Annotated in this window: 99 protein-coding genes, 1 tRNA gene and 1 pseudogene (2 of these 101 running past the window's edge); 60 read left to right on the top strand and 41 right to left on the bottom strand. The window is 69.7% G+C overall.

Features of this window, described 5'->3' with window-relative positions:
- Positions 1-51 carry the start of an nSTAND1 domain-containing NTPase gene (locus BCF44_RS01080; protein WP_170217283.1) on the bottom strand. 3,516 nt of this gene lie to the left of the window's left edge, so 51 of the gene's 3,567 nt are visible here — the first part of the coding sequence; the start codon lies at positions 49-51; its stop codon lies off the left edge, out of view.
- Between the two features lie 370 nt (positions 52-421).
- Between BCF44_RS01080 and BCF44_RS01075 the strand changes: the two genes are divergently transcribed.
- Positions 422-760: a peptidoglycan-binding domain-containing protein gene (locus BCF44_RS01075; protein ID WP_170217282.1), complete on the top strand. Its 339-nt coding sequence runs from the start codon at positions 422-424 to the stop codon at positions 758-760.
- Positions 761-1,068: 308 nt separating this feature from the next.
- Positions 1,069-1,419 carry a hypothetical protein gene (locus tag BCF44_RS01070; protein WP_116172170.1) on the top strand — a complete coding sequence of 117 codons (351 nt, stop codon included), beginning with the start codon at positions 1,069-1,071 and terminating at the stop codon, positions 1,417-1,419.
- A gap of 192 nt (positions 1,420-1,611) precedes the next feature.
- Here the strand turns inward: BCF44_RS01070 and BCF44_RS01065 are convergent, their stop codons facing one another.
- Positions 1,612-1,806, bottom strand: coding sequence for a hypothetical protein (locus BCF44_RS01065; RefSeq protein ID WP_116172169.1), 195 nt, complete (start codon positions 1,804-1,806; stop codon positions 1,612-1,614).
- Between the two features lie 288 nt (positions 1,807-2,094).
- Here BCF44_RS01065 and BCF44_RS01060 point away from each other — a divergent pair, with 288 nt between their 5' ends.
- The 5 genes and pseudogenes from BCF44_RS01060 to BCF44_RS01035 all read left to right on the top strand — a co-directional run bounded on the left by BCF44_RS01060 (position 2,095) and on the right by BCF44_RS01035 (position 5,654).
- Positions 2,095-2,946, top strand: coding sequence for a sigma-70 RNA polymerase sigma factor region 4 domain-containing protein (locus tag BCF44_RS01060; RefSeq protein ID WP_116172168.1), 852 nt, complete (start codon positions 2,095-2,097; stop codon positions 2,944-2,946).
- A gap of 34 nt (positions 2,947-2,980) precedes the next feature.
- Positions 2,981-4,423 (top strand): DUF349 domain-containing protein, encoded by a 1,443-nt coding sequence (locus BCF44_RS55200; protein ID WP_170217281.1) that lies wholly within the window; start codon positions 2,981-2,983, stop codon positions 4,421-4,423.
- Between the two features lie 113 nt (positions 4,424-4,536).
- A pseudogene (locus BCF44_RS59105) lies at positions 4,537-4,695 on the top strand (helix-turn-helix domain-containing protein); the annotation flags it as partial.
- A 161-nt stretch (positions 4,696-4,856) separates the two neighbouring features.
- Positions 4,857-5,138 (top strand): hypothetical protein, encoded by a 282-nt coding sequence (locus BCF44_RS01040; protein ID WP_116172166.1) that lies wholly within the window; start codon positions 4,857-4,859, stop codon positions 5,136-5,138.
- 147 nt (positions 5,139-5,285) lie between these two features.
- Positions 5,286-5,654 (top strand): hypothetical protein, encoded by a 369-nt coding sequence (locus BCF44_RS01035; protein ID WP_116172165.1) that lies wholly within the window; start codon positions 5,286-5,288, stop codon positions 5,652-5,654.
- 253 nt (positions 5,655-5,907) lie between these two features.
- On the opposite strand, the gene BCF44_RS01030 is transcribed toward BCF44_RS01035, so the two are convergent.
- From BCF44_RS01030 to BCF44_RS54635, 5 genes are all read right to left on the bottom strand, one after another.
- On the bottom strand, positions 5,908-7,569 hold the full coding sequence (locus tag BCF44_RS01030; RefSeq protein ID WP_116172164.1) for a UvrD-helicase domain-containing protein: 1,662 nt from the start codon (positions 7,567-7,569) through the stop codon (positions 5,908-5,910).
- Complete coding sequence (locus BCF44_RS01025) at positions 7,566-9,488, bottom strand: AAA family ATPase (protein ID WP_211352838.1); 1,923 nt, start codon at positions 9,486-9,488, stop codon at positions 7,566-7,568. Before BCF44_RS01025 ends, BCF44_RS01030 begins: the two co-directional genes overlap by 4 nt.
- 1,161 nt (positions 9,489-10,649) lie before the next feature.
- Positions 10,650-11,819, bottom strand: a complete 1,170-nt coding sequence (locus BCF44_RS01015; protein ID WP_116172162.1) for an ImmA/IrrE family metallo-endopeptidase — start codon at positions 11,817-11,819, stop codon at positions 10,650-10,652.
- A complete protein-coding gene (locus BCF44_RS01010) occupies positions 11,816-12,643 on the bottom strand; it encodes a hypothetical protein (protein WP_147328350.1) in 828 nt (275 codons plus the stop codon). The genes BCF44_RS01015 and BCF44_RS01010 overlap by 4 nt, the downstream gene beginning before the upstream one ends.
- Positions 12,568-12,990, bottom strand: coding sequence for a hypothetical protein (locus BCF44_RS54635; RefSeq protein WP_147328349.1), 423 nt, complete (start codon positions 12,988-12,990; stop codon positions 12,568-12,570). Before BCF44_RS54635 ends, BCF44_RS01010 begins: the two co-directional genes overlap by 76 nt.
- Before the next feature lie 927 nt (positions 12,991-13,917).
- Between BCF44_RS54635 and BCF44_RS54630 the strand changes: the two genes are divergently transcribed.
- Together BCF44_RS54630 and BCF44_RS00990 are read left to right on the top strand one after the other, a co-directional pair.
- Positions 13,918-14,871, top strand: a complete 954-nt coding sequence (locus BCF44_RS54630) for a hypothetical protein (protein WP_147328348.1) — start codon at positions 13,918-13,920, stop codon at positions 14,869-14,871.
- 624 nt (positions 14,872-15,495) lie between these two features.
- Positions 15,496-16,104, top strand: a complete 609-nt coding sequence (locus BCF44_RS00990; protein ID WP_116172157.1) for a hypothetical protein — start codon at positions 15,496-15,498, stop codon at positions 16,102-16,104.
- A 211-nt stretch (positions 16,105-16,315) separates the two neighbouring features.
- Here the strand turns inward: BCF44_RS00990 and BCF44_RS00985 are convergent, their stop codons facing one another.
- Both BCF44_RS00985 and BCF44_RS00970 read right to left on the bottom strand, forming a co-directional pair.
- Positions 16,316-18,121, bottom strand: coding sequence for a hypothetical protein (locus BCF44_RS00985; RefSeq protein WP_425460062.1), 1,806 nt, complete (start codon positions 18,119-18,121; stop codon positions 16,316-16,318).
- A 435-nt stretch (positions 18,122-18,556) separates the two neighbouring features.
- Positions 18,557-18,629 (bottom strand) — tRNA-Lys (locus BCF44_RS00970).
- Between the two features lie 702 nt (positions 18,630-19,331).
- Here BCF44_RS00970 and BCF44_RS54625 point away from each other — a divergent pair.
- The 8 genes from BCF44_RS54625 to BCF44_RS00935 all read left to right on the top strand — a co-directional run bounded on the left by BCF44_RS54625 (position 19,332) and on the right by BCF44_RS00935 (position 34,009).
- The gene (locus BCF44_RS54625) at positions 19,332-19,577 is read left to right on the top strand and encodes a hypothetical protein (protein ID WP_147328346.1); all 246 of its coding nucleotides are present in this window, start codon (positions 19,332-19,334) and stop codon (positions 19,575-19,577) included.
- A 10-nt stretch (positions 19,578-19,587) separates the two neighbouring features.
- Positions 19,588-19,851 (top strand): hypothetical protein, encoded by a 264-nt coding sequence (locus BCF44_RS00965; RefSeq protein WP_116172155.1) that lies wholly within the window; start codon positions 19,588-19,590, stop codon positions 19,849-19,851.
- 415 nt (positions 19,852-20,266) lie between these two features.
- Positions 20,267-21,817, top strand: a complete 1,551-nt coding sequence (locus BCF44_RS00960; protein WP_246014760.1) for an alpha/beta hydrolase — start codon at positions 20,267-20,269, stop codon at positions 21,815-21,817.
- A gap of 498 nt (positions 21,818-22,315) precedes the next feature.
- Positions 22,316-24,502 carry a protein kinase domain-containing protein gene (locus BCF44_RS00955; RefSeq protein ID WP_116172153.1) on the top strand — a complete coding sequence of 729 codons (2,187 nt, stop codon included), beginning with the start codon at positions 22,316-22,318 and terminating at the stop codon, positions 24,500-24,502.
- 156 nt (positions 24,503-24,658) lie between these two features.
- Positions 24,659-25,501: an aggregation-promoting factor C-terminal-like domain-containing protein gene (locus tag BCF44_RS00950; protein WP_116172152.1), complete on the top strand. Its 843-nt coding sequence runs from the start codon at positions 24,659-24,661 to the stop codon at positions 25,499-25,501.
- A 127-nt stretch (positions 25,502-25,628) separates the two neighbouring features.
- Complete coding sequence (locus tag BCF44_RS00945) at positions 25,629-26,459, top strand: LysM peptidoglycan-binding domain-containing protein (protein WP_147328345.1); 831 nt, start codon at positions 25,629-25,631, stop codon at positions 26,457-26,459.
- On the top strand, positions 26,456-27,943 hold the full coding sequence (locus BCF44_RS00940; protein ID WP_116172150.1) for a beta-galactosidase: 1,488 nt from the start codon (positions 26,456-26,458) through the stop codon (positions 27,941-27,943). The genes BCF44_RS00945 and BCF44_RS00940 overlap by 4 nt, the downstream gene beginning before the upstream one ends.
- Before the next feature lie 159 nt (positions 27,944-28,102).
- The gene (locus BCF44_RS00935; RefSeq protein ID WP_147328344.1) at positions 28,103-34,009 is read left to right on the top strand and encodes a hypothetical protein; all 5,907 of its coding nucleotides are present in this window, start codon (positions 28,103-28,105) and stop codon (positions 34,007-34,009) included.
- A 127-nt stretch (positions 34,010-34,136) separates the two neighbouring features.
- Here BCF44_RS00935 and BCF44_RS59100 read toward each other — a convergent pair whose 3' ends face one another.
- Complete coding sequence (locus tag BCF44_RS59100) at positions 34,137-34,853, bottom strand: plasmid pRiA4b ORF-3 family protein (protein WP_147328343.1); 717 nt, start codon at positions 34,851-34,853, stop codon at positions 34,137-34,139.
- Between the two features lie 662 nt (positions 34,854-35,515).
- Positions 35,516-36,400 (bottom strand): hypothetical protein, encoded by an 885-nt coding sequence (locus BCF44_RS00925; RefSeq protein WP_116172147.1) that lies wholly within the window; start codon positions 36,398-36,400, stop codon positions 35,516-35,518.
- Between the two features lie 455 nt (positions 36,401-36,855).
- Here BCF44_RS00925 and BCF44_RS00920 point away from each other — a divergent pair, with 455 nt between their 5' ends.
- On the top strand, positions 36,856-37,815 hold the full coding sequence (locus BCF44_RS00920; RefSeq protein ID WP_116172146.1) for a helix-turn-helix transcriptional regulator: 960 nt from the start codon (positions 36,856-36,858) through the stop codon (positions 37,813-37,815).
- On the opposite strand, the gene BCF44_RS00915 is transcribed toward BCF44_RS00920, so the two are convergent.
- From BCF44_RS00915 to BCF44_RS00905, 3 genes are read right to left on the bottom strand one after another with little or no spacing between them, the layout of a single operon-like run.
- Positions 37,806-38,720 (bottom strand): SDR family oxidoreductase, encoded by a 915-nt coding sequence (locus tag BCF44_RS00915; RefSeq protein WP_116172145.1) that lies wholly within the window; start codon positions 38,718-38,720, stop codon positions 37,806-37,808. The genes BCF44_RS00920 and BCF44_RS00915 overlap by 10 nt on opposite strands.
- A 42-nt stretch (positions 38,721-38,762) precedes the next feature.
- Positions 38,763-39,302, bottom strand: coding sequence for a Clp protease N-terminal domain-containing protein (locus tag BCF44_RS00910; protein ID WP_116172144.1), 540 nt, complete (start codon positions 39,300-39,302; stop codon positions 38,763-38,765).
- On the bottom strand, positions 39,302-39,520 hold the full coding sequence (locus tag BCF44_RS00905) for an RNA polymerase subunit sigma-70 (RefSeq protein WP_116172143.1): 219 nt from the start codon (positions 39,518-39,520) through the stop codon (positions 39,302-39,304). The genes BCF44_RS00910 and BCF44_RS00905 overlap by 1 nt, the downstream gene beginning before the upstream one ends.
- Before the next feature lie 62 nt (positions 39,521-39,582).
- Between BCF44_RS00905 and recD2 the strand changes: the two genes are divergently transcribed.
- Positions 39,583-41,766 (top strand): SF1B family DNA helicase RecD2, encoded by a 2,184-nt coding sequence (gene recD2 / locus BCF44_RS00900; RefSeq protein WP_116172142.1) that lies wholly within the window; start codon positions 39,583-39,585, stop codon positions 41,764-41,766.
- Positions 41,767-41,815: 49 nt separating this feature from the next.
- Here recD2 and BCF44_RS00895 read toward each other — a convergent pair whose 3' ends face one another.
- Together BCF44_RS00895 and BCF44_RS00890 are read right to left on the bottom strand one after the other, a co-directional pair.
- Entirely contained in the window at positions 41,816-42,316 is a 501-nt protein-coding gene (locus tag BCF44_RS00895) for a GNAT family N-acetyltransferase (RefSeq protein WP_116172141.1), read from the bottom strand.
- 54 nt (positions 42,317-42,370) lie between these two features.
- A complete protein-coding gene (locus BCF44_RS00890) occupies positions 42,371-44,593 on the bottom strand; it encodes an ATP-binding protein (RefSeq protein WP_170217280.1) in 2,223 nt (740 codons plus the stop codon).
- A gap of 99 nt (positions 44,594-44,692) precedes the next feature.
- Between BCF44_RS00890 and BCF44_RS00885 the strand changes: the two genes are divergently transcribed.
- The 10 genes from BCF44_RS00885 (at position 44,693) to BCF44_RS00840 (ending at position 59,793) form a co-directional block, all read left to right on the top strand.
- Positions 44,693-45,862 (top strand): ROK family transcriptional regulator, encoded by a 1,170-nt coding sequence (locus BCF44_RS00885; RefSeq protein ID WP_116172139.1) that lies wholly within the window; start codon positions 44,693-44,695, stop codon positions 45,860-45,862.
- Positions 45,863-45,943: 81 nt separating this feature from the next.
- Positions 45,944-47,362, top strand: a complete 1,419-nt coding sequence (locus BCF44_RS00880; protein ID WP_116172138.1) for an aldehyde dehydrogenase family protein — start codon at positions 45,944-45,946, stop codon at positions 47,360-47,362.
- Positions 47,359-48,009: a ThuA domain-containing protein gene (locus tag BCF44_RS00875; protein WP_246014759.1), complete on the top strand. Its 651-nt coding sequence runs from the start codon at positions 47,359-47,361 to the stop codon at positions 48,007-48,009. The genes BCF44_RS00880 and BCF44_RS00875 overlap by 4 nt, the downstream gene beginning before the upstream one ends.
- 20 nt (positions 48,010-48,029) lie before the next feature.
- Positions 48,030-49,328 (top strand): ABC transporter substrate-binding protein, encoded by a 1,299-nt coding sequence (locus BCF44_RS00870; protein ID WP_116172137.1) that lies wholly within the window; start codon positions 48,030-48,032, stop codon positions 49,326-49,328.
- Entirely contained in the window at positions 49,328-50,197 is an 870-nt protein-coding gene (locus BCF44_RS00865; RefSeq protein WP_116172136.1) for a carbohydrate ABC transporter permease, read from the top strand. Before BCF44_RS00870 ends, BCF44_RS00865 begins: the two co-directional genes overlap by 1 nt.
- Positions 50,194-51,027: a carbohydrate ABC transporter permease gene (locus BCF44_RS00860; protein WP_116172135.1), complete on the top strand. Its 834-nt coding sequence runs from the start codon at positions 50,194-50,196 to the stop codon at positions 51,025-51,027. Before BCF44_RS00865 ends, BCF44_RS00860 begins: the two co-directional genes overlap by 4 nt.
- Positions 51,028-51,036: 9 nt before the next feature.
- Complete coding sequence (locus BCF44_RS00855) at positions 51,037-52,764, top strand: helicase-associated domain-containing protein (protein ID WP_116172134.1); 1,728 nt, start codon at positions 51,037-51,039, stop codon at positions 52,762-52,764.
- Positions 52,761-53,687, top strand: a complete 927-nt coding sequence (locus BCF44_RS00850) for an endonuclease/exonuclease/phosphatase family protein (protein WP_211352837.1) — start codon at positions 52,761-52,763, stop codon at positions 53,685-53,687. The genes BCF44_RS00855 and BCF44_RS00850 overlap by 4 nt, the downstream gene beginning before the upstream one ends.
- 83 nt (positions 53,688-53,770) lie before the next feature.
- Entirely contained in the window at positions 53,771-57,274 is a 3,504-nt protein-coding gene (locus BCF44_RS00845) for an ATP-binding protein (protein ID WP_116172133.1), read from the top strand.
- Positions 57,275-57,309: 35 nt separating this feature from the next.
- Complete coding sequence (locus BCF44_RS00840; RefSeq protein WP_116172132.1) at positions 57,310-59,793, top strand: DNA gyrase/topoisomerase IV subunit A; 2,484 nt, start codon at positions 57,310-57,312, stop codon at positions 59,791-59,793.
- A 49-nt stretch (positions 59,794-59,842) separates the two neighbouring features.
- Here BCF44_RS00840 and BCF44_RS00835 read toward each other — a convergent pair whose 3' ends face one another.
- Positions 59,843-61,030, bottom strand: coding sequence for an FAD-dependent oxidoreductase (locus tag BCF44_RS00835; protein WP_116172131.1), 1,188 nt, complete (start codon positions 61,028-61,030; stop codon positions 59,843-59,845).
- The gene (locus BCF44_RS00830; protein WP_116172130.1) at positions 61,027-61,623 is read right to left on the bottom strand and encodes a PadR family transcriptional regulator; all 597 of its coding nucleotides are present in this window, start codon (positions 61,621-61,623) and stop codon (positions 61,027-61,029) included. Before BCF44_RS00830 ends, BCF44_RS00835 begins: the two co-directional genes overlap by 4 nt.
- Before the next feature lie 191 nt (positions 61,624-61,814).
- Here BCF44_RS00830 and lysA point away from each other — a divergent pair, with 191 nt between their 5' ends.
- From lysA to phoU, 7 genes are all read left to right on the top strand, one after another.
- Positions 61,815-63,152, top strand: coding sequence for a diaminopimelate decarboxylase (lysA, locus tag BCF44_RS00825; RefSeq protein ID WP_116172808.1), 1,338 nt, complete (start codon positions 61,815-61,817; stop codon positions 63,150-63,152).
- A gap of 57 nt (positions 63,153-63,209) precedes the next feature.
- Positions 63,210-63,710 (top strand): macro domain-containing protein, encoded by a 501-nt coding sequence (locus tag BCF44_RS00820; RefSeq protein WP_116172129.1) that lies wholly within the window; start codon positions 63,210-63,212, stop codon positions 63,708-63,710.
- Between the two features lie 40 nt (positions 63,711-63,750).
- Entirely contained in the window at positions 63,751-64,884 is a 1,134-nt protein-coding gene (gene dusB, locus BCF44_RS00815; RefSeq protein ID WP_116172128.1) for a tRNA dihydrouridine synthase DusB, read from the top strand.
- The gene (locus BCF44_RS00810) at positions 64,877-65,323 is read left to right on the top strand and encodes a hypothetical protein (protein ID WP_116172127.1); all 447 of its coding nucleotides are present in this window, start codon (positions 64,877-64,879) and stop codon (positions 65,321-65,323) included. The genes dusB and BCF44_RS00810 overlap by 8 nt, the downstream gene beginning before the upstream one ends.
- 154 nt (positions 65,324-65,477) lie before the next feature.
- Positions 65,478-66,293 carry a GGDEF domain-containing protein gene (locus BCF44_RS00805; protein ID WP_211352836.1) on the top strand — a complete coding sequence of 272 codons (816 nt, stop codon included), beginning with the start codon at positions 65,478-65,480 and terminating at the stop codon, positions 66,291-66,293.
- Between the two features lie 220 nt (positions 66,294-66,513).
- Positions 66,514-69,237, top strand: a complete 2,724-nt coding sequence (locus BCF44_RS00800) for an LCP family protein (RefSeq protein ID WP_147328341.1) — start codon at positions 66,514-66,516, stop codon at positions 69,235-69,237.
- Between the two features lie 84 nt (positions 69,238-69,321).
- Positions 69,322-69,990, top strand: coding sequence for a phosphate signaling complex protein PhoU (gene phoU / locus BCF44_RS00795; RefSeq protein ID WP_116172124.1), 669 nt, complete (start codon positions 69,322-69,324; stop codon positions 69,988-69,990).
- 111 nt (positions 69,991-70,101) lie between these two features.
- Here the strand turns inward: phoU and pstB are convergent, their stop codons facing one another.
- The 6 genes from pstB to BCF44_RS00765 all read right to left on the bottom strand — a co-directional run bounded on the left by pstB (position 70,102) and on the right by BCF44_RS00765 (position 75,882).
- Positions 70,102-70,878, bottom strand: coding sequence for a phosphate ABC transporter ATP-binding protein PstB (gene pstB / locus BCF44_RS00790; protein WP_116172123.1), 777 nt, complete (start codon positions 70,876-70,878; stop codon positions 70,102-70,104).
- 10 nt (positions 70,879-70,888) lie between these two features.
- Positions 70,889-71,800: a phosphate ABC transporter permease PstA gene (pstA, locus tag BCF44_RS00785; RefSeq protein ID WP_116172122.1), complete on the bottom strand. Its 912-nt coding sequence runs from the start codon at positions 71,798-71,800 to the stop codon at positions 70,889-70,891.
- The gene (gene pstC / locus BCF44_RS00780; RefSeq protein ID WP_116172121.1) at positions 71,797-72,762 is read right to left on the bottom strand and encodes a phosphate ABC transporter permease subunit PstC; all 966 of its coding nucleotides are present in this window, start codon (positions 72,760-72,762) and stop codon (positions 71,797-71,799) included. The genes pstA and pstC overlap by 4 nt, the downstream gene beginning before the upstream one ends.
- A 100-nt stretch (positions 72,763-72,862) precedes the next feature.
- Complete coding sequence (pstS, locus tag BCF44_RS00775) at positions 72,863-73,984, bottom strand: phosphate ABC transporter substrate-binding protein PstS (protein WP_211352880.1); 1,122 nt, start codon at positions 73,982-73,984, stop codon at positions 72,863-72,865.
- Between the two features lie 224 nt (positions 73,985-74,208).
- Positions 74,209-75,090, bottom strand: a complete 882-nt coding sequence (mshD, locus tag BCF44_RS00770; protein WP_116172119.1) for a mycothiol synthase — start codon at positions 75,088-75,090, stop codon at positions 74,209-74,211.
- Between the two features lie 18 nt (positions 75,091-75,108).
- Positions 75,109-75,882, bottom strand: a complete 774-nt coding sequence (locus tag BCF44_RS00765) for a winged helix-turn-helix transcriptional regulator (protein WP_116172118.1) — start codon at positions 75,880-75,882, stop codon at positions 75,109-75,111.
- 177 nt (positions 75,883-76,059) lie between these two features.
- On the opposite strand from BCF44_RS00765, the gene BCF44_RS00760 reads away from it, so the two are divergent.
- The 10 genes from BCF44_RS00760 (at position 76,060) to BCF44_RS00720 (ending at position 84,113) form a co-directional block, all read left to right on the top strand.
- Entirely contained in the window at positions 76,060-76,917 is an 858-nt protein-coding gene (locus BCF44_RS00760) for an LmeA family phospholipid-binding protein (RefSeq protein ID WP_170217278.1), read from the top strand.
- Entirely contained in the window at positions 76,914-77,327 is a 414-nt protein-coding gene (locus BCF44_RS00755) for a TlpA family protein disulfide reductase (protein ID WP_116172116.1), read from the top strand. The genes BCF44_RS00760 and BCF44_RS00755 overlap by 4 nt, the downstream gene beginning before the upstream one ends.
- The gene (locus BCF44_RS59095; RefSeq protein WP_394468080.1) at positions 77,239-77,520 is read left to right on the top strand and encodes a putative leader peptide; all 282 of its coding nucleotides are present in this window, start codon (positions 77,239-77,241) and stop codon (positions 77,518-77,520) included. The genes BCF44_RS00755 and BCF44_RS59095 overlap by 89 nt, the downstream gene beginning before the upstream one ends.
- A gap of 81 nt (positions 77,521-77,601) precedes the next feature.
- On the top strand, positions 77,602-78,030 hold the full coding sequence (locus BCF44_RS00750; protein WP_116172115.1) for a DUF4395 domain-containing protein: 429 nt from the start codon (positions 77,602-77,604) through the stop codon (positions 78,028-78,030).
- 34 nt (positions 78,031-78,064) lie between these two features.
- Positions 78,065-78,907 (top strand): sulfurtransferase, encoded by an 843-nt coding sequence (locus tag BCF44_RS00745; RefSeq protein ID WP_116172114.1) that lies wholly within the window; start codon positions 78,065-78,067, stop codon positions 78,905-78,907.
- Position 78,908: 1 nt separating this feature from the next.
- Positions 78,909-79,220 (top strand): DUF1416 domain-containing protein, encoded by a 312-nt coding sequence (locus BCF44_RS00740; RefSeq protein ID WP_116172113.1) that lies wholly within the window; start codon positions 78,909-78,911, stop codon positions 79,218-79,220.
- Positions 79,221-79,382: 162 nt separating this feature from the next.
- Positions 79,383-80,012: a heme-binding beta-barrel domain-containing protein gene (locus tag BCF44_RS00735; RefSeq protein WP_116172112.1), complete on the top strand. Its 630-nt coding sequence runs from the start codon at positions 79,383-79,385 to the stop codon at positions 80,010-80,012.
- A gap of 3 nt (positions 80,013-80,015) precedes the next feature.
- On the top strand, positions 80,016-80,627 hold the full coding sequence (gene pxpB / locus BCF44_RS00730; RefSeq protein ID WP_116172111.1) for a 5-oxoprolinase subunit PxpB: 612 nt from the start codon (positions 80,016-80,018) through the stop codon (positions 80,625-80,627).
- Positions 80,624-81,490: a 5-oxoprolinase subunit C family protein gene (locus BCF44_RS00725; protein ID WP_116172110.1), complete on the top strand. Its 867-nt coding sequence runs from the start codon at positions 80,624-80,626 to the stop codon at positions 81,488-81,490. Before pxpB ends, BCF44_RS00725 begins: the two co-directional genes overlap by 4 nt.
- Positions 81,491-81,548: 58 nt before the next feature.
- Positions 81,549-84,113: a glycosyl hydrolase family 18 protein gene (locus tag BCF44_RS00720; RefSeq protein ID WP_116172109.1), complete on the top strand. Its 2,565-nt coding sequence runs from the start codon at positions 81,549-81,551 to the stop codon at positions 84,111-84,113.
- A 148-nt stretch (positions 84,114-84,261) separates the two neighbouring features.
- Here BCF44_RS00720 and BCF44_RS00715 read toward each other — a convergent pair whose 3' ends face one another.
- Positions 84,262-85,104 (bottom strand): aminodeoxychorismate lyase, encoded by an 843-nt coding sequence (locus BCF44_RS00715; RefSeq protein WP_116172108.1) that lies wholly within the window; start codon positions 85,102-85,104, stop codon positions 84,262-84,264.
- Positions 85,105-85,145: 41 nt separating this feature from the next.
- Here BCF44_RS00715 and BCF44_RS00710 point away from each other — a divergent pair, with 41 nt between their 5' ends.
- The 4 genes from BCF44_RS00710 to BCF44_RS00695 all read left to right on the top strand — a co-directional run bounded on the left by BCF44_RS00710 (position 85,146) and on the right by BCF44_RS00695 (position 88,538).
- Positions 85,146-85,595, top strand: coding sequence for a Fur family transcriptional regulator (locus BCF44_RS00710; RefSeq protein ID WP_246014758.1), 450 nt, complete (start codon positions 85,146-85,148; stop codon positions 85,593-85,595).
- Between the two features lie 67 nt (positions 85,596-85,662).
- A complete protein-coding gene (gene ygfZ, locus BCF44_RS00705) occupies positions 85,663-86,664 on the top strand; it encodes a CAF17-like 4Fe-4S cluster assembly/insertion protein YgfZ (protein WP_211352835.1) in 1,002 nt (333 codons plus the stop codon).
- Positions 86,665-87,061: 397 nt separating this feature from the next.
- Positions 87,062-87,916: a beta-keto acid cleavage family enzyme gene (locus BCF44_RS00700; protein ID WP_116172107.1), complete on the top strand. Its 855-nt coding sequence runs from the start codon at positions 87,062-87,064 to the stop codon at positions 87,914-87,916.
- Between the two features lie 52 nt (positions 87,917-87,968).
- The gene (locus BCF44_RS00695) at positions 87,969-88,538 is read left to right on the top strand and encodes an RsiG family protein (RefSeq protein WP_116172106.1); all 570 of its coding nucleotides are present in this window, start codon (positions 87,969-87,971) and stop codon (positions 88,536-88,538) included.
- Between the two features lie 175 nt (positions 88,539-88,713).
- Here the strand turns inward: BCF44_RS00695 and BCF44_RS00690 are convergent, their stop codons facing one another.
- Positions 88,714-89,607: a DUF8083 family protein gene (locus BCF44_RS00690; protein WP_116172105.1), complete on the bottom strand. Its 894-nt coding sequence runs from the start codon at positions 89,605-89,607 to the stop codon at positions 88,714-88,716.
- Positions 89,608-89,791: 184 nt separating this feature from the next.
- Here BCF44_RS00690 and BCF44_RS00685 point away from each other — a divergent pair, with 184 nt between their 5' ends.
- Positions 89,792-89,983, top strand: coding sequence for a DUF3073 domain-containing protein (locus BCF44_RS00685; RefSeq protein ID WP_116172104.1), 192 nt, complete (start codon positions 89,792-89,794; stop codon positions 89,981-89,983).
- Positions 89,984-90,052: 69 nt separating this feature from the next.
- Here BCF44_RS00685 and BCF44_RS00680 read toward each other — a convergent pair whose 3' ends face one another.
- The 10 genes from BCF44_RS00680 to BCF44_RS00635 form a co-directional block, all read right to left on the bottom strand.
- On the bottom strand, positions 90,053-90,469 hold the full coding sequence (locus tag BCF44_RS00680; RefSeq protein ID WP_116172103.1) for a hypothetical protein: 417 nt from the start codon (positions 90,467-90,469) through the stop codon (positions 90,053-90,055).
- A gap of 111 nt (positions 90,470-90,580) precedes the next feature.
- A complete protein-coding gene (gene iolD, locus BCF44_RS00675) occupies positions 90,581-92,431 on the bottom strand; it encodes a 3D-(3,5/4)-trihydroxycyclohexane-1,2-dione acylhydrolase (decyclizing) (RefSeq protein WP_116172102.1) in 1,851 nt (616 codons plus the stop codon).
- Complete coding sequence (gene iolB / locus BCF44_RS00670) at positions 92,428-93,315, bottom strand: 5-deoxy-glucuronate isomerase (protein WP_116172101.1); 888 nt, start codon at positions 93,313-93,315, stop codon at positions 92,428-92,430. Before iolB ends, iolD begins: the two co-directional genes overlap by 4 nt.
- Complete coding sequence (locus tag BCF44_RS00665; RefSeq protein ID WP_116172805.1) at positions 93,312-94,202, bottom strand: Cgl0159 family (beta/alpha)8-fold protein; 891 nt, start codon at positions 94,200-94,202, stop codon at positions 93,312-93,314. The genes iolB and BCF44_RS00665 overlap by 4 nt, the downstream gene beginning before the upstream one ends.
- The gene (iolC, locus tag BCF44_RS00660; RefSeq protein WP_211352834.1) at positions 94,192-95,139 is read right to left on the bottom strand and encodes a 5-dehydro-2-deoxygluconokinase; all 948 of its coding nucleotides are present in this window, start codon (positions 95,137-95,139) and stop codon (positions 94,192-94,194) included. Before iolC ends, BCF44_RS00665 begins: the two co-directional genes overlap by 11 nt.
- Positions 95,136-95,915, bottom strand: a complete 780-nt coding sequence (locus tag BCF44_RS00655; RefSeq protein ID WP_116172100.1) for an ATP-binding cassette domain-containing protein — start codon at positions 95,913-95,915, stop codon at positions 95,136-95,138. The genes iolC and BCF44_RS00655 overlap by 4 nt, the downstream gene beginning before the upstream one ends.
- Entirely contained in the window at positions 95,912-96,958 is a 1,047-nt protein-coding gene (locus BCF44_RS00650; protein ID WP_116172099.1) for an ABC transporter permease, read from the bottom strand. Before BCF44_RS00650 ends, BCF44_RS00655 begins: the two co-directional genes overlap by 4 nt.
- Entirely contained in the window at positions 96,955-97,950 is a 996-nt protein-coding gene (locus tag BCF44_RS00645) for a sugar ABC transporter substrate-binding protein (RefSeq protein WP_116172098.1), read from the bottom strand. The genes BCF44_RS00650 and BCF44_RS00645 overlap by 4 nt, the downstream gene beginning before the upstream one ends.
- Before the next feature lie 30 nt (positions 97,951-97,980).
- Positions 97,981-98,868 (bottom strand): TIM barrel protein, encoded by an 888-nt coding sequence (locus BCF44_RS00640; RefSeq protein ID WP_116172097.1) that lies wholly within the window; start codon positions 98,866-98,868, stop codon positions 97,981-97,983.
- Entirely contained in the window at positions 98,865-99,863 is a 999-nt protein-coding gene (locus BCF44_RS00635; RefSeq protein WP_116172096.1) for a Gfo/Idh/MocA family oxidoreductase, read from the bottom strand. The genes BCF44_RS00640 and BCF44_RS00635 overlap by 4 nt, the downstream gene beginning before the upstream one ends.
- Before the next feature lie 126 nt (positions 99,864-99,989).
- Here BCF44_RS00635 and BCF44_RS00630 point away from each other — a divergent pair, with 126 nt between their 5' ends.
- From BCF44_RS00630 to BCF44_RS00615, 4 genes are read left to right on the top strand one after another with little or no spacing between them, the layout of a single operon-like run.
- Positions 99,990-100,994 (top strand): LacI family DNA-binding transcriptional regulator, encoded by a 1,005-nt coding sequence (locus BCF44_RS00630; RefSeq protein WP_116172095.1) that lies wholly within the window; start codon positions 99,990-99,992, stop codon positions 100,992-100,994.
- On the top strand, positions 100,991-102,472 hold the full coding sequence (locus tag BCF44_RS00625) for a CoA-acylating methylmalonate-semialdehyde dehydrogenase (RefSeq protein WP_116172094.1): 1,482 nt from the start codon (positions 100,991-100,993) through the stop codon (positions 102,470-102,472). The genes BCF44_RS00630 and BCF44_RS00625 overlap by 4 nt, the downstream gene beginning before the upstream one ends.
- The gene (locus BCF44_RS00620) at positions 102,469-102,951 is read left to right on the top strand and encodes a barstar family protein (RefSeq protein ID WP_211352833.1); all 483 of its coding nucleotides are present in this window, start codon (positions 102,469-102,471) and stop codon (positions 102,949-102,951) included. The genes BCF44_RS00625 and BCF44_RS00620 overlap by 4 nt, the downstream gene beginning before the upstream one ends.
- On the top strand, positions 102,932-104,446 hold the full coding sequence (locus BCF44_RS00615; RefSeq protein ID WP_116172093.1) for a hypothetical protein: 1,515 nt from the start codon (positions 102,932-102,934) through the stop codon (positions 104,444-104,446). The genes BCF44_RS00620 and BCF44_RS00615 overlap by 20 nt, the downstream gene beginning before the upstream one ends.
- 102 nt (positions 104,447-104,548) lie before the next feature.
- Here BCF44_RS00615 and arfB read toward each other — a convergent pair whose 3' ends face one another.
- The 5 genes from arfB to BCF44_RS00590 all read right to left on the bottom strand — a co-directional run bounded on the left by arfB (position 104,549) and on the right by BCF44_RS00590 (position 108,563).
- The gene (gene arfB / locus BCF44_RS00610; protein WP_116172092.1) at positions 104,549-104,977 is read right to left on the bottom strand and encodes an alternative ribosome rescue aminoacyl-tRNA hydrolase ArfB; all 429 of its coding nucleotides are present in this window, start codon (positions 104,975-104,977) and stop codon (positions 104,549-104,551) included.
- Between the two features lie 38 nt (positions 104,978-105,015).
- On the bottom strand, positions 105,016-106,086 hold the full coding sequence (gene purM, locus BCF44_RS00605) for a phosphoribosylformylglycinamidine cyclo-ligase (RefSeq protein ID WP_116172091.1): 1,071 nt from the start codon (positions 106,084-106,086) through the stop codon (positions 105,016-105,018).
- Positions 106,087-106,117: 31 nt separating this feature from the next.
- Positions 106,118-107,632: an amidophosphoribosyltransferase gene (gene purF / locus BCF44_RS00600; protein WP_116172090.1), complete on the bottom strand. Its 1,515-nt coding sequence runs from the start codon at positions 107,630-107,632 to the stop codon at positions 106,118-106,120.
- 119 nt (positions 107,633-107,751) lie between these two features.
- Positions 107,752-108,105, bottom strand: a complete 354-nt coding sequence (locus BCF44_RS00595) for a hypothetical protein (RefSeq protein WP_147328340.1) — start codon at positions 108,103-108,105, stop codon at positions 107,752-107,754.
- 107 nt (positions 108,106-108,212) lie between these two features.
- Positions 108,213-108,563 (bottom strand): sterol carrier family protein, encoded by a 351-nt coding sequence (locus BCF44_RS00590; RefSeq protein WP_116172088.1) that lies wholly within the window; start codon positions 108,561-108,563, stop codon positions 108,213-108,215.
- 138 nt (positions 108,564-108,701) lie between these two features.
- On the opposite strand from BCF44_RS00590, the gene BCF44_RS00585 reads away from it, so the two are divergent.
- The 5 genes from BCF44_RS00585 to BCF44_RS00565 form a co-directional block, all read left to right on the top strand.
- Entirely contained in the window at positions 108,702-111,335 is a 2,634-nt protein-coding gene (locus tag BCF44_RS00585) for a glycoside hydrolase family 2 protein (RefSeq protein WP_116172087.1), read from the top strand.
- Between the two features lie 139 nt (positions 111,336-111,474).
- Positions 111,475-112,056, top strand: a complete 582-nt coding sequence (locus BCF44_RS00580) for a type VII secretion system-associated protein (protein WP_147328339.1) — start codon at positions 111,475-111,477, stop codon at positions 112,054-112,056.
- Positions 112,057-112,065: 9 nt separating this feature from the next.
- Entirely contained in the window at positions 112,066-113,913 is a 1,848-nt protein-coding gene (locus tag BCF44_RS00575; protein ID WP_116172085.1) for a glycoside hydrolase family 15 protein, read from the top strand.
- Entirely contained in the window at positions 113,910-114,950 is a 1,041-nt protein-coding gene (locus BCF44_RS00570; protein WP_116172084.1) for an alcohol dehydrogenase catalytic domain-containing protein, read from the top strand. The genes BCF44_RS00575 and BCF44_RS00570 overlap by 4 nt, the downstream gene beginning before the upstream one ends.
- Positions 114,951-115,005: 55 nt before the next feature.
- Positions 115,006-115,343: the start of an acyl-CoA thioester hydrolase/BAAT C-terminal domain-containing protein gene (locus BCF44_RS00565; protein WP_116172083.1), read on the top strand. Its footprint extends 556 nt past the window's final position; 338 of the gene's 894 nt are visible here — the first part of the coding sequence; it begins with the start codon at positions 115,006-115,008; the stop codon falls past the right edge of the window.

Below are 115,343 nucleotides of genomic sequence, written 5' to 3'. Positions count from 1 at the left end.
ACTACCGGCTTGCTCACGCAGTTTCCGCAGGCGGGCGGCGAACGACTGCACCACATCACGGTCGGGATCCAACGGACGTTCTGGCCTCGGCATGGCGCCCCTTCCCTTCACCCGGGCTCAATCCTTGACCATGATGGTCGCCGGCGGTACCCCTGTTGTCCGTGTTTGATTGTCCGGCAGGCCGCATCGACATTGGACAACTAGTTCACGATAAACCGGATGTGGCGGCAATCGGGACAGCGAGTGCCCCGGTTGCCGCCGCAACACCAGACAGCCAAGAGCGGCGCCGCCGGTCTTGCATTAAATGGAAGTCCAACCGTGTTGAATAAGTGAGCCATCAGGGAGAGAAACGATGCCTGATTCTGTCATGGTTCGGGCCCGTCGGAGAATCCGAAGGGCTATCCCACTGATAGTGGGGATCTTGGCGACCGTCGGCGTCGCCGGAATGGCACCTCTAGTGACCGCGTCGCCAGCCAATGCGGCGATCATCCCAGGCCGCTGCACATACACCAGCAGCGAACCAACGCTTTCATATGCCCCCAGCACGTACAAGGTTGCGGTGAAGCAACTCCAGTGCGAACTGAACTACTCGCTGCGTTACACGACCATCTCAGTAGACGGCTACTTCGGGAACGGCACCCGAAGTGCGGTCGAGACCTTCCAACAGTGCGATGGCATTACGGCTGATGGAATCGTGGGCCCGCAGACCTGGTCCGAGCTCGACTACTGGGCTGCCTCCTCCAGCTACCTCGACTGCTGACAGGAATCTGCCTACCTCGGGCCTCGGGACCTGGGTGGTCCCGAGGCCCGCCGGCAGCAAACAGCCGGCTCGACCGCGCTGCCAAGGAGGTCGGCCGTGTCCCCCGGCCAGATGTCCGAGCCGTGTACATGGCCGTGGTCGGCATCGGCGCCGGCACCGAGGTGTCAGCCATGGAGCCCGACCCGAATCCCTCAAATTCGGGACTGCTCACGGTCCGATACATCTGTCCGCGTGAACCGCGTAGGACTGCGGCCGCCGCTTGGCTAGCGTCGGATGCTGCGCGTGGCGTACGACGGGGGTCGAGGGCGATGACGGACGAAGACCGGCACAAAGCCGCCAACGACGACGAAAGCCGGCAGCAGCCGGCGACGACCATCAACACGGTGAACGCCAATGTGGTGACCACGGTCATGCAAGCCGGGGTGATCACTGGCGGCGTCCACAACGACCAGTTGGCCGCGCTCGACCGCGCCCTCGCCACTGTCGGCATCTGCCGCAGTACCTGGACGATCGGCGCCGCGAACGGGAAGGTGATCGAGGCCGCGAAGGCTACGTTGGCGAAGGCCAGCAGGGGGTTGCCCCTCAACTGGTGTGTGCAGACCCACCCACACAGAGCAACAACGTCACGCGTCAAGCCGAGCGCAGACCTCGCCACATGAGGCGCTCACTCGCCACCTGAAGCGCTCAGTCACAGTCAACCACATTTCTATCGCCCGGTGACGTCACGCGCCCGCGCCCCCAAGGACTACGTAGCTGCTGCCAGAGACCGACCACGCCGCAGTCGAACTGGGCATCTCCCGCCGCCCGGTCTACGTCGGTACCTGACCCGGCAGCCGTGAGTACGGGCGCAATCAGTTGACCAACCAGTCGAAAAACCTCACCGCCGCGGCCAGCGCGCCGGCCCCGACGAGCACGCCGTACGGGACCGGCGCGTCGGCGGACACGGTCAGCACCCCAGCGCCGATCCCGGTCAGCACACTGAGCAGGAACACGAGCGTGGTGCGCACCGGCAGCAGCGGGCTGCGGTCGTCCTGGTTTGCGGCCATGGTCAGATCTCCATCGTCTTCGGTCCGGGCCAGCCCCGGCAGTCGCCGTGGCTGTATGTCGAAAAGGCCAGGCCAGGTGACGCGAGACGCAGGAGACGAACCTCTCGGAAAAATCTTGAAGATCCGCGTTACCCGCCCGAACCGCGCCGACATACGAGGGGGTCGTGTGTGGTTCACGGCGGAGCCGGCAAGCGACGAAGGAGCGCGGGCCGACGGGAAGCACAGGCGAGCCCTGGGAACCTGGGGGAGTCCTACAGCGCGGCGGAGTCGGCGGGAGGCGGTGGGGTCATGTTCGGCGGCGAGCAGGTCGGTGGCCAGCCGCCGCTGGAGGCTGCCGCGACGGACCTACAACCGGACGACTCCATCACGGCGCCGGCCCTCGATGCAGCCCACGCTGCCCTGACCGACCTGCACACGAACGGGTTCGACGCCATCGAACGGGCCGAGGCCGAATGGGCCGCCGACCGGATCGCCCGCCTGCAGGCCGATCACGACCTCGTGGAGGAGCTGCGCGCGGACGGGTTCGACAGCAGGGGGTACGCGGTGTTCACCCAGACCTTGGCCGACTACGGCCTGCCGGTGATCCAGGCGTGGATCCGCCGCCGCGACATCTTCCGCCTCACCGCCAAGCGGGGACGGCCCGTGACGTGCTCCGACGAGCTGCGCGAGCGCCTGTCCCGCGACTTCGACGACCGCCAGGAGCTGGCCTCGATGGTCGTGGCCCGCGCGCTGGTCCACTTCCGCGACCTCGCCCTCGTGCGGGGCGGCTGGTCCCCGCAGGGCGGGGCCAGCCTGACCACCTTCTTCATTGGCGCCTGCATCCAGGTCTTCCCCAACGAATTCCGCTCCTGGGTGAAGCAGTACGACCGCGGCGCCGGCCTAGTCCACGCCGAGGACACCGACCTCGACCTGCGCCTGGACAACGACCCCGCCATCCAGGTGTGCCTCACCGAGACCTTCCAGGAGGCGCTGGCCTCGGCCACCACCTACTCCGAGCGGCTGGCGCACGTCCTGGCCGCCAAAGCCCTGCACGACGTCGACTACAGCGAGCTCGCCCGGCGGTGGAACACCACTGAGGACGCGCTCAAGCAACAGGTCTACCGCTGGCGCAAGCAGCAGAAAGGCGGGGCAGATGACTAACTCCGAGCCGCCCGAGCTGGAGCCCTTCACCGGCGTGTTGGCGCAGTTCATGCGGTTCTTCACGGTCACCGAGCAGCTGCAGGCGCAGAACCCGACACCGCAACGCGAGGAATTGCTGTGGCAGCTGCGTCCGCTGCATGACCATCTCGTGCAGGGCGTGCCGCTGGACATGGACAACCTCGACGCCGCGCAGCTGGACGTGCTGGCCATCATGGCGAAGATAAATACGGGCTCGTTGGGCACGCCGGCGGCTCGGGCACTGCGCGAACAGAGCAGCCCGACCGCAGTCGCCGACGTCCTGGCTCGCGCCGCGCAGATCGGGCAGGCAGCCCGATGCAAGTCCCTGGTGGCCGAGGCGGAGAAGGTGGCCACCGAGTCCACCGACTGGGCCGCCGCCCACGAGCGACTGCAGGAGATCCGCGACGAGCTGACCTCCCTCGAGGCCGGCGGCCGGGACTCCGCGCGGCTGTGGCGGCGCCTTGAACAGGCCGATAGGACGCTGGAGCAACGGCATGAGCACGTTATGGAAGCGGTGCAGCCCTCGACCCAGCTTCCCGGCCTGGGCGACAAGCTTGTCCATGCGCTGGACGACGTGGTCGATCTGGACGCCAGGCTCGGTCACATCATCGGCGCACCCGCGCCTGCGGCCACGCGCGCCGGCCATCCTGCAGCCGCCGGCGGTCTCAGCGGTTTCGCCAACGACTTCGCCGCGCGCCCACCCCACGAGCGGCTCGCCGCGCGCGCTTGGATCCAACTCCCCGCATTGCACGTCCTCCGATCCTCAGCGCATCTTGTAATCGTCGCCCTCGATCTGGCCGGTGCCCGCGCCCGCGAATTCACCTACGACCGCGTCTTCAACCGCGGCCTCTACCGCGCCCGCTACCGCGCCTCCAACTTCAACCGCGCCGTCGACGTCAACCTCGCCCGCGCACGGGACGTGAACCTCGTCCGCGCCCGCGACCTCGCCCGCGCCCTCACCCGCGCCCTCGACCTCGGCCTCGCCCTCGACCTCGCCCGCGACTGCGACTGCGACTACGACCTCAACCGCGGCCTCATCCTCGCCCTCGCCTTCGACCGCGCCCGCGTCCTCGACCTCGTCCGAGTCCTCGACCACACCGTCGACCACACCCGCGACCGCGACCGCATCCTCGCCCTCATCGCCGGCCGCGACCTCGGCCGCGACCTCGCCCGAGTCCTCACCAGTATCAGTCGCACTTCGCTTGGCCGAGAGGTGGTCGACGCCGTCGACCACCTCGATGAGGCCCTCACCAGCATGGCCGATGCCGACCTAACCAGGGTGAACCTTCGCAGGATCCCACTGGAGGGTGTGCGCTGGTCACACGCAACGCGCTGGCCACCGGGCTGGGAGGACCGGATCCGGCACGACTCCATCTTGATCGAACCTGGCCTCTACGAGATCCGGCCCGGCGGCCGCGCGGGCGCCAAGGCCGACTCTCCCGCCAACACACCCGCCTGACACACGATCAGCGCGGGCCAGTGGCCGCGCGACTGCTGTCCGCGATGGGCGTGTTCGCCGAGCACGAGCGCGCGCCCTGATCTGAGCGCGGTGCCTACACCGGCCGCAAGCCGGCGCTCACCGACGAGCAGGCCCACCAGCTGCGGGAGCGCGCCGCCGCCGGAGAGCGGAAATCGTTGCTGGCCAAGGAATTCGGCATCAGCCGCGAGACGGTGTACAGCTACCTGCGCACCGGCGGCACCGACAGATCTGCCGCGACGGTCACCGGTTGAGCTGTCGTGCAGATACTGCGGGACAACCCCTCGAACCGGACCAGGGTGAGGGGGCAGGGCACCGTGCTTCTGGGTTTCGTACCTAGGTGGCCCTGCCGTCCCTCTCACACAGCATGGCACGTGCTTCGCGTGCACGGCGATTCCGCTGTCAGAGTGCCGCCATGACCGAGACACGCATCCCCTCCTGGGGCGTTGGCCCGATGATCGGGTGGTACGCCCTGCGCATTCTGTGCCCGCTGCCGGTGTTCACCGTCATCGTCGCGGCCCTCGCCATCCAAGTCCCGCCCGCGGGCAATCCCCTGCTCGCCGTCCTCTACGTGCTGGTCGGTGTAGCGGTGGCCTTCCCAGTCACGCAGCCGATCATGCGGGATATTCGGATGGCTTCGTCGCCGGCGCGGCCGGCGCCTCCGACGCGGGCGCTCACGGACGGGACTGGCAGCTGAGGTGATCACGACCGCCGGCCAGCACGACCAGGATCAGGCGTCCGTGCTGGCTACGCGGGGCAGGACACTCGTATGCCCGACCTCACGGCCGGAGTGCCGTAATGCAGGGGACTGCGGTACAGCACGCTGTACCGCACTCCCCTGGAAGTGGCGGCGTGGGAGGACATCGCCGACCGGATCCGCCGCGGTGAGTCCTCGACCTGGCGGGACTCGGCGATCCCTGCTGCGGACCTGCCCACTCCTGAGGTTGGGCAGGACCCCGCGACGGATGCCCGGGAGGAGCGGATCCGGGCGCTGGAGCGGGAGAACCAAGAACTGCGCGTGCTGCTCGACTCGGCCGTCCGGGCGTTCCGGACCGTCGACGGTGACCTCGTGGTGGCACGGGAGCAGGTGGCAGCGGCCAACGCAGAGATGGACAAGTGGGTTCCGGCCATTGGCCACGACGCGGATGGCGTGAGGTACGACTTCCTCACCCGCCGGTCGAGGCCATTGAACTGGAGGGAGCAAGCCGGCTGAGCGTTGTGTTCGGGGACGTCCGAAGCTGGAAGTCCCCGAACAACCACAACGCTGCGCAGTCCCGCACATCAGGGTTCTGCGGTTTCAGCGTCAGCGGGCGTCTCGATACTGGTGTCCACTGAGGAGCGTCCGGGGTGGCCTCTACCTTGGCGGCCATGTCCGACGACGACACCGACGCGCTGCTGGCGTGATCCACCGGCGACCTCGGTGCCGGGCGGTGCATCGACGACGAGGCGCGCGGACGGCGACCCCGCTACGGCCCCTCCGCGAAACTCAACAGAGTCCGGTGCGGCGTGCGCAGCTCATCCCATTTCCATGGGGCGCCGTCCGGCCGTTCGCGGTACTCGGCGTAGGTCAGCACGAGATGCCGCTTGGCGCGGGATATCGCCACAAAGAACTCGGACATCACCGTGTCGGCATTGCGGTCCCAGAAGAGTTGGGTTTCGACCCCGAGCACCACGACCTTCTCGAACTCCAGGCCCTTGCACTTGTGGATGGTCAGGAAGCGCACGGCGTCGGCCTCCGAGAGCCGCCTGAGCGCGTGAGCGGGGTCGCCGTTGACGGTCAGTTCCCGGCTGTAGGCGTCAAGCGTCTTCACGATCAGGTCATCAAGCCGATTGCCCTGCTGGTATCCAGGCGACAGCGCGGTCAGCACGGGCCGTGACACCAGGTCCAGGAACTCATGGACGAGCGGCGTCCAGGCCGCCGGCTCGCCTGCGGCGAACGCGGAATCACGCACAGCAGCGCGGGTTGTGCGGAGCTTCTGCTTCACCTGGCTGTCGAACCGGGCCGCTTCCTGCTCGGAGGCACTGGACCGATGGACGATCCTCATCAGTTCGGCATAGGCGTCCGGTTGTCTGTCGTCGGCGACCACTCGCAGAAAGCTGAACACGAGCGCGGCAATCGGCTCTGCGGTGAGGTCCTGGCTCTCCTGCTCGTTACGGAACGCAATGCCGCGGGCGGTGAGCTCGCTGCCGAGCGCGGCGGCGACCAGATGCGGTTGCTGACGGACCAGGATCGCGATCTCACTGGGTGGCACCCCTTGCTCGAGCCAGTCTTCGATGCGGTCCGCGATCACCTCCGCCTCCTGGCTCGCGGTGTCGAACTTGAGCACCTCGATGGCACCGTCTTCACCGACCAGGTCCTCTGCGGGGCTGGCGGCCGCGGGGTCCATTCGAGCGATCATCCGGTTCTGCATGCGTCGCAGGCGCGGCGCCGAACGAAAATTCTGGTACAGCGGAAGCGGATCAGCGGAGAAGTCCGCTGCGAAGGTCTGCAGGACACCGTCCAGCGCGCCAGCGAAGGCCATGATCCGCTGCTTGGTGTCACCGACCGCCGTCAGCACGGCGGTGGACTGGCCGAACGCCGCCTTAACCAGTTGGTACTGGCTGTTGTTGCAGTCCTGGAACTCGTCGAGGAACACGTGGCTGTAGGTCTGGCGGATGCCTCCGCGAGCGTAGGCATTGGAGCCGACGATCTTCAGCGCCAGCGGGACCATGTCCTTGAACGTGATCTGTTTGCGCAGGATGCGGGTTTCCGTGTCGATACGGTAGTCGGGGTCGAGTGCGTTGGGCCCGACGAGCGCTGGCCGGAAGTTGTCGATCAGACGCTTGGCAAACGCATGGAAGGTAACACTGTCGAACCGAGCCGCGAGCTGTGATCCGCAGCGGCGACGCACACGCTCGCGCAGGTTGCGGGCGGCGTCGACCTTGAACGAGACCGCCAGGATCCGCCGCGGGTAGGGGCACTGCCCAGTGCGCAGCAGGAAGTCCGCCCTCTGGGCGAGCAACTCCGTCTTTCCGGCTCCCGGTCCGGCCGCGACCACCACGTTGGCATCGATCATCGTGACGGCCGTCAACGCGTTCGGTTCGAGGATCAGCCCGTCCGCAGGGCACCAGTCCTCGGGCGGGATCATTCCGGCAACCCGTCGAGCCGCACGCACACATGGTTGACCAGTCGCGCAAGCACAGTGGGCAGGTCGCGCAACAACTGCTGGTCGGTCAGCTTCGCGAGGGCGGCCAGATGCGCGGCGGGCTTGCTGCCAAGGTCGAACATGTGGTGGTAGTTGTCGAAGAGTCCGAGGACCGCGTCGCCGAGGCGGTCCTCGTTCACATGGCTCTTCCCCAGCACGGCGACCACTGTTTTCTCGTCCGGCTGCTTCGGGGTGACGTCGTAGGCGACCGGATACGCCGCCAGCATCATCAAGTCGAGGTCGACGGGATGGGAGAAGAAGACTCCGTGGTGTTCCAGCTGCTGGATCAGCCCGGGGCTGCCATCGGCACTGGGGGTGCCCAGCGCGGGAAAGTCCTGATCGTCGTTCCACTGGGGCAGCTGGCCGATCCGATCTTCCGAAAAGGTCTTCGGTCGAACCTTGTTGAGTTGCGTCATGGCATTGCGCACGCGCCCCCAACCACCGTGGTAGCGGCCGCTGTCGAGATCGAGCAAGGTGACGTGCGGGATCTGCAGCTCGTTGAGCAGACGCCAGAAGTGATTGACATGCCGACCACCGAGCGGCACCACCGACACCGAAGCGTCGTCCTCGGCGATGCCGGCGGCCGCCAGCACCCGCGGCAGGACCACCTGCTCGCTGTCGCCCTCACCGAGCACGACGAACCGGGAGAAGTACAGCTCGGGATAGGCCTCCACCGCCTCGCGCACGTACTTCGCCGCCGCCTCGTCGTCGGTGGGAAGCACGATGCGGCGAACGGTGGTCTCCCGGTCCGGACTCAGTCGCAGAAAGCGGATTGTGTGGGGGTCGACTCGACGCAGCAGGGTGGGCGCGTGGGTGGCGATCAGTGCCTGGACGTCACCGGCCGAACAGGCGGTGCGGACCTGGCGGATGATACGTCCGAGGTACTGCGGGGCCAGGCTGTTCTCGGGCTCCTCGACGGCGATCATCGTATGCACCGGCGGACGCATCCGATCCGGATCGAGCGATGTCTCCTCCCCCTTGAGCACCCGCCTGGCCAACGACTGCCAGGCAAGCACGAGCGAGATGTAGAGCAATGACTTCTGCCCGTCGCTGAGCCGATCGAACGACAGCGGCGCGGCATCGTGTGAAGGCAGGAACGTCACGGTCAACTGGCGAAGCACTGCGTCGAGATCACCGCGGCCGAAGGCGATCGACGGGTCCTTGAAGTAGGCGCCGCGATGCAGGCCTTGCCACTCCTTGGCCAATTCGACGCCGATGCCGGCCACCGCCTTGTTCGCGACCAACGTGGCGGTGATCTGGGTCGTGAGCTCGCCCAGCGTCTCGCGTTCGCTGGTCCAGTCGGCAGCGCGCAAGCTGCGTCCGATGAGCGAGGCCGCCGTGTAGGAGATGTGATCGACCGGGTCGCGGCGTGCGGGCAGATAGTGCACTTCAATATGCGCTCGGTCGTAGCGTGGCATGTCCGCACAGCGGGTCGGTGAACCGGCGGCGTCGAAATCCAGCACGTACTCGATCTTCTCGTCGATGACGCCGTCCGCAGCCAGCGATGCTGTCAGGCGCACGCGAATTCGCGGGATGCCGTCCGCCGTCTGGATCGCCATGTGAGCGAAGTTGGGCGGCACGGAAGCGTGTTGCCCGTCGACTCCCGCTTCCGGACAGTCCAGGTCGACCTCCAACCACAGGACCGGCTCGGCGGCATGCACGTCGCTCGCGAGTGCGCCGACCGGCACATGGAAGTCGTCGAGTCGAACCTGGCGCTGGGCAGTCAGGGGGCTGAACAGCCTCGTGAGCGCTTCGAGGACGGCGGTCTTTCCGGAGCCGTTGGGTCCGAGTACGTAGGTCAAAGCGTCAAGGTCGATCGCGGTCGGCCCCGGACCGAAGGACTGGAAGTTGCTCAGTCGCAACGTAGTGATCCTCATCGGGGCCTTACCGCCTTTCCAACCTACTGTGGTCACGGCCCAACCCTGTCCGGTCGCAATGCCCAGCCACCCGCGCCAACCGCCGGATCCCCTGTCGGCACTCCGGGCCATCGCCGCGGGTCCCTTCGCGCGATTCCGGCGGGACGACGCCGGCACCTGGACGTACCGCAGGAACCTCGCCCCGTTGGTCGCAGACCTGATCAGTTTCGTTAGCCATCCGGAACGAACGGCCGAAGTGAGTGAATCCGCGACCCGCGATTAGTCAAAGAAGGCAACGTGAGTCTTCCGAGGTCAGGAAGCCTTCCTGCCTCGCCGGCCACCCGCTCCGCCAGATGGTCGTGTGGTCCGCTGCAACTACTCACTGGAGCGCCACTCAGATACCCGCGGCAAGCCCGGCAGCAGTGCCGAGGGCGGTCAGGGAGTGGACGGCCGTCTCGTTGCGTGGCAATGGGTCCGGCATCACGGAGCACTGGGTGTAGTGGCTGGCGGTCGCCGGTGCGATACCGACCCAGCGCGCCAGGGTCAGCGTGGTGTGGTCGGTGGCGAGGGGGCTCGAGGACGGCGGCCGCCGCGTGACCGACAGGCCTGGTCAGCGAACCACTCGCAGAAGCGGGCCATCAACGTCAATGACGCCGTGGTCAACTCAGACAAGAGCCACCGGCCTGACCGGCCACCTGACCCCACTACCGATCAGGGCACTGACAGGTTAGCAATCTTTCGCGTTGTGTAGCTGACCCACCAGTTTGGGCGCGCCACAGAAGGACCGGCGGCCCTCGATGAGCATCGAAGCAATCGCTTGGGCTCTCAACGCCACGCCGCCAAGATCCCACCAAGCACCGCGACGCCTCCAGCCTCGCAATCGTGCTAATCGGCCTGGCCAACCGCGCCGACCCCGACGGCCGCAACGCCTTCCCCTCCGTCGCCACCCTCGTCGGCTGCACACGTTGGTCCGAGCGCTCGGTCCAGTAGGGATCGCTTGGTTGACCGGAACCGCTGATGCTGCCAGACGGGTGCGGGCCGGCAGGTGCACTACCTGCCGGCCGCACAGCCTGGACACCTTCCCGAGCTCCAACTTTGAGTTGAGACGAGCCGTGGGCGGAACACCCTAGCGGCGCCACGATCCATCACTGTTGGTTACAGCAGCATCTACTGAGCAGACGCGCCGATCGTCAGGTCGATGATCGGTCGGATCTCGTCGCCGCCCGCTGCTCGCACGACGCGTTCGACCTCCGTCAGCGGTAGTCCGGCCTCGCTCGCGAGTCGCCTGAGCACCTCATGCTGCGGACCGACCAGTTCGACTGCGCGCGGTAGCAGCACAGGAGCCTCAGGAGGACCCAGAGGGCCGGGTTCGGGCAGTCCCCAGCTAGCTAGTTGCCTCATCGCACGCTGATAGGTGTTGGTGTTGAAAGCCCCGAGGGTGTGCGCACGCATCACCAGTGCTTTGAGACTTACCCCCCATCGGCGTTTGAGCTGTTGCAGTGCGGGCCAGTCGAGTCGCCCGGGAAGGTGGTCGACGAGCTGTGAGGCGGGTGCGAGGAACTCCGCGGCGAAGATGTGGGCCTGCTGTTCAACTAGGCGTGAGCCGGGTTCGACGTCGTGGTGCATCAACAGGTGCCCCAGTTCGTGGGCCGCGTCGAACCTGGAGCGGGCTTTGTCCTGTTTGCCCGGGCTGAGGAGCACTAGGGGGCGATAGCCCTGCTGGTGACAGAAGGCGTCGACCTTGTGGCTAGCGTCCTCGAGACGGACCACGGCGACGCCGTGTGCTTCCAACAGCCGCACCATGTGCGGTACCGGGGCCTCTCCCAACCCCAGCAGGCGGCGCGCCTGCCGGGCGAGCTCTTCGATTCCGCCTCGGTCGAGTTCCTCCACCGGATCGCCAGGAATCTCTAGCTCAGGCAGTCGCACCGGCGGAAGGTCGACGTGCAGTTCAACTGCGGCAAACACAGCGAGTGTCAGTTCACCGAACGACAGCGCGCGTTCGCGTTCCAGGGCCGTGGTCGACCGCAGGCTGCGGAAGTGGGCGCCTGCTGCCGGCAGACTCGGCACCGGACTGCCCGCGCGGAAGAACTCGACCGGCACGTCGAGGACCTCGGCGAGTTTGGCCAGCACGGGCAGCGTCGGCTTGGTCTGGCCCTTCTCGTACTGGGTGATCGCCGAGGGGGTCACGCCCACCTGTTTGCCCAGGCGTGTGCGGGGCAGGCCGGCGAGCCGGCGGGCCAGGGCCAGCCGGTCTGGATCGAAGTCGAGTGCGACTCCTGCGGTGCGTCGGGCCGTGGCCCGACGCCGGGCTTCGCTGAGGTCGGTCAGCTTGCTCATGCTCCTTGCGGCTTGTGCCGCTGCTCCCGTTCGACGCGACGCGCGAGTTCCAATGATGGCTCGCCCAAGGTATCGAAGTCGGGTGCCGGTGGCGTCGGGCTCCCACTGGTGGTGGGCATACCGCCTCGGCCGCCGGGGTCGTCGTCGAGCAGAACCACGGCGAACCACGGCTCGGTGTCTAGGCGTGGGAAGCCGAGCCACGTGCGCGTGCTGCCATCGTCGAAGCCTTGCCACATCAGCAACAGGTGGCGCAACACGCGCGGGTCAGCCGGTTGCCCACCGAACGGTTCTGCGGCTGCGAACAGCGTGCCTGCCAGTGACACATACGCCTTGCTGTTGGCCTCCGCGCAGTTGCTGCGCACGTCGCTGTCCGACCAGTCCGCCGACCAGACGTTCCAGTTCCGCGAGCGCGACGCGACCTTGCCCGCGTGCAGCATCCGTCCTTGGTAGGTCACCTCTAGGGTTCGGGCGTCGCGGGCCTGCACACCGGGCACACCCGCGAGTTCCTGCACGGCGAGGTTGCAGATGTTGCGGCTGGACTGGATCCCTAGCGTGGTCGGGTCGTCGCCCAGGCGCGGCTCGTGGCGGTCCAGGTTGCGACGCCACACCGCGGGAACCAGCTCGCGCAGCACGCTCAGCACTGTGCCGGCAGTCCAGTCGGCCACGACCTCGTCGAGCAGGGCCTGAGCCGCAGCATCCTCCATCACCCGGCTAGTTATAGCAGATAGCGGTAGTTTGTGCGCAAAAATCAAGCGGAAAGCTTGCACGTTGCGCCGGAGGTGTAGCGGCGACAGGATCGCCGCGCCTTTGAGGACGACCACCACCGGTGTGGCCCCGCCAGGGGGAAACCGGTTGCGGGAGCGGCGTCGGCGGGCACGGTGGCTGCAGCCGCCCCAGCGCCGACGACGACGGCGGTGACGACCAGGCAAGCAACCAGGCTCGACACGATCGCTTCGGCAATGGCCAGAGTTTCCGCCGCGGCAGCGGCTTCTGCGGCGAGGGCGGCGTCACCAGCGGCCGCAGCGGCGTCGGAGCCGCCTAAGATGAAGATCGTGAGCAGCACGCCGGCAGCGGTGACCACACCCGCTCCCGCCCCAAGAGCGATCAGGGTGCCGCGGCAGGTATCGGTCGCGCCGGCGTAGTCGTTGCAGGCGTGCGCATCAGCCGACACGCGGCGGAGATGTTCTCCATTGGCGGCGCCGACTCCGATACGTCGGCCCCACCGTTGGGCTTCCCGGCGTAGATCGTGCCGGCGTACTTCGCGAACGCGTCGAGCGCCTCGCCCGAGCAGGGTTCCGTCCGTGTCGACTTAGAAGCCCCCAGGGCGTCCCATGCATATGTCTCCCCGGCGCAGTGGCTGCCGTCGAGACTAGCGATACCGACGTCAACTGCTCAACGCCGCACGCTACCGTGCAGTGCTCACCGTTCGGTTCACGTCCACCCCCCGGTAAGATGGACCAGTATTTCCATCGCAACACAAACAGGTGGAACAATTCGCTTTGGCCGGATGCGATAATGGGGGTACTTAGCACCAGATCTCTCGATACACACACAAGGAGACGTAAGCATGCCGCACCCTAAACGAACGAACCAGTTCTCACGCCTCAGGGCCGAGCATGCAGCGAAAGAAGAGCAGCGACGCCGCAGAGAAAAACGCCAAGCGGAGGCCGCCAGCGTGGCCCAGGCAGCCCTCAACGCAAAGCTTCAGGACAGGTGCGAGGCAAGCGGGATCGACGTCATCGTTCGAGAAAACGGTCGTCGAGCACTCGGACACCAACAGCGTTACATTCGACTGCCGAATGGCCCCGATGTAATCGAGATCCCCGCGAACTGGACCACCACGGCCGAGCTACGGCGGGTCGTCCAGGCAGTATCCTCGGGTCTTCATTGGCTTGGCGAGCACTCGGCGTACGTAGTGCTCGAACAAGGATACATCGAGGCGGCAGTCCGAGCTGTTCGCCCAGCCGAAGACCTACCTGCCCATATCGCGCGATACGCTTACCGCATCGATCCGGGGACGTTCCCAGCCGAGCACCCCACATCCCCGCCGGAGAACACACTCAGGCGGCTACGCAGGGCATCATCGCAGGGTCGTATCATGGCCGAGAACGAGAAGTTCGGCGTCTCAGCCGAGATCTCACGGCCAAGCACTCTCGCTGACGCTTTCAGATTGAGAATGTATCCACTAGAGCCATCACGCTCATCTTGGGGCCCATCCGGGCAGCTTGCGACACTAAAAGTTCAAAAGCCTTCCGGCTTAAAAGATCGAGCAGAAGCGTACGACCTACTGCTCACGGTCAGCAAGTTTTTCTCATTCGAGTTGGACGTTCGCTACGGGCACGGATTCGACCTGTGCGAACGCCCCGGATGGCCACCACACGAGGACGAGCCTGCGCAGTCGCCCAAGGAAAAATTCGAACCCCTGAACCAACCGCTCGCGCTCACGTTCAATAACTACTCCAAAGGTGGCCTGAGCTACTACTGGCACGGCCGGCGCGCCGAGTCGGTTCCGACGATGGAGTACCTCAGCTACTACCAGGTGCTGGAGTACCACTTCGCCCAGTACGCGCTAGCCGCCACAGTCGAATTCACCCGGCAGCGACTGAAGGATCCACGGTTCGACGCGACAGGTAGCGAGTCACTTGCAAGTTTCGTGAACGCCATCAGCAAGCAGGTGAAGTCGAACAGTGCGGAGTTGACGATGCTACAAGTCACGCTGAGCAGCAGCGTCGACCCGTCCATGCTGGTCGAGTTCATCGAATCTGACGAGAATCTAATGAGACACCTGCGAAATAAGAACGCACTGCCCGGCGTCCCAGTCGTGCCGACCAACCAGCCGGACAAGCTGGACAGCATTGTCGAGAAGTTCGCCGACCGCATCTACAAGGTCAGGTGTCAGCTCGTCCACGCGAAGGGCGAGAACCGCCAAGAGGGGGCCTACATCATGATTCCGGGTTCCGCCGAGATGCGGCATCTGGAGCAGGAGATCAAGCTTGTCCGGTTCGCCGCGCAGTCCGTGCTTATACACAGCTCGACAACGGGATCACCCTGAAGCCCTCACCGCCGACTAGTCCCAATGCCAATTGGTCAGGGTCATGGACCGGTTGTCAGCCCGGCCAGGATGGTGATCCTGGTCGGGTACCTGGTGCGTCCCGAGGACAGCATCCGGCCCCGGTACCGGTCTGGACGATCGACCAGCAGGACAACTTGGTCGACGGTTGCATCGAGCACATGTTCTCGCCAAGGCGGCGCCGACGAGCGCCAGCGCGACAAATTCCTTCCAGCGGGTGGTCTACCAGCGGCGGGCGTAACGGGCGGTGAGGTCTTAAGGGGAGACGGTCGCACGCGACGAGGGCGGCAGCCCGGCGTCCTCATCGGTGCGCCAGCGCAAGCGGCCCGCCATGGCGGGGAGCCACACAACCCCACGGTGATCAGCAGCTACACGGCACCCACGCGCCGGGCTCGCGGCCAGTCCGCCTGGTTGCTGGGCGCCACCGAGGATTTCAGTAGACAGGGCCCGTGACCTGGGCATTGACATCATCCAGGCACTCTCCGTCCCGCCGTGCGTGCTGGCGAAGACTTCAGTACGGCAGCAGTCAGAGACCCGAGCGTGCCGGCGGCCAGCACTAGCATCTGACTCAGTAGGGACCACCACGAGCACAGCAGAGGACCACGAGTGAATGTTCAGATCAACGTCGACATTCCGCCAGAGATTGAGGCGGGTATAAACACCGGCGACCTGATCCGTGACTGCGGCGTGGTGCGTGACACCGCGGGACGCATCGTGGCCCTCCTCAAGGAGACCTCCGCTCTCAAGCCGGACGAGGATGCGGTTGGAGCGGCAGCCCGGATGCTCAAGAAGCCAGTCATCGCGGGGCTCGCCACGCTGGCGGCCGTCGGGACGGCCGCTGCGGCCGTCGCGATCGTCCGCCAGCGGAAGCGGGCGCTCCCGGAATGCGTCAAGAACTACAGCGACTCACTTCGCGCCTACCTCGAGGCTGTCCGCAACCAGAGCCTCGATGCCGAGATCATCGACCGTCTCATCGCCGATCTTGATGCGGTTAAGGCGTACTCCGAGGACGGCAACATCACGGTCGACTTCTCCACGGAGCAGTCCGAGACCCTGGTCCACGTTGTCATCGCCTACACGCGGCAGCTGGCCCAGGCGAACTCGATCGATCTGGATGAGTCGCCGGAATCGACCCCGACTTCGGCGGACGCTCCCGTCATGGACCTGCGTCGCTACCTTGAGGTCCAGCGGAGGATCTTCAACGACGCAGCCTGACCGACTCAGCCCCAGGCCGGCTAGAGCAGACTAGAACTGGATCACCTGGCGTGCACAGGAGTTCGGACATCCGTGCACACGACTTCGGACATCGACAGTTCGAGCACGCCGGCTATGCGCCCACGCCGGCACTGGTCAGCCAGATCTTGGACCAGAGCACGCCACCCTACGGGCGACGTTGACGCCGGGTGCTGACCGACGGCGATCCGGCTCAGAGGTCCTCGAGGCAGTTGGCGCAGAGCATGGACTTGTCGCGCGGCATGCCCCCGTCGTCGGGGTCGTTGACGGCGGGGGTGTCGAGAGCGACGTCGCAGCGTGGGCACCGGTCGTTGAACTCGCATCCGCAGTAGAAGCACTGGGCTGCGAGGTTTGGGCCGAGCTCGCCGGTGGCGGGGTCAAACCACACCAGCATGTCCGCGCCGCACTCCGGGCAGTGCTCGGTGGGCGGATCCCCACCGTTCGTCATCGCCTCGTAGCCGCCGGACAAGCCCAGCCGGGAACCGGTGAAGTCGTCGACGTAGTCCGCGCGCGAGTCCCAGTGCGCGGTGCAGAAGACGCACCGGGGCTGGTCATCCTCCGGACCGTGTGACCGGTCGACCGGGTCGTTTTCCAGCAGCACGGCCAGCTGGCCGCAGTCTGGACACCATGCTGTCCACGCCTGCTCAAGGTCAGGGCGAAGGCGCTGCATGCGCTGGTCGACCAGGGCGGTGATAGTGCCGAGGGCACTGCGGATGCCGGGCATGGCGTCGGCGAGGGCCTGCTTGTCCGCCTCGGTCAGGTGGATGTCAGGCGTGATGTGCGTGTCGATGAAGTCCAGGATGAACTCGAGCACCTTCACGGCCTGGGCCTCGATTGCTTTGTCGGTGTCGGTCAGGCCGTAATGCTGGAGCTGGTTGCGGAACTTGTCCAGTGCGTTGGCCGCCTTCTTCTGGCCTTTGGTGACCGTGATGCCGACGGGGTCCTGCAGCCGTTTGAGTGCCTTGCCGATGCCGATGCTGCGGAACTTGCCGGCCTTGTAGCGCTTGTAGGTCACGGCCGGCTCACCGTCCTTGCTGTCTTCGAGGATGAGGCGCCAGTCCACGCAGATCAGCCGGTACTTGAGCAGCACCTCGACGCCGGCGTGCAGGTGCAGTACGGCGTACTTCAGGTCCCGTGCGCTGGGGGTCTCGGTGAGCCGGCCGACGGCGTCGGCCAGGTAGTCCAGGCCGTTTGCCAACGGCGGGAAGTCGACGCTGCGCTCAGTCGGCGTGCTGACCACGCTCAGGGTGTCGCCCTCGCGCCGGTCCGTAAAGATTGGCCGGTCCGGTTGGGTGCGTTCCACCGACTCTCCGTTCGCCCCGTCGTAACGGCCCGTCGTCCACCAGCGGATCGACATGCCGCGGTCAGTGTCCACCCAAGCCGGGCAGGCCACCAGTAACGGTGTGCACGCTGCCGCCGCAATCGCGCTCGACGGCGCCGATGCCCCGATACTCGATGGCTTCACCGACTGCAACGTTTGCTGATCGGCTGGGCGCAGGTCTGCCGGTCCAAGGTCCGCGAGGAAGAGGCGATCCGCCGCCTCGCCGTCTACTCCCACTCCCCGCCCGACCTGCGCTGTAACGCCATCGTCACCAACCTCGACACGTTTCACGACGCCTTCGGCGTACGCGAGGGGGACGCGCTTTACCGGCGCGCCCGGCGTCACCGCGTCGCCGGCGATCGCCTTGTGGCCGGTGTCGACGCCCCCGGTCACCCCACGGCTTGACCAGCCGGCCGCCGACCTCGACCTGCACCGAGGGCTCGACGTGGTCGGCCTCCCAGGTGGCGTTGCGCCAGGTCGGCGGGTGCGTTCCGCGGCGTGCACGTACTCAGCCTGCGCGGTCGAGGTCAGCCACACCAGGTGTTCATCGACGAGGTCGACCAACAGGAACGACACGTCGAAGGCCCCCACCCGCTTCGCCAGGTCGCACGACAACCCAACCGACTCCACGGGCGGTGCGCTCTCGGCCGCCGCCAGCACCTCACCCGGCTCCAACACCCCAGCAATGCTGCGCGCACCGACGGATATGTCGCGGTACCCGCGCGTGCGGCAGACAGCACCGAGCAGTTGGCGCCAACCCCACCGAGCTGACGCTGCATTGCGCACCGTCACTCCGGTACTCATCGACAACGCCGCCAGCCAGCCGGTCTTAGCCGGGCAACCAGCCGAAACGCCTGCTCAACGCGCGTTTCCCGCGCCGCCGCCTCCTACGCCTGCAAGCTCCCGACAGCACCATGCTCGGCGTGTTGTCGCTGCGCCACCACCGCCCACGGCCGAGCGGCGCCGCCTCGCCCACCTGCTGGCCCGCGGCGCCTCCCACGCCCAGGCAGACCTTCGGTGCGACCAATTACCTGCGATCGCACCAGCGGGTTGGACGGGCCACCAGAGAAATGCCCCCGCCCTGTTTGGGCGGGGGCTGACAAGCGATGAACGTGGGCCGCCAGGGGCTCGAACCCTGGACCCGAAGATTAAAAGTCTCCTGCTCTACCGACTGAGCTAACGGCCCGCACACAGCATACCGGGTGATCACCCAACGGACAGTCTGCGGCCGCGGGGATCGACGCCGCCATCCCTGCACGTCGCTCGCGGCCCGCCAGCTAACCTGCCGAGCGCGAGCTCGGAATATCGATGTCCACAGCAAGCTCCTGGATGACGAGGGGCACCCCGTGAGCCGCGAGCTCGTCACCAAGCTGGTGACGACCGTCCTAGCGCACACCGCTGCGCCCACGCTGGCGGCCGCGAATGCAGTTCCATAGCAAAACCATCGCAGAAGGCGGCAGAAGATGATCTCCATACCTTGATTTGCGCTGGTCACAAGCTTGATCAACTAGAAGTCCCAAGTGATGACCCACGGGCTTTTAATCCGTAGGTTCTGGGTTCGAGCCCCAGGCGGCCCACCACCGACCTGCATGTTTCCAGCAGTTCAAGATCATCTTGGCGGAGATGGTCTTGAACTGTGATCGGCGTGTGATCTGCTGCGCAGCACCGGTGCCGCCCGGACAGTGACGCTTGGTGCGCCCCAGGAGCCGCGCGGCGAACGCTGCACCTTGAGCACGCGTGACAGGCCGTCCAGGTCGGCGTAGTGCCCGCACATCATGGCGCGACGTCTTGGACCACTGAGGACTGAAGTCCGGTCGGGCTCTCGGCAGTCGCCAAGTGTCGTCTGCCGTGTTCACGGGATCAGTTGAGTCCCGTTTCCACCACGAGCATGGATTCCGTCTTCCTACAACGCATGACCCACCCCGATGGCACGCAAACCGCTGCCGTCTATGGCGAACACCGCCTGCCGGACATCGTGGTCGAGCCGGACGGCGCGGATTGGCGCCGCATGTTCGCCACCGTAGGCAACACGACCGTGTTCACCGGCCCGCCCTCGCCATGGGGTTCCCAGGCGGCGGAATCCAGTACCTTTCCCCGCACCCCGTTGAGGACTTGGTCCTCGCCGGCTACTTGAAGGAGATCTGGTGGTCGTCTTGATGGACACGGTGGGAGGCTTCCTCGACCTCCTCGGCATACCGGCCGACAAGTACGCCATCGGCGGCGAGACACACGAACGTTGGTGCCTGACCGCCGAGGACGACGGCACCTGGCACGTGTTCTGGAGCGAACGCGGCAGCAGGTTCGACGAGGTGCCCTTCGCCAGAGAGGAAGATGCCTGCATCCACCTGATCGGACGGTTCGCCGTCCAGCAGCTGACGCAAGGGCTCCTACAAGCGAGGCAAAACTAGACCTGCGCGTCGGGCTGGTTCGATGACCGCCTCCCGGCGCCCAATGGAACAGCTGGACGTAGGACAGGGCGACGGCATGCTCCACCGGTCGACCTTCTGGGCCAACGACCCAACACGCGGCACCCCCTGCACCTCGACGGCTCCACAGGCTACGTCGCCACCGCCGGACCCGCGTTGAACCAACCGCCAGCTACAGCGGCTCCGCTTGGGTCCGCCAACACCAACACCAGCAACGACGCGGACAACATCAGCCAAGACGGCAGGCACGGCCGAATCCACCGCGTCCGTCACCGGCCGGTCTGAGCTTGTTCCGAATTTGGTTCATCCGCTGGTGACCGCCTCTGGGCCCCGGCATGGTGTGCCGACCGCAGTGGTCTGCACGAGGGGAAAGCAAGTGCGCGGAAAAATCCTTGCCATGGCGCTCACGGCGGTGGCGCTGGTGGCCCCGTTACCGGCCGCGTCGGCCGCGGCCGTGCCGGCGAGATACGTCAACCAGCAGATCGACTGGAAGCCCTGCTTCGACCCCGACAACCTCCCGCCCGGCCTGCCGGCCGGTGGCGAGCGACTGCTGTGCGGTTCATTCGTGGCACCGATGGACTGGCATCACCTGGACGCCCACCCGGACATCACCATCGCCGTGAGCAAGCTGCCCGCGACGGGCACCGCACGCGGCAGCGTGCTGCTCAACCCCGGCGGTCCCGGCGGGGCCGGCCGGACGCTGCCGCTGAGCTTTCTGAGCCGGACCAAGCTGACCGCGGCCGAGGACCTGATCGGCTTCGACGTCCGGGGCACCGGCGACAGCACCAACCTCACCTGCGACGGCGGCCATGACATCGGGCCCGCATTGGATTATCGGGACCGCAGCCCCGACAACCTCAGTCTGATCCTCGACACGGTGCAACTGGCGGCGCAGCACTGCCAGCAGTTCTCCGGCGTGTTCGGCACGCTGGTCAACACCGAGCAAACCGTCCGGGACCTGGACCTGCTGCGCGCGCTGCTCGGCCGGGACAAAATCAGCTGGATCGGCTACTCCGCCGGCACCTGGCTCGGCGCCTACTACGCCACGTACTTCCCGAACCGCGCGGACAAGTTCGTGCTCGACTCGAACACCGAATTCACCACGTCCTGGCAGCAGTCCATCAAATGGCAGCCGCTGGGCTTGCAGCGCCGGTTCGAGCAGGACTTCCTGCCCTGGGTGGCGAAGTACGACTCCGTCTACCACCTGGGCACCACCGCCGCAGCGGTCGAGACCACCTACGAGCGGCTGCGCGCCGCCCTGGCCGCCAGTCCGTTGAACATCAACGGAAGCATCTTCTACGGGGTCTCGCTGGACCGCACCGTGGCATGGGCCATGCCCTCGTCCAGCAGGTTCGCGCCGCTCGCCCAGGACTTCGCGTTCCTGGTCGGGGCGGTGTCCGGCGCGATGTCGCCGCACACCTCGATGCCCGCGCAGCTCTCGGCCGACGCGGACCCGGCCACCAACGCGGCGATCACCTGCAACGACACGCCGTGGTTCGGCGGCCGCCAGTGGTTGGTCCGGGCGTCCGGCGAGCTGGGCCGGAAGTACCCCGTGGCCGGCTATGGGGAAATCGAGCAGCTGTGCGCGTTGTGGAATCGGCCGGCACTAACCATGCCGACGCCGAACGGCCGCGGCGTGCCTCCGATTCTCATGGTGCAGGACACGCACGACCCGGCCACACCGTACGAGGGAGCCCTACGGGCGCACCGGGCGTTCGCCGGGTCCCGGCTGCTCACCGTGCAGGGGCAGGGCGACCATGCCGTGTACGCACAGACCGGCAACACCTGCGTGGACGACATCGTCGAGTCGTACCTGGTCGACGGCAAGGTGCCCGCCGGCGACCTGACCTGCCCCGGCGTGCCGCTGCCCGGCCCCGGCATGGTCGCACCCAGCGGCACGGCGAAGCTCGACGCCGATCGGGCCACCGCCGGGTCGTTAGCGAACTAGCCTCGGCTCTGAGGCTTGTGCACCGAGCACGGCCGGCCCGCGCCGGGCAGCGACACGTCGAGGGCTACCGGTCCCCTCTCCCGCCGGGACGGACGCGAGCCGGGCAAGCCCGATCCGATCGACGCCTTGGCGGTCGCGCTCGCGGCCCTGCCTGGATGGTCTCGTGGCCCGTATCGCGCGCGAGAACTGGTGGCGCGCTGCCGCGACCAGACTGAGCAGATCAACGCGCTGGACCGAGAACTGCGCGACCGTGTGCGCGTTCTGGCGTCCACGCTGTTGGACGTCCCTGGTTACGAGGTGCTCGGCGCCGCGGTGATCATCGGCGAAACCTGCGAGGCATCCAGACACCGGGCAACGACTGGCCACGGGCCGCCCGTAGCCGGTGATGCCGCTGGGCCCATGCCTGTCGTACGTTTTGGCGACATATAGACGTCGTCGGTGTCGACGCACCTCGGGCATCCTGGTCTTCAAAGAGCACCTTTTGGGGGATGACGGTCAGTGGGACGACGTGAACAGCCGGTCAAGCCCGGTCCGTTGTACGCGTTCGCCGCTGGTCTGCGGGAACTGCGGACAGCGACGGGGCACACCTACCGAGCGCTGGCCACCAAGGCCGGCTACTCCCATTCGGCATTGGCCGCGGCGGCCAGCGGGGAGTCGCTGCCCACGCTGGATGTGACGCTGGCCTATGTGGGCGCCTGCGGCGGAGACCAGGCGATATGGGAGCAGCGGTGGCGCAAGCTGGCCGCGCGACTGCGCATGACCCATCCAGGGCTGCTGCCCGAGGCGGATTCACCGGATCCCGGGCACGACGACGCCGCGGATCCGCCCTCGGTCGAGAGCCTCCCGGCGGATGACAGCCACCCCACGCCGGCGGCCTCACCTCCATCGCCGACAGCCGGGCCGGCGACGGGGGTGACGCCGTTGGCCACGACCGACCCCGAGCAGGTCGGGCCGATCAGGATCGCGGCTCGGTTGGGCGCCGGTGCCATGGGGCAGGTGTTTCTGGGCCGGACCGATGCCGGTCGGCCGGTCGCGGTGAAGGTGGTGCGCGCCGACCTGGCCGGCGACCCGGTGTTCCGTCGTCGGTTCCGGCGGGAGCTGCACGCCCTGCGTGAGGTCACCGGCCCGCACCTCGCGCTGCTGGCCGACGGCGACGCCGAGACCGATCAACCCTGGCTGGCCACGGTCTACCGGCCGGCCGTGTCCCTGGCCGACGCGGTGGACACGCACGGGCCGCTGCCAGCCGCCGTAGTGCGGAGCCTGGCCGCGGGCGTCATCGATGCACTGATCGCGGTGCACGAGGGCGGCATCGTGCACCGCGACCTCAAGCCGTCCAACGTCTTGTTGACCGCCGACGGTGTGCAGGTCATCGATTTCGGCATCGCCGCGGCGGCCGAAGGCACCGCCCTGACGGCCACTGGAACCCACCTCGGCAGCGCGGCCTACATGGCTCCCGAGCAAGCCATCGGCGGCGCCGTCGGGCCGGCGGCGGACGTGTTCGCGCTGGGCAGCCTGCTCGGCTACGCGCTCACCGGCGCCCCGCCGTTCGGTGAGGGCCGCGCCGACGCCGTTGTCTACCGGGTTGTCCACGAACCACCAGAGCTGGCCACCATCGACGCGGTGACCAGCCAGGACAACAATCTTCGCGCCCTGATCCGGGCCTGCCTGGACAAAGACCCCGACACCCGTCCCACGCCGGCTGACCTGCGGGACACCTACGGCCTCGCCGACGCGTTGTCTGGTCCCGGGTGGCTGCCCGAGGCGGTCAACAGCAGCATCGCCGAACACGAGGCAGCCGCGCTGGCGGCGCTGGGCGCTGAGCCGCCCACCCAGCACGAGATCGACACCGCGGCCGCCGCTACCACTGTGTTGCCGATGCCTGCCGAGGGTGTGCCGCCCGCGGTGGCGTCGCCGCAGCGTGGCCGGCGCATGGCCGTGCGGATCGGTCTGACCGCAGCGGCGTTGGCCGTTGTGGCCGCCGGTCTGGTGGCCTGGCGGACCATGGACCTCCCCGCCCAGAACCGGGCGTCGGCTCCTGGCAGCGGCCCGGCCGCCACCAGTACCAGCACAGCCCCCTCGGGGTCATCTGCGGCGGGTTCGTCCACGGCGGCTTCGGCGTCGACACCCCCACCTTCGACGGTCACGCCCACTCTCGCCGGCGCCTCGCGCCCCACCCAGCCGCAGGGCACCGCCGCAGGCGGAGGTGCCCTTGCACCCCAGAACGCGCCGGTCACGTTCAGCGCCACCATCGGCGAGGGCTGCCCGGGCAACAAATCCCCGCAACGGGTATGGGACAGCGGCTCCTCAGCGTGGCCGCAGCACACCGGCGCGGACGGCTGCGGCGGCAGCTACTACGCAGCGGCCTCGGTCAAGAACGACAACACCTACTACTGGTCGTTCGCCACCAGCCCAGTGACCACCGGGACGTGTGACGTACAGGTGTACGTGCCCACAGACGGGAACCTGACCACCTCAGCCAACTATCGGGTCTACAACGGCCCCAACGCCGCCACCTACGTCACGAGCTTCACCGTCGACCAGCGCGACCACCAGGGACAGTGGGTCGACGCCGGCAGCACCGCGGTGCCCACCAGCGGCGGCAGCGTCCAGATTCAGCTGACCGCACACGGTTCCGGCTCCGGTTCGATGGCCGCCGGCGCGATCACGCTGACCTGTCACCCCTGACCGCCGGCTGACCGCATGACCAACGGGTGCTCCTCCCGTTGTCCAGGATTGTCTTTTTCCTGCTCAGACCGATAGCTGGACAACAATTCCACCCCTTTCATCGACGACGAGCGCCGGCAGCACGCCGCGCGCATCGTCTGGTGAAGGGGAAAGTGCATGAGCACCCTGGCATCTCGGCACCGTCTGCACGGGGTGGCCCGGCTCCGGCACTGGGTTGGCCGCCCGACGCGGCTGGTGATCGTGGGCCTAGTGCTGCTGCTGTGCGGCGCGGCACTGGCGGTGCCCGCGCTGTCCTGGACCGATCACCGCGTCGTGGCGGCGCCGGCGGCCCCGGTAGTGGTCTCCGGCCCCAGCACGGCTACGCGGACGTTCACGGCCGCCACGCAGGCGGCGGCCACAGCAGCGCCAACCACGGTGCCGGCCCCGGCCGCGGCCGTAGCAACACCGGCCGCCGCGACCGCCACGGGTGCCACCGCGACTGTGCGCCTGCACTACGGGGACACGCTGTGGGCGCTGGCCCACCGCTACAGCACCACCGTCGCCGCGCTACAGGCACTCAACCACCTCGGCGACTCCACCCTCATCTACGCCGACGCCGACTTCCACGTCCCAGCAAAACCAGCCGGATCGGCGGCCCCGGCCCGGGCGATGGCACCCGAACTCGCCGCCCCCGCGGCCACGGCATCACACCCGGTTCCCGCGACCGTCCCGGCCACCGGTTCCGTGCAGCAAGCGGCGGCCAGCGTGTTCGGCCCGCAGTACGGCTGCGCGGCCGACATCATCACCCGCGAGTCCAGCTGGAATCCCCACGCCACCAACCCGACCAGCGGCGCCTACGGCCTCGCGCAGGCCCTGCCGGGCTCGAAGATGGCCGCCGCCGGCCCGGACTGGGCTACCAACCCCGCCACCCAGCTGGCCTGGATGCGCAGCTACGTCGATGCCCGCTACGGCGGCGCCTGCGCCGCGTGGGCGTTCTGGCAAGCCCACCACTGGTACTGACCGGACAAAGCCCAGCTGGACAAAAACCACCCGGAAATGTCCAGAACGGCTGGTCCCAGCGTTGCTGGACAACCCGCCGTCCGGCTGGATCAGACACCAAAGACGTGCACCAACAAGGGGAGTGATCGTGGCTCGACCCAACCTGACCGCCACGCCGCGTCGCCCGTGCACCGTCGACGGCGACGAACTCGGCCGCGGGCTGCTGCGCCGGCTGCGGGCGGTGGTCAGCGGGCCCCACCGCATGACCGTGATCGGCCTGGCGCTGCTGGCCGCCGGCATCATCGCGGCCGCCCTGGCCGCGCTCCAGGCGTCCCCGCACACCCCGGTCGCCGCCGCGCCGACAACCGTCTCGGTGGCCACGCCGGACCGGGTCCCGTCGAGCACCCCCACCCCTGCGGCGCCGTCGTCGTCCTCGCCGTCAGGCGCCTCGGCGGACCCGACGGTTGCCACGCCGGTGGCGGCCCTGCCCGACACCGGCACCACCGTGATCGGTGTCCAGACCGGGGACACGCTGGGGGCACTGGCCCACCGCTACGGCACCACGGTGCCCGCGCTGCAGGCCCTCAACGGACTGGGCAACTCCACCCGGATCGACGCCGGCCAGCAACTGCGCGTCCCCGCTGGTCACGATCCGCTGCTCCCCACAGTGGCCGCTCTCCCCTCCGCTCCGTCGCCAGCCACCGTGACCCCGGCCACCGCGGCGCGGGCCGCCGCACCCGGGACCACCGCTGCTGCCGCGCCTCCGACTGTGGCGGCGGTATCCGCCCGGCCCGCACACCACCACAACCCGCGCGACCAGCGTGGCGGGCAGCACCAGACCACCAGCCGGACCGGCTCAACCGGCTCGATCCACTCCCATCACCTGTCCTCCCAGGGAGGAACCACCGCGATGACACACCACCGCCACACCCACGCTCGGCACACCCAGCCGACCGCCCACCGGAAGGGGCACCGATGACCCTCACCACCACAGTGGGCCTGGTCGGCGGTCTCAGCCTGGCCGTGCTCGGCGCCGCCCTGTGCATCGCCGGGCTGCCCCGCAGCACACGCCGCGCGCTGGCCGCGCTCACCGTTGTCCTGGCCGTCGGGTCACTGGCGCTGGCCGGTATCGCCGACGCGGCCACCGCCAAGGCGCAGTCCGCCAGCAGCGCCCGATCCAGCGCTGGGCGGTCCACTCCCGCCAAACCCATCACCGACACCGAAGCCAAGACCAGGACCACGTCGGGCGCCGGCACGAGCAACCCCACCACGACCGCGGACGCCAACTTCCACGGCATCTACGCGTTCAGCGGCGGCAACACCCCCGACCTGGCCGGCGATCCGGACGTTGCCGGCCGGTCGCTGGTCTACTACTGGGCCCAGCTCGAACCCCAGCCCGGCGTGTTCCGCTGGGACCTGATCGACCAGGACATGGCCCCGTGGGTCGCCGCCGGCAAGAAGGTCATCCTGCGGGTGTCCACCGCCGGCTGGGCCTCCTGGGACAAGCAGGCCGACTCCGCCCACGGCACCCCCGCCTGGGTCTACGCCCAGGGCGTGAAGTCGGTGACCGAGAAGGACGGCGCGGTCCTGCCCCAGTACTGGAACCCGACCTTCCTGGCCGACCTCGATGACTTCGTGCACGCCTTCGCCGCCCGCTACGACGGCAACCCCCATGTCGCCCTGATCGACCTGCCCGTGGGCATCGGCGGCGAAACCAAACCCGACAGCGAGAAGAACCCCAACCTGCTCCAACTGTGGCAGGCCATCGGTTACACCGACCCGACCTGGTGGACCGCCGTGCAGCACATCATCGACACCTACACGCGGGCGTTCACCCACACCCCGCTGGCGGTCATGCCGGACAAGACGTTCCTGGGCAACACCCCTGGCTACAACGAGGCCAAGACCCTGAACTACGCCGTCGCCAGGGGCATCGGGTTGCAGGACAACGGGCTGCTGCCCGGCCGCACCCTGCCCGCTCCCTGGGGCCAGACCCCGGTGATCTCCGAACAACGCAACCCCACCACCACCGACGGCAACTCCCTGGACGCCGAACTCCAGGCCGCGCTCGACGACAAGGCCACGCTGATCCTGGTGTTCACCGCCGACCTGACCAACCCCGCCGACCGGGAAACCATCCACCACTACGCCAGCCTCGCCCAACCCGGTGGAACGACCGGCACCATCCGGCCCTGCCCACCAGCACCGGTGCGTGACACGACAGCACGCGTGGCCCCCAGCGCCATCATGTGCCCCTTGGCCGGTGCGGCGAACAGCACCGATACCGCCACGACCGCCGTATCCAGCAGCGCGTCCGCCACGGTCCGTGGTCGCACCGCATCCACCGCGACGGCGCGGCACCACACCCCTCACCGGCACCGGACCACGCACACCGGCCACACCACGCACTCTGTCGCGCCTGCTACGGCCATGGCCACGACCACGTCGGGAGGGCTGTCGTGACCGTCGGCGTCGACTTGCCGGTCGTCAGCGAGGCACCGCAGGGCGCGAGGGTGGTGCGGGGTATGGCTGTTCTCGTGGCCACTGCCGTGTGCACCTCCCTGCCCGGGTTCCCGCAATGACCGCCGGCTCCGCTGCGCGGGCCAGAAGGAAGGCACAGTGATGAGCGCGTCTTTGCTTGTCACCGTGGGTACCAGCCTGATCATCATGGGTATTGCCGTGGTGATCGGAGGGCCGGTCGCCAGCGGGGCCGGTCGGCGGCGCACGCGTCACAGCTCGGGTTGGCTGCGCTTGACCGCGGGCGCTCTGGTGGTGGCGACGCTCGGTGCTGGCGTGCTGGATGTGTTCCCGCAGAGTGGACCAGCCGCCTATGCGTCGCCGGCGCCGCGGAAGCAACGAAAGCCGGTCGATCCGCGTACCTGGGTCCATGGCGATGACTACGCCAATGGCATGACCGCGCTGTACCTGCTGTTCGACCGCGACACGGGGGAATTCCTCAAGTTCGGCGAAACCCGCAAGGGTTTGGACGGCCGCTACCACAACGGCGTCACGACATTCGACCAACGCGAGGGCAAGGACATTCCCGTTGCCCAACGCCGGGAAACGCGACTCGAGGCGTTCGCCATTCTGGTGAACTCCCAGGCCGGTGCCGAGAGCATCGAGCAGTACCTCTACGACCACCTGCCCGGGCCGTACAACAACGAAAGGTCCCGTGGGAGCCAGGCCAGGCAGGTGACTCCGCCACGCGCCGCCGAGGTCAACGCGGTGACCGGCATGGGCTGGCGAAACCCGGACGGCACGCCGAACCCGACGAAGCTGGACGCGCTGCTCAACGCCTGGCACGAGCTGGCCGTCAAGATCGCGCCGGAGGCGCTCGATTACTACAAGAATCTGCCCAGCCGACCGCAGTACGGGGTCGCCAGCAAGAATTCACAGCAGCGGATAGCGCAGATCGACGACGCCATCCGCAAAGCCGAGAACGGCACACTGATCAAGCCGCTGCCCGGTCGGTCCGACCCCGCGCCAACCGATCCGGCCGGGCCGCATCTCGGCCTGCCGCCCAACACCGACGGCGACCCTCCCACCCCGCAGAACCGGGTAACCCAGCAGCTGACGGCGGCCCAGCGCGCGGTCGGCGACGAACTCCCGTTGCTGCCGCCGGACGACGTCCAGCCGGCCTCGATCGACTTCAACGACGCGCAGAACAACCAGGCGGCCACCGTGGTCAAGTCCTGGCAGCTGGGCGACACCGGCATCTTCGACTCGGCCACCCCGGTGTCGCGCGCCGAGATCACCGACAGCGTGCATCTGACCTGGGACGAATGGCAGGGATTGTTACAGCGGCTGTTCGACGAGATGGTGTCCGGGCAGAGCGGCGAGTTCGGCATCGCGTTCAACCCCGGCGAGGGCCGGTTCGGCACGGTGCAGTTGCTGCGCGGCGGCCCGACCGGGCTGACCGCCCCCGAGGGTTCCTACGTCGTCGTGCACACCCACCCCTACGGCTACCCGCACGGCGACACCATTTCCGCCGGCGACGTGCTCTATCTGCGCAGCACCCCGTTCACGCACGGCTATCTCATGGAGCACTCCTCGACCGACAGGACGAAGCCGGCGCGGATCATCGAGTTCGACCGCGAGGGAAACACCCGCGAGGTCCTGTCCAACGAGGTGATCACCCCACAGGTCCTGACCGGCTACGCCGAGCTCGGCGCGAAACTGCCGGCGTTGCGGCAGGCGTCGGCCGGGGTGCGGGACGCGCTGTCCGTCCTGGGGCAGCGGCAGGAGGACGGCCCGACGACGGCGGCCGAGGCACAGCAGATCGACTATCTGCTGGGGTTGGCGGACAACCCGGAACTGGGCTTGAAGTCAACGGGCGTGAAGCTCGACGCGCAGGTCGCGGCGGTCAGGGCCAAGCTCACGCAGGGTGCACCCCTCGCCGCCGCCGACCGCATGACAGTGCAGCGCTACGCCATCGCGCTCGGGCAGCAGCTGCGCAAGCAGCAGTCCGATGTCGTTGCGGCCCAACGCGGCTGGCCGGCGAACATGGCCAGGGCGGAGGCTGCTGACGCGTATCTCAACTGGCTGGTCGACCGCACGCCGCTGCCGCGCTACCTGGACCAAGCCGTGCAGGAGGACAATGCGGCAGCGACCATGGGCGACGCCGGCGCGGCCCGGGTGTTGGGGTACCACAAGACGCTCGGCGGCTACGTCGACCTCGCCGTCCGGCAGGCGGCCGCAGCCATGGCACCGGGACCGGAACGTGAACGGCTACTCAACCTGGTGAACAACAAGAGCGGGTTCAACAACCTCCTGCGCCTGGCCCGCCAGTCACCGGACTCGTTGTCGGCCGGTGAGAAGCAGCAATTGGCCGCGCTGAAGCCGGCGACCCGGCAATGGAGGAACACGGTCGCCGCCGGTGACAGTGCGACCAGCACGACAGCACAAGGGGCCCAACAGAAGATGAATGCGCCGGTCGGCGCGATCCGGACCGACCAGAAGGTTCAGTCACCGCAACCGGAGCCGGCCGGCCAACGCCAGCCAGCCGCGCAAAGGCAGCCGGCTGACCAGAGCCAGCAAGCCGAACAGAGTCAGCCGGCCGCGCAGGAACAGACTCCGCTGGCGAACACGGCGGACCCAGTCGGCTCCGCCTACGCGCAGGGATACCAGCCGGCGCAGGTCACGCCCGAACAAGCTGCCCAGCGTCAGGCCGACGAGATCGCCTACCAGCTGCGGCAACGCGTGCGGGCAGCGATCGAGCAGAGCCAGTCGCAGGCGCAACGGATCGCGGTGGACAACGCTGGTGGCAGCCATGTGGACACGCCGGCGACGGGCGCTCCGACCAGCGCGGAGCCGATGGACACGACCGCGATCCTGGACAAGGCCGATCCCGGACTGCGAGACCTGGCCGCCAAGCTGGTCACGACCGGCGCCACCACGGACGCCGTCGACGCCGTCGCCGACCAGGTGGCGAAGCTGCTGACGCAGCATGTCGACCCGAGCCTGATCGGTCAGGAAGTCGACGGCATCGTTCAGAGCACTGTCCGGAACGGGGTTCAGGACATCGGTGCCAGCGGTGGAACGGACCAGTCCACGGTGCGGACCCAGCTCGATCAGCTGGACCAGCGGATCGCGTCCACCCCGAAGGACGACCCAAACCTGCCGGCGCTGGTCGACCAGGCATATGCCCTCGGCCAGCAGCTGTACGGAACAGCCCCCGGGCAGCCCGTCCAGCAAGACCGGACGCCGCAGACGAGCACCAGGAGCGGAACGGACCCGGTGGCCTCTGCCTACGCACGCGGCTACACCGGCCCGGCGAACGCCGCGGACACCGGCACGGCAGCGACCACGACCCCGGACCAGTCCACGCAGGTCGATTCCCTTCACTCCGGAATCACCGACGACACCACTTCGTACCCGCCCTACGACCATGGCTACACCGGCACCACGAACACAGGCTCGGCCAACCAACCCAACACCGATCAGGCGGGCACCGACGCCAGTGCCAGCGGCTCGGTCAACGTTCGGACCAACGAGTTCGGCGACCAAGGTGTCCAGGGCGACATCAAGCAACCAGCGTCCACAGTGGACCCGGCCGGCACCGGCGGGGAGATCACGCCGGCCGATCAGGGCGGCGGCGAACTCGGCCTCCCGGGGGAGCACAATGTCTCCGTTCCTCGGTACGAAGGGGATCCCGGATTCGTCGAGTCCGCCGGCGAGGGCCTGAACGGCATCGGGGAAAGCCTCGGTGCGATGGCCGCGCAGTCGATCATCCAGGGAAACAACGACCCGCAGAACCCTTGGACGGACAAGCAGATCACCACGAACGGCGGTATCGATCCGGCGGTGCAGGCGCAAGCCCGCGCCCAAGCGGTCGACCCCACCGCGTACGCGAACGCGGTCCGTGAAATGAATCTGCTGGTCGCCGGCGCGGACGACCCGAACTTCGCCTCCGGAATCGCCGACAAGAGCACGGGCGACAACAGCGGGGTCACTGACACCGCCGTCGTCCGCCAACTCGCCACCAACCCGCAGACCGCAGACCAGCTCGCCGGCAACCCGCAGGCCGTGGACTTCGCCCGGTCCTGCCTGACCGCCGGTAGCGCGGCCGCTGCCGATTCCTGCGCCGGCCAGTGGCAGGACAGCTACCAGCGCCAGGCATATGTCGACCAGTTGGCGATGGACTACTACTACAACGGCGGTGGCAACGCCAACGGCAACACCAACTGGAACTTCCAGATCGCCCCGGGTACCGCGCCGGTGCTGGATTACGCCCAGGGCTCTACCAACCAGCAGGCGAAGGTGGACGCGCTGCAAAGCCGGGACCTGATCCTGTTCAACCAGACGCACGCACCCGTGCTGGAGAGCTCGGTCGATCCCTCGGTGCGGGCCGACGCGCTGGCCTTGGCCCAGCAGATGCGGCAGGATCAGGCGTTGCTCAGGGCGTGGGGCGATACGTTCGGTATCACCGCCGCCGACCGGCAGGCCGCCGTGGACAATCCCGCCCTCGGCGAACAGATGGCGCGGAACCTGAAACTGGGCCTGGTCGACAACGGCGTCGATCCGAACCTGCTCACCCCGGCCGCCCACGACCAGGCGGCGGCGCAGTACCAGGGGTCACTCAGCGCGGCGAGCCTCTACGCCAACACGGGCGCCAAGGTGATGTCCACCTTCACCGCCGACCCGAACCAGAGCTGGGACCAGAACTACACCGCCCTGGTCAACCAGATGCAAAACCAGACCCTCACCGCGATCAACGGTGGCATGTCCGCGGTGCGGATGGCCGCCAAGAACGGCTACCGGATCACTCCGGCCGCGAACACCGCCTCCGACTTCGTCACCGGTCTAGACGGCAACAACACGCTGCGCGCCACCGACGTGCAGAACCGGATCATCGCCGGCCTGCAGACGTCACTCAGCGGCGGCAACCAGACCGACTTCGCCAACTACGCCAACAGCGTGGCCACCCAGGCCGCGGCCAAGCAGCTGCAGGCCGAGGGCTACCACATCGTCCTGTCCCCAGACGGCAAGAGCTACGCCGTCTACGGCAACCAGGCCACCGTGAACTACGTCAAAAGCCAGTTCACCACGATCGGCGCCAAGGCCGCGCTGGACGCCCTCAAGAACAAGCAGAACCAGTTCGAGCAGAACTACCTCACCGCGCTGGCGCAGTTACCACCCCTGCCCGGCGAAAACCGCGACGACTACGTCAAGCGCATCCACACCGCGGCCACCGCCATGACCTTCCAGGGCAAGAAGGTCACCGACTACCAGCCCAGCCCGCAGACCGTCAGGTTGATGGACAAGAACAGCAATGGGGCGACCGGCACCTTTGGCACCGCCGACCTGGGCACCGTCCAGCACGACCTCGCCTGCTCCCAGGCGGCCAGCAGCGGCCACGACAACGCCTACTGCGCCGCCCATCCCGCGCAGCCGTCCATGAGCAAGCAAGCCAGTGCTCAGCGCAGCTACGCGCTGTGTGTCAAGAACGCTGGTCCCAGCGCGTGCGCCAGCCTCAATCCCAGTGCCAAGCAGACAACCGACACCGGGCCGGTCACCGGCCAAAAGACCTACCTGGCCGCGGAGTGTGTCAAGACCAGCACCAAATCCTGCTGGGGGTTGAACTCCGGCACGCCGCAGAGCCGACCGGTCGCCGGATCCACCAGCAAGCAAGCCGCGGCCCAGCAGACCTACGCGCTGTGCACCAAGAACGCCAGTGCCGGCGAATGCGGCAGCCTCAACCCGAACAAGAAGCAGTCGGTGACCACCAAGCAGACCACCCGCACGACAGAACCCCAACCCAGCAAGCCAACCACGGCCACCCCGACACGCTCGACCACCAAGCAGAGCACCCGCGCGACCGAGCCCCAACCGAACAAGCCACCGACCAGGCAGACCACCCGCGCCACCGAACCGGTCCCGCCCAAGCCCCAACCGAACAAGCCAGGCACCATCACCCAGACACGCTCGACCACGAAACAGACCACCCACGCCACCGAACCAGCCAGCCCTGCCGCGCCGAAGCCGAACCTGTCCGCCGCGCAGAAGCGTCTGGTCTCCCTCAACAGCTGACAGCTGCTCGAAGCGAGGTACAGCCTGCTGTACCTCGCTTCGCGGTTTCAGGGGCTGCCCCAGCTGATGAAACCTGCCCAAGGGCATTTCTTCGACAGAAACTGGCCAACATACAAGCAGAGGACGATCACGGTGATCCGCGCGGCCCGTACCGCCCAGCAGCGACCTCGGAGCAGGCTGGACGAACGGAGAATCCGACGAGGGCGGCTTCGAGGATTTCGACGAATCCATCACCAACCGGCTCGTCGTCCCAGTCCATGACCACCGGGATCACCTGATGCAGCACACCCGACGTCGCACCAGCCCGCACCAGGACACGGCGCCACACCGGCGGCCGGACCCGGCTAGATCCGCACACGCCCGCCCCCGACGGCGACAAGTTGTGCAAGGCGTCGCGCAGGGCGCCGATGCATGGATGTCCGCCGTGCTCCACCATGGCGATGCCGCCATAGTCCTGCACGTAGTGGTAGGCATCCAGGCGGCCCACATTGCAGGGTTCGACTGTGATAGTCGAACCGCGGCCCGTGTGGACGTCCTGGGTCATCGACGGCCGCGCATGGCCGAGGATGTCCACGACCTGCCGGGCGGTCAGCCCCGCGTCGTCGGGCAGGGTCGCCGCCGTCGACCAGCCTGGGCACCACGTCGACGAACCGCTCGAAGTGCCGACGTCACCGCTCTCGACGACGAGCATGTCCACCCGGCCGGCATCGACCTGGAAGAGGGCCAGATGGCCGGCCTCTATCCAGGCCCGCGGCGAGCCCAATACCTTACATCTGAAATCAAGCTGTGCGCGGTAGACCTCGCGCAGGCGAACCAGACAAGCGAGAGAGCCGGTGGCGCGCACCCGAACGGTGTTGTGATACTAATCTCCGCACAGCAGTGGATACCGACGTCCAACCGATGCAGTCTCGTCGTACTGAGCATTGCGGCGGGTCTGCACGGCCAAGCTGCCGCACGAGGGCCGCACCGTCACCGAGGGGGCTTACGAAGCGGGTCGCACACCCCAGGACTCACAACGTCACCGATCCGCCCCTCATAGGTAACGACAGAGGCTACTACCAGATCAAGCGGATAACGCCCTCGTGACGCGACCTAGGTCGGGCACCTCGCCCGACCCGCGCGTGGATACCAACCAGTACAACATTCGATGACGCACGGTAAGAGACAAGGCCCTGTACTCACAGCCACGCTGCCACGTTCGCCCGATTAGGCCCGGTTCGCCCTGTGCGGCCTCCAGTCGTGACACTGCGCGACACGGTAGCGGCTTACGGTCATTGTCTCCACGCGGCTTGGACGCTTCGGACGTCCGCTACGCCCGCGACACCCGTGTGACATGCCGAGCCGTTCCCCTTCGTCGACAACTGATGTATTGCGCCGCTCCGGCGACGCGATTGTCTTTCATCAGGAAGGGGGGAACGGAGATGTCAGACCGCAACGGCGGCGAATCGAACGGAAACAGCCAGGGCAAGTAGCGTTCACGTCTCACCGAGAAAGTGCTCCCACAGTCTAGGGGAGCACTTTTTTCTTCAGATCGAGCCGCACGCCCACCCTCCCGGCAAGCGACACGTCCCTGCCGGCCAGTCGGACTTCTTGACGCCCCGAGCCGTTTGACTGGGCAACCAGCAGGAAGTCCGGATTATCCGCCCTGAACCCGATCGGGTCGCAGAACGCCTCCTCGTCCTGCGGCAAGACGATCGTGTACTCGAACGCCTCGAGGGGCGGCTTCACAACAACGCAGAACTCGTCAGGGACACGGTCTTTCACGAGCGGTTTCGATCGGCCGGGCCACCAGGTCTCGATGAAAATCCGAAACTCGTTGCCGCGATGCACGGGCGACGGAAAATGCACCCATACTTCCAATTTTCCGTCGTCTCGCCAGTGCTCCGTCAGGTCACACCTCGCTCCTCCGATACCGTCGAGCATGAGGCTGCGAACCTGCACCGCGATCCCCTTACGGGCTTGCACCGGCTGATTCCAACCCGCCCCCATCTGGAAGCGGTAGAAGTGCAGAACCTCACGCGTGACCACGGCATGCACCGTGACGAATACCGTCGAATCACCATTGCCTTCGATAACGTGTTTCTCAATCCACCTGGTCAACCGCCATCCGCCACAATAGTCTTGATCCAGCGTTTCCAGATACCGAACGAGCAGACGATCTCGAACCTGACTACGACGTTGCCATTCAGACCGGCTGGCCACAAGAAGCAGAATCAGGCCAAGTGTCGCGGCGAGTACGGCAACGACGGCGCCAGCTTTGGCCGAGCTATCACCCACAACGGCGCTCAGCGCGCCACCGAACGCCAGAATTCCCAGCGCGCCTTTCGTCAGCCCCACGACCCCGGTCCTGGAGAGGTAACTCTCGAACCACGCAATGAATCCCCGCAACATCGCGCCAGACTCCTCTCCCTGCGCACCCGCAGGCGCCTGCGACAGTCGCGGCCAGGCGACCGCATGTCGGCATCGCCACCCGTGCCGTGCGCCTGCACGTGCATCTGCCTGCCTGGAGTGGGTATTGTGAGCCGGGAATCGCCAGTCACCTCCCTCTGCCCGCAGCTGTCCGTATCGAGACAGTGTTGGTATTGATGTAACCGAGGTCCGCACACTACGACGAGGATGCCACCCGGGTGCAGCAATCGAAGGGCTGGTCAATCGACCGTTCGGAGTGGCCGATATGCAGGCCGCGGATAATCAAGAAGCGCGCGAATCCCTAATATAAGGGGCTCACCCCGGCGCAACGGCCAGTCGATTCCGCCGACCGGCGCCACGTCGGCGATGCGACCGGCGGCGCGATGCGGGGAGATCGCGGCCGACGGCCGCTGACCCGGACGGCGTAGCCTGGCCCGATGCGCGCGGAGCGGCTGGTGGCGCTGCTGTTCACCTTGTACGGAAAGCGGAGCGCGACGGTGCCGGAACTGGCGGCGGCGCTGGGGGTCTCGGAGCGGACGATGCACCGGGACATCGCGGCGCTGCGGGAGGCCGGAGTTCCACTATGGACGGAGCCGGGGCGGCACGGGGGCGTGCGGCTGGTGGACGGGTGGCGGACCCACCTGGACGGCCTGACGTCACGGGAAGCGGTGACGCTGTTCGCGATGGGCGTGCCGCAGGCGTTGGCGGAACTGGGCCTGGGCACGGCGATGTCGGCGGCGCACGCGAAGCTCCGGGCGACGCTGCCGCCGGCCCTGCGGGAGCAAGCGCAGGGCCTGGCGCAGCGGTTTCACCTCGACGCCCCGGGCTGGTTCCGACAGGCGGACGACACGGAGCACCTGGCGGTGATCGCGAAGGCGCTGTGGGAGCAGCGGTGCATCGAGATCGCCTACGGCCGGCAGGGCAAGACGGTGCGGCGAACGCTGCGGCCGCTGGGGCTCGTGCTCAAGGCGGGCGTCTGGTACCTGGTCGCGGAGGTCGACAGCGATCGCCGCACGTACCGGGTGGCGAGGATCGACGCCGTCGAGGAGACGGCGGAAGGCTTCGAACGGCCGGCGGACTTCAACCTCCTGGCCTGGTGGGAGAACTCGTCGGCGCAGTTCGAGCAGTCGCTGCGGACGGTGCCGGTCGAGATCCGGCTGAGCCCGCTGGGAGTGCGGGCCCTGCCGGCGATTCTCGACGACGCGGCGGCGAAGGCGTTGGAACAGGCGGAGAAGGAAGCGGACGGCTGGACCCGGGTCACGGTGGAGATGGAGGAGCCGACCATCGCCGCGCACCAGTTGATCGGCTTGGGTGACGAGGTAGAGGTGATCAAGCCGACGAAAGTGCGGGACGCTTTCCGGGAAATGGCGAAGAGAATGGCTGAGCGTCACCGGTAGCCGGTGGCATCGGCGGGCTTGCCCGCGCCGTGCACCTCGACCATGTAGCGCCACGCATCCGGCCGGCTGCCGTCGACATCCGTCAACCCGTACTCCCGCGCCAACTGCCCGCTGTTCAGCGTCTGCCCGGCGAAACGCGCCCGCTCGGGGTCGGCGGCCAGCGCGGCGACACCTCGTCCGACATAGGCCGGCGACTCGGAGATGTCGAAGTACGGCTCCCGGACGAGCGCGTCCCGCCAGTTCGACTCGGTGACGTGGTACGCGTCGAGCATCGCCTCGGACCGCAGGTAGCCCGGGGTCAGCGCGACGGCGGTGCAGCCGAAGGACTTCATCTCGGCGGCCTGGCCGATCGCCAGGTAGTGCGCGGCGGTCTTGGCCAGGTAGAACGCGAGGGTGGTGCCCTCGCGGTACACGGCGTTGTACTCGGCGGTGCCGTCGGTCATCTCGACGACGAGCCCACCGGGTCGACGAATCATCAGCGGCAGCAGGAAATGGCTGGTGATCACGTGCGCGTCCACGCCGAGCCGGATCATCCGCAGGCTGTCCGGCAGGGAGTGCTCCCACACCGGCTTGGCCCACTCCATCAGCGAATCGCCGCCCCACAGGCCGTCGACCAGGATGTCGAGACGGCCCCGTTCGGCGTCGATACGGCTGGCGAGCGCCTCAACCTGTGCCGGCTCCAGGTGGTCCACCTGGACGGCAACGCCCGAACCTCCCGCCGCGGCGACGAGATCGACGGTGTCCTCGATGGTCTCCGCACGGTCCACTTCGGACCGCTGCGTGCGGGTGGTCCGACCCGTGACGTAGACATGGGCTCCGTGCCGGCCGAGTTCGACCGCGATCGCCCGGCTGGCGCCCCGGGTCCCGCCCGCCACCAGCGCAACCTTGCCCTTGAGATCGTTCATACCGGCCACGGTGCCGGTAAACCCTGACAGAACCCGGCAGGGTTAGGCGGCCTTTCCGAGACCGTCGACGACGGCGCGGCGCAGCTCGTCGGCGGAGATGCCGGCGTCGGACAGGATCCGCGCGGCGCGACCGTCGCCGTCACGGAGGATGCCGAGCAGGATGTGCTCGGTGCCGATGGTGTTGCTGCCCAGGTGAATGGCCTCGCGCAGGGCGAGCGCCAGCACCTTCTTCACCCGCGGCGTGACGCCGACCCGCCCGCGTCGCCGTCCGGGCATGGCCCGCTGCAGGGCGTCGGAGCCGAAGGTCTCGGTGATACGGGAAAGCACCGCGTCCAGGTCGATCCCGACGGTCTTGAGGGCAGCGGCGTCGACGGAGCCGAGCATCGTGCCGGCCGCGATGGCCTCGGCCACGCGGGCGCGGGTCAGACCCGCCGCGACCAGGGCGTCGTGGGCGCCGCCGGGCTGCCACACCAGGCCGAGCAGCAGGTGCTCGGTGCCGACATGTCGATGCCCCTGGTCCTGCGCCTCCTGCCGCGCGTGCACGACGACGTCGCGCGCCGGCTTGCTGAACTTCTCGAACATCACCCCTCCTGACGATTGGCGTACTTCTTGTGCACGGCCTGCTTGGTCACCTCGAGCGCGTCGGCGATCTCCTGCCACGACCAGTCCTGCCGCCGCGCGTTGCCGACTTGCAACGCCTCCAGCGTCTCTGCCAGCCGGCGCAGCGCGAGCGCCGCCCGCAGGCCGGTGCGCACATCCGCGCCGCTGGCGGCGGCGGCGAGGTCGTTCACGTCGGTCATGCCGTCAACCGTAGTTGACGAAAATCGGGCCGTCAACCAATGTTGACGACTACGATCGGTGCATGGCCGTCGCGGAGGGTGTGGTCGACCGTCTCGTGTACGTCGGGGCGGACGGCTACACGGTCGCGGTCCTGACCACCGGCGAGCGCAGCGAGACCAAGATCGGCGGCACGGTGCTGCACGGCCTCCAGCCCGGCGAGACGGTCCGGGTGGGCGGCGAGTGGTCCAAGAGCGGCACGCTGCGGGTCGACGAGTGCGAGCGGATCCTGCCGGCGACGGTGCACGCGATCCGCCGCTACCTGGGCTCGGGCCTGGTGCGGGGCATCGGCCGCAAGCTCGCCGACGCCATCGTCGACACCTTCGGCGCGGACACGCTGGACGTGATCGACCGCGAGCCGAAGCGCCTGCTGGAGGTGCACCAGATCGGCCGGGAGCGGCTGGCGAAGATCATCTCGGCCTGGGCCGACCAGCGCGCGGTCCGCGAGGTGATGGTGTTCCTCCAGGGCGTGGGCGTCAGCCCGGCGCTGGCCGTGCGCATCCACCGCAAGCTGGGCGAGCAGTCCCTGCACGTGGTCCGCAACGAGCCGTATCGGCTGGTCGAGGAGGTCTGGGGCATCGGCTTCGCCACCGCCGACACGATCGCCTTGGCGGCCGGCATCCCCGAGCAGAGCCCGGAACGCATGCAGGCGGCGGTGCTGCACACGTTGCAGACGGCCCGGTCCATGGGCGGTCACTGCTTCCTGCCGGTGGTCGAGGTGCTCACGCACACCACGGCCATGGTGGAACAGGACGAGGAGCTGATCCGCGCGGCGCTGCATGCGTTGCGGCGCAGGAAGAAGGTCGTCCAGGAGCGGATCGGCAGCCGGGACGTGGTCTTCAGCGCGCACCTGCACCAGCAGGAGACCATGTTGGCGGACAACGTGATGCGCCTGCTGGGCACGCCGTCCTCGTTGCCGGGCAAGCCGAAGCTCGACAGCCCCGAGCTCGACGACACGCAGCGTCAGGCACTGCGGATGGCCCTGACGAACACCGTCTCGATCCTCACCGGCGGCCCTGGCTGCGGCAAGAGCTTCACGGTGCGGCACATCGCCCGCACCGCGAAGTCCGTCGGCGCGAAGGTCACCCTCGCCGCGCCCACCGGCCGCGCCGCGCGGCGGTTGTCCGAGCTGACCGGCATGCCGGCGATGACCGTGCACCGGATGCTGGGCCGGAACGCCGAGCCGGAGGACGAGGACGGCGGCCTGTTCGACGTGCACGATCCGATGCAGGCGGACCTGATCGTCGTGGACGAGAGCTCGATGCTCGACGTCGGGCTCGCGGACGCCCTGGTGGACAAGATCCCCGCCGGCGCGCACCTGCTGCTCGTCGGCGACGTGGACCAGCTGCCGAGCGTCGGGCCGGGGTCGGTGCTGCGGGATCTCCTCGACGTGCCGGACATTCCGCGCACGCATCTGAGCCGCGTGTACCGGCAGGGCGACGGCAGCGGCATCACCGCGAACGCGGTGAGCGTGCGGGAGGGCATCGTTCCCGTCAACAATCCGGAGTTCTGGTTCGTGCCGGCCGAGGACGCCAAGGACATCGCCGAGACGGTGGTCGACATCGCCACCCGCCGGCTGCCCGCGGCGTACGGCATCGAACCGGGCAAGGTGCAGGTGCTGTGCCCCGGCCGGGCGCGGGAGGTCGGCGCGCTCCACATCGGACGGTTGCTCCAGGACGTCCTCAATCCGCACCGGGAGGGCGATCCCCAGTACTGGTCGGACGACCGCGCGTTCCGTGTCGGCGACCGCGTGATGCCGGTCCGGAACAACTACGACAAGGGCAGGAACGGCGTTTTCAACGGCACCGCCGGCACCGTGACGGGTCTGTCCCTCGAGGACCGGCTGCTGGAGATCACCCTCGAGGACGGCGAGGCCGTCGAGTACGACTTCGACGAGCTGGAGGAGTTGGCTCACGGGTACGCGATCACCGTGCACCGGTCGCAGGGGTCCGAGTACCCGTACGTCGTCGTGCCGCTGAGCACCAGTGCCGGAATGTTGTTGCTGCGGCGGAATCTGCTGTACACGGCGATCACCCGGGCGAAGAAGATGGTGGTGCTGGTGGGGCAGCCGCGGGCGCTGCGGATGGCCGTCGAGCAGACCGGCGACCGCAGGAACACGGCGCTGACCTGGCGGTTCATCGGCGAGGACCTGGCCGCGGCGGTGCTGCCGCCGCTACGGGACAACAACGGCCAGGTGGCGGCGTTCTGATCTGCGCGGCAACGTACTTCGGTGTGACGCTGGGCGGGGCTCGCGGGGGTTACTGGAGGAGTGGTAGGTCGCGCTGGTACCAGGTGCCCGGCTTGCCGCCCAGATCGGCGGGGTCGGCCGGACCGACCGGGACGAAGCCGGCCTTGGCCAATACCCGCCGGGACGCGGCATTCCCGCGTGAGGTGGCCGCGCGGAGCGTCCGCAGCCCGTGCCGCGCCGCCGCCAGCCCGCACAGTTCCCGGACGGTTGCGGTCGCCACGCCGTGGCCGGCAACGTGCTGCGCGACCCGGTAGCCGAGTTCGGCGGTGCCGTCCTCGAAGCGGTACAGGTTGAACCGGCCGAGAACCGAGCCGTCCTCGGCCACGAGCACGTAGAAGGCGGCGATGCCGGCTTCCTGGTCGGCCAGCAGGGCGCTGTGCCAGTCGGCGAACTGTTCGAAGTACTCGTCACCGCGGTCGGAGATCGTGGCGGCGAAGTAGGCGCGGTTCGCCAGCTCGAAGGCCAGGATCGCCGGGGCGTGGCCGGCATCCAGCTGCGTCAGCTCGGGCACCTCCCGACCGTACTCATGGCGCGCTCGCGGGCCACCCGATTTTCGGCCGTCCGCCTACATTCGTTCTGGCTGTGAGCGCGACTCGCGGGGGTTGAGTTTGGCGCGGAGGAGGGCGGCTTGGGTGGCTTCGTCCTCGCCGCGGGATTCGAGGATGACCAGGGCCTGGGTCCACGCCTGGCGGGCCTCGTCAGGGCGGCCGACGTCGGCCAGGAGTTGGGCGTAGGAGCTCAACGACGCCACCTCGGCGACGGAGTCACCGACCTGGCGGGCGGCGTTGGTGGCGGCGACGAAGCCGGCGAGGGCCTCGTCGTACGAGCCGAGAGCCTGGTGCACCTCGGCGGAGCGGGTGAGCATCTGGGCGATGCCCTGCAGGCTGCCGAGGGCGGTCATCAGCTGGACGGCCTCGCCGAACGCCGACAGCGCCGCGCGGTGGTCGCCGAGGGCGTCCTGCATGTCGCCGAGCACGCCCAGCAGCAGCGCCTGCCCCTCGGAGTTGGCGGTCTCCGCGAACAACTCCACCGCCGCCTCGGAGTAGTCACGCGCCTGGGCGATCTCGCCGAGGTCGATCGCCAGCAGCGCGGAGCCGGCCAGCGACCACGCCAGCCCGGGCCGGTCGCCGCAGCGCTCCCGCAACGAGCGGCCCAACGCGTAGAAGTCCCCTGCCCGCGCCAGATCCCCCATCCGCCGATACGCCTCGGCGAGGTTGGTGGCGATCCACCCGTGGGCGTAGTCGTCGCCCACACACGCCTCCAACGCGAGTTGGTGGCTGGCGACCCACACGCCCCACGGCTTGGCCAACAGCAGGTAGCTCCACAGCTCCAGCGGCAGGTGCCAGGCGGCCTCGCGCTCCCCGTACCGAAGCGCCAGCCGCAGCACCGGCAGCACGTTGGGCAGCTCCGCCTTGCACCAGTCGACGGCCTCCCGTTCTGAGCCGAAAGACACCGGCTCCACGTCCGGCAGCACCGAAGCCACCCGCAGCGGGTTGTCCCGGTACGGCGCGATCACCTTGCCGGCGGCGGAATACCCGTGCAGGTACCAACTGGCCAGCCGTGCCGCCGCCAACGGCGCCTCGGCATCCGAGAGCGCTAGCTCCGCGGCGTAGTCGGCGACGAGGTCGTGGAACCGCCAGTGCCCGCGCCGGGGGTTGTGGATCAGGTGCGCCCCGGCCAGCCGGTCCAACGCCCGCCGCGCGGCCCCCTGCCGCACGCCGGCGAGCGCGGCGGCGGCCGACACGCTCAGGTACGGCCCCTGGTGCAGCCCCAGCAGCCGGAACATCCGGGCGGTGTCGGGATCCAACCGCCCGTACGACCAGGAGATGATCGTCCGCACCGGCGTGGCGTCGGCGACGTCCAGGAAGTCCAGCCGGGAGTCCTCGTCCACCTCCAGGTCCCCGACCACGCGCTCCGCGGCGATCCGCAGCGCCAGCGGCAGGTGTCCGCAGCGACGGGCCAGCTCGGCCAGCGCCGAGGGGTCCGCCGGCGCGCGGCCGCCGATGATCGTCGACAGCAGCCGTACCGACTCCTCCTCGGGCATCGGCGCGAGGGTGATCCGAGCGGCCCCCGTACGCATGGCGAGCCCGGACAGCCGGTCCCGACTGGTGACGATCACCGCGCAGTTGCCGGCCCCGGGCAACAGGTGCTGCAACTGGTCCGAATCGGACGCGTTGTCCAGCACGAGCAGCGTGCGGGTCGGGGCCAGCGCCGACCGCAGCAGGCTGGCGCGCTGCTCCAGCCGCGCCGGCAGGCTGTCGCCGTCCACGCCGAGCGAGGTGAGCAGCTCCTCCAGCACGTCGGCGGGCTCGGCCGGGTCGTGCACCGAGTGCCCCCGCAGGTCGGTGTAGAGCTGGCCGCCGGGGTAGTCGTGGGCGATGGAATGCGCGAAGCGCAGGGCCAGCGCGGTCTTGCCGGCCCCGGGCGGGCCGTCGATCGTCACGACGATCGGGCCGCCGCCCGCGGCGAACTCGCGCACCGCCCGAGCCAGCCCGGCCAACTCGAGATCCCGGCCGACGAACCGGGCCGGCGCGGCCGGCAGTTGCGCCGGCGGCCGCGGCAGAGCCCGCAGGGCCAGAGTGATCAGATGACCGTCGGCCTGGAGTGCACTGTCCAATGCACGTGCATGCTGCTCGGTCGGCTTGCGGTGGCCGTTCTCCAGCCGGGACAGCAGCGACTTGTCGTAGCGGACCACGGCCGCGAGCTCGGTCAACGACCAGCCCAGCGCCTCCCGGCGGGTGCGCAGCGCGCGGCCGAAGCCCTCGCCGATCTGCTCGCGCGTCGCCACGTGTCCACTCTCCCGCATTCCGGTCGCCACCGGTCGTTCGATTGCGCCCAACAGGTGCAGGTTGGACGCTAGTGGGCGGATGTTTGGCAAGATCCCACTGTGGCAGCGAAACAGACCACCCGTGAGCTGCGCCGACGCAACCGGTCGGCGCTGCTGTCGCGGCTGTATCTCCAGGGCCGGGGCAGCAGGCTCGAACTCGTCGACCAGTCCGGCCTGAGCTCGTCGACGGTCAGCAACGTGATCTCCGACCTGATCGCGGACGGCGTGGTCGAGGAGGCCGGCTCGGCCGAGTCCGAGGGCGGTCGGCCGCGCACCGTGCTCCAGATCCGGCGGGACTACGGGCACGTGATCGGCGTGGACATCGGCGAGACGCACATCGAGGTCGGCCTGTTCGACTGCACGCTGAACACGGTGGCCACCGCGACCTACCCGATCGCCGGCAACCTGGATCCCACGCACGTCGCGGAGCTGATCCTGGCCGGCATCGCCGAGGTCAGCGCCAACCCGGTGTCGGTGATGGGCATCGGCGTGGGCGTGCCGGGCGCGGTGGAGAGCGACGGGCTGGTGCACGCGCCGACCTTCGGCTGGCAGGGCGTGCCGCTGGCCAAGATGCTCGCCGACAGCGTGAGCGCTCCCCTCTACGTCGACAACTGCGCCCGCACGCTGGGCCAGGCCGAGATGTGGCGGGGCGCCGGCCGGGGCGCCACCCGGGCGGTGATCGCGCTGCTCGGCGTGGGTGTCGGCGCGGCGATGGCGGTGGAGTCCGACTCGCAGGAGGGCGTCTCCAGCTCGACCACGGAGTGGGGCCACACCGTCGTGCACGCGGGCGGGCTGGCCTGCCGGTGCGGGTCGCGCGGCTGCCTGGAGGCCTACATCGGGGCCGAGGGCATCCTGGACCGCTACCTGGCGCTGGCCGGCAGCGAGCCGTTCACGGCGACGGACACCGAGTCCCGGATGCGGGAGCTGGCCGACCGCGCCGAGTTGGGCGGGCCGGCGGCGGACACGCTGGCCAGCACCGCCGAATACCTGGGCATCGGCATCGCGAACCTGACCAATCTGGTGACGCCGGACTGCGTGGTGCTGTCGGGCTGGGTGAGCCTGTCCATCGGGCACACGATTCTGGACGCGGTGCGGGAGTCGGCGCGCCGGCACTCGCTGGCCTACCTGCGCGACCGCACCCGCATCGAGCTGGGCCAACTCGGGCCCGAGGCGGTCGCGCTGGGCGCCGCCACGCTGCCGGTGGTGCGGTTCCTCACCAACGGCGGGTGAGCGCGAACAGCTGATCCGGGGCTCGTGCGGGCCCCGAAACAGCCTCTTGACCCCTTGTTCATCCGCGACTTACCTTAAGACATGGATAAAGTCGCGGACGGCCAGCTCTACCTCGGTGGATCCTTCTGCCCGGCCGAGTCCGGGAGAACCGCGCCGGTGTTCGAGAAGGCGACCGGCGCGCAGATCGGCACGTATGCCCTGGGCGGCGGCGCCGACATCGACAGCGCCGTGGCCGCCGCCCGCGCGGCGCAGCCGGCCTGGGCCGCGCTCTCCGGCGCCGGCCGCGCCGCCTACCTGCGCGCGTTCGCCGACTACCTCCAGACCAACTTCGACGACCTCGTCGAGCAGTCCATGCGCGAGACCGGCGGCGTCCGCTACAAGGCCGAGGACGAGGTCGGCACCAGCATCCGGCAGCTGGCCATCTCCGCGGTCCAGGCGACGCAGACCGCCGGCGACATCCTCCAGCCGTACAAGGCGGGCAAGCTGTCGCTGTCCCGGGCGGTGCCGCTGGGCGTGGTCGGGCTGATCACGCCGTGGAACTACCCGATGAACCTGGCCATGCGGGCCGTCGCGCCGGCGCTGGCCTTCGGCAACACCGTCGTGCTCAAGCCGGCCGAGCTGACGCCGTTCATCGGCGGCCTCGCGCTGGCCCAGGCCGCCCACGCGGCCGGCTTCCCGCCCGGCGTGTTCAACGTCGTCACCGGCGACGGCCTGGACGCCGGCAAGCCGCTGGCCGAGCACCGCGGCCTGGACCTGATGGACTTCACCGGCTCCCGCGAGGTGGGCCTGGAGATCGCCGCCGCGGCCGCCGTCGACCTGCGGCCGATCCGGCTGGAACTGGGCGGCAGCAACGCGTTCGTCGTGCTCGACGACGCCGACGTGGAGCTGGCCGCGTCCTGCGCGATGATCGCCTCGTACGAGTTCCAGGGCCAGACCTGCATCAGCGCCAGCCGGCACATCGTGCAGCGCGCGGTCGCCGACGCCTACCTGGACGCGCTGGTCGCGCGGGCCGCCAACCTCAAGGTCGGCGACCCGATGGACCCGGTCACCGACCTCGGCCCGCTGATCAGCGACCGGCAGCGCGACCGGGTGCACCAGAAGATCGTGCAGCCGTCGATCGACATGGGCGCCACGGTGCTCACCGGCGCCGAGTACGACGGCCTGTTCTACCGGCCGACCGTGCTCACCGACGTCACGCCGGACATGCCGGCGTTCAGCGAGGAGATCTTCGGCCCGGTGGTGCCGGTGACCGTCGTGGACACCGAGGACGAGGCGATCGCCCTCACCAACGGCTACCCGATGCTGATGAACTCCGTCTTCTCCCGGGACCTCATCCGCGGCATGGATGTCGCCGAAAAGCTCCAGGCCGGCGAGGTGCACGTGAACGACGCGCACGCCCGGCACGGCGCGGAGAACCAGATGCCGGGCTTCACCAAGCGCCAGTGGATCGGTGTGCAGCGCACGCCGCTGTCCATTCCGGACTGGGCGGCCCGCCGGTGAGGCGGGCGCTGATCGTCCGCGGCGGCTGGGAGGGGCACAACCCGGTCGAGGCCACGGAGATGTTCCGATCCGGGCTCACCGACACCGGCTTCGAGGTGGCGGTCGCCGAGGATCTGGACGTCTACACGGACGCGGAACGGCTGCGCGCCACCGACCTGATCGTGCAGTGCTGGTCGATGGGCAAGCTGACGCCGGAGCAGTGCGACGGGCTGGTGACAGCGGTCCGCAAAGGCACCGGCTTCGCCGGCTGGCACGGCGGCGTGGTCGCCACGTTCCAGGACAGCCCGGAGTACCTGCGCATGGTGGGCGGCGTGTTCCTGCACCACCCGGACGGATTCCTGGACTACGAGGTCCGGATCAACCGGGAGCACGCGGATCATCCGATCGTCGCGGGGCTGCCGGACTTCACGGTGCACACGGAGCAGTACTGGATGCTCAGCGATTCGCTGAACACGGTCCTGGCCACCACCGAGTTCGGGCCGCCGGACGGGCCCGCGACGATGCCGGTGGCGTGGACGAGGAACTGGGGCGGGGGAAGGATCTTCTTCTCCGCGATCGGGCACCGCACCGAGGACCTGTGGGATCCGGCGGTGTACACAATGACCCATCGCGGTCTGGTCTGGGCGAGCCGACAGGTAGTTCAGTGAGATTGAGCGGAGACAGGGCTATGCGGAGTCAGTGGCGACTCGCCGGCGCTTTGATCGCCGGCGCTCTGCTTGTGACCGGGTGCGGTGGCGGCAGCGGCGGCGGCGACCAGTCGTCGGCCGGCGGCAAGGCGAACCTGACGTTCTGGGACTGGGATCCCAACATGGACAAGGTGGTGGCGATCTGGAACGACGCCCACCCCGACATCCACGTGACACTGTCCAATCCGGCCGGTGGCGACCAGCTGGTGAGCAAGATGATCACCGCCCACCACGCCGGCAACGGCCCGGACATCGCCAAGGTCGAGTACCAGTCGCTGCCGGCGCTGGTGGCCGGCCAGGAGGTCGCCGACATCACCCAGTACACCGGCGACGCCGTCAAGGACTTCGACGACAACACGCTGAAGGCCACCAAGTTCCAGGGCAAGGTGTACGGCGTGCCGCAGGACGTGGCGCCGCTGCTGCTGTTCTACCGCACCGACCTGTTCCAGCAGTACGGCCTCAAGGTGCCGACCACCTGGGACGAGTTCGCGCAGACCGCGCAGGACCTGCACACCAAGGCCCCGACCGTGTCGCTGACCAACTTCGACGCCGCCGACCCGGGCTGGATCACCGGTCTCATGCAGCAGGCCGGCGCCGACTGGTGGTCGGCCGACGGCGACAAGTGGAAGGTGGACATCAACAGCGCCGCCTCCAAGAAGGTCGCCTCCTACTGGGAGGGCCTGGTCAAGGCCGGCACCATCGCGAAGAACCCCTCCTTCTCGCCGGAGTGGAACAAGCAGATGAACGAGGGCCAGGTCGCCGCCTGGATCTCCGGCGCCTGGGCGCCGGCCCAGTTCTCCGGCATCGCGCCCAACACCAAGGGCAAGTGGGCCGCCGCGCCGCTGCCGGCGTGGACCGCGGGCGACAAGACCACCGGCATCTGGGGCGGCTCGGCCACCACGGTCACCACCGACTCCAAGCACCCGGCGCAGGCGGCGCAGTTCGCGGCCTGGCTGAACACCGACGCCAAGGCCGTCGCCGCGCAGATCCAGAACATCAACGTCTACCCGGCGGCCACCTCCGGCCGGTCGCTGCCGGTGCTGTCCTCGCCGCCGCCGTTCCTGCCCAACCAGACCGACTACTACGGGCTGGTCAAGCAGGTGGCGCCGAGCTCGCGCAGCTTCTCCATGTGGGGCCCGGACGTGACGGTCACCTTCGGCGCGTACACCGACAAGTTCGGGGCCGCGCTCCAGAACAACACGGCCTTCGGCGCGGCCCTGGACGACATGCAGAACGCGACCGTCGCCGACATGAAGAAGCAAGGGTTCACGGTCGGCTGATGGCCGCGCGCAACCGGGCCAAGCTGCCCTACCTGCTCGTCCTCCCGGCAGTCGCGCTGCTCGCGCTGTTCGTGGTGGCGCCCGGCGTCTACGCCCTCGTGCTGAGCTTCCAGGCACGCAAGGTCGTCGGCGGGCTGCTGGGAGGCGGCAGCAGGCTGGTCTTCGTCGGGCTGGACAACTACGGCACGGCGCTGGCCGATCCGGAGCTGTGGTCGAGCATCGTGCGCATGCTGCTGGTGGCGCTGCTGTTCATCCCGGCCACCGTCGGCGGCGCGCTGCTGTTCGCCCTGCTGCTGGACGTGCCGCGGGTCCGGCTGGCCCGGACCACCCGGTTGGCGATCTTCCTGCCGTACGCGGTGCCGGGCGTGATCGCCTCGCTGATGTGGGGCTTCATGTACCTGCCGGCGACCAGCCCGATCGGCGGCGACCACGTCGACTTCTTCGGCTCCGTCACGGTGTTCTTCTCGGCGGCCAACGTGGCGGTGTGGGGCTCGGTCGGCTTCAACATGATCGTCATCTTCACGGCGCTGCGCGGCCTGCCGTCCGAGCTGTACGAGGCGGCGCGCATCGACGGCTGCTCCGAGCTGCGGATGGCGCTGCGCATCAAGATTCCGCTGGTGCTGCCGGCGATCGCGATGTGCACGCTGTTCACGGCGCTGGCCTCGCTGCAACTGTTCAACGAGCCCAACACGTTGCGGCCGCTGTCCAACGCCGTCTCCTCCACCTGGGTGCCGCTGATGAAGATCTACGAGGACGCGTTCGTCAACTCCGACGTGAACAAGGCCGCCGCGACCTCGGTGCTGTTCGTGGTGGCGGCGCTGGTGGTGTCGCTCGTGGCCTCCCGCACGGTGTCGAGGGTGAACCGGTGACTCGTATCCGGCTGCTGCCGACCGCCGCGCTGGTGCTGGGCGCGATCTACTGCCTGGTGCCGACGCTGTGGATCCTCATCGCGGCAACCAAGTCCAAGACGGACCTGTTCTCCACCGCCACGTACCTGCCGTCGTTCGGCGCGGGCATCTGGCAGAACATCGTGGATCTGTCGACGTACCAGGGCGGCATCTTCTGGCAGTGGATGCTCAACAGCTTCGGCTACGCCCTGATCGGCGGCGTGCTGGCGTCGCTGGTGTCGGCCGCCTGCGGGTACGCCATCGCGATGTACTCCTTCCGCGGCCGCAAGGTCGTGTTCAACACCATCCTCGCCTGCGTGCTGCTGCCGCAGATCGTGCTGGCGATCCCGCAGTACCTGCTGCTGTCCAACGTGGGGCTGACCGACAGCTACCTCGGCGTGCTGCTGCCGCAGCTGTTCAACCCGTACGGCATCTACCTGTGCCGGATCTATGCCGCCTCCTCGGTGCCGCAGTCGCTGCTGGAGGCCGGCCGGATCGACGGGGCGTCGGAGTGGAAGCTGTTCCACTCGGTGGGTCTGCGGCTGATGGGACCGGGGCTGATCACCGTGTTCCTGCTCCAGTTCATCGCCATCTGGAACAACTTCCTGCTGCCGTTCGTGATGGTCAACTCCGACGACAAGTTCCCCCTCACCGTGGGCCTGTACAGCCTGCTGCGGCACGGGGCGGCCGAGGCGTCGCTGTACTCGCTGGTGATCACCGGCACCCTGCTGTCGGTGCTGCCGGTCATCGCCCTGTTCCTGTCGTTGCAGCGCTACTGGCGGCTGGACCTGGTGACCGGCGCGCTCAAGTAGGTTGGCGATGTGGAGTACGAGGAGTATCTGGCCGGGCTCGACGAGTCCGCGTTGGCCGCGTTGCTCCGCGCGCGGCCCGACGTGCTCGTCGAGCCCGTGCCACGGGGCCTCGCCGCGCTGGCGCAGCGACTGTGCAGCGCATCATCGCTGGTCATCGCGCTCCAGACGCTGAACCGGGACCAGCTGGTCGTCGGCGAGGCGATCACCGCCGGCCGCCTGGAGCGGCTCGACCAGGCGCTGCTGCCGGCGGTGCTGGACCAGCTCCGGACGCTCGGCCTGCTCTGGGGGCCGGATCTTCAGCTGCCGCCACTGCTGACCCAGCACTGGTCGATGGACCGCACGGAGGACGCGGTGCTCACCGGCCGGCCGGAGCTCCCGCTGGTGCGAACGGACGCCGCCGCCGTGCACCGGGCCGCGCAGGCGGCGGCATCGGCGCTGCTCGACGGCGTCACATCGCTGCTGGACAAGGCAACCGCGAAGCCGATCACCGCGTTGAAGAAGGGTGGCATCGGTACCAAGGAAGTGTCCCGCCTGGCCCGTGAGCTGGCCGTCGAGCCGGAAACCGCGGCGCTGTGGCTCGATCTGGCCGGCCTGTCCGGGCTGCTCGGCGACGTCGAGGAGGGCTTCGCGCCCACCACGGACTTCCCGCGGTGGCGGGACCTCGGCCCGGCTCGGCGCTGGACGGACCTCGCCGAAGGATGGCTCGCGGAAGCCGAGCACGGCCCGATGCGTCGCGCCTTGCTGACGGCCGCGGCCGGCGGAGTGTCGGTGCGGGCGGCCGCCGACGGGCTCGACTGGTTCTGCCCGATGGTGCACGAGGACGACGTCGAGCAGCTGGTCCGGGACGCGGAGACCCTCGGCCTGGTCGCCCTGGACGTCCTCACCGACCTGGGCGAATTCCTCGCCGGTCGGCGGGACGGCGTCGACGACCTGCTGCCCGAACAGGCCGCCGGCGTGATCCTCCAGTCCGATCTCACGGCGATCGTGGCCGGACCGCCGCCGCGCGTGATCCTCGCCGCCGCCGAGCGCGAGGCCGGCGCGGTGTGGCGGTTCTCCGCCACGAGCGTCCGGGCCGCGCTGGACGCCGGCTGGACCGCCGAGGACCTGCTCGCCGAGCTGGGGCCGGCGCCGCAGCCGCTGACGTACCTGATCAACGACGTGGACCGGCGGCACGGGCACGTCCGGGTGCGGGAGGTGCGGTGCTGCGTGGTCGCCGACGAGGCGACCGCCACCGAGATCGCCCACCGGCTCAAGGGCTTCAGCCAGCTCGCGCCGACGGTGCTGTCCAGTTCGGACAGTCCGGCGAACGTGCTGGCGCTGCTGCGGAACGCCGGCTACGCGCCGGTCACCGAGAATCACGCCGGCACGGTCGTGGTGGAACACGCGAAGGAACACATGGCCCAGGCGATTGTGGACAGGACCGCCGTCACCGCCGAGGAACTGGCCGCGCGGCTGATCGCCGAGCCGCACGTGCCGGTCGAGGGCGGCGCGACCTTCGACCGGCTGTCCCGCCAGAACCACACGCTGCACCCCGTCGAGCTGGCGATGCTGGCGCACGCCATCGACACCGAGGGCGACGTGGTGATCGGCTACCGCGACCGCAACGGCAACCGCACGGTTCGCCGGATTCGCCCGGAGCAGCTGCTCAACGGCTGGCTGGATTCGTGGTGCTACCTGCGCGAGGACGAGCGGGAGTTCGCCGTCGCCAACATCGAGTCCGTCGAGGCCGCCTGGTGAACCGGGGCCGAACCGCGGCGCTGATCGCCTGCGCCGCGCCGCTGACCTGCGCCACCGTGCTCGCCGTCACCCGGATCTTCGGCTTCGACGACGGCACCTATCTGGCGCTGCCCATCGCGCTGCTGCCCTACTTCGCGCTGCTCACCGCGGCCGTGCTGGTGACGCTGCTCGCACTGCGCGGCCGGTGGCTCACCGTGGCCGCGGCGGCGCTGCTGGTGCTGCAAGTGGCCTGGATCGTGCCCCGGTTCGTACCCAACCGGCCGGCCATCCCGGCCGACGCTGTGCATATCCGCGTCGGCACCTGCAACACCCACCGAGGCCAGGTCGACCCGCTCGCGCTGGTGTCGATGGCCAAGGACGAGCACCTGGACGTGCTGGCCCTGGAGGAGCTGGACGCCCCCGCGATCAAGGCCCTGGACGAGGCCGGCATGGCCAAGCTCATGCCCTATCGGGAGCTGCACCCGGAGAACGACACGTCCATCTTCTCCCGGTTCCCGATCACCCACGGCGGGCCCGCGAACCTGCCCACCACGTGGCCGCAGACGCAGATCACGGTGACCGTGTCCGGCCACGACATCCCGATAACCGGCGTGCACACGTACTATCCTGTCGGAGGCCCGGGGCTCTGGGCCCAGGACATGTCGGCGCTGCGGGCCACTGCCGGCCGGAACGTCGTCGTGCTCGGCGACTTCAACGCCACCGTCGATCACTCGCCGCTGCGCTCGCTGCTGGCGGCCGGGTTGATCGACACGCACGCCGAGCTGGGCCGAGGGTGGGCGCCGACCTGGCCGTCGGCGTTCCCGCTGATCCAGATCGACCACGTGCTGCACGGTCCCGGCCTGGCCGCGGTGTCCGCGAGCGAGCACCTGCTGCCGGGCACCGACCACCGTGCCGTCGTGGCCGAGCTGGCGCTGCTCGGCTGAACTGTCGGTCCCTGGGACTACCCTCGGGGCCGAGACCGCGTTAATTCAAGAATTGGCTAGCCACGATCTGGGAGAAAGACCCTGTGACCGCTGAGACTCTTTACGGGGCCGACGACCTCACGCACCTGGAGGGTCTGGAGGCGGTCCGCAAGCGACCCGGCATGTACATCGGGTCGACCGACAGCCGCGGCATCAACCACCTGTTCACCGAGGTGGTCGACAACTCCACCGACGAGGGCATCGCCGGCTTCGCCAAGCGTGTCGTGGTCACGCTGCACGCCGACGGCAGCGTGCAGGTCGACGACGACGGCCGCGGCATCCCGACCGGTGTGCACGCCAAGTCCGGCCTGTCCGGCGTGGAGCTCGTGCTGACCCGGCTGCACGCCGGCGGCAAGTTCGGCGGCTCCGGCTACAAGACGTCCGGCGGCCTGCACGGCGTCGGCGCGTCCGCCGTGAACGCCCTGTCGCACCGGTTCGACGTCGTGGTCAAGCAGCTCGGCAAGGTGCACCAGATGTCGTTCGCGCACGGCGTGCCCGGCGTGTTCGACGCGCCCGGGCCGAAGGCCAAGTTCACCCAGCAGTCCGGGCTCCAGGTCACCGGCAAGATGAAGCGCGGCGAGTCCAGCGGCACGTCCATCCGGTACTGGTACGACTCCCGCTACTTCGAGAACGGCGCCGCCCTGGACCGCGAGGCGGTGCGGGCCAAGCTGCGCAACACCGCCTTCCTGGTGCCGGGCGTGACCTACGTGCTGCGTGACGCCACCGAGGGCTCGATCGTCGAGGAGTCGTTCCACTACCCGCACGGCCTGTCCGACATGGTGGACTTCCTGACGCCGTCCGGCGACAAGCCCGTCTCCGGCACGCTGCTGATCAACGGCGACGGCACCTACTTCGAGAACGCCGCCGACGAGAACGGCGTGATGCGGTCCAAAGTGGAGCGTCACGCCGAGGTCGAGGTGGCGCTGCGCTGGGGCACCGGCTACGAGCGCACGGTGGAGTGCTTCACCAACACCATCCGCAACATGCACGGCGGCACCCACCGCAAGGGCTTCGACCGGGCCGTCACCAAGGCCGTGCAGGACGCCATCTCCAAGACCCGCGGGCTGCTCAAGCCCAAGGAGGACATGCCCACGCTGGAGGACGTGCTCGAGGGCATGACCGCCGTGATCCACGTGCGCATCCCGGAGCCGCAGTTCACGTCGCAGACCAAGGACGAGCTGTCCACCGCCGGCATCACCAAGGTGATCCTGGGCGTGGTGGAGCGGCAGGTGAAGGCGTGGACCGAGGACCGCCGCACCAAGACCGAGGCCAAGACCGTGCTGCAGAAGGTGGTCGACGCCGCGCGCGTGCGGCTGACCCAGAAGCAGCAGAAGGACGCCGCCCGGCGCAAGACCGCGCTCGAGGGCGCGGCCATGCCCCCGAAGCTGGTCGACTGCCGCACCACCGGTGTTTCGCGTAGCGAGCTGTTCCTCGTGGAGGGCGACAGCGCGCTGGGCTGTTTCACCGGTGACACGAGGATCGCCCTGGCATCGGGTGAGAGCCGGTCATTTGCCGATCTGGCCGCTGACTGGGCCAAGGGCATCACGCACTTCGGATACACGACCAACAAGGCCGGGCGGGTGGTCGTCGCGCCGCTTGTCGAACCGCGCCTCACCAAGCGGGCGGCGTCACTGGTCCGCGTGACTCTGGACAACGGCGAGTCCGTCCGCTGCACACCCGACCACCTGTTCCGACTTCGCGACGGCTCGTACCGACGAGCCGACGAGCTGACCGCGGGCGACTCGCTGATGCCGCTGTACCGGTCGTTGTCGGCGAAGGCTGCCGGCGACAAGCTGGACGGCTACGAACGCGTCTGGATGAATGACCGCGACGAGTGGGTGTACACCCACTACCTCGCCGACGCCCACAACCTCCGTCACGGGCTCGACCGTGCCGACAACGGCAACGTGCGCCATCACATCGACGTCAACAAGCGGAACAACGACCCGCGCAACATTCGCAGGATGACGTGGGACGATCACGCCGCCCTGCACGCGTCCATGATGGGCGACCACGTGCACGCGGGTTACCGGGCGTGGCTGGCCGCAGGCGGAATCGAGTTCAAGTCCGCGATGCTTTCCTCCCAGTGGCAGGATCTTGAATTCCGTGCGGCGTGCTTGCAGCGACTGGCCACGCTCAACGCCGACCCCGCTTTCCGCGAGCGGATCGAGCAGGGCTTCCAGGACTGGTACGCGGCGCTGACCACAGCGGAGAAGGCGGCGTACGCCGAGCAGATGCGGCAACGTCAGGCCGACTACTGGGCGCACCCCGAGCATCGCGCCGCCGCTGCCGAACGGGTGCGCGCCTTCTTCGCCGACCCCGCTCGCCGGACCGAATGGAGCGAGCGGTCCCGTAAGCAATGGGAGAACGAGAAGCTTCGGGCGTGGTGTTCGCTGGCAACCGAAGCCCAGTTCGACGACCCGGCCGAACGAGCACGGCAGCGTGACGCCGTCCTTGCCTGGCACGCGAAGAACCCCGAATTCGGCCAACAGCATTCGGCCTACATGAAGGAACGTCTCGCCGATCCAAGCAACGGTCACCTCGCGAAGGTGCAGGCCGGACGCGCACGCTACGTCGAGACCGTGCCGCGGGCCGAACGGGTCGCCCAGCAGAACGAAGGCCGACGGATTGCGGCACTGAAGCGAGTCGCCGAGTTGGCGTCGATCCCGGATGCCGACCTGGCCCACGCCTACGACGAGATGCGATCGCGCGTAGCCCGTACCGGCCTCCGGTTCGACCGCCTGCTCGAGGCCTACGACGGCGATCTCGAACGGTTGCGCGAAGCGGCGACACTGGTCAATCACCGTGTCGCGTTCGTCGAGCCCCTGGCCGAGACCGCCGACGTCTACGACCTGACCGTGGACGGCTATCACAACTTCGCCCTCGAAGCGGGCGTGTTCGTCCACAACAGCGCGCGCATGGCGCGAGTGTCGGAGTACCAGGCACTTCTGCCGCTGCGCGGAAAGATTCTCAACGTGCAGAAGGCGAATCTGGCCGACACCCTGCGCAACGCCGAGATCGCCTCCATCGTGCAGGTGCTCGGCGCCGGCACCGGACGCACCTTCGACCTGTCCGCGATGCGCTACGGCCGGGTGATCCTGATGGCCGACGCCGACGTCGACGGCTCGCACATCCGGACGCTGCTGATCACCCTGTTCGCCAAGTACATGCGGCCGGTGATCGAGGACGGCCGGCTGTACGCCGCCATGCCGCCGCTGCACAAGCTCACCACCAAGGGCCGCAACCCGGAGACCATCTTCACCTTCACCCAGCGGGAGATGGAGACCAAGCTGGCCGCGCTGGAGAAGGCCGGCAAGCAGGTCGTCACCCCGGTGCCCCGGTTCAAGGGCCTGGGCGAGATGGACGCCGACGAGCTGTGGCACACCACCATGAACCCCGCCTCCCGCTCGGTGCGCCGGATCACCCTGGACGACGCCGACGCCGCCGAGCAGACCCTCGAGCTGCTGATGGGCGAGAAGGTGGAGCCCCGGCGCAACTGGCTGGTGGAGTCGGCCGCCCGCGTCGACCAGTCCGCGATCGACATCTGACCGGTCCGCTTCCGGAGTAGGAGAACAGGCAAGACATGGCACGCCGCAGCAAGGGCTCCGTGACCAAGGTGGACCCGTCGGCCTTCGACCGCGCGGGCGCCACCGTGCTGGACACCCCGGTGACGACGGAGATCGAGGACTCGTACCTGGAGTACGCGTACTCGGTCATCCACTCCCGGGCGCTGCCCGACGCCCGGGACGGCCTCAAGCCGGTGCACCGCCGAATCCTGTACTCGATGCACGAGCAGGGTTACCGGCCGACGCACGCGTACGTGAAGTCGTCCCGCGTCGTCGGGGATGTGATGGGCAAATTCCATCCACACGGCGATCTTGCTATTTACGACGCAATGGTTCGATTGGCGCAGGACTTTTCCATGAACGCGCCGCTGATCGACGGGCACGGTAATTTTGGTAGCCCAGACGATGGACCGGCCGCGTCGCGCTACACCGAGGCAAGAATGTCCAACGAGGCCATGCTGCTGGTCGGCGAGCTGGGCGAGGACACGGTCGACTTCCGGCCGAACTACGACGGGTCGCTGGAGGAGCCGTCGGTGCTGCCGGCGGCGTTCCCGAACCTGCTGGTGAACGGCACGTCCGGGATCGCGGTGGGCATGGCCACCAACATGATCCCGCACAACCTGGGCGAGGTCGTGGCGGCGGCGCGGTGGCTGATCAGCCACCCGGACGCCTCGCTGGACAAGCTGATGGAGTTCGTGCCGGGGCCGGACCTGCCGACCGGCGGCATGCTGCTGGGCCTGGACGAGGTGCGCAAGGCCTACGAGACGGGCCGCGGCGTGGTGCGGATGCGGGCGCGGGCGGAGACCGGGCCGCTGGAGGGCAGCCGGGGCCGGCAGGCGATCACGGTGACCGAGCTGCCGTACGGCGTCGGCCCGGAGAAGATCATCGAGAAGATCACCGACGAGGTGACGAAGTCCAAGCGACTCACCGGCATCGCCGACGTCAAGGACCTCACCGACCGGGAGAACGGCACCCGGCTGGTGATCGAGTGCAAGGTCGGCGTGAACCCGCAGGCGCTGCTGGCCGACCTGTACCGGCTGACCCCGCTGGAGCAGTCCTTCGGCATCAACAACCTGGTGCTGGTCGACGGCCAGCCGCAGACGCTGGGCCTCAAGGCCCTGCTGGAGGTGTTCCTCAAGCACCGCTACGAGGTCGTCACCCGCCGCACCCGCTACCGCAAGCGCAAGCGCGAGGAGCGGCTGCACCTGGTCGAGGGCCTGCTGCGGGCGCTGCTGGACATCGACAAGGTGATCCGGCTGATCCGCAACAGCGACAACGCGCAGGCCGCCCGCGACGGCCTGATGAAGCAGTTCAAGCTGTCGGAGATCCAGGCCGGCTACATCCTGGACACGCCGCTGCGCCGCCTCACCAAGTACGACAAGATCGAGCTGGAGTCGGAGCAGGCGAAGCTGACCGAGGAGATCGCCGAGCTGTCCAAGATCCTGGACGACCCGGCGGTGCTGCGGAAGGTCGTGTCGACCGAGCTGTCCAAGGTGACCAAGGACGTGTCCTGGGAGCGGCGGACCGCGCTGATCGACGGCGACCTGAAGGAGGTGCTGGCCGCGTCCAAGCCGGCCGGCCCGCTGGAGGTCGCCGACGACCCGTGCCAGGTGCTGCTGTCGGCGACCGGCCTGGTGGCGCGTACCGCCGCCGAGTCGGAGGAAGCGTCCGAGGCGCGGCGGCGCAACGGCCGCGCCCGCAACGACGCCGTCGCGGCGGTCGTGCACACCACGGCCCGTGGCCAGATCCTGTTGGTGACCAGCAAGGGCCGGGCGTTCAAGACGGATGTGCTGCCGCTGCCGGTGTTGCCGGAGCAGGTGGGCACGGTGTCGTTGAGCGGCGGCATGGCCGCCAGCGAGCTGGTGCCGTTGGACAAGGGCGAGCGGGTCGTGACCATCGCGCCGTTGACCGACACCGAATCGCCCGGCTTGGCGGTGGGAACCCGGCAGGGCGTGGTGAAGGTGTGCGCCCCCGAGTGGCCGGTGCGGTCGGATGAGTTCGAGGTGATCACCCTCAAGGACGGCGATGAGATCGTCGGCGCGACGTGGCTGACCGACGGCAGCGAGACCCTGGTGTTCGTGTCCTCCGACTCCTCGCTGCTGCGCTACGAGGCCGGTCTGGTGCGGCCGCAGGGCCTCAAGGGCGGCGGCATGGCCGGCATCAAGCTCGCCGCCGGCGCGCACACGCTGTTCTTCGCGGCGGTCCGGACCGATGACGAGGAGCACGGCGCGCCGATGGTGGTCACCGCCACCGGGAACACCGTGAAGGTGACGCCGTTCGAGGAGTACCCGGCCAAGGGGCGGGCCACCGGCGGCGTGCGGACGCACCGTTTCCTCAAGGGCGAGAACGCCCTGCGGCTGGCGTGGGTCGGTCCGCGGCCGGCCGGGTCGACGGACACCGGCTCGTCGGTGGAGCTGCCCGAGGTGGACCTGCGCCGCGACGGTTCCGGCCACGCCCACCCCGGCCCGGACGTGGTGGGACACCTGGTCGAACGGGGCTGAGTTCATCGGTGGGGGCGCGCCCGCGGCGCGCCCCCACCGGCCCTCCCCCCTAGTCCGCGGTGACCTTCGCGTCCCAGTCGATGCGGAAGCGGTGCAGCCAGCCGAACATCTTCTCCGGCTTCATGAACAGCTTCATCGCGATCGGCGCCAGCACGCTGGTCACGAGCTGGCTGACGCGGCCGTTCACCTTGTCCTGGTTGACCTTCTCGCCGTACTCGGCGACCTTCTCCACCCGCTCCCGGCGCAGCCGCTCGTACGCCTCGAAGGCCTGCCGCGCCGGCAGGTCGCGCAGGCAGCGGGCCAGCTCGATGGCGCTCTCGATGGACATCGACGCGCCCTGGCCGGTGCTGTTGGACGGCACGTGGGCGGCGTCGCCGACCAGCACCATGCGGTCGCTGTGCCAGCGCGGCGCGCTGGGCATGATGTGCATCCCGCCGACCACGACCATCTCGTCCGCCGTGGACCGGGCCAGCATGTCGTGCGCCGGGTAGTCGTCGCCGTAGAGCTCACGCATCCGGCGCAGCCACTCCTCGGCCCCGATGGCGCGGGCCTGCGCGCCGGTGATCGGCTCCGCGCTGGGCACGTTGGTGAACCAGCCGGTGTCGCCCTCGGCGGTGAGCGCGTAGCCGAGGAATCCTCCCTTGCCCTGGGCGAAGTAGAACTCGTCCCGGTCGAGGCCGAAGTCGTTGCCCGGCAGGTAGCCGGCGAAGCCGAGCAGGCCGGTATAGCGGGGGCCGGGCGCGTCCGGGTCGATCAGCGTGCGGACCGTCGAATGCACGCCGTCCGCGCCGATCAGCACGTCGCCCTCGGCGGTGCTGCCGTCGGCGAAGCGGACGGTGACGCCGTTCGCGGTCTCCTCGGCGGCCACCAGCCGCTTGCCGCGGTGGATCTTGATGCCTGCGGCGTCCGCGCGCTCGACCAGCAGCCGGTACAGGTCGGGCCGCAGCACGAGCTGGCTCGGGTTGTCCTCGTCCAGCTCGTCCATCGCGCCGAACCGCTTGCCGCGGCCATCGAGCATCACCATGCGCCGGTTGGGCCGGCCGATGGTGCGCAGGTCGGTGTCCAGGCCGAGCAGGCCCAGCGCGGCGACGCCGTTCGGCGCGATCATCAGCCAGCCGCCGACGTCGTCCGCGGGCTGCTCGTACGCCTCGTAGATCTCGGCCTCGATGCCGGCCTTGCGCAGTGCCAGCGCCGCGACCGGGCCGGTGATGCCGGCCCCGATGATCAGTGCCTTCATGGTGTTCTCCCCCTGACGAAGTCGTCCCACATCCGCTGGTATTCGGGATCCGCGAGCCGCTGCGCCAGGCCGGCGACGAAGGTGCGTTCCGCCTCTCGCACCGCGAGCCGGTACTCCTCCTCGATCAGGAACCACCAGTCCACGCCCTGCTCGGCGGCCTGGCGCATGGTGTCCCGGATCTCGTCGACCTGTGCGGTCAGCGCGGCGTGCCGCTGGCCGAGCAGTTCCACCGTCTCCGCCGGCGGCACCACGACCAGCAACGACAGCGCCACCCCGAAGCTCGGGTACTCCTGCGCCGGCGTCGACACCAGTTCGCGCATCCAGTCGTACAGCTCGGTCCGTCCCGCGTCGGTGAGCGCGTAGCTCGTGCGCTCGGGCCGCTGCGTGTCGCGGACCGTCTCGTGCTCGGCGATGAAACCGGCCTTGGCGAGCTGCTCCACCACCATGTAGAGCGAGCCCCGGTTGTACTTGATGTCCCGGTCCTTGCCCTGCTCCTTGAGCAGCCGCCCGATCTCGTACGGGTGGTTGGGCCCCATGAGCAGGTTCGCCAGCACGGCCAGCGCCAGCGGGTTGGACACCGCGCGTCGTTTCATCGTCTCTCCATTAGCCAGTTCCAACTATCCAGGCTCAACTAGTCAGTGTCAACTATGTGGTCCGGGCCACCCGGCCGTCAGCATCGCGACAACGTGCCCCCCGCATCCGTCATGACCGCGTCCGCACCCCCGCCCCACCTGCGTCTTCGGGAGTCTGCTGGATGCGTTCGGACGACGACTGGGAGGACACGATGACTCTCGCCGAGCTGATACCGACGCTGGGTGAGTCGCTGCGCGGGCAGCTGGAGCCCGGGATCTGGCCGCGGTCCGTGCGCCACGGCGTGGACGGGGACCTGCTGCTCGGCGGGGTGCCGCTCACCCAGCTCGCCGCCCGCTTCGGCACCCCGTGCCACGTCCTGGACGAGATGACCGTGCGGCTGCACTGCCGCGAGTACGCCTCGGCGCTGCCGGGCATCGAGATCGCCTACGCCGGCAAGTCGATGACCGGCCGCGGTGTGCTCCGGTGGATCGCCGAGGAGGGGCTGTCGCTGGACGTCTGCTCCGCCGGCGAGCTCGCCGTGGCCCGGTCGATCGCCTTCCCCGCGTCGCGGATCCTGTTCCACGGCAACGTGAAGACGCCCGAGGACCTCAAGGCCGCCATCGGCTACGGCGTGGACCGCGTCGTCGTCGACTCCCTCGACGAGATCGAACAGCTCGGGGCGCTGGCCCGCTATCCGCAGAACGTGCTCGTCCGGGTCACGCCCGGCGTCGACGGGCACACCCACAAGGCCGTCGCCACCGGCGTCGAGGACCAGAAGTTCGGTTTCCCGCTGGCTTCCGGCGCCGCCATGGAGGCCGTCGGCCGCGTGCTGGCGCAGCCCAGCCTCCGGCTCGTCGGGCTGCACTGCCACATCGGTTCGCAGGTCTCGCGCGTCGCCTCGTTCGAGGAGGCCGCCCGGCGCATGGTCGCCTTCATGGCGCTCGTCCAGGTACAGCACGGGATTACCTTGCCCCAGCTCGATCTCGGCGGCGGGCATGCCGTTCCGTACCGCTGCGGCGACCCCTCGTTCGACCTTCGGGGCTACGCCGACCGCGTGCTCCGTGCCGTCAATTACGAGTGCTCCTCATACCGTCTTCCCGTGCCCCGCCTCACGATCGAACCCGGCCGGGCCATCGTCGGGTCCGCCGGCATCACCCTCTACCGCGTCGTCACGGTGAAACATGGCTCCAAGCGCACCTTCGTCGCCGTCGACGGCGGCATGAGCGACAACCCCCGGCCCTCCCTCTACGGCGCCCGCTACACCGTGCGCCCCGTCGGCCGCCGGTTCTCGCACACCTCCACCGCCGTCACCGTTGTCGGCCGCCACTGCGAGGCCGGGGACATTCTCGCCGAGGACGTTCCCCTGCCCGCCGACATCCGCGCCGGCGACCTGCTCGCCGTGCCGTGCACCGGCGCGTACCACCATTCCCTGGCCTCCAACTACAACATGGTCGGCCGGCCGCCCGTCGTCTCCGTCCTCGACGGCGCCGCCCGCCTGCTCATCCGCCGCGAGACCGAGGACGACCTGCTCGCCCGCGACCTCGGCTGAGTTCGCCTTGAGGGGAACGACCGGTGGCGGCCCCGCCGTCGCTGTCACCCTGTCGTCATGGCCGTGATCGAGGTTGTGCTTGGTGACATCACGAAGGAACGTGTCGACGCCATCGTCACCGCCGCCAACGAGTCGCTGCTCGGCGGCGGTGGCGTCGACGGCGCCATCCATCGTGCCGCCGGTCCTCGCCTGGCCGACGCCGGCTCCGCCATCGCCCCGTGCGATCCCGGCGACGCCAAGGCCACCCCCGCCTTCGACCTCGCCGCGGTCACGTTCGTCATCCACACCGTCGGCCCCGTCTGGGACGGCGGCGCCTACGGCGAGGCCGACCTCCTCGCCTCCTGCTACTGCCGCTGCCTCGAAGTCGCCGACTCCCTCGACGTACGCAGCATCGCCTTCCCCGCCATCGCCACCGGCCTCTACGGCTACCCCGTCGGTCCGGCGGCCCGTATCGCCCGTACTACCCTCGCCGCCACCCCGACCAAGGTCGACCTCATCCGCCTGGTCGCCTTCGACGAGGAGACCTACGACGCACTCTCCGGCCGAGCGCGGCGGTGATCAGCTTGGTGCAGCCGTAGCCGCTGGCTAGCCTGGTCGGGTGGCTTCTGCGACTCCCGCACTCCGGATCGGACCCCACACGGTCGACCCGCCGGTGGTGCTCGCCCCGATGGCGGGCATCACCAACACCGCGTTCCGCCAGCTGTGCCGCCGCTATGGGGCGGGCCTGTACGTCTGCGAGATGATCACCACCCGGGCGCTGGTGGAGCGGGACGCCAGCACCATGCACATGATCACCTTCCACCCGGACGAGCAGCCCCGCTCGCTCCAGCTGTACGGCGTGGACCCGGTCACCATGGGCAAGGCCGTGCAGATGATCGTGGACGAGGACCTCGCCGACCACATCGACATGAACTTCGGCTGCCCGGTGCCGAAGGTGACGCGCAAGGGTGGTGGCGCGGCGCTGCCGTACAAGCGGCGGCTGTTCGGGGACATCGTGGCGGCGGCGGTGCGGGCGGCGGAGCCGGCGGGGATCCCGGTGACGGTGAAGTTCCGCATCGGCATCGACGACGAGAACCTGACCTACCTGGACGCGGGCCGGATCGCGGAGGCGGAGGGGGCGCAAGCGGTTGCGCTGCACGCCCGGACGGCCTCGCAGCGGTACTCGGGTCAGGCGGACTGGTCGGCGATCGCCCGCCTCAAGGAAGCCGTGACGACGATCCCGGTGCTGGGCAACGGCGACATCTTCAAGGCCCAGGACGCGCTGGACATGGTGGCGAAGACGGGCTGCGACGGCGTGGTGGTGGGCCGGGGCTGCCTGGGCCGCCCGTGGCTGTTCGGCGAGCTGCAGGCGGCGTTCCGCGGCGAACCGCTGCCGCCGGGACCGAACCTGGGCGAGGTGGCGACGGTCCTGCGCCGGCACGCGGAGCTGCTGACGGAGCACTACGACGAGCACAAGGGCCTGCGCGACCTGCGCAAGCACATGGCCTGGTACCTGCACGGCTTCCCGGTGGGCTCGACGCTGCGCCGCAGCTTCGCGATGGTCTCCAGCCTCCAGGAGCTGGACGACCTGATCGGCGAGCTGGACCACGACGTGCCGTTCCCGGCCGACGCCGAGGGCCCCCGAGGCCGCCAGGGCTCGGCGGCGAAGGTGGTGCTGCCCGACGGCTGGCTCGACGACCCGGAGGACGCGAGCGTGCCGGCCGGCGCCGAGATGATGCACTCCGGTGGCTGACGGCCGGGTGATCGCGCTGGCGGCCCTGGCGCTGGCCGCCTCTGCTCTGGCCGGCTGCACGGTGGCGGGCACGCCGCAGCCCTCGCCGGATCCGGGCCTGGTGTCGAGGTACTTCACCGACCTGGACGCGGCGGCGGCCCAGGGCGTGCGGTCGGAGCAGCAGTTCCTGACGTCGACGCAGGTGCCGGCGTTCGCGGACCGGGTGTGCGACCTCAACGGCGTGACGATCACGGCCACGCCGACGCTGGCCACGCTGCGCCCGGACCCCGGATGGACGGTGCCGGGCTCGGACAAGCGGCCCAGCGGCAGCGTCTACGTGGTGGCGGTGAGCCTCACCATCCGTCAGGGGAATTCGGTGGTGGGCACGCAGATCGGCTCGCAGCGGGTGGTGGTCGACGGCGGGCGGGCATACGGCTTCGCCCCCTGCCCGGCCCAGTGACGGTACTCACATACGCCCATCCGTGTTACGCACGGTCAGCGTTTCGGGCCACGGCTCGGTCAGCCAGTCGAGGGAAAAGCGCCCCGGCCCGGGTGCCGTGACTCAAGCCGCGCCGCCGCGCGGACGACACCACCTTCGTGAGGAGGTGAGCGCGGTGACAGCGTCATCACAGCCCGATGTCTCCCGACCGGACGGCGAACAGGCCGACGGCGGACTGGTGAACCTGCACGAGAAACTCGCGGGACTGCTCGCCTCCCGCGGCCAGTGGCGCGAGGCCTACGACCATCTGCGGTCCGCGCTCGACCTGATCTACCAGGACGGCGACGGCCACGTGCCGGCCGTGCCCGAGCAGCTGCGCCGCGAGGTGGACCGGCTGCGCCGCGAGCACGCCGAGGCGCACGAGCAGAGCATCCGGGACAGCCTCACCGCGAGCTACAACCGCCGCTACCTGGACCAACGCCTGATGGCGATGCTGGCCGAGCAGACCGGCACGCTGGCGGTCGCGCTGGTCGACCTGGACTGGTTCAAGCAGGTCAACGACCGCTACGGGCACCTGGTCGGGGACCGGGTCCTCCAACAAGTCGTCGAACTTCTCCAGGTGGAGCTGCCGGAGCCGGCGTTCTGCGCCCGCTACGGCGGCGAGGAGTTCGTGCTGGTGCTGCCCGACACCGACCAGGCCTCGGCGATCGCGATCGCCGAGGCGGCCCGGGACCGGGTCGAGCGGCACGACTGGTCGGCGATGGCCCCCGGCCTGCGGGTCACGGTCAGCGCCGGCGTCGCCCACGAGGTGGGCGGCAGCTGCGAGAACGGGGCCGAGCACCAGCTGCTGCAGGCCGACAGCCTGCTGTACTCGGCCAAGCAGTCGGGCCGCAACGCGGTGGCCTACCGTGAGGACGGCCGGGTGCGGCTGGCCGGTCCGGCCGCGGCGCGGCGGTCGATCGCGGACGTGCGGGTCGCGGAGCACTACTGACAGCAACCCGGACCGGTTCAAGTCCCCGTTCGGCCTAACGTCCTGGGCGGTTTCGAGTACGAACCGTGTCAGAATTCCGCCTGCCTGTCGCTAGAACTAGCGGTCGTCCGTACTATCGCGTGCGCTGGGTGACGCGCCGCGATGTGCAACCACTGTGGCCGCACTGACGTCAACTCGTGATGAACAGCCCGTATGGGCCGTGAGCCTGAAGGGAGCCTGGGTGCCCGACGATCCCCGCTTCGGCGGCACCGGTCCCGATGGTGCCGCGGACTCGTACGAGGCGCCCGACCAGGAACCCACGGGCCGCCGCGGCCGCAGGCGCAGGTCCATGGAGGCCTCCGGCGGTCTCAGCGTCTCCGACCTGGTGCAGCGCCACACGGGTTCGCGGCCGAACCTGCCGCGACCGACCCCGCCCGCGATCGAGCCGCCGCCGTCCGCGCCGCCGCGCCGGCGCGCCGCGCAGCCCGATACGCCCAGTTCACAGCCGCCACGCGCGACCCGCTCCGACCCCGGAACGGGCCAGCGGCCGGCGCCGCCGAGCGACCAGCCGACCGGCCGCCGCGCCCTGCGCGACCCGGGCCCCGGCGCCGGCGCCCGTCCCGGGGAGTCCACCGGCCGCCGCGCCGCGGTGACGCCGAACGAGCCCCGCGGGCGCCGTGCCGCCGTGGAGCCCGAGGACGACGACGAGACCACCACCCTCCGTCCGGGCGACGCCGCCCGCCGCCGTGCCGCCGGTTTGGCGCCTGAGGAGCCCGCTGGCCGTCGCACGCCCCCGGGCGAGGCGACGGGCCGCCGCGCGGCCGTCACGCCGCCCGGCGAGGCCACCGGACGCCGCGCCATGGTGTCGCCGCCGCCGGGGGAAGCCACGGGCCGCCGTGCCGCCATCACGCCCCCCGGCGAGGCCACCGGCCGTCGCGCCGCCGTGCCGCCGCCCGGCGAGGCCACCGGACGGCGTGCGATGCCGCCGGCCGGTCCGCGCCCCGGCGAGTCGAGCTTGTCCAACATGCGACAGCCGATGCCGCCCAACGGCCGTCCGCCCGTGCCGCCGCCCGGCGACGCCACTGGTCGACGCCCGGTCGTGCCGCCCAACGGGGCCCCGCAGCCCGGCGCCCCGCGACCGGGCGAGTCGAGCCTGTCCAACATGCGCCGGCCGATGCCGCCGCGACCGGGCGAGGCCACTGGCCCCCGGCCGGTCCAGGACCGGCCAGGCGAGAGCAGCGGCCCGCGGCCGGTGCTGCCGCCCAACGGCCGGCCGCCGCAGCGGCCGTCGGTGTCCCCGGACAGCCTGCGCACCCGCCTGGAGCCCCCGGCGGACCTGGAGCAGACCACCATCGCCCCGCCCGAGGAGCCCCTCGTCGAGGAGGCCCCGGTCGACGTCGACGCGCCGCCGAAGCCGGAGCGCCGCGAGGACATCGAGCTGGCCGCGATGACCACCGAGATGGAGCCGATCGGCGAGGAGGTGCAGCGCCGGCGCAAGGTGGACCAGACGCTGGCGCGCTTCTCCGCCGTGCACGACGAGATGGCGGCCGAGGAGAGCAAGCGCCGCAACCGGCAGAAGAAGTACATGCCGTGGATCGACACCGACGACGACGTGCCGGCGGAGCCGCCGGCCTCGGCCGCCGAGCCGATCGAGGACGACCCCGAGTTCGACATGGACGCGGCCGAGATCGAGCGGGCCCGCGACAAGCGCCGGATGATCGGCCTGGCGATCAAGGTGCTGGCCATCGCCGCCGCCGCGATCGTGCTGATCGTCTGCGGCATCGCGTGGGGCTCGGTCAAGCAGTGGACCGGCTCGGACATCAAGCAGGTCGACGCGCTGGACACCAACTCGTCGGCCATCCAGGCCGCCGACAAGCAGCACGGCGACGACAACTTCCTGCTCGCCGGCTCGGGCATGGTGCTCGTCGCGCACGTGCCGGCCGACCGCAAGCGCGTCGTGTTCGTGTCGTTCCCGAACGGCCTCCAGCTCAGCCAGCCGCCGTGCGGCCCGGCGCAGCTGTCCAACGCGCTGGCCGCGGGCGGCCCGCAGTGCGTCACGCAGGACGTGCAGAAGGTCTCCGGGCTGCTGATCAACCACTTCATGACGATGAGCGGGGACGGCCTCAAGGGCATCGTCGACGCCATCGGCGGCGTCGAGCTGTGCGTGAAGAAACCGTTGCAGGACGGGCAGTTGGGCACGCTGCTGTCGGGCACCGGGCCGCAGCCGGTCGACGGCGACACCGCCGTGAAGATCGTGAAGGCCCGCAAGGTCGACGGCGACCCGTCGCCCGACCTCGGCCAGATCCAGCGCCAGCAGCGGCTGATGGGCGCGATCCTGCGGGCCGCGGTGCAGGGCCAGATCCTGCTCGACCCGAACAAGCTCAACGGCCTGCTGTCGGCGGTGTCCAAGAACGCGACCGGCGACAACGTCGGCGTGGACCAGCTGGCCTCGCTGGCGCAGTCGGTGCAGGGCGTCGGGCCGGACCAGGTGGTGTTCACCAGCGTGCCGACCGGCGGCACCCCCGAGGCGACGAAGTCCTTGTTCAGCGCGGTGATCAACGGGACGCCACTGCCGTCGGAGGGCGCCACCGCGAGCGGCCCGCTGGTCGACCCGAAGTCGATGAAGATCCAGGTGCAGAACGGCAGCGGCCAGGGCGACCTGCCCACCAACACGTCGAACGCGTTGGGGCGCCTCGGTTTCCAGGTCGTGTCGGTGGACAAGGCGGCCGCCGCGATCGACCACACCACCGTCCGCTACGCGCCGGGCCGGGAGGCGCAGGCGCGCACGCTGTCCGCCGCCGTGCCGGGCTCCAAGCTGGTCGAGGACCCGTCGCTGGCCGGCGCGGTGCAGCTGGTGACCGGGCCCGACTTCGACGGCAACGTGGTCACGCCGCAGGCGCAGCCGAACACGCAGCAGCCGTCGGATGTGTCCACCATCAGCGGCGCGGACGCTTCCTGCCAGTGACGATGCCCTTTCGTCGCCCGTGGTTCACGTCGGGTTCACTCGGCGATGCCATCGGCGCGATCCCCACGACGTAGGGTGTGAGCCATGCGTGAGGCTTACCACGACCAGCTCGGCGAGCTCGCTGACCAGCTGGCGAGCATGTGCGGCATGGTCGGTGACGCCATGGAGCAGGCCACCAAGGCGTTGCTGGACGCCGATCTCGGCATCGCCGAGCGAGTCATCGGCAACGACGCGAAGATCGACGACGCGCGGGCCAAGTGCGAGGAGGACGCCTACTCGCTGCTGGCGCTGCAGGCCCCCGTCGCGACGGACCTGCGCACGGTGCTGTCCGTCATCCACGCGGCGGAAAGCCTGGAGCGGATGGGTGATCTCGCACTGCACGTGGCCAAGGCCGCGCGCCGCCGGCACCCGGCCGCTGTGCTGCCCGAGGACGTGCGCGGCTACTTCGCCGAGATGGGCCGGATCGCCGTCGACCTGGCCCGCAAGGCGCAGGAGGTGATCCGCACGCAGGACGTGGAGCTGGCCCGTCGCCTCGACGAGGAGGACGACGCCATGGACGACCTGCACCGGCACCTGTTCTCGGTGATCATGGACAAGGACTGGGGGCACGGCGTGCCCTCGGCCGTGGACATCACCCTGCTCGGCCGCTTCTACGAGCGCTTCGGCGACCATGCCGTCTCCGTGGCCAAGCGGACCGTCTTCGTCGTCACCGGCCGGATGCCCGGCTACGCCAGCGGCACCGACGACCTTTAGCAGCAACAAAAGCAATGGGCTCGCCGAGATTCCGGCGAGCCCATTGTCCTTTTCGGACGGTGCGACGCGCGGCCGACCCCTGCCGCCGGCCGCCGCCGCACCGGGTCTCGATCAGCCGAAGCGGCCCGAGATGTAGTCCTCGGTGGCCTGCTGACCGGGGTTGGAGAAGATCTTCTCGGTGTCGTCGATCTCGACCAGCCGGCCGGGCTGGCCGACCCCGTGCAGGTTGAAGAACGCCGTCTGGTCGCTCACCCGGGCGGCCTGCTGCATGTTGTGGGTGACGATGACGATCGTGTAGTCCTTCTTCAGCTCGCCGATGAGGTCCTCGATGGCCAGCGTGGAGATCGGGTCCAGCGCGGAGCACGGCTCGTCCATCAGCAGCACGTCGGGCTGCACGGCGATGGCCCGCGCGATGCACAGACGCTGCTGCTGACCGCCGGAGAGGCTGCCGCCGGGCTTGTCCAGCCGGTCGGAGACCTCGGCCCACAGGTTCGCGCCGCGCAGCGACCGCTCGGCGATCTCGTCGAGCTGCTTCTTGTTGCGCATGCCGCCCAGCCGCAGGCCCGCCACCACGTTGTCCCGGATGGACATGGTGGGGAACGGGTTGGGGCGCTGGAAGACCATGCCGATGGTGCGGCGCACCTCGACCGGGTCCACGGCGGAGGCGTAGATGTCCTCGCCGTCCAGCAGCACCTTGCCCTCGACCCGCGCGCCGGGGGTGACCTCGTGCATCCGGTTCAGCGACCGCAGCACGGTGGACTTGCCGCAACCCGAGGGCCCGATGAACGCGGTCACGCTGCGCGGCGGCACGGCGAGGGTGACCCGGTCCACGGCGTGGAACTTGCCGTAGAAGATGTTCAGGTCCTTGACGTCGATCCGCTTGGCCATTGTCTTCAGCTCACTTCGTCTTGATGGCCGAGAACCGCGACACGAGGGCGGCCACGAGGTTGAACAGCATGATCAGGATGATCAGGGTGAGCGCCGCGCCCCACACCCGCAGCTGGCCCGCGGGGTTGGGGTTGTTCAGCTCGCTGTAGATCAGCAGCGGCAGCGAGGTCATGTTGCCGTCGAAGATGTTGAAGTTGATCGACTTCGAGTAGCCGACCAGCACCAGCACCGGCGCCGTCTCACCCATCACCCTGGCCATCGCCAGCATCACGCCGGTGACCACACCGGACAGCGCCGTCGGCAGCACGATCCGCACGATGGTCTTCCACTTGGGCACGCCCAGCGCGTACGAGGCCTCGCGCAGCTCCTGCGGCACCAGCCGCAGCATCTCCTCGGTGGACCGCACGACCACCGGCAGCATCAGCAGCACCAGCGCCATGGACACGGCGAAGGCGCTCTGGCCCAAGCCGAACGTGCTCAGGAACAGCGCGTAGATGAACAGCGCGGCCACGATCGACGGCACGCCGGACAGGATGTCGACCATGAACGTGGTGACCCGGGCCAGCCGGCCGCGGCCGTACTCCACGAGGTAGATCGCGGCCAGCACGCCGACCGGCACCGCGATCACCGCGCACACGATCGTCTGCAGCAGCGTGCCGATGATCGCGTGGTACGCGCCGCCGGCGAACTCCTTGGGCAGCACACCCTTGAGCGAGTGGGTCCACCAGTCGCTGGACAGCAGGGCCTGGTAGCCCCGCGCGATCACGCTGATCAGCAGCCACACCAGCGGCACCAGCGCGATCAGGAACGCCAGCACAACCAGCACGGTCGCCACCATGTTCTTGATCTTGCGCGAGCCGCTCACGGCCTGGAACGCCGGCGGGGTGGCCGGCCGGTCCAGAGTGGACGCAGTGGTGGTCATTTCGCCGCCTTCCCGCCCGCGATGGACCGGGCCACCGCGTTGACCACGAAGGTCAGGACGAACAGCACGAGGCCGGCCGAGATGTAGGCCCCGGTCGGCAGCGGCTGGCTGAACTCGGACGCGGCCGAGGCGATCTTGGACGCGAACGTGTAGCCGCCGTCGAAGAGGCTGAAGTTGGCCGGCTTGGGCGAGGAGTGCAGGATCAGCAGCACCGCGACCGTCTCGCCGAGCGCGCGGCCCAGGCCCAGCATCGACGCCGCGATGTAGCCGCTGCGACCGAAGGGCAGCACCGTGGTCCGGATGACCTCCCACTTGGTGGCGCCGAGCGCCAGCGCGCCCTCGATCTGCATCACCGGGGTCTGGCGGAAGACCTCGCGGGTGACCGAGGTGATGATCGGCAGCAGCATCGCCGCGAGCACCACACCCACGGTGAAGATCGTGCCGGCGCCCGAGATCGGGATGTTGCCGGTGGCGAACAGCGGGAACCAGCCGAACGTGGAGTTCAGCCAGATCTCGAACGGCTCCAGGGCCGGGCCCAGCACGAGGATGCCCCACAGGCCGTAGACGATCGACGGAACCGCGGCCAGCAGGTCGACCATGTACGCGAAGGGCCGGCTGAGCCGGGGCGGCGCGTACTGGGTGAGGAACAGCGCGATGCCCAGCGAGACCGGCATGGCGATGACCAGCGCGACCAGCGAGGTCAGCACCGTCACGATGAGCAGGTCTCGGATGCCGAACATCAGGTTGTTCGGGTCGGTGGTGACGAAGTTGGCGCTGATCAGGAAGTTGTCCTTGTCAGCGGCCAGCGAGGGCACGGCCTTGATCAGCAGGAAGAGCCCGATCAGCGCGATCGCGATCACGATCGCGAGGCCGGCGCCGGTGGTCAGCGTGCGGAAGATCGTGTCGCCGGGGCGGCGCACGGCCGCCGTCCGGACACCTGGTTGACCGCTGTCGGAGGTCATGGCACCAATCATGCGGCTACCGCCCCGATCGTCCACAGTCTCCTGCGAACGATCGGGGCGGACGCGCGTCGGTCGGGTGTCGCTCATCGGGTTACGACAGTCAGCTGATGGCGTCGATCGCGGTGGTCAGCTTGGCCTTGATCGAGTCCGGCAGCGGGGCGTAGCCGTTGGTGGCGAGCTGCGCCTGGCCCTGGTTGATCGCGGTGGTCAGGAACGCCTTGACGGCCTTGCCGGTGGCGGCGTCCGCGTACTTGGAGCAGACGATCTCGTACGTGGCCAGCAGCAGCGGGTAGGCGCCCGTCGCGGTGGTCTTGTGGATCGAGCTCAGGTCCAGCGACAGGTCGTTTCCGCTCGGGTTCTTGAACGCGGCGCTGGAGATGGCCTTGCCGACGCTGTCCGCGCTGACCTTGACCGGGGTGCCGCCCTTGCTGGTGACGATCGAGGCGATGTTGAGCTTCGAGCTCTGCGCGAAGGACCACTCGACGTAGGCGATGCCGCCGTCGGTCTGGCCGAGCGAGGTGGCCACGGCCGGGTTGCCGGACGCGCCGGAGCCCACGCCGCCGTTGAAGGTCTTGCCGGCGCCCTTGGTCCAGCCGCCCGCGCTGGTCAGGTACTGCTGGAAGTTGTCGGTGGTGCCGGACTGGTCGGACCGGTACACGACGTTGATGGCGGTGCTCGGCAGCGTGGCGCTCGGGTTCAGCGCCTTGATCGCCGGGTCGTTCCAGGTCTTGATCTCACCGTCGAAGATCTTGGCCGCGGTGCTGGCGTCCAGGGCCAGGTCGGAGACGCCCTTGAGGTTGTAGACGATGGTGATCGGGCCGAACACGACCGGCAGGTCCCAGGCCGGGCTGCCGCACGCGGCGGCGGCCTTGTCCGGCTCGCCCTTCGTCGGGTTCAGCGCCGAGTCGGAGCCGGCGAAGTCGGTCACCTTGCCGGTGAAGTCGGTGACGCCCGCGCCCGAGCCGTTGGCGGTGTAGTTGACGTCCGCGCCGTCACAGGCGGTGTTGTAGGCCGCGACGAACAGGTCCATCGCGTTCTTCTGCGCGGTGGAGCCGCTGGCCTTCAGCGTCTTCTTGCCGGAGCAGTCGACCTTGGGGGCCGCCGACGTGGAAGTGGTGTTCGAGGTGCCACCCGTCGCGCCGCTGTTGTTGTCGCTGCCACAGGCGGTGAGCAGGAGGGCGCCTGCCGCCATGATGCCCAGCGCGACGCCGTGCCGCTTCATGTTCACCTGGATCCTCCGTTTGGAGACTCGACTTCGAGCGCGACGGGTCCCGCCGCTCGTCTGCCGACCGTAGGCAGCCAGGGTGGACGTCAGACCGTAACTAGGTGAACGAAAGGTGAACAGGACACACGAAGTGACGACAACTACTCCGTAGGGGTGGTATCGCGACCCCAACGTGACCCGGTTGATTGACGTTCGTGACGCAGCGCAGCGTAACGGCGCAATCAATGTCCGTATTGGACGTCAGCGTCCCACACAGTGAAGCCGAGCTTGCTGTAGACCGCCACCGCCGGGGCGTTGTCGGACTCGACATAGAGCATCACGCTGCGTAGCCCCGCCGCGCGCAAGTGCTCCATCCCGATAACGGTGAGCGCCTTGCCCAGGCCACCGCCCTGGGCGTCCGGGTCGACGCCGACCACATAGACCTCGCCGATCGCCTCCGGCGGGCCCGGATGGATTTTCGTCCAGTGGAATCCGAGCAGCCGGTCGGCGGCGTCCACGGCGAGGAAGAAACCGGCCGGGTCGAACCAGCTCTCCCGCTCCGTGGCGAGCAGCTCCTCGACCGTCAGCGCGCCCTGCTCGGGATGCCAGGAGAAGGCGCGGTGGTTGACGGCGATGACCGCCGCCTCGTCCTGTCCGGGAACGAACGTCCGGATCCGCACGCCCTCGCGCAGCTGCGGCTGCGGCACGTCGCCGGCCATCCACCGCATCCGGCGCATCTCGCGCACCTTGGTCAGGCCCAGCCGGGCCGCGATGGCGGCCGCCGCCGGGTGGTTCCCGTGCGACCACAGCCGCGGCTCGCGGTCGCCGGCCAGCCGCAGCAGCTCCTGCACGAGCTGCGTGCCGACGCCGCGGTTGCGGGCGGCCGGGTGCACCAGGGCCTCGCCGACCGGGTGGCCGTTCGAGTCGCCGTCGGTGTCGAGATGGGCGTAGCCCACCAGCCGCCCGTTGTCCTCGGCGAGCACGTGCGTGCCGGGCCGGGCGACGAACGACGGCAGCTCACCCGCGCCGGTGCGCTCGTCGGCGAGGCGAGCCGCCTCGAAGACGCCGGCGACCTCGTCCACCTCGACCGCGGTCAGCCGGTCCCGCCCAGTCAGCTCTGCCACGTAGAGCGACGCTAGCGGTCAGCGGAACTGCTTGGCCAGCGCACGAAAGGCGTCGGAGTCCGAATCGGAGGCCTCGTGCGCCTCGTTGCCGACGTTGCCGCTGCTGGTGCGGGCGCCCGGCCGGGACGGCCGGACGAACTTGTAGCCCACGTTGCGCACGGTGCCGATCATCGCCTCGTGCTCGGGGCCGAGCTTGGCCCGCAGCCGCCGCACGTGCACGTCCACGGTGCGGGTGCCGCCGAAGAAGTCGTAGCCCCAGACCTCCTGGAGCAGCTGGGCCCGGGTGAACACCCGGCCGGCGTGCTGGGCGAGGTACTTGAGCAGCTCGAACTCCTTGTACGTGAGCTCGAGCGGCCGGCCCCGGAGCCGGGCCGTGTAGGTCGCGTCGTCGATGACCAGCTCGCCGAGCTGGATCGCGCCGGAGTTGCCGCCCTGGTCGGGGGCGCGCCGCGAGCCGAGCAGCCGCAGCCGGGCGTCCACCTCGGCCGGGCCGGCGGTGGGCAGCAGGATCTCGTCCACGCCCCACTCGGCCGTGACGGCGACCAGGCCGCCCTCCGTGACGATGGCCACAACCGGCACCTCGACGCCGCTGCTGGACAGCAGCCGGCACAGCGAGCGGGCGCCGGCCAGGTCTCCCCGGGCGTCGACCAGCACGGCGTCGTGCGGGCCGGCCTCGAGCAGCGCGGACACCTCGGGGGCCAGCGGCCGCACCACGTGCGGGAGCAGCGCGAGTGCGGGCAGCACCGACGACGGGTCGGGATCCCCCGTCAACAGCAGCAGATCGACACCCATGGGCAAGCCGCCTCCTCTCCTGCGCCGCGGCCTGGCCACCGGCGGGCGGGAACAGCGGCGTACGGTGGCCAGGCCCCGTTGCCTGCGGATGTCCGGGAGAATACCCGGGGTGACCAGTCCCCCGGCTGGTCGAAACACGGGCGTCACACGAATTTACAAATGTGGGGAGAGTCGGCGATGACCACCACGACCCGGCCGCGCCGCGGCCGCCGGTGGAAGATCCTGGTCGCGGTGCTGTTGGTGCTGGCCGCGCTGCTGGTCGCGGCCGACTTCACGTTCGCCGCCGCGGCGGAGTACCAGGTGTCCAAGAAGATGCGCACCGAGCTCAAGCTGGCGGACGACCCGTCGGTCACGATCCACGGCTTCCCGTTCATGCTCCAGGCCGCCCGCGGCGACTACCAGGACATCGAGATCGAGGCCAACGGCATCCCGATCGGCGACACGCTGCGCGACCTGGAGGTCAAGGCCGACCTCTACGACGTGAAGGTGCCGCTGTCCGAGCTGGTCTCCGGCTCGGCCCACTCGGTGCTGATCAGCCAGGTCGAGGGCCAGGTCAAGATCAGCGCCGCCGACGTGAACCGGGCGTTCAACGCCACCGACGTCGGCCAGGCCCTGGGCGTGTCCAACCTCACCATCACCCCGACCTCGCCGGACACGCTGTACGACACCACGCCCACCCCGACGCCCACGCCCGCCCCGTACACCGACACCAGCGTCGGCGTGCGGCTGTCGTTCTCCATCACCGTCGCCGGCCAGCCGCTGAAGATCAACTCCTACGGCCTGCTGGGCCTGTCCGGCACGAAGATCCAGGTCCAGCCGACCCGGCTGGAATTGGTCGACGGGGTCACGACGTTGAAGGTGCCAGACAGCGTGCGGCAGGCCGTGTTCACCGCGCTGTCCACCGAGCTCGACCTGGGCAAGGCGCTGCCCTTCACGGTGGTGCCGACCAAGGTCGGCGTGGACAGCAACGCGTTCACGGTCAGCGGCAAGGCCACGAACGTGCAGTTGGGCAGCGGGAGGAGCGGGCTGGGATGACCGGGCTGTGGGTGTTGCTGGCGGTGCTGGTCGCCGCCACCGTGCTCGGCTTCCTGCTCCGCGGACGGGACGGCAGAGTGCGGCGCAGCAAGCCCTCGGCGCAGCTTCCCGAGCAGGTCAGGGACCTGATCGACCCGTCGGCTCCGGTCACCCTGGTGCAGTTGTCGACCACGTTCTGCGCCCCGTGCCGGCACACCCGCGTGCTGCTGTCCGACCTGGCGTCCCGCACCGACGGCCTCGAACACCGTGAGCTCGACCTGACCGACCTGCCGGACGTGGCCAGCTCACTGAAGGTGCTGCGCACGCCCACCACGGTCGCCTATGCCCCGAACGGGGCGGAGCTGCTGCGCGTCGGCGGCGTGCCCAAGCGGGACGTCCTGGTCGAGGCCCTGCGCCCGCACCTGGCCTGACGTTCCGCCGGCCGGCTCGGCGCGAAGGCTCGGCCGTCCGAGCTTTATCGATTCACCACTCATTCCAACTGGTGGACAACTCTCCCACCAGGAGGGAGCAGCAGGTAGTGTGCGCCGTATGGCCCAGCTGCTGACCAAGCGACGCGCGGTGGATCTCTGCCGCGTGCGCAGCAGCCTGTGTCGACCCTTCTGACCAGGACGTTCCAGGCCTGAGGCCGGACCGTCCCGCTGGACCCGTCATGTCCGCAGGTCCCCCAGGTCAGGAGGTCTCTCCATGTCCGCGCCCCAGATCGATCCCCGAGGCCCGCGCTTCGGCGCCTGGATCACCACCGTCGTGCTCGCCGTGGTGCTGGCCACCGGCTGGTGGCCGCTGCTCGCCGCGCAGGCCGTCGTCTTCGCGATCGGCGGCTTCCTCGGGCTCCAGCACGCCCCGTACGGCCTGCTCTACCGCCGCTTCGTCGCCCCGCGACTGGGCCCGACCGACGAACGCGAGGACGCGGCCCCGCCGCAGTTCGCGCAGACCGTCGGCTTCGTGTTCGCGCTGGTCGGCACGTTCGGCTACCTGGCCGGGCTCGGCGTGCTCGGCACCGTGGCGACCGCGCTCGCGCTGGTCGCGGCCTTCCTCAACGCTGCCTTCGGCTTCTGCCTCGGCTGCGAGATGTACCTGATCATCCGCCGGTTCGCGCCGGCCACCGGCAAGTAGTCAGCAAACCCCAATCCGGCGAAGGAGCCGATCGATGAGTCGCGAGAACGTGCTGGTCTCGGCGCAGTGGGCCGAGGACAACCTCGACACCCCGGGCGTGGTGTTCGTGGAGGTGGACGAGGACACCAGCGCCTACGACGGCGGCCACATCCCCGGCGCCGTCAAGGTCGACTGGAAGACCGACCTCCAGGACCCGGTGCGCCGGGACTTCGTGGACCGGGCCGGCTTCGAGAGCCTGCTGTCCGCCAAGGGCATCGGCAACGACGACCAGGTCGTCCTCTACGGCGGCAACAACAACTGGTTCGCGGCCTACGCGTACTGGTACTTCAAGCTGTACGGCCACGACAAGGTGCAGCTGCTCGACGGCGGCCGCAAGAAGTGGGAGCTGGACGGCCGCCCGCTGACCAAGGACCAGGTGAGCCGCCCGGCCACCGCGTACAAGGCGCAGGAGCAGGACCTCACGCTGCGGGCCTTCCGCGACGAGGTGGTCGACGCGATCAACACCAAGAACCTCGTCGACGTGCGCTCCCCCGACGAGTTCAGCGGCAAGCTGCTCGCGCCGGCCCACCTGCCGCAGGAGCAGGCCCAGCGCGCCGGCCACATCCCGAGCGCGATCAACGTGCCGTGGAGCAAGGCGGCGAACGAGGACGGCACGTTCCGCTCCGACGCCGAGCTGACCGAGATCTACGGCGAGGCCGGCCTGGACGGCTCCAAGGCCACCATCGCCTACTGCCGCATCGGCGAGCGCTCGTCGCACACCTGGTTCGTGCTGCGCGAGCTGCTCGGCCACGGCGACGTGAAGAACTACGACGGCTCCTGGACCGAATACGGCTCGCTGGTCGGCGTGCCGGTCGAGCTCGGCACTGGAAAGGACTGACATGACCGCAGCAGGGTGTGGGGCTCCCGAGCAGGGCACGACGCTGCCGGCGAACGTCGACCCGGGCAAGGAGGTCGTGCTGACCGGCACGGTCTCCGCCGGCGGCCAGCCGGTCGGCGGGGCGTTCGTCCGGCTCCTGGACGCCTCCGGCGAGTTCACCGCCGAGGTCGTCTCCTCGGAGCAGGGTGACTTCCGCTTCTTCGCGGCGCCGGGCGCCTGGACGGTGCGCGCGCTGCACCGCACCGGCACCGGTGAGACGCAGGTGACGGCCGACGGCCCCGGCCTGCACCAGCTCCAGGTCGCGGTGGCCTGATTCACGTGTGCCGATGCCCCTGACCGCTGCCGGTCAGGGGCATCGGCACTATTCTGTCCGGGTGGAACTTCTCTTCACCATCCTGATGGTGCTGTGCTGCGTGGCCATCGCGTGGTTTTCGGTGTACGTGGTGTACCGCCTGTTGCAGGACCACCGCTGAGCATGACGAGGCCCGAGTTCGGTAGCGGTGACGCCGCGGTCCGCGCCGCCGAGGAGCGCGCGGCGTCGACGCGCGACCGCAACCTCCCGCAGTTCGACGACCTGCCCATCCCGGGTGACACCGCCAATCTGCGGCTGGGCCCGAACCTCAACGACGCCTGCCTGGCGCTGCTGCCGCTGGTCGGCGTGTGGCGCGGCGAGGGGCAGATCGTCTACCCGACGATCGACGGCCCGTTCCGGTTCGGCCAGCAGATCACCTTCGCGCACGACGGTCGGCCGTTCCTCACCTACGAGGCCCGCTCCTGGCTGCTCGACGAGGACGGCAACGTGATCCGCCCGGCCGCCCGCGAGTCGGGCTTCTGGCGGCCGCAGCCCGACGACAGCATCGAGGTGCTGGTCACGCACGCCACCGGCGTGGTGGAGATCTACTACGGCGAGCCGCGCACCCAGACGTCCTGGGAGCTGGGCACCGACATCGTGATGCGCACCGTGACGGCCAAGGAGGTCGTCGCCGCGAAGCGCCTGTACGGCCTGGTTCCCGGCGGGGACCTGGCCTACGTGGAGGAGCGGGCGATGGTGGGCGAGGAGATGCAGCCGCACGTCTCGGCGCAGCTCACCCGCGTTGTCGGCTGACGCGTGCGCCTGCGGCGGTGTGGCCGGCACGCGGTGCTGGTCGAGCTGGACTCACTGGCCCAGGTCGAGGCGCTGCACGGCGCGCTGCTCGTCGCGGACCTGCCGGACGTCGTCGAGCTGGTGCCGGCGGCCACCACCGTGCTGATCGCCGTGCGTCCCGGTTCGGACGGCCTGGCGCAGGCGCGGGCCGTCGTCGAGGCGGCGGACCTGTCGCACCCGCCGGACCGCACGCCGCGGCGGGTCCGGCTGCCGATCTCCTATGACGGCCCGGATCTGGAGCTGGTGGCGGAGACCGCGGGGTTGTCGGTCGACGAGGTCGTCGCGTTGCACAGCGGCGCGGAGTACACGGTGGCCTTCTGTGGGTTCGCGCCCGGCTTCGGCTACCTGGTCGGGCTGCCGGAACCGTTGCAGCAGGCCAGGTTGGAGAATCCGCGGACCAAGGTGCCGGCCGGATCCGTCGGCATCGCGGGGGAGTTCACCGGCGCGTATCCCCGGTCGTCGCCGGGCGGCTGGCGGCTGATCGGCAGCACTACCGCGATTCTCTTCGACGCCAAGCGTTCCGACCCGGCGCTGCTGGCCCCGGGTGATCACGTCCGGTTCGAGGTGGCCGGATGAGCCGCTCGCTGACGGTGCTCCGCACGGGCCCGCAGGCGCTCATCCAGGACCTCGGCCGGCCCGGCAACGCGCACCTGGGCGTGCCGCCGTCGGGGGCGCTGGACGTGCCGGCCCTGACGCTGGCCAACCGGCTCGTCGGCAATCCCGAGTCGGCGGCCGGCATCGAGGCGCTGCTGGGCCGGATCCAGTTGCGCGCCAACGGTTCCTGCACGGTGGCGGTCACCGGCCCGACGGTGCCGGTGTCGGTCAACGACCACCTCGCCGACTCGCATGCCCCGGTGCACCTGCACGAGGGCGACGTCCTCGGCCTGGGCGCGCCGGTCGGCGGACTTCGTTGCTACATCGCGGTTTCCGGCGGCATCGACGTGCCGCCACAGCTTTCCAGCCGTGCCACGGACATCCTCTCCGGCATCGGCCCGGATCCGTTGCGCGCCGACGACGTCCTGCCGCTGGGCGAGCCGCGGGATCTGCCGGTCGGTGTGGACGTGCTGTCGCCGTCGAAGGCGCCGGATCAGCTGGTGGTGCCGGTGCTGCTGGGCCCGCGCGAGGACTGGTTCGACGACCCGGCAGGACAGCTGGCGGCCGGCCGCTGGACGGTTTCCCAGCAGAGCAACCGGGTCGGGCTGCGCCTGGACGGCGACGCGCTGGGTCGGGCCGCCGCGTTCGCGTCCCGGGAGCTGCCCAGCGAGGGCGTGGTGACCGGATCGGTTCAGGTGCCGGCGAACGGCCGGCCGGTGCTCTTCCTCGCCGACCACCCCGTCACCGGCGGCTATCCGGTGATCGGCGTAGTGACCGCAGAGACCCTTCCGCTGCTGGCGCAGGCCCGCCCGGGAACACCCGTTCGGCTGCACCCGCTCCGTTGACGCAGTGGTCTAGTCCACTTTACTGTTCAGAACGGCCGCCCTGGACCGTAGGAGCACCATGCGCAAGCTTGCACTGCTCTCGGCAACCCTGTTGACGCTAGGCGCCGCGGTCGCGCTCGCCCCCCAGGCGGCCGCGACCACCGGCCTGACCGCCACGTTCACCGCGTCGGCGGGCGGCGGCAAGTACGTCGTGGCCAACTCGACGGCCGCGGCGATCACCGGCTGGTCGATCGCCTTCGACCTGCCCGCCGGCGTCACCGCGAGCAATCCGCAGAACGGCACCCTGACCCAGACCGGCACGCACGTGGTCGCCACTCCCGCGTACTACATCAACACCGTTGCCGCGCACGGCAACACGGAGCCCTACAGCCTGGCGTTCTCGGTGAGCTCGGCCGCGGCCCCGGCGAACTGCCTGCTCAACGGCGTCAACTGCGACGGGTCGGGCGGAACGACCCCGCCGCCGCCGACGGCCGCTGTCACGGCGCAGTACTCGCAGTCCGGCGGCACCGGCAAGTACGTGGTGTCCAACAACTCCGACACCGACCTGGCGTCCTGGTCGATCGCCTTCGACCTGCCGTCGGGCACCACCGTCAGCAACGGCCAGAACGGCACCGTCACGCAGAGCGGCACCCATGTCGTGGCCACGCCGGCGTATTACAACACCGTGGTCAAGGCCCACAGCACGACCGAGCCGTACAGCCTGACGTTCACGGTCAGCGGCTCGGGCAGCCCGCAGAGCTGCCGGGTCAACGACAGCAAGTGCGACGGAACCGCCGACGCGCCGCCGGGCGCGCCGACCAATCTGCACTCGACGGCGAAGACGACCAAGACCGTGCTGCTGGCGTGGAATGCCGCCACGGCAGGGGACCTGCCCGTCGCCGGCTACGACGTCTACAACGGCTCGACGCTGGCGACCTCGGTCACCGGCACCTCAGCGTCGATCACCGGCCTGACGCCGAAGACGGCCTACACCTTCACCGTGAAGGCCAAGGACACGCACGGCACGGCGTCGGCGGCGAGCGCGCCGGCCACCGTCACCACCAACGACCCGTCGGCCGACACCCAACCGCCCACCGCCCCGGCGAACCTGGCCGTGACGGCCAAGGACTCCACCTCGATCTCCCTGAGCTGGTCGGCGTCCACCGACAACACCGGCGTGGTGTCCTACGACGTGTTCAACGGAAGTGCCGTAGCCACAACGGTTACCGGCACGACCGCGAAGGTGACCGGCCTGTCACCGTCTACTCAGTACACGTTCACGGTCAAGGCCCGTGACGGCTACGACAACGTCTCCGCCGCCAGCAACGCCGTCACGGCAAGCACGACCGACGTGATCGGCAGCGGCTACGCGAAGGTCGGCTACTTCGTGCAGTGGGGCATCTACGGCCGCCAGTACTTCGTGAAGAACCTGGTGACCACGGGCGCGGCGGCGAAGCTGACGCACCTGTTGTACGCCTTCGAGAACATCGACCCGGTCAACCTGACGTGTCTGTCGGGCGTCACCAAGGGCACGACCGCCGATCCCGAGGACCCGAGCCAGGGCGACGGGGCCGGCGACGCGGACGCCGACTACGGCCGGCCGATGTCCGCGGCCCAGGCCGTGAACGGCGTGGCCGACGACGGCTTCGCGCCGCTGCGCGGAAACCTCAACCAGCTCAAGGAACTCAAGGCGCAGTTCCCGAACCTGAAGATCCTGGTGTCCATCGGCGGCTGGACGTACTCGAAGTACTTCTCCGACGTGGCCAAGACCGACGCGTCGCGGAAGAAGTTCGTCGCCTCCTGCATCGACACCTGGATCAAGGGCAACCTGCCCGTCACCGAGGGCGCGGGCGGCCAGGGCGTCGGGGCCGGCATCTTCGACGGCGTCGACATCGACTGGGAGTGGCCGGGCGACGCCAACGGCCACCCCGGCAACCACACCAGCGCGGCCGACAAGGCCAACCTGACCGCGCTGCTGGCCGAGTTCCGCACCGAGCTCGACGCGTACGGCGCGACCACCGGCAAGCGCTACCAGCTGACCGCGTTCACGCCGGCCGACCCGACCAAGGTCAGCGAGGGCTGGGACCTGCCCAACACGGCCAAGTCGTTGGACATCTTCAACGTGCAGGGCTACGACTTCCACGGTTCCGGCAGCGACAACTCGTGGGAGCCGCACCAGACCGGCGACCAGGCCAACCTGTACCCGGCGACCAACGACCCGTACTCGTTCCACTTCAGCGTGGACGGGGCCGTGCAGACGTACCTGCAAGCGGGGGTGAATCCACGGAAGATGACCGTGGGCATCCCGTTCTACGGCCGCGGGTGGCAGGGTGTCACCGACGGCGGCGCGCACGGTGAGTGGCAGGCGGCCAACGGCGCCGCGCCGGGGCAGTTCGCCGAGGAGGCGGGGACCCGGGGCTACAGCAACCTGATCAGCTCCGTGCCGATGACCGTCTATCACAACACGCAGGCGGTGGCGACGTACGGCTACGACGGCAACCAGTGGTGGACGTTCGACGACACCTGGTCCATCGGCCAGAAGATGGCCTACATCAAGAGCAAGGGCCTGCTCGGCGCGATGATCTGGGAGATGTCCGGTGACACCGGCACCCTGATGACCGCCGTGGACAGCGGCCTGAAGTAGCGCGGTTCAGCCGGCACGTTCCGCGGGTTCGCGCCGCTGCCTGGACCGCGGGCTCAGCTCGATCGAGTCTGTTCATCGATCGAGCTGAGCCAACGGAAGGCGGCGGCTTGGAGGCGAACCCGCCCCGCGCGGAACGCGCGGCAAGAACTCAGTACTCGGACTCGTACAGGGCGGTCAGCTCGCGCAGCAGCGCGGAGGAGTCCTTGAGCTGCTGGCCGTTGAGCGTGTGGATGCGGGTCACGCAGCGGACGCTGGAGGCCAGGAACAGGCCCTCGGCGTCGGCGAGGTCGGCGACCGGGATCGGCTCCACCTTGATCGACCAGCCGGCGCGCTCGGCCGCGCGGAACAGCGCGGCCTGGGTGGTGCCGGGCAGGATTCCGATGGTGGACGGCGGCGTGACCAGGGTGTGGTCGCGCACCAGGATCAGGGTGGAGGTCGGGCCCTCCAGCACGGAGCCGTCGGCGGCGGTGAAGATGACGTCGTCCGCGCCCTCACGGGCGGCGTAGCGGACCGCGGCCATGTTCACGGCGTACGAGAGCGACTTGGCGCCGAGCAGCAGCCACGGGGCGCGCTGGGCCAGGCCTGGCTCGAAGCCGCGCTCCAGGGTGACGACGGCGATGCCCTCGGCCCGCTGCTTGAGCACCTTCTCGCCGATGGGCAGGCCCATGGCGAAGGCGGTCGGCGTGCCGTCGCCGAACTCGGGACCGCGGGTGAGCACCAGCTTGAGGGCCATGTCCTTGCCACCGGACCAGTTGTTGATCACGGCGTCGACCGCCCGCTCCCAACCGGCCCGATCCGGCTCGGGCAGTTCGAGCATGGCCGCCGAGCGGTCCAGCCGGTCCAGGTGCGGACCGAGCTCCCTCGGCTTGCCGTCGACCACGAGGATCGTCTCGAACACACCGTCGCCGCGGAGCACCCCGAGGTCGTCGACCCGCAGGTGCGAGGCGTCGGGGTCCGCGATGGTTCCGTCCAGGAAGGCCAGCACGCGCATGGGCCGAGCCTACTCACGCCGTCGCGTCCTATCCTGGGGGTGTGGAGACCGTGAGCCCGGAGGAGGCGGCGCGGCTGCGCCAGACGCTGCACGAGCGCGGGCTGCGGATGACACCTCAACGCCAGCTGGTGCTGGACGCCGTGCGTGAGCTGGAGCACGCCACCCCCGAGCAGATCTGCCAGCGGGTGCAGCGGGTGACGCCGACCGTCAACATCACCACCGTCTACCGGACCCTGGAGCTGCTGGAGAAGCTGAACCTGGTCCGGCACACCCACCTCGGCCACGGCGCGCCGTCGTACTCCGTGGAGCAGCACGAGCACGTGCACCTGGTGTGCCACAGCTGCGGCCGGGTGGACGAGGCGCCGTGCGAGCTGCTGGACGACCTGGCCCGATCACTCGAACGGGGCAGGGGTTTCCGGCTGGACGCCAGCCATCTCGCGCTGTCGGGCACCTGCCGCGACTGCGTCGAAGCCGAAGAGGAGAACCAGTGAGCGAGCTTGCGAGCGAACCATTGAGCACAGCACTGCTCGCAGCCGCGCGGCCGACGAAGGAGGCCGTGTGACTGCCATCGACGCCCCCGACGGCTCGCTCGACGTCGGGGTGCCGTGGCACTACGGCGACCCCTTCGCCGAGCAGCGCGCCGCCACGCGCTCGGTGGCGGTGGTGGACCGCTCCAACCGTGAGGTCATCGCCGTGCCCGGCGAGGACCGGCTGACCTGGCTGCACAACCTGACCAGCCAGCACGTGCTCAACCTGCGCGACGGCGAGTCGACCGAGCTGCTGGTGCTGGACGTGCAGGGCCGGGTCGAGCACCACGCCGTGCTCACCGAGTTCGAGGGCACGGCCTGGCTGGACGTGGAGCCGGGCACCGGCAAGGCGCTGCTGGCCTACCTGGAGTCGATGAAGTTCTGGTCCAAGGTCGAGCCCCGGGACGCCACCGCCGAGAAGGCCGTGCTGTCGGTGGTCGGCCCGCAGACGTCGTCGGTCGTGACGTTCGGTGGACTGACCCGGCCGATGCCGTGGGGCGCGGACCTGCTGGTATCGCGCGCCGACAAGGACGCGGAGTTCGCCCGGCTGGTGGAGGCCGGCGCGACGCCGGCCGGCACGCTGGCGTTCGAGGCGCTGCGGGTGGAGCTGCTGCGGCCGCGCCTGGGCGTGGACACCGACGACCGCACGATCCCGCACGAAGTGCGCTGGATCGGCACCGCCGTGCACCTCAACAAGGGCTGCTACCGCGGCCAGGAGACCGTCTCCAAGGTCGAGAACGTGGGCCGGCCGCCGCGCCGGATGCTGCTGCTGCACCTGGACGGCTCGCTGGACGCGCTGCCCGAGACCGGCGACCCGGTGCTGCTGGACGGCAAGGTCGTCGGCCGGATCGGGACCGCGGTCCGGCACCACGAGCTGGGGCCGATCGCGCTGGCGTTGATCAAGCGGTCGGTGCCGCTGGACGCCCAGCTGGTCACCGGCGAGGAGTCGGTCGCCGCCTCCATCGACCCGGATTCGGTGCCGCCGGACAACGCGGCGCTCGGCCGCGAGGCCGTCCGCAATCTGGGCCGCTAGGGCAGGTCCACGAACACCGCGAGGCTGCCGGACGGCTGGGAGCCGCCGGGTTCCTCGATCGATTGCCGCAGCCGTCGACCGACAATTCGAGCGCGTCCCGAAAATGCGAGGAACAGGCATTCCGGGCGACCGCCGAAGCGAGGGTATTCCGAACGCCGACACCCCACCGGAACCGGCGGCGTAGTTGTCGCCGCGTCGAATCGCACAACGAAATCCGACGCCCACATCCACCTTTGGGGAGGGAATACCTCGCCGTGCTGCAACTGGTGGATCAGCCCGGCCAACCAGTTCAACGCCAACTGCTCGGCGCACTCGGGTCACCTGCGGTCGGGGCCGACGACGAGATCACAGGTGGCTCCCGCCTCACGGCGGGGTCACCCGTGCGAGGATCGGCGGCATGTCAGCGTCGACACCGCGACCCGGTTCGCACGGCACCCTCATCACCGTTGCCCCGACCGGCGCCGAACACGCCAAGGCGGACGTGCCCAACCTCCCGGTCACCCTGGACGAGCTGGTCAGCACGGCCAAGGACTGCGAGCGCGTGGGCGCCTCGATGATCCACGTGCACATCCGCGGCACGGACACCAAGCCCACCCTGGACCTCGGCCTGCTCAAGGCCACCGTGTCCGCGCTGCGCGCGGAGACCGACCTGGTGGTGCAGCTGTCCACCGGCGGCGCGGTCACCGACCCGGAGGAGAACCGGCTGCGCGTGCTGGAGGCCGGGCCCGACTCGGCGTCCTGCACGATGGGCACGGTCAACTTCGGCGACGACGTGTTCATGAACCGCTGGGAGTTCATCGTCGAGCTGCACAAGCGGATGCAGGACCGCGGCATCGTGCCCGAGTACGAGATCTTCGACCTGGGCCAGCTGACCAGCCTGCGCCGGCTGCTCGACCAGCACGGCCTGCCCGCCGGCGGGCACGTGCACGTCGACCTGGTGATGGGCGTGCCCGGCGGCATGCCCGGCGACACCGAGACGCTCGCCGCCGCGCTGCGGGCCATCCCCGAGGGCGCCACCTTCTCCGCGACCGGCGTCGGCCGCTCCTCCATACCGGTGATGTTCGCGGCGCTGTCCGCGGGTGGGCACCTGCGCGTCGGCATGGAGGACACCATCTCCTACGCCCGCGGCGAGCGGGTCCGGGACAACGCCCAGCTGGTGGCCAGGGCCAGTGGCCTGGCCCGGATCGCCCAGCGGCCGCCGCTGACCCCCGACGAGGTCCGCAAGGTCCTCGGAGTGCAACGGTCCGGTTGAAACCGACTCCCAGGTGTTGGCGGGTGACGCCCACGTGCTTCAGGATGGCGGTGTGATCGAGGTCCGTCCTGGCGGGCGGCGGCGCATCGACCGGGTGCTCGCGCCGGACTACACGGCCGGTGTCGAACAGCGCCCGCTCGATGAGGTCCGCGCGCTGCGCGACGAGGCGGCGCAGGAGGAGACCGACCTGTCCTACCTGCGCCGGCTGCTACACGCCCGTATCGACATCGTGAAGGCGGAACAGCAGCGCAGAGTCGAGGGCGGCGGCGCCTCCGTGGTCGACCGCCTGGTCTCGATCCTGTCCGAGAACGCCGTCGGGCCGGCCACCGGCCTGGGCCGGTACCAGACCCTGGAGCCGTCCCGCGCCGAGGCGCACCGCCGGCACGTCGAGGCGCTCGTCTCCGACGTGGACCTGTCCGACGTCGCCTCGCTGTCCGACGACAAGCTGGACCAGGCCCGGCAGGCGTTCGCCGCCGAGGAGGCCTCGGTGTCGGCGCGGCGGCGCGAGGTGCAGATCGTGATGGACAAGCTCAACGCCGAGATCGCCGGCCGCTACCAGCGCGGCAGCGCCTCCGTCGACGAGCTGCTGGCCAACGAGCGCGCCCCCCGAGAAGCGGAGTAGTCACCCAACCGTGCGAGGCCCCGCCGGCGCTTCGCACGGTTGCTGGATTTCGATCGGCCACCACACACGCACCCACCGCTCGAGCCGATGTGGCCGATCGAAATCCAGCAAGGGCGAGGCGTCGGCTTACAAGGGGCCGAGCCGCGCGAGCGGAGCGAGCGCCAAAAACACGCAATCAACCGAGCCGTTCCTTGCCGGCCAGCTCGCCCCAGAAGTCGCGGAGCTGCTCGTAGCGGGAGGCGACCTCGTCGGCGTTGCCGGCCTCCATCGCGTCCACGATCGCGTGCACGTCCTGGGCCGAGGTGTCCTCCAGCAGCACCTGGTCGTCCAGCAGCTGCACCAGGCCGCCGTAGTCCAGCTCGACCGCCGAGTGCGGGTGGAAGTGCTCCAGCCAGCGGCCGGTGTCCTTGAGCACCCGGGCCGGGCCGTTGTCGCCGAGGGACTCCCGCACGACGGAGTGCGCCCGGGCCACCCGGCGGCGGGCGTCGGCCATCGCGATCCGCCAGGCCACCTGCCGCTCGCCGTGCTCGCGGGGCGCCAGGATGATGTGCCGGCTCTCCGGGTCGACCAGGGAGAACCAGGGCAGCGGCACCGTCCACGTGGTCGACACCACATGCACCGCGCCGCCGGCCAGCTCCGCCATCACCGCGCCCGCCCTGGTCCGGGCGATGTCGGCCGGGATGGTCAGGGCGGCCGCCTTCAACACGCCCGACGACGTGCTCAGGAAGCCGGCCAGCGCCGCCGCCGAGCGGGCGCGCACGTCCAGCGGGCAGACCAGCGGTCCGGGGCCCACGGTGGCGCTGTCGCTGGTCGGCACCTCGGCCGGGTCCAGCACCATCACGTCCAGCGGCGCGTTGGGCGCGGGGCGGCCGTCGGAGAGCTCGCCCGGCAGCAGCCGCGGCGGCGTCGCCAGCTGTGACCGGAGCCACAATTCCCGCTCGCGGTCGCCGGCGTCCGCCCGGCTCAGCGGGCCGTCGTCGACGGCCTGGCGCAACCGGGCGGCCAACGGAGCGTCGAAGGCCGACAACGGTTCGTACACTCGCAGGTAAGCGGAGAACGGGCGGGGCACCCCCGAATCGTGCCACGACCGGCGGCCCGACCGGGCGTCGGCGAGGTGTCGCGCGGTCCACAAGCAAGCCGCGTCGCATCGAACCCCATCGACACGGTACGGTAGTTACCAGGAACCAGTTGTCGTGACGAGTGGGGCCGCCGATCCCCCGGCCGCCCCCGTCCCTGTGCGAGGGGGTCGAGCCATGGGGCGCGGCCGAGCGAAGGCCAAGCAAACGAAGGTGGCCCGAGAGCTCAAGTACAGCTCCCACAACACGGACTTCGACGCCCTTCAGCGTGAGCTGTCGGGCTCGGGACAGTCCACTGTGGGTCCGCCGGACGATGAGCACACGGAAGACCCGTACGACGATTACGACGACGACGAATACCGTCGTTGACGCGTCTGCGACGTGGCGAGGGTTGAGCTGCCGGGCATCCGGCGGCTCAGCCCTCCCTTTTGGCTGTGCTCATACCCGGTAGTCACCGATCCGGCAGGACCAGTGACCCGGGTCGTACGGGCATAGCCACACGGCGACCTCACGCACCTCCGGCGTCAGCGGGTGCTGGTGCCCCGGACACGGCGGCAGCGGCTGGCCGTACTCCTCGACGAACGCGTCCTGGAGCCGCGCCGCCAGCTCCCCGCGCAGCTGCTCCACGTTGCCCTGGAGCATGCGCACCGGCAGGCCGAAGGCCGTGCGCCGGACGAAGTCGAACCAGACCGTGAAGGTCAGCAGCGGGCGGCCGGTCGGGTCGCCGACCTCGATCCGCAGCTCCGGACGCACCGCGGGCAGCCCCGCAGCGACGTCGTCGACGATGTCCTCGACCATGCGGCGGAAGCCGTCCGGGAAGTGGTCCGGGCAGAGCACCGGCACGCGCGAGTCCATCGCGCCCGACGATAGCCGCAGTTGATCTCCGTCGCCCGTTCGGCGGGCCCGCTCGGGCAGCGCACACCACCCGAACGGGTAACGGTCGGGTGATGTGCGAACAACGAGGCGCTATTGCTGGTGCAGGTAGCGGATCTGCTTCGCCTTCGCTTCGTCCAGTTCGGCGCGGGCGGCCAGCACCTCGGGCCGATGCGACGTCTGGGGAACGCCGACCTCCCACCACGCGCCGGCCTCGGTCCAGGACGACGGATGGGTCTGCACGGTCACCACGGCGACCTTGCCCTGCCCGGCGGCGTCTTTGGCGGCGGCGTACTGGGCCGGGAACGAACTCCCGTCGGCGGCGAATACCTCGCAGCCAAGGGCCGCGGCGTGGGCGGCGAAATCCACGCGCGGGGGTGTGCGCAAAGATGAGCGGCAGTCGGCGTACATGTTGTTGTAGCCGGCGGCGCCCTGCCCGGTCTGGAGGCGGTGAATCACCGCATAGCCGTCGTTGTCGCAGACGACTGCCACGAAACCGTGACCGGCAAAGGCGGCGCTGAACAGCTCGGAGTTGAGCATCAGGTATGACCCGTCGCCCAGAAGAGTGGTGACGACGCCGTCCTCACGGGCCATTGCGGCACCCCATGCGCCGGCGATCTCGTAACCCATGCAGGAGAAGCCGTATTCGACGTCCATCGTCGCCGGCCCGGACGACCGCCAGCCGCCGATGAGCTCGCCGGGCAGCCCGCCGGAGGCCGTCATGACGTAGTCGGAGGGCCCGGACGCGTCGTTGACCATGCCGACGACCTGGGCGTAGGTCAGCTCCGAGGACGGGGAGCGGAGCTTGTCGACGTGGGAGTCCCAGCCGGCGCGAGCGGTCACGGCACGGGCGGTCCACACGGCCGGCACCGACCACGAGTCGAGCAACGGCTCCAGGTCGGCGAGCCCGGCCAGCGCGTCACCGACGACCGCTACGCCTCCGTGCTTGACGGCGTCGAAGCGGGCGGCGTTCAGGCTGACCAGGCGGACGTCGGGGGAGAACACGGTCCAGGAGGCGGTGGTGAAGTCCTGGAGCCGGGTCCCGACGGCCAGCACCACATCGGCCTCGGCGGCGAGCTCGTTGCCGGAGGACGACCCGGTGATGCCGAGCGGCCCGGCGTGCAGGCGGTGGTCGTGGGTGACCAGGGTCCGGCCGGCGGTGGTCTCGGTGATCGGCAGCCCGAAGCGCTCAGCGAAGGCGATGGCCTGCGCCCCGGCGCCGGAGTAGCGCACGCCGCCGCCGAGCACCAGCAGCGGCCGCTCGGCGTTCCGTAGCACGGACGCGGCCTCGCCCAGCGCGCGGGCGTCGGCGCGGGGGCGCTGGATGCGGTGCAGCACCGGCTCGAACAGCGCGTCCGGGAAGTCGTAGGCCTCGGCCTGCACGTCCTGGGGCAGCGCCAATGTGACCGGCCCGCAGTCGGCAGGATCGGTGAGCACGCGGGCGACCTGCGGCAGCGTGGCGATCAGCTGTTCCGGCCGGGTGACGCGGTCGAAGTACCGGCTCACCGCCCGGAACGCGTCGTTGACGCTGGCGGTGCCGTCGTGGAACGGCTCGATCTGCTGGAGCACGGGGTCGGGGGCGCGGCTGGTGAAGGTGTCGCCGGGCAGCAGGAGCAGCGGCAGCCGGTTGGCGTGCGCGACGCCGGCGGCGGTCACCAGGTTCAGGGCGCCGGGGCCGATGGACGTGGTGGCGACGCCGACCTGCCGGCGGTGCGTGGCCTTGGCGTAGCCGACGGCGGCCAGCGCCATGCCCTGCTCGTTGTGCCCACGCCACACCGGGATCTGCTCGCGCTGCTCCTCCAGGGCGGTGCCCAGCCCGAGCACGTTGCCATGGCCGAAGATCGCGTACACGCCGGGGAACAGCGGCGCCTCGGTGCCGTCGAAGAGCTCCGTCCGCTGGGCGATCAGCCAGCGGACCAGGGCCTGGGCGGTGGTCAGCCTCATCGCACGCGTCCCTTCGCGTTGGTTACCGGACAGCGGGGGTCCAGCGGCGTCGTCGCCCAGGTGTCGCGCACCCAGCCGTGAGCCGGGTCGTCGCAGAACGCCATCGACCGGTCGTCGGCCGGCCCGGCCAGCACGTTCAGGTAGTACATCGGGTAGCCCGGAGCGGCCACGCACGGCCCGTGATACCCGCGCGGGATAAGGAAGACGTCGCCGTCGCGGACGGCCACGTCCTCGTCGATCTCACCATCGGCGGTGTACGTGCGGTGCAGCCCGAAGCCGTCGCGGGAGGTGTTCACCCCGTCCCGGCCGGCGATCCGGAAGTAGTAGATCTCCTCGTTGAGGACCTCGCACTCGGTCGCCTCGTCGTGCTTGTGCGGCGGATACGACGACCAGTTGCCGTCGGGCGTGATCAACTCGCAGGCGTTGAGCTTGTCGGCGTGGTCCCACACGCCCGGCACGCCGAAGTTGGTGACCTGCCGGGTGGCGTTGCCCGCGCCGCGCACCTCGACCGGCACATCCTCGGCCGGCCCGTACCTGGGGTCCAGCCGGCGGGTGCAACGGGCCATCGGCAGCGCCACCTCCACACCATCGTGCGTGGACAGTGTGACGGTGGCATCCCTTGGCACGTAGGCGAAGTCGGTGACCCGCGTGAACACCGAGTCCCGGCCCGTCAGCTCGAACCGCTGACCGTCGACCTCGACCACGCAGCCGCCGGACAGCGGCAGCACGAACGCCTCGAACTCGCCGGTCTCGATCACGCGCGAGGTGCCGGGGTGCAACAGCAGCACCCGCAGGCCGGTCCACGACCAGCCTGCGCCTTCGGGCGTCAGCCGAACCGGGTCCTCGCCGTCCGACAGCGTTCCGAGTGGACGGTGCAGACTCACGACACGGCCTCCAGAACCTTGGCGGCAGCTTGCACGGCGCCGGCGACATCGCCGTCGGGCGGATAGAGCAGGGCACGGCCGATGACCAGCCCGCGCACGACCGGATGCGACAACGCGTCGCCCCAGGCGGCCAGGTCCTCGGCGGGATTGCCGGACGGCACGCCGCCGAGCACGACCACCGGCAAGGTCGTCGTGTCCAGCACCTTCGGGTCCGAGGGCGCCGGCAGCTTGAGCCAGGTGTACGCCGAGGTGACGCCCAGCGCGGACGCGACCGTGATGGCCCGGGCCAGCGACTGGGAGTCCTTCTGCAGCACCAGCTTCCCGTCCGCGTCCCGGGTGTAGGGCAGCGGCTCGACCATCGCCATCAGACCCTGCCCGGCCAGATCCGTGACGGCGTCCGCGCAGCCCTGCAACGTCGGAATGGTGCCGGCGTCGGAATCCACGATGCGCAGCAGCATCTTGCCGCCGTCGAGGCGATTGTCCGAAATGGACTGCCCGTCGTAGCCGGTGAACCGGTCGTCGATCTCCCAGTCCGCCCCGGCCAGGCCGCCCCGGTTCATCGACCCGATGACGATCTTGTCGTGCAGCGCGTCGAGCAGCAGTAGCTCCTCGACGACGTCCGGGGTGGCCAGCAGGCCGTCCACCGCCGGGTTGGCCAGCGCCGTCAGCAGCCGGTCCAAGAGCTCCCGACGGTCGGACATGGCCAGCGGGTCGCCGCCGACACCCAGCGCCCCTCGTGCTGGGTGATCGGCCGCGACCAGGAACAGGGTTCCCCGGCCGGACAACAGCGACGGCCGACGCCGCCGGGCGGCGTAGGCGATCGCCACCGCGTTCGGGTCGGTCGCCCTGGTGTGCAGCAGGCTCGCCCACTGCGCGTCAGTCAGCAAGGGAAAGCAACTCCTCGATCTCGCCCACGTCGGGCATGGCGTCGGCGCAGGCCAGCCGGGACGCCACGATCGCGCCGGCGGCGTTGGCGTGCCGGGCGATCGTCACCGGGTCCTGGCCGGCCAGCAGACCGTTGATCACCGAGCCGCCGAACGCGTCGCCGGCGCCCAGCCCGCACACCACCTCGACCCGCTGCGGCGTCACGGTCTCCCGGTGCTCCGGGGTGGCCACCAGCACGCCGTCCGCGCCCTTCTTCACCAGCGCCAGGGAGATCCCCCGGGCCAACAGGCGGTCCGCCGCCTCGTCCGGGTCGGCCGTGCCGACCGCCACCTCGACCTCGGCCCGGTTGCCGACGGCCACCGTGACGTGGTCGAGCATCCAGCCGATCTCCGCCCGCGCGGTGTCCACATCGGACCAGAACATCGGCCGGTAGTCCAGGTCCAGCACCGTGTGCCCGCGCCGGGCCCGCCGCTCCAGGATCTTGCGCTGGGTGGAGCGGGCCGGCTCCGTGCACACGCCGGTGCCGGTGACCCAGAGCAGCGGCACGTCCTCCACGACGTCCCACGGCACGTCGGCCTCGGTCAGCGTGAGGTCGGGCGCCACGGGCAGCCGGTAGAACAGCAGCGGCGGGTCGGCCGGCGGGTTCAGCTCGCAGAACACCACCGGGGTCAACAGATCCGGCGCGGTGCCGACGAACTCCGGCGACACGCCGAAGCCCGCCAGCGCCCGCCGGACGTAGTCGCCGAAGCCGTCCGGCCCGACCTTGGTCAGCACGGCCGTGCGCCGGCCGAGCCGGGCGGCGGCCACCGCGACATTGGTGGCCGTGCCGCCCAGGGACTTGGCGAAGGTGCTCACGTCGGCGAGCGGCACGCCGCTCTGCTCCGGGTACAGGTCCACCCCGACCCGGCCGATCGTGAGCGCCTCCAGTTCCGTGCTCACGATGCCGCACCGCGCAGCTCGTGTTGCAGCGCCTCGAGTTCCGCGCCGCCGGCCATCTGCCTGGTCAACTCCTCCAGGCTGATGCCCTTCTTGTCGAAGGAACCGAGGCTGCGGCCCCGCTTGAGCAGCAGGAACCGGTTGCCCACCGGATAGGCGTGGTGCGGGTTGTGCGTGATCAGCACGACGCCGAGGCCGCGGTCGCGGGCCTGGGCGACGTACTTGAGCACCACGCCGGCCTGCTTCACGCCCAGCGCCGCGGTCGGCTCGTCGAGGATGAGCACCTTGGCGCCGAAGTGCACCGCGCGGGCGATCGCCACGCACTGCCGCTCGCCGCCGGACAGCGTGCCCACCGGCTGTTCCACGTCCCGCAGGTCGATGCCCATTTCGGCCAGCGCCCGCTTGGTGGTGTCCCGGCCGGCACGCCGGTCGAGCATCCGGAACGGACCGAACCCCTTCGTCGGCTCGGAGCCGAGGAAGAAGTTGCGCCACACCGACATCAGCGGCACCACGGCGAGGTCCTGGTACACCGTGGCGATGCCCCGGTCCAGGGCCTCGCGCGGCGAGGACAGCCGCACCGGCTCGCCCTCGACCAGGAACTCGCCGGTGTCGTGCTGGTGCAGCCCGGCCAGGATCTTGATCAGCGTGGACTTGCCGGCGCCGTTGTCGCCGAGCACGCAGGTGACCTCGCCCGCGTTGACCACCGTGGACACGTCGCGCAGCGCGATCACGCTGCCGTACTGCTTGCCGACGCCGCGGACCTCCAGCAGTGAGCTCATCGCCGCACCCTTTCCGCCCTGGCCCGGAAGCCGTTGTTCACCAGCACCGCGGCCAGCAGCATCACGCCCAGGAACAGCTTGAACCAGTCGCTGTTCCAGTGCGCGTAGACGATGCCCTGGTTGGCCATGCCGAAGATCAGCGCGCCGATCGCGGCGCCGATCGCCGAGCCGAAGCCGCCGGTCAGCAGGCACCCGCCGATGACCGCCGCGATGATGTACTGGAACTCCAGGCCGATGCCCTGGTTGGCCTGCACGGTGGTGAACCGCAGGATGTTGATCGTGCCGACCAGCCAGGCCGCGCCCGAGGTCATCATGAACAGCAGGATCTTGCTGCGGCCCACCGGCACGCCGACCGCGCGCGAGCTGGGTGCGGAGCCGCCGACGGCGAAGATCCAGTTGCCGAAGCGGGTCCGCACCAGCAGCCAGGACGCCAGCAGCGTCACGACGATCCACCACACGATGGAGATCGGGAAGGTGGTGCCGCCCAGGTCGAACGTGGACGCGAACAGGTAGCCGGCCTGCGCGTACCCCGGCGCCGACGCGATGCCCGACACCTGGACGGTGCCGGTCACCAGCGTCGTCACGCCGAGATTGAGGCCCTGCAAGGCGAAGAAGGTGCCCAGCGTGACGATGAAGCTGGGCAGCTTCGTCCGCATCACCAGCCAGCCGTTGAACGCGCCGACCGCCAGCGAGAACACCAGGGACACCAGCACGGCGACCCAGACGTTCACGCCGAGCTTGACCGACAGCATCGCCGTCACCAACGAGCTGGAGGCCGTCATGACGCCGGCCGACAGGTCGAACTCGCCGCCGATCATCAGCAGCGCCACCGCGACCGCGACGATGCCCAGCGTGGCCGAGGTGTCCAGCCACGTCGAGATCCCGGCCGGCGTGACGAACTGGCTGGTGATCACCGTGAAGAAGACGAACACCACCAGCGCGCCGATCAGCGCGCCGATCTCCGGCCGGACGGCCAGGCGGTTCAGCAGGCCGGGACGGGCGATCCGCTCGTCGTCGGTCAGCGTGCCCGCGAAATCACTCATCGGGTGCCTCGGGATGCGTACTGCGCCACCTTGTCCACATTGGACTTGTCGACGAAGCCGGGGCCGGTGAGCACGGGCTGGCCGCCGCCGACGGTGTTCGCGTTGTCGTGGTAGAGCTTGAGCATCACGATCGGCAGGTAGCCCTGCTCGTACTGCTGCTGGTCGACCGCGAACAGCACCTGGCCGGCCTTGATCGCGCTGACCACGTCCGAGTTGAGGTCGAAGGTGGCGATGGTGGCCTTGGAGCTGGTCTCCTTGGCCGCGTTCACCGCGGACAGCGCGATCTGCGGGTTGAGCGTGAGCACCGCGTCGATCGTCGGGTCGGTCTGGAGCGCGCCCTTGATCTTGGCCTCGACGTCGGTCGGGTTGTTGATGTCGACCTGGAGCGTGGTGGTCTTGCCGAAGCCCTGCTTGGCGCCGTCGCAGCGCTGGGTCAGGCCGACGTTGCCGGCCTCGTGGATCACGCACAGCAGGTTGGACTTGCCGGCCGCCTTGAGCTTGGCCCCGGCCTGCTGGCCGGCGATGCCCTCGTTCTGGCCGACGTGCGCGATGGCGCCGAAGGCGGCGGACTGCGACTCGCCCGAGTTGATGGTGATGACCGGGATGCCGGCCTTGACCGCGTTCTGGATGGACGTCTTGAGCGCGTCCGGGTTGGCCATCGACACGACCAGGCCGTCGACGTGCTGCGCGACCGCGTTGTCGATCAACTTCGACTGCGCCCCAGGATCGCCGTCGGAGTTGTAGGTGACGTTGACGCCCAGCTGCTTGCCGGCGTCGGTGGCGCCGTTCTTGACCACGTTCCAGAACGAGTCGCCGGCCGAGCCGTGCGTGACCACCGCGATGTTCATCGGGCCGCCGCTGGTCGCCGAGCCGTTCGGGGAGCCGGAGCCGCCGGACGAGGAGGAGGCGGGTCCGCTGCACGCGGCGAGCACGATCGCGCCCGCCGCGGCCGCCATGCCAAGCAGGATCCTCTTGGACTTCTTGGACAACATTGTCGCTCCTGGGGAAGTGCGGCCGCCGGGTTACAGGTCCCGGACGACCGTGTCGAGGTAAGCGATGCTCCGAGCGGTGTCACGCAGGGGCTTTGAATCCCCCTCGGTGCCATCCTCGGGGAGGGCGGTGTCCTGTTCGAGGACGTACCACCCCGCGTAACCCGCCTCGTGGAGGGAGCGCACGATCGCGCCGACCGCCACGTCGCCGTCGCCCAGCGGCACGTACATGCCCCGCGCGACGGCCTCGGCGTACCCGAGCCGACCCGACCGAACCTCGTCGGCGATCTCGGCCCGGACATCCTTGAGGTGCACGTGGCTGATCCTGTCGGCATGGCGCTGGGCCAGCTCGACCGGGTCCGCGCCACCGATCAGCAGGTGCCCGGTGTCCAGGCACAGCGGCAGGTCCGAGTCGGCGAGGAACCGCTCGACCTCTTCGCCGCGTTCGACGTGCGTGCCCACGTGCGGGTGCAGCACCGTCTTGAGGCCGTGTCGGGAGGCGACGTCCCGGATCGCGGCACAGGTGGAGATCAGCGTCGCCCACTGCTCATCCGTCAACTGTGGACGCTCGTCGTAGCCGTCCAGACCCGTTGCGGCGGCGAGCACCAGCACCTCGGCGCCGCCCGCCGCGAGCACCTTCGCGGAGTGCTCGGCTTCGCTCAGAGTCTCCTCAGTGCGGGTCGAATCGTGCAGCACGACCGCGAGGAAGCCACCCACGAGGGTGAGGTCGTGCGCGAAGAGCGTGCCCTTGAGCACCTCGGGGTCCTCGGGCAGGTAGGCGGGCGGCCCGAGCTCGGTCGCGGTCAGGCCCAGCTCGCTCATCTGCGACAACACGGTCTCCGGCGGCAGCACCCGGCCCCAGCCGGGCACCTCGCACACGCCCCAGGAGATGGGAGCGCCGGCGATCTTCACGCTGGTCATGCGCCCACCTCCGTCAGCAGACGGACCGGGTTGCCGGAGCGGCGGGACTGCTCGCAGGCCTCCGCCAGACGCAGGCTGACGAGGCTGTCCCGGACCGGGGAGGGATTGTCGGCACGACCGGCCACCACGTCGCAGAACACCGCCATCTCGTTGAGGTACGCGTTGCGGAATCGTTCCGGGAACCCGGGGTAGGCGTCAATGGACACCTTGTGACCGTCGGGCTCCAGGGAAGTGATCGGGGTCCGCGGGTCCAGTCCGACAGTCAGCGAGTCCTTGCTGCCCAGGACCTCGATGCGGTGGTCGTAGCCCAGCGGGTCGTGCCGGCCGCCGGCGATCAGCGCGTGCGCGCCGCCGGCGAACCTGAGGGTGATCACCGCGTTGTCCACGTCGTCGGCGTCGGCGAAGGCCTGGTCGACCAGCACCGAACCGGAGGCGTAGACCTCGACCACCGGCTCGCCGACCAGCCACGGCACCGCGTCCAGGTCGTGCACGAACAGGTCGCGGAAGATGCCGCCGGAGGCCGGCAGGTAGCCGAAGTCCGGCGGTTGGGCGTCGTTGCCCAGGGCGCGGACCAGGTACACCTTGCCCACCTCACCGGCCCGCAGCCGGCGGTGCAACTCGACGATCGCCGGGTCGAACCGGCGCTGGAAGCCCACCAGCACGGTCGCTCCGGCCGCCTCCACCTCGTCGACCAGGGCCTGCATGGTCGCGAGGTCGCTGGCGATCGGCTTCTCGCACAGCACCGGGATGCCCGCGCCGATGCTGCGGCGCAGCATGTCGGGGTGGGTGTCGGTCGGGGTGGCCAGCAGCACGCCGTCCGCGGTCAGCAGCGCGTCGAGGTCGTCGACGTGGCTGGCGCCCAGCTGGGCGGCGGCCTGCTCGGCGCGGCCCGGCACCGGGTCGAACAGCACGACCTCGTCCACCTGGTCGAGGGAGGCGAGGTTGGCGGCGTGCATGGCGCCGATCCGCCCGACGCCGGCAACTCCGATGCGCATTTGCGGTGTTCCCTCCGTTAGAGCGCTCTATTGGTTGGAGCGCTCTAACCCTGTAGGGTGCGTCACACGGATGTCAAGGGCCGGTTTCACCCTTGTGACCTTGGATCGGTCAAGCCAGGAGGTGCGATGGGCCGTCCCACCATGGAGGACGTGGCCGCGCGGGCCGGGGTGTCGCGCGCCCTCGTCTCGCTGGTCATGCGGGGCTCGCCCAAGGTCAGCGAGCAGCGGCGGAACGCGGTGCTGCGGGCCGCCGAGGAGCTCGGCTACTCCCCGCACCTGATGGCCCGGTCGCTGGCCAGCGCCACATCGACGGTGCTCGGCGCGATGGTGTCCGACCTGAACAACGCCTTCTTCGCCGAGGTGGTCGACGGCTTCGACGCCGCCGTCACCGAGCAGGGCTTCGACCTCATCATCAACACCGGCGGCCGCAGCCCGACCCGGGAGCGCCGCGCGGTGGACAACCTGCTGTCGTTCCGGCCGGCCGGCATCGCGTTGCTGGGCCCGGTCGTGCCGGCGTCCACCATCGCCGGCGCCGCCGAGCAGTCGCCGCTCGTGCTGGTCTCCCGCGCGTCCCGATTGTCTACTGTGGACACCATAAACGACGACGGCGAGGTCGGCTCGGGGCTGGCCGTGGACCACCTGGTCGGGCTCGGCCACCAGCACATCGCCCACCTGGACGGCGGCGGCGGCTCGCAGGCGTCTTTACGCCGCAAGGGATATGTGTCGGCGATGCTGCGGCACGGGCTGGAACCCCTTGTGGTGACGAGCGAATACACCGATACTGCTGGCGCCCGGGCCGTGCGCGGCCTGGTCTCCGCCGGCGGCCCGATGCCCACCGCGATCGTGGCCGCGAACGACTACAACGCCGTCGGGGCGATCTCCGCGCTGGAGGACGCCGGACTGCGCGTGCCGCAGGACGTCTCCGTCGTCGGCTACGACAACACGTCGCTGGCCGCGCTGCGGCACGTGTCACTGACCACTGTGGACCAGCCCCGGCACGAGATGGGCCGGCTGGCCGCACAGGCCCTGATCGACCGGGTGCGCGGCCGGACCGAGCCGGTCCACCGGCTGCTGCACCCGTCCCTGGTGGTCCGCGCGACCACCGCGCCCCTAGGAGGAATGCGACCGTGATACCGCACTGGATCGACGGAGCCCGCACCACCGGCACCTCGACCCGCACCGGTGACGTCTTCCGGCCCAGCACGGGTGAGGTGGCCCGCCAGGTGGCGCTGGCCTCACCGTCCGATGTGGACCTTGCCGTCTCGTCGGCGGTGAAGGCGGCGCAGTCGTGGTCGGACTCCTTGCTGTCCACCCGCAGCCGCATCCTGTTCGCCTTCCGGCAGCTGGTGCATGCCCACGCCGACGAGCTCGCCGAGATCATCAGCGCCGAGCACGGCAAGGTCGTCTCCGACGCGGCGGGTGAGGTGCAGCGCGGGCTGGAGGTCGTCGAATTCGCCTGCGGCATCCCGCATCTGCTCAAGGGCGAGCACTCCGAGCAGGTCTCCCGCGGCGTGGACGCGTACTCCGTGCGCGAGCCGCTCGGGGTCGTCGCCGGCATCACGCCGTTCAACTTCCCGGTGATGGTCCCGATGTGGATGTTCCCCGTCGCCATCGCGGCGGGGAACGCCTTCGTGCTCAAGCCGTCCGAGCGCGACCCGTCCGCCTCGGTCCGGCTGGCGGAGCTCTTCAGCGAGGCCGGGCTGCCCGACGGCGTTCTCAATGTCGTTCAGGGTGACGCCGATGCGGTCAACGCGCTCCTTGATCACCCCGATGTGGCCGGGGTTTCCTTCGTCGGCTCCACGCCCATCGCCAAGCACGTCTACGCCCGCGGCACCGCCAACGGCAAGCGCGTGCAGGCGTTGGGCGGGGCCAAGAACCACATGGTCGTGCTGCCCGACGCCGACATCGACGTCGCCGCCGACGCCGCGGTGTCCGCCGGTTACGGCAGCGCCGGCGAGCGGTGCATGGCCATCTCCGTGATCGTCGCCGTCGGCGACATCGCCGACCGTCTCGTGGACGCCATCGCTTCCCGGACCCGGGATCTGATCACCGGCCCCGGCGACGACCCGTCGTCGCAGATGGGGCCGCTGGTCACCGGCGTGCACCGCGACCGCGTTTCGTCCTATGTGGACGCCGGTGTCGCCGAGGGCGCGTCCCTCGTCGTCGACGGCCGCGGCCACGCCCCCGCCGGCTTCGAGAACGGATTCTGGGTCGCGCCGACCCTGTTCGACCACGTCACCCCCGAGATGTCGATCTACCGTGACGAGATCTTCGGCCCGGTGCTGTCGGTCGTCCGCGTCGAGACCTTCGAGGACGCCATCCGGTTGGTCAACGCCAACCCGTACGGCAACGGCACCGCCGTCTACACCGGCGACGGGATGGCCGCGCGGGAGTACCAGCGGCGGGTGCACGTCGGCATGGTCGGCATCAACGTGCCGATCCCCGTGCCGATGGCGTACTACTCCTTCGGCGGCTGGAAGGACTCCCTGTTCGGCGACACCCACGTGCACGGCGCCGAGGGCGTCCGGTTCTACACCCGGGCCAAGGCCGTCACCGCCCGCTGGCCGCGCCAGTCCGGCATCGACCTCGGCTTCCCCACCCACGGATGACCGACGCGGCGGTGTGGACCGTCGACGAGCCGTGGCTTCACGTGTTGCCGGCCACGGCGGACATCCCGGTGCGGCAGGCCTTCCCGGCCGCCGGGACGTCCGCCGTGGTCGTGCTCGACGCGAATCGCATGGCGAACACGGAGCTGCTGTTCGAACAGTTCGACCGCGGCCTGAGGTTCCCGGAGTACTTCGGCTGGAACTGGGACGCGCTGCTGGACTGCCTGCGCGACCTGTCCTGGTTCCCCGCCGACGGCTACCTGATCGTCATCACGAACGCGGACCGGCTGCTCGCGGACGAGCCGGCCGAGCGTGAGGTGCTGTTCCGGGTGCTGCGTCACGCGGCGAGGAACTGGGCTCGGCCGGTGGGGAGCGCGGGTGTGCCGTTCAACGTGCTGCTCACCGGCCGCACTGAGCTGATCGAATTGGGGGCTGACCGGGCCACGTGCGACGATTCGCGCCATGAGCCCGGTCAGCCGTAACCGCAAGCCCAAGCGCAAGGGGCAGCGCCCGCGCCCGCAGTCCCCGATCGAGGCGGCGGTCGTCGCGTCCAACGACCTGCTGGGCATGAAGGCGCTGTACGAGGCGCAGCTGTGGGCGGCGGGGCTGATCGGCGGGCTGTGGCGGTCGGCGTGGCAGCGGGACGGCGACCCGGACGAGACGATGGACCGGACCGTGGAGCGGCTGGTCGAAGCGCTGGTGGAGAAGGGCAGCCCGGCGACACTGGCGGCGCTGCTGGCGCTGGGGTCCGTCGGCTACGACGAGGAGCGAGACTTCTTCCTGGAGGCGGCGACCGAGCTGACGGCCGCGGGAGTGTCGGCGCCGGACTGGTACCGGCAGGAGCAGCCGCCGCTGGAGGACGCCTGGTCGGTGGCGGACGCGTTCGGCGACATCGAGCTGATCACCCTGGGCTACCCGGACATCGTCATCGGCGTCCTGGTGGACCACGCCACGTCGCTGCACATCGTGCAGATCGCGGTGGTGGAGCGGTCGCAGACCGACGCGCAGGCGCTGGCGCGCGAGCTCGGTGTGAACGTGGACCCGTCGCCGAAGCCGGTCCGGCTGACGGCGACGGAGGCATTGGAGCGCATCGACGGCCCGCTCGGCCTGTTCCTGGTGGACGGTCCCGAGGCGCACGCCGAGATGCTCCAGCTGCCGGACGACTCCAACCCGGCGATGGAGTTCACGCTGCTCCAGGCCCGCGCCGACGCGTTGACCGACGAGCTGCCGGAGATCGAGGACTTCGAGCCGGCGATCGAGGACTTCCTGGCCTCGCGGACGTTCAAGGACGTCGAGCTGGCCCGGGCGTGGGCCGTGCTGGCGGCCGGCTCGGCCTCGTCCAACGGCCGCCGGGTGCGGCAGATCGGCCCGGCGTCCCTGGACTACCTGCTCAGCGTGGGCGTGCCGGCGAACATCGAGATCTCCGACGAGGATCTGGCGCTGCTGCCGGAGATCGTCACGGCCTGGGTGCACCACCACGCCTCCGCCGAGCAGCGGCCGGTGTGGGACGAGCGGCTGGCGGAGATCCTCGAGCGGTTCACCGAGGCCTACCACGACCCGGAGCTGGTGGAGTTCCGGGCCGAGAGCGACGAGCTGGTGGCGCTGCGGGACATCGAGGACGTGCTGGAGGACTTCGACGACCTGCCGCCGGTGCCCGAGGAGGCGGCCGACACCGCGCACGTGCTGAAGGTCGCCATCGGCGACCAGGAGCGGCAGGTGGAGATCGAGTCCGTCGCCGACCTGGACGAGCTGAGCGCCGTCATCCAGGAGGCCTTCGGGCTGGAGCCGGACCCGGCGTGGGACTTCGAGATCCCCAGTGGCGGCATGTTCGGCCCGGAGTCGGAGGTGGCGGTCGCCCAGGTCGGCTTCGAGGGTCTGCACTTCGACTACGCCGTCGGCGCGCTGGACACGGTGGAGGCGCACATCGACGTGCTGCGCGTGGAGCCGAAGACGGGCAAGTACCCGCGCTTCAGTTGATCTACCTGAGGTTTACATTCGCTCTGTCTGTGAGCGCGACTCGCGGGGGTTGGTTTCACCCCGGCGAGTCGCGTTCAGGGACAGGGCGAAACCCGTTCCGGGTCAGTCGTCGGTGGTGGTGCGGCGGGTGCGCTTGAGGTCGCTGCGGTGGTGCTTGGCCTGGAGGCGGCGTTCTTTGGCGCCGCGGGAGGGCTTGGTGGGGCGGCGCTTCGGAGGTGGCGGGGCGGATGCCGCCTTCAGCAGCGCGACGAGGCGTTCCCGGGCGGCATTGCGGTTGGCCAGCTGCGAGCGGTACTCGCTGGCGGCGATCGTCAGCACGCCGTCCACCAGCCGGCTGGACAGCCGGGCCAGCAGCCGCGGGCGCAGGTCGTCGGGGATCGACGGCGAGCGGGCCAGGTCGAAGGAGAGCTCGACCCGGCTGTCGGTGGTGTTGACGTTCTGCCCTCCCGGTCCGGAGGACCGGGAGAAGCGTTCGCGAAGTTCCACGCCGGCGATCACCAGCGACGGCGTCACCTGGAGTTCGTCGGCCATGCCCCCAGGTTACGTGGGGCGTCCACCGACTTCCCCGCTCAGAACCGGGGGTGGTCACCCTTCAGCACGACCCGCTCCTCGCCGGCCGGGCCGATCTCGCCGAGCACCCACGCCGGCACGTGCCGCGCGGTGAGCACGGCCAGCGCGCGGTCGGCGTCCTCGGCCGACACCACGGCGACCATGCCGACGCCCATGTTGAACGTCTTCTCCATCTCCTCGCGCTCGACCCGGCCGCGCTGGGCGATCAGGGCGAACACGGGGGCCGGCGTCCAGGTGCCGCGGTCGAGCGTGGCGGTGAGGCCGTCGGGGATGACCCGGGCCAGGTTGGCGACCAGGCCGCCGCCGGTGATGTGCGCGAACGTGCGGGCGTCGGCCTCGGCGGCCAGCGCCATGCAGTCCTTGGCGTAGATCTTGGTCGGCTCCAGCATCTCCTCGCCGAGGGTGCGGCCGAACTCCTCCACGTGCCCGTCCAGCGGCATCCGGGCGATGTCCAGCAGCACGTGCCGGGCCAGCGAGTAGCCGTTGGAGTGCAGGCCGGTGGAGCCCATGGCGATCACCACGTCGCCGTCCCGCACCCGCTCCGGGCCGAGCAGCTTGTCCGCCTCGACCACGCCGACGCCGGTGGCCGACACGTCGTACGCGCCGTCGGCCATCAGCCCCGGGTGCTCGGCGGTCTCGCCGCCGAGCAGTGCGCAGCCGGCCTGCACGCAGCCCTCGGCGATGCCCTTGACGATGGCGGCGATCCGGTCCGGCACGACCTTGCCGACGGCGATGTAGTCCTGGAGGAACAGCGGCTCGGCGCCGCACACCACGAGGTCGTCCACGACCATCGCGACCAGGTCGATGCCGATGGTGTCGTGCACGTCCATCGCCTGCGCCACAGCGATCTTGGTGCCGACGCCGTCGGTGGAGGAGGCCAGCACGGGCTCCTTCCACCGGTCCAGCTTCAGCTTGAACAGGCCGGCGAAGCCGCCGATGCCGCCCAGCACCTCGGGGCGGTTGGCCTTGCCGGCCCACGGCTTGAGCTTCTCGACCGCCTCGTCGCCCGCGGCGATGCTGACGCCGGCCGCCGCGTAGGTGGCCTTCGGGCTGTTGGTGTCCGTGCTCACGGTCGAGAAGCTCCGTCTAGTAGTAGGGCGATCAGGGACGACGCAGGGCGTCTTCGGCACCGTACCCGTTGGCGAGCACGGGTGCGGCGGAGCCCGACACGGCCTTGGCCTCGATGCCCTCCAGCAGGTGCTTGCCGATCATGGCGTCCTCGGGCAGCGGGATCGGGTACTCCCCGTCGAAGCAGGCGCTGCACAGCCGGGTCTTGGGCTGCTCGCTGGCGGCCACCAGGGCCTCGAGCGACACGTAGCCGAGCGAGTCGGCGCCGATGGACCGGCGGATGCCGTCGAAGTCCAGCCCGTTGGCGATCAGCTCGGCCCGGGAGGCGAAGTCGATGCCGTAGAAGCAGGGCCAGCGCACGGGCGGCGAGGCGATCCGGACGTGCACCTCGATGGCGCCGGCCTCCCGCAGCATGCGCACCAGCGCCCGCTGCGTGTTGCCGCGCACGATGGAGTCGTCGACGACGACGAGCCGCTTGCCGCGGATGACGTCCCGCAGCGGGTTGAGCTTGAGGCGGATGCCCAGCTGCCGGATGGTCTGCGACGGCTGGATGAAGGTCCGCCCGACATAGGCGTTCTTGACCAGGCCCGACCCGTACGGAATGCCGGACGCCTGGGCGTAGCCGATGGCGGCGGGGGTGCCGGACTCGGGCACCGGGATGACCAGGTCGGCCTCGACGGGGTGCTCGGCGGCCAGCCGGCGGCCGATGTCGACCCGGGTGGCGTGCACGGACCGGCCGCTGATGGTGGTGTCGGGCCGGGCCAGGTAGACGTACTCGAAGATGCAGCCCTTGGGCTCGGGGTTGGCGAACCGGGAGGACCGCAGCCCCTCGGCGTCGATGGCCAGCAGCTCGCCGGGCTCCACCTCGCGGACGAAGGACGCGCCGACGATGTCCAGCGCCGCGGTCTCGCTGGCGACGACCCAGCCGCGTTCGAGCCGGCCGAGCACCAGCGGGCGCACACCCTGCGGGTCGCGGGCCGCGTACAGGGTGTTCTCGTCGGACCAGACGAGGCAGAACGCGCCACGCAGGGTGGGCAGTAACTCGATCGCCGCCTGCTCCAGGCCCTTGTCGGCGGCGGCCGCCGCGAGCAGGCCGGACATCAGGTCGGAGTCGGTGGTGGCGCCGCCGCGCATGTCCACGCCGGCTTCCTTGGCGCGCACCAGGAGTTCGGCGGTGTTGACCAGGTTTCCGTTGTGGCCCAGGGACAGGCCGCTGCCGGTGGCGGTGGTGCGGAACACCGGCTGCGCGTTCTCCCACGTGGTGGAGCCGGTGGTGGAGTAGCGGCAGTGGCCGACGGCCAGGTGGCCGTGCAGCGAGGACAGGATCTGCTCGTCGAAGACCTGGCTGACCAGGCCGAGATCCTTGAACACCACGATCTGCTTCCCGTCGGCGACCGAGATGCCGGCCGCCTCCTGCCCGCGGTGCTGGAGGGCGTAGAGCCCGTAGTAGGTGAGCTTGGCCACGTCTTCGCCTGGGGCCCAGACCCCGAAGACGCCGCATTCCTCACGCGGTTCGCGCTCGTTGTCGTCGGACACAGAGTCGGGCACTGACCGGTCGGTGGGCACCGAGAACTCCCTAGTGACGGCGTCGGACCGCCTTCAGTGTAAGTGGCGCACAGGCCAACGGAGGGTGTCCGAGACCGGCTCAAGTGGCACAAGCCACACACTTACGAGTGACAGCCGTCCACCCTCGTCACGGTGTCGGCGCTGTCGATGGCCGCGTCCTGCTGGTGCACGTGGCACAGCACAAGATCACCGACGCGGATTCCGGCGGGCAGGTTCCACGCCTCGATGCTGATCCGGTCGACATCGGTCAGCGGCGCCTGCCCCGGCGAGGCCGGCTCCTGCTGGAGCAGCGCGCACGCGGGCTTGCCGTCGTCGGGCCGGCACAGCTGGGCGACGGTGAAGTCGAGGTTGCCGTCCCACTCGCGCGGGGTGACGCCCCAGACGAACGCGGTGGCCACGGCGACGAGTCCGAGGCACGCGAGGACCCCGGTGGCGATCAGCGCGAGCCTGCGCATCGCCGTCACCGGTCCACGACCCGGACAATTCGTCCGAGATCGTTCGTACGTGCGAAAACGGACACGCATGAATGTTACTTGCCGCCCAGCCGATGGTAAAGGGGCGGTCACGACCCCGCGCGCAGCAGGGGCAGCAGCCCGGACAGGTCCGCGCGGCTACCGGAGGCAGCCACCCGATCACCAGCGACAGCGTCCGCCCAGCTCAGTCGCCCCGTGGCCAGTTCGAGCCAGGTGCGGGCGTCCATCTCGATCACGTTCGGCGGCGTGCCCCGAGTGTGGCGCACACCCTGGACGCACTGCACGGCGGCATAGGGCGGCACCCGCACCTCGACGCTCTTGCCGGGCGCGTCCTGGGCCAGGGTGCGCAGGCTGAGCTTCACCGCCGCGGCGAGTACCGGCCGGTCAGGCGCCTGCGCGGCGCCGTCCAGCCACGGCAGCACCGCCTCGACGGCGGCCATCAGGTCACGGGGGTCCACCGTCGACGGCACACACTCACCGTAGCGTTACGACCGTTTGGAGCATTGCGGGTAAACGTTTCTTAAGGAAACCTTCTTTACTATTCCGCCGCCGCCCCCGACCCTGTGAGGAGGCGGTTCATGCTTCGCCGAAGCCAGGTTCCCTGGCTCGTGGCCGCGCTGGGCATGGCTCTTGTCGTGCCGGCCGGCATCTCCGACGCCAGCGTGCCCCCGAGAGTCGCCGCGCCCGCCGCGCCCGGCCAGGTCGTCACGGTGCCGGGCTGGAAGCTCCAGTCCAGCAAGACGGCGACCCAGGCCGGCGGCACGCTGTCCTCGCCGACGTATGACGACAGCTCATGGACGTCGGTGCCGGCCCGCTCCACCGTCATGGGCGGTCTGATCTCGGCCGGCAAGTACGGCGACCTCAACTACTCGACGAACCTCAAGAACGTCAACAAGTCCGACTTCACGGTGCCGTGGTGGTACCGGGAGACGTTCACCGCCAGCCCGGCCGCCGGTACGCACACGTTCCTGCGGCTGGACAACGGCATCATCGGCGGCTCGGAGATCTGGCTCAACGGCACCAGGATCGGCGTCACCGACACCGGCGCCTACCCGTCGCACGAGTTCGACGTCACCGGGACGATCAAGTCCGGAACGAACGCGCTGGCCGTCAAGGCCTCGCCGGCGGACCCGAAGAAGCAGCTGTCGATCTCCTGGGTGGACTGGACCCAGCTGCCGCCGGACAACAACATGGGCATCTGGCGGGACGTGCAGCTGGCCGAGACCGGCGCGGTGACCGTCCGCAACACGCGCGTCGTCACGTCGCTGGCGGCCGACCTCCGCAGCGCCGATCTGACGATCAAGGCGGAGGTCACCAACAACACCAACGCCTCCGTCACCACCACGGTCGCCGGCACGGTCGACGCCGCGTTCAGCCAGCAGGTGACGCTGGCCGCCAACCAGACCAAGACCGTCAGCATCGCCCAGCACCTGGCCAATCCCAAGGTCTGGTGGCCGTACGAGATGGGCGACCAGCCGATGTACCACCTGGCGCTGACCGCGTCGGTGGACGGCAAGGTCTCCGACAGCGCCGCCACCGACTTCGGCGTGCGCGACGTGAAGTCGTCGATGAAGGACGGCGGCATGGCGTTCACCGTGAACGGCAAGCCGTTCCTGGTGCGCGGCGGCGGCTGGGCCTCGGACCTGTTCCTACGCTACGACCAGCAGAAGCTGACCGACCAGCTGGACTACGTGCGCGACCTCGGGCTGAACACGATCCGCCTGGAGGGCAAGGAGGAGAACGACGAGTTCTACGAGCTGGCCGACAAGCTGGGCATCATGGTGATGCCGGGCTGGGAGTGCTGCTCGTACTGGCAGAGCTACGGCAGCTGGAAGGCCGCGGACCACACCGTTGCCAACGCGTCCGCGGTCACCGAGGGCCTGCGGCTGCGCAACCACCCCAGCGTGCTGGGCTTCTACATCGGCAGCGACACCGCGCCGCCGGCCGCGGTGGAGAAGGACTACCTGGACGGCCTGAAGGTCTCCGACTGGCAGGCCCCGATCATCTCGAGCGCGGCCAAGGCATCGAGCCCGGTGACCGGCGCGTCCGGCAACAAGATGGACGGCCCGTACTGGTGGATCCCGCCGAACTACTGGTACGGCAGCCAGCTCGGCGGCGCGTTCGGCTTCGCCTCCGAGGTCGGCCCCGGCCCGACCGTCCCGGACGCCGACGCGCTGAAGAAGTACCTGTCCCCGCAGGAACTCTCCGACCTGTGGCAGAACGGGACCAAGGCGCAGTACCACCTCTCGCCCAGCGCCGAGTTCTCCAAGCTGGGGTCGTTCCTGACCGCGCTGGGCAAGCGCTACGGCACGCCGAAGAGCCTGGACGACTTCGTGGCCAAGGCGCAGCTGACCAACTACGAGGTGAACCGGGCGCAGTTCGAGGCGTTCGGGCGCAACCAGTCCAAAAGCGGCAAGCCGGCCACCGGCGTCATCTACTGGATGCTGAACAACCCGTGGCCGACGCTGTACTGGCACCTCTACGACTACTCGATGCAGCCCAGCGGCTCGTACTTCGGGGCCAAGACGGCGCTGCGGCCGCTGCACGTCCAGTACTCCTACGACGACAGCACGGTGGCGCTGGTGAACACCGGACTGTCGGCGCAGTCGGGTCTGTCCGTGCAGACGACGATCTTCAACACCGACGGCACGGTCAAGTCGGACACCACGCAGACCGGCGTCACCGCCAAGGCGAACGGGTCCACCAGCCTGCCCCGGATCGCCTCGCCGAGCGGCCTGTCGAGCACGTACTTCGTGCGGCTGCTGCTCAAGGACTCCGGCGGCAAGGTGGTGGACCGCAACGTGTACTGGCTGTCCACCAAGGCGGACACCATGGACTACGGCAAGTCCACCTGGTACGACACGCCCCAGACCGGCTACGCCGACCTGTCCGGGCTGCAGAACCTGGGCGCCGGCAAGGTGGACGTCAGCGCGTCGACCACGACCAGCGGCGACCGCTCGACGACGTCGGTGAAGCTGACCAACAACGGCACCAAGGTGGCGTTCTTCCTGCGGGCGACGGTCCGCAAGGGCGCCTCCGGCGACGAGGTCGCGCCGGTCACCTGGAGTGACGACTATGTCACGATCTGGCCAGGGGAAACCGTGACGGTTCAGGCCGACTACCGGACCGCAGAACTGGGCGGCGCGACGCCGAACGTGCAGGTCGCGGGCGTGAACGTGGCGGCCAGGACGGTCGCGGCGGCGCCGAGGTAGGGCCCGTGGGTGGCCTTTCCCGCATCCAAGGGTGTCGGGGAAAGGTCACCCATGTTGGTTACAAAGAGTGGTTCGTTGCGCCCTCGGTGTTATGAGAGGGTGAAGCGCCCGAACGGCTATACCAAGGGGCGAACCCACCTTGTCAACACCGAACACACACCTGCTGACGATCACGCAGGACATGCGCGACAACGCCAAGGCGAACCCGAACACCTGGCTGCACATCCTGGACCCGGCCTTCCGGCCGGGCGACGACGTGCCCCCGTGGGGGTTCGTCGGCTCGTTCCGGGTGAACGAGCACGGCGACATCGACGACCGCTTCGAACCCAACCCGAACTGGCGGCCGTCCCCGGTCTCGGCCGGCATGCCCGAGCCGGAGACCCAGTTGGAGCGGGCCATGCAGCAGGCTCGCACCGGCTATGAGCCCGAGTCCTCGGTGCTCGACGGCGTGCTCAACGCGACCCTGCTGGTGTACGCCAAGGGCCCGGACGACCGCGAGCTCGCCGGCTTCCAGGACCAGACCACCGGCCAGATCCTGGTGGCCGCCTGCACCTCGGCCCGGTTCGTGCCGGAGGCGTGGCCGCACGCGCGCGCCATCGCCGGCCGCGAGCTGGTCACCAGGCTCTCCGGCTGCCCGCTGCTGATCAATCCCGGCCACCGGCCCGGCGCGCTCATCCCGGCCGAGGCGTTGCTGGCGGCCGCGGGGGTCCCCCAGGGTTAGGGTCGGGGCGTGGCTGCCCAACAGGACCTTCCCGGTCGCATCGAGGACTACGCCCTGCTGTCCGACCTCCGGTCGGCGGCGCTGGTCGGGCTGGACGGCTCGGTGGACTGGCTGTGCCTGCCCCGCTTCGACTCGCCGTCCTGCTTCGGCCGCCTGCTCGGCGACGACGGCGCCGGGCGGTGGCTGCTCGCGCCGACCGCGCCGGTCACCTCGGTCCGGCGGCGGTACCGGGACACCACCCTGGTGCTGGAGACCGAGTTCGAGACGCAAGACGGCGTGGTGCGGGTCGTGGACGCGATGCCGCCGCACGCCGACGGCGGCATGGACGAGCCGAAGCTGGTGCGGACCGTGGAGGGCGTGTCCGGCGAGGTCGAGATGCGGCTGCGCTGGGTGGTGCGGTTCGCCTACGGCGACTCGACGCCGTGGGTGCGGCGGGTCCGCGTTGGCGAGCAGGACCACATCCTGGCGGTGGCCGGGCCGCATGCCGTTGTGCTGCGCGGAGATCGGCTGCCGTACCGGGTGCACCACGAGCGGGCGCACGAGGCGGTGTTCACCGTCGCGGAGGGCCAGCGGCTGGCGTGGACCATGGAGTTCACCACCACCCCGGACGACCCGAACCCGGCCGTCGACCCGTACGCGGAGATCGCCCGCACCGAGCGGTTCTGGCACGAGTGGCAGGCGCGGATCTCGTACGAGGGGCCGCACCAGGAGGCGCTGCGGCGCTCGCTGGCCACGCTGAAGGCGTTGACGTACGCGCCGACCGGCGGCATCGTCGCCGCACCGACCACGTCGCTACCGGAAGCCCTTGGCGGGGAACGGAACTGGGACTACCGCTACTGCTGGCTGCGGGACGCGACGCTGACCCTGCTGGCGTTCGACAGCTTCGGCTGCACCCAGGAGGCGCTGGCCTGGCGGTCGTGGCTGCTGCGCGCGGTCGCCGGCGATCCGGCCGACCTCCAGATCATGTACGCCATCGACGGCGAGCGGCACCTGCTGGAGTGGGAGGTCGGCTGGCTGCCCGGGTATCACGGCGCCAAGCCGGTGCGGGTCGGCAACGCGGCCTTCGACCAGCTCCAGCTCGACGTCTACGGCGAGGTGATGGACGCCCTGCACCTGGCGCGCGAGCGTGGCGTCACCGAGAGCGCGGAATCCTGGGCGCTGCAACGGGGTCTGTTGCGGCACCTGGAGCTGATCTGGGAGCAGCCGGACCGCGGGCTGTGGGAGGTTCGCGGCCCGGACCGGCACTTCACGCACTCGCGGGTGATGATCTGGGTGGCGTTCGACCGGGCCGTGCGGGCGGTGGAGGAGGACGGCCTGCCCGGGCCGGTGGACCGCTGGCGCGAGCTGCGCGACGCCGTGCACGCGGAGGTGCTGGCGAAGGGCTGGAACGACGAGGTCGGGGCCTTCACGCAGTACTACGGCGGCACCGACCTCGACGCGGCGACGCTGCTCATCCCGGCGGTGGGTTTCCTGCCGGGCAACGATCCCCGCGTGCAGGCGACCGTCACCGCCATCGAGCGGCAGCTCAAGCACGGCGACCTCGTGGACCGCTACACGACCACCGCCGGTGAGTCCTCCGTGGATGGTCTGAGCGGACACGAGGGCTCGTTCCTGGCCTGCTCGTTCTGGTTCGTCGACGCGCTGGCGCTGTGCGGCCGGCGCCAGGACGCGGAGGCCATGTTCGAGCGGCTTGTCGCGCTGGCCAACGATGTCGGGCTGCTGGCCGAGGAGTACGACCACGACGCCCGCCGGTTCACCGGCAACTTCCCGCAGGCGTTCAGCCACCTGGCGCTGGTCAACAGCGCGGCGATCCTCTACGGCGACCAGGCCGGCCGGCACGAGGCGAGCCGGCGGTGAGGGCCGCGACCGTCACCCCGGGTCGGCCGGACGACCTCCGCGTGTCGGAGTGGCCGGAACCCGCCGCGCTGGACGGGGAGCTGCTCGTCGAGGGGTTGCTGGTCGGGCTCTGCCACACGGACCTGGAGATCATCAACGGCCGGATCGACTCGCTGCCGCCGGGCCGGGACCGGATGGTGTTGTTCCACGAGTCGCTGGGCCGGGTGTTGACCGCTCCTGCCGGCAGCGGCTTCGAGCCGGGCGATCTGGTCGCGGGCATGGTCCGTCGGCCGGATCCCTTGCCGTGCAAGCCTTGCGCGGCCGGCAGGTCGGACTTCTGCCTCAACGGCGACTACACCGAGCGTGGCGTCAGCCATCTGGACGGCTTCGGGTCGCAACGTTGGGCAGTGCCGGCCGAGTACGCGGTGCGGCTGGATCCGGCGGTTGGCGACTGCGGCGTGCTGACCGAGCCGACGTCGATCGTGGCGAAGGCGTGGGACCAGGTCGACATCGTCGGCGGACGCACGTTCTCCACGCCGGCGATCGCGCTGATCACCGGGGCCGGGCCGATCGGGCTGCTGGCGGCGATGCTCGGCGTGCAGCGCGGGATCGAGGTTCACGTGCTGGACCGGGTCGCCACGGGCGTGAAGCCGGATCTTGTGCGGGGCCTCGGCGCGACGTATCACCGCGAGCTGGCGACGGTGCCGGCGGCGGACGTGGTGATCGAGTGCACCGGCGTCGGGCCGCTGATGTTCGAGTCCGTGCTGAAGCTGCGCCGCAACGCCGTCGCCGTGCTGCTCGGTCTGTCCACTTCGGACGCCCAGACCCCGCTCTCGCCGGGTAACCTCAACGACACGCTGGTGTTCGGCAACGCGGCGGTCGTCGGCAGCGTGAACTCGGCGCCGGAGCACTACCGACAGGCGGCGGCCGCGCTGGCGCGGGCCGACCAGGACTGGCTGCGCCGGCTGATCACCCGCCGGGTGCCGCTGAGCCGCTGGACCGAGGCCCTCACCCGGTCCGACGACGACATCAAGGTGGCCATCGAGCTGGCGATGTGATCTGGCCCACTTCCGCTTGGACACTGGGAGTCCCGCATGTCCAGGCTTGTGAGCCATGACCACACGGATCACGGTTCGCACCGACGGACTGGTCGGCACCCTGTTCACCCCCGACGACATCCCCGCACCCGGCGTGGTGCTGCTCGGCGGTTCCGGCGGCGGCCTGCACGAACGCGACGCCGAACTGCTGTCGCAGCACGGGTTTTCCGTACTGGCGCTGGCCTACTTCGGCTTGCCGGGCGTCCCCGAGCACCTGATCGACGTGCCGCTGGAGTACTTCGGCACGGCGCTTGCGTTCATGGCCGAGCACGAATCGGTGCGTGGCAAGCGATCCGCCGTCATGGGCGGATCCTTCGGCGGCGTGGCGGCGCTGCTGATCGGCTCGACGTACCC

The sequence above is a fragment of the Kutzneria buriramensis genome (assembly GCF_003387475.1).
GTDB lineage: Bacteria > Actinomycetota > Actinomycetes > Mycobacteriales > Pseudonocardiaceae > Kutzneria > Kutzneria buriramensis.
This window is presented reverse-complemented; position numbering and strand designations above follow the sequence as displayed.

Coding starts and splice junctions, on each gene's coding strand:
- BCF44_RS00835 (WP_116172131.1), bottom strand. CDS start 61,030: ATGAAGGCACTGATCATCGGGGCCGGCATCACCGGCCCGGTCGCGGCG.
- pstA (WP_116172122.1), bottom strand. CDS start 71,800: ATGACCACCACTGCGTCCACTCTGGACCGGCCGGCCACCCCGCCGGCG.
- BCF44_RS00950 (WP_116172152.1), top strand. CDS start 24,659: ATGAGCACCCTGGCATCTCGGCACCGTCTGCACGGGGTGGCCCGGCTC.
- BCF44_RS00960 (WP_246014760.1), top strand. CDS start 20,267: ATGGCGCTCACGGCGGTGGCGCTGGTGGCCCCGTTACCGGCCGCGTCG.
- BCF44_RS00680 (WP_116172103.1), bottom strand. CDS start 90,469: ATGGACTCGCGCGTGCCGGTGCTCTGCCCGGACCACTTCCCGGACGGC.
- BCF44_RS00595 (WP_147328340.1), bottom strand. CDS start 108,105: ATGCGCAGGCTCGCGCTGATCGCCACCGGGGTCCTCGCGTGCCTCGGA.
- pstC (WP_116172121.1), bottom strand. CDS start 72,762: ATGACCTCCGACAGCGGTCAACCAGGTGTCCGGACGGCGGCCGTGCGC.
- BCF44_RS00840 (WP_116172132.1), top strand. CDS start 57,310: ATGGCACGCCGCAGCAAGGGCTCCGTGACCAAGGTGGACCCGTCGGCC.
- BCF44_RS01070 (WP_116172170.1), top strand. CDS start 1,069: ATGACGGACGAAGACCGGCACAAAGCCGCCAACGACGACGAAAGCCGG.
- BCF44_RS01040 (WP_116172166.1), top strand. CDS start 4,857: ATGACCGAGACACGCATCCCCTCCTGGGGCGTTGGCCCGATGATCGGG.
- BCF44_RS00940 (WP_116172150.1), top strand. CDS start 26,456: ATGACCCTCACCACCACAGTGGGCCTGGTCGGCGGTCTCAGCCTGGCC.
- BCF44_RS00830 (WP_116172130.1), bottom strand. CDS start 61,623: ATGAAACGACGCGCGGTGTCCAACCCGCTGGCGCTGGCCGTGCTGGCG.
- BCF44_RS00590 (WP_116172088.1), bottom strand. CDS start 108,563: ATGGCCGCCGTCGAGGCGGTGCTGCCGTGGCTGGACGGCGCCGCGCAG.
- BCF44_RS00645 (WP_116172098.1), bottom strand. CDS start 97,950: ATGTTGTCCAAGAAGTCCAAGAGGATCCTGCTTGGCATGGCGGCCGCG.
- BCF44_RS00905 (WP_116172143.1), bottom strand. CDS start 39,520: ATGACCGACGTGAACGACCTCGCCGCCGCCGCCAGCGGCGCGGATGTG.
- BCF44_RS00700 (WP_116172107.1), top strand. CDS start 87,062: ATGTCAGCGTCGACACCGCGACCCGGTTCGCACGGCACCCTCATCACC.
- BCF44_RS00745 (WP_116172114.1), top strand. CDS start 78,065: ATGAGTCGCGAGAACGTGCTGGTCTCGGCGCAGTGGGCCGAGGACAAC.
- BCF44_RS00685 (WP_116172104.1), top strand. CDS start 89,792: ATGGGGCGCGGCCGAGCGAAGGCCAAGCAAACGAAGGTGGCCCGAGAG.
- BCF44_RS01065 (WP_116172169.1), bottom strand. CDS start 1,806: ATGGCCGCAAACCAGGACGACCGCAGCCCGCTGCTGCCGGTGCGCACC.
- BCF44_RS00750 (WP_116172115.1), top strand. CDS start 77,602: ATGTCCGCGCCCCAGATCGATCCCCGAGGCCCGCGCTTCGGCGCCTGG.
- BCF44_RS00915 (WP_116172145.1), bottom strand. CDS start 38,720: ATGAACGATCTCAAGGGCAAGGTTGCGCTGGTGGCGGGCGGGACCCGG.
- BCF44_RS00735 (WP_116172112.1), top strand. CDS start 79,383: ATGACGAGGCCCGAGTTCGGTAGCGGTGACGCCGCGGTCCGCGCCGCC.
- iolD (WP_116172102.1), bottom strand. CDS start 92,431: ATGAGGCTGACCACCGCCCAGGCCCTGGTCCGCTGGCTGATCGCCCAG.
- BCF44_RS59095 (WP_394468080.1), top strand. CDS start 77,239: ATGCCCCGAACGGGGCGGAGCTGCTGCGCGTCGGCGGCGTGCCCAAGC.
- BCF44_RS00655 (WP_116172100.1), bottom strand. CDS start 95,915: ATGAGCTCACTGCTGGAGGTCCGCGGCGTCGGCAAGCAGTACGGCAGC.
- pstS (WP_211352880.1), bottom strand. CDS start 73,984: ATGAAGCGGCACGGCGTCGCGCTGGGCATCATGGCGGCAGGCGCCCTC.
- BCF44_RS54625 (WP_147328346.1), top strand. CDS start 19,332: ATGGATTCCGTCTTCCTACAACGCATGACCCACCCCGATGGCACGCAA.
- BCF44_RS00765 (WP_116172118.1), bottom strand. CDS start 75,882: ATGGGTGTCGATCTGCTGCTGTTGACGGGGGATCCCGACCCGTCGTCG.
- BCF44_RS00910 (WP_116172144.1), bottom strand. CDS start 39,302: ATGTTCGAGAAGTTCAGCAAGCCGGCGCGCGACGTCGTCGTGCACGCG.
- BCF44_RS00640 (WP_116172097.1), bottom strand. CDS start 98,868: ATGACCAGCGTGAAGATCGCCGGCGCTCCCATCTCCTGGGGCGTGTGC.
- BCF44_RS54630 (WP_147328348.1), top strand. CDS start 13,918: ATGGCCGAGAACGAGAAGTTCGGCGTCTCAGCCGAGATCTCACGGCCA.
- BCF44_RS01030 (WP_116172164.1), bottom strand. CDS start 7,569: ATGATCCCGCCCGAGGACTGGTGCCCTGCGGACGGGCTGATCCTCGAA.
- BCF44_RS00615 (WP_116172093.1), top strand. CDS start 102,932: ATGAGCCCGGTCAGCCGTAACCGCAAGCCCAAGCGCAAGGGGCAGCGC.
- BCF44_RS00725 (WP_116172110.1), top strand. CDS start 80,624: ATGAGCCGCTCGCTGACGGTGCTCCGCACGGGCCCGCAGGCGCTCATC.
- BCF44_RS00925 (WP_116172147.1), bottom strand. CDS start 36,400: ATGTTGCGGGGATTCATTGCGTGGTTCGAGAGTTACCTCTCCAGGACC.
- recD2 (WP_116172142.1), top strand. CDS start 39,583: ATGGCCGTCGCGGAGGGTGTGGTCGACCGTCTCGTGTACGTCGGGGCG.
- BCF44_RS00715 (WP_116172108.1), bottom strand. CDS start 85,104: ATGCGCGTGCTGGCCTTCCTGGACGGAACCATCGCGGACCCCGACGCC.
- BCF44_RS00755 (WP_116172116.1), top strand. CDS start 76,914: ATGACCGGGCTGTGGGTGTTGCTGGCGGTGCTGGTCGCCGCCACCGTG.
- BCF44_RS01060 (WP_116172168.1), top strand. CDS start 2,095: ATGTTCGGCGGCGAGCAGGTCGGTGGCCAGCCGCCGCTGGAGGCTGCC.
- pstB (WP_116172123.1), bottom strand. CDS start 70,878: ATGGCCAAGCGGATCGACGTCAAGGACCTGAACATCTTCTACGGCAAG.
- phoU (WP_116172124.1), top strand. CDS start 69,322: ATGCGTGAGGCTTACCACGACCAGCTCGGCGAGCTCGCTGACCAGCTG.
- BCF44_RS00865 (WP_116172136.1), top strand. CDS start 49,328: ATGGCCGCGCGCAACCGGGCCAAGCTGCCCTACCTGCTCGTCCTCCCG.
- BCF44_RS00635 (WP_116172096.1), bottom strand. CDS start 99,863: ATGCGCATCGGAGTTGCCGGCGTCGGGCGGATCGGCGCCATGCACGCC.
- lysA (WP_116172808.1), top strand. CDS start 61,815: ATGACTCTCGCCGAGCTGATACCGACGCTGGGTGAGTCGCTGCGCGGG.
- BCF44_RS00720 (WP_116172109.1), top strand. CDS start 81,549: ATGCGCAAGCTTGCACTGCTCTCGGCAACCCTGTTGACGCTAGGCGCC.
- BCF44_RS00650 (WP_116172099.1), bottom strand. CDS start 96,958: ATGAGTGATTTCGCGGGCACGCTGACCGACGACGAGCGGATCGCCCGT.
- BCF44_RS00630 (WP_116172095.1), top strand. CDS start 99,990: ATGGGCCGTCCCACCATGGAGGACGTGGCCGCGCGGGCCGGGGTGTCG.
- BCF44_RS00820 (WP_116172129.1), top strand. CDS start 63,210: ATGGCCGTGATCGAGGTTGTGCTTGGTGACATCACGAAGGAACGTGTC.
- BCF44_RS01015 (WP_116172162.1), bottom strand. CDS start 11,819: ATGAGCAAGCTGACCGACCTCAGCGAAGCCCGGCGTCGGGCCACGGCC.
- BCF44_RS00920 (WP_116172146.1), top strand. CDS start 36,856: ATGCGCGCGGAGCGGCTGGTGGCGCTGCTGTTCACCTTGTACGGAAAG.
- BCF44_RS00760 (WP_170217278.1), top strand. CDS start 76,060: ATGACCACCACGACCCGGCCGCGCCGCGGCCGCCGGTGGAAGATCCTG.
- BCF44_RS00620 (WP_211352833.1), top strand. CDS start 102,469: ATGACCGACGCGGCGGTGTGGACCGTCGACGAGCCGTGGCTTCACGTG.
- BCF44_RS00935 (WP_147328344.1), top strand. CDS start 28,103: ATGAGCGCGTCTTTGCTTGTCACCGTGGGTACCAGCCTGATCATCATG.
- BCF44_RS00880 (WP_116172138.1), top strand. CDS start 45,944: ATGGATAAAGTCGCGGACGGCCAGCTCTACCTCGGTGGATCCTTCTGC.
- BCF44_RS00870 (WP_116172137.1), top strand. CDS start 48,030: ATGCGGAGTCAGTGGCGACTCGCCGGCGCTTTGATCGCCGGCGCTCTG.
- arfB (WP_116172092.1), bottom strand. CDS start 104,977: ATGGCCGACGAACTCCAGGTGACGCCGTCGCTGGTGATCGCCGGCGTG.
- BCF44_RS00740 (WP_116172113.1), top strand. CDS start 78,909: ATGACCGCAGCAGGGTGTGGGGCTCCCGAGCAGGGCACGACGCTGCCG.
- BCF44_RS00585 (WP_116172087.1), top strand. CDS start 108,702: ATGCTTCGCCGAAGCCAGGTTCCCTGGCTCGTGGCCGCGCTGGGCATG.